At 67.7% G+C, this 87,604-nt stretch carries 65 protein-coding genes and 3 pseudogenes; 25 read left to right on the top strand and 43 right to left on the bottom strand.

From position 1 onward, the window contains the following. Both ABGB08_RS37245 and ABGB08_RS37240 read left to right on the top strand, forming a co-directional pair. A pseudogene (locus ABGB08_RS37245) lies at positions 1–246 on the top strand (hypothetical protein); the annotation flags it as partial. Then, positions 246–1,403: an oxalate decarboxylase family bicupin gene (locus tag ABGB08_RS37240; protein WP_347600622.1), complete on the top strand. Its 1,158-nt coding sequence runs from the start codon at positions 246–248 to the stop codon at positions 1,401–1,403. The pseudogene ABGB08_RS37245 and the gene ABGB08_RS37240, both read left to right, overlap by 1 nt. A gap of 47 nt (positions 1,404–1,450) precedes the next feature. Here the strand turns inward: ABGB08_RS37240 and ABGB08_RS37235 are convergent, their stop codons facing one another. After that, positions 1,451–2,599, bottom strand: coding sequence for a metal transporter (locus ABGB08_RS37235; protein WP_347600620.1), 1,149 nt, complete (start codon positions 2,597–2,599; stop codon positions 1,451–1,453). Between the two features lies 1 nt (position 2,600). Beyond that, positions 2,601–3,371, bottom strand: coding sequence for a multicopper oxidase domain-containing protein (locus ABGB08_RS37230; protein ID WP_347600618.1), 771 nt, complete (start codon positions 3,369–3,371; stop codon positions 2,601–2,603). Positions 3,372–3,873: 502 nt separating this feature from the next. On the opposite strand from ABGB08_RS37230, the gene ABGB08_RS37225 reads away from it, so the two are divergent. Continuing rightward, on the top strand, positions 3,874–4,407 hold the full coding sequence (locus ABGB08_RS37225) for a hypothetical protein (RefSeq protein WP_347600616.1): 534 nt from the start codon (positions 3,874–3,876) through the stop codon (positions 4,405–4,407). 6 nt (positions 4,408–4,413) lie between these two features. Here the strand turns inward: ABGB08_RS37225 and ABGB08_RS37220 are convergent, their stop codons facing one another. The 9 genes and pseudogenes from ABGB08_RS37220 to tnpA all read right to left on the bottom strand — a co-directional run bounded on the left by ABGB08_RS37220 (position 4,414) and on the right by tnpA (position 16,644). Continuing rightward, complete coding sequence (locus ABGB08_RS37220; protein ID WP_347600614.1) at positions 4,414–5,319, bottom strand: DJ-1/PfpI family protein; 906 nt, start codon at positions 5,317–5,319, stop codon at positions 4,414–4,416. Then, complete coding sequence (locus ABGB08_RS37215; protein WP_347600612.1) at positions 5,316–5,843, bottom strand: isochorismatase family protein; 528 nt, start codon at positions 5,841–5,843, stop codon at positions 5,316–5,318. The genes ABGB08_RS37220 and ABGB08_RS37215 overlap by 4 nt, the downstream gene beginning before the upstream one ends. A 69-nt stretch (positions 5,844–5,912) precedes the next feature. Continuing rightward, the gene (locus ABGB08_RS37210; RefSeq protein ID WP_347600610.1) at positions 5,913–7,154 is read right to left on the bottom strand and encodes a TIGR02679 family protein; all 1,242 of its coding nucleotides are present in this window, start codon (positions 7,152–7,154) and stop codon (positions 5,913–5,915) included. Beyond that, positions 7,147–11,265, bottom strand: coding sequence for a TIGR02680 family protein (locus ABGB08_RS37205; protein ID WP_347600608.1), 4,119 nt, complete (start codon positions 11,263–11,265; stop codon positions 7,147–7,149). Before ABGB08_RS37205 ends, ABGB08_RS37210 begins: the two co-directional genes overlap by 8 nt. After that, positions 11,265–12,440 carry a TIGR02678 family protein gene (locus tag ABGB08_RS37200; RefSeq protein WP_347600606.1) on the bottom strand — a complete coding sequence of 392 codons (1,176 nt, stop codon included), beginning with the start codon at positions 12,438–12,440 and terminating at the stop codon, positions 11,265–11,267. The genes ABGB08_RS37205 and ABGB08_RS37200 overlap by 1 nt, the downstream gene beginning before the upstream one ends. Beyond that, positions 12,437–13,969 carry a TIGR02677 family protein gene (locus ABGB08_RS37195; RefSeq protein WP_347600604.1) on the bottom strand — a complete coding sequence of 511 codons (1,533 nt, stop codon included), beginning with the start codon at positions 13,967–13,969 and terminating at the stop codon, positions 12,437–12,439. Before ABGB08_RS37195 ends, ABGB08_RS37200 begins: the two co-directional genes overlap by 4 nt. 41 nt (positions 13,970–14,010) lie before the next feature. Then, positions 14,011–15,519: a UvrD-helicase domain-containing protein gene (locus ABGB08_RS37190; RefSeq protein WP_347600602.1), complete on the bottom strand. Its 1,509-nt coding sequence runs from the start codon at positions 15,517–15,519 to the stop codon at positions 14,011–14,013. Positions 15,520–15,732: 213 nt separating this feature from the next. Next, the gene (locus ABGB08_RS37185; RefSeq protein ID WP_347600624.1) at positions 15,733–16,173 is read right to left on the bottom strand and encodes a WYL domain-containing protein; all 441 of its coding nucleotides are present in this window, start codon (positions 16,171–16,173) and stop codon (positions 15,733–15,735) included. A 52-nt stretch (positions 16,174–16,225) separates the two neighbouring features. Continuing rightward, positions 16,226–16,644: pseudogene (tnpA, locus tag ABGB08_RS37180) on the bottom strand (IS200/IS605 family transposase). Between the two features lie 23 nt (positions 16,645–16,667). Between tnpA and ABGB08_RS37175 the strand changes: the two are divergent. The 3 genes and pseudogenes from ABGB08_RS37175 (at position 16,668) to ABGB08_RS37165 (ending at position 18,815) form a co-directional block, all read left to right on the top strand. After that, complete coding sequence (locus ABGB08_RS37175; RefSeq protein WP_347600600.1) at positions 16,668–17,987, top strand: transposase; 1,320 nt, start codon at positions 16,668–16,670, stop codon at positions 17,985–17,987. 139 nt (positions 17,988–18,126) lie between these two features. Further along, positions 18,127–18,300 (top strand): annotated as a pseudogene (locus tag ABGB08_RS37170) (alpha/beta hydrolase); the annotation flags it as partial. A gap of 143 nt (positions 18,301–18,443) precedes the next feature. Continuing rightward, on the top strand, positions 18,444–18,815 hold the full coding sequence (locus tag ABGB08_RS37165; protein WP_347600598.1) for a hypothetical protein: 372 nt from the start codon (positions 18,444–18,446) through the stop codon (positions 18,813–18,815). On the opposite strand, the gene ABGB08_RS37160 is transcribed toward ABGB08_RS37165, so the two are convergent. Both ABGB08_RS37160 and ABGB08_RS37155 read right to left on the bottom strand, forming a co-directional pair. Beyond that, positions 18,781–19,677 carry an AbrB family transcriptional regulator gene (locus ABGB08_RS37160; protein WP_347600596.1) on the bottom strand — a complete coding sequence of 299 codons (897 nt, stop codon included), beginning with the start codon at positions 19,675–19,677 and terminating at the stop codon, positions 18,781–18,783. The genes ABGB08_RS37165 and ABGB08_RS37160 overlap by 35 nt on opposite strands. A 249-nt stretch (positions 19,678–19,926) precedes the next feature. After that, complete coding sequence (locus tag ABGB08_RS37155; protein ID WP_347600594.1) at positions 19,927–21,063, bottom strand: flavin reductase; 1,137 nt, start codon at positions 21,061–21,063, stop codon at positions 19,927–19,929. Between the two features lie 216 nt (positions 21,064–21,279). Between ABGB08_RS37155 and ABGB08_RS37150 the strand changes: the two genes are divergently transcribed. Together ABGB08_RS37150 and ABGB08_RS37145 are read left to right on the top strand one after the other, a co-directional pair. Continuing rightward, positions 21,280–22,272, top strand: a complete 993-nt coding sequence (locus tag ABGB08_RS37150; protein WP_347600592.1) for a Gfo/Idh/MocA family oxidoreductase — start codon at positions 21,280–21,282, stop codon at positions 22,270–22,272. Positions 22,273–22,311: 39 nt separating this feature from the next. Beyond that, entirely contained in the window at positions 22,312–23,634 is a 1,323-nt protein-coding gene (locus ABGB08_RS37145) for a helix-turn-helix domain-containing protein (protein WP_347600590.1), read from the top strand. Here ABGB08_RS37145 and ABGB08_RS37140 read toward each other — a convergent pair. The 3 genes from ABGB08_RS37140 to ABGB08_RS37130 are packed head-to-tail and all read right to left on the bottom strand — an operon-like array spanning position 23,581 to position 25,912. After that, positions 23,581–24,270 (bottom strand): alpha/beta fold hydrolase, encoded by a 690-nt coding sequence (locus tag ABGB08_RS37140; protein WP_347600588.1) that lies wholly within the window; start codon positions 24,268–24,270, stop codon positions 23,581–23,583. The genes ABGB08_RS37145 and ABGB08_RS37140 overlap by 54 nt on opposite strands. Beyond that, positions 24,267–24,815 (bottom strand): carboxymuconolactone decarboxylase family protein, encoded by a 549-nt coding sequence (locus tag ABGB08_RS37135; RefSeq protein ID WP_347600586.1) that lies wholly within the window; start codon positions 24,813–24,815, stop codon positions 24,267–24,269. Before ABGB08_RS37135 ends, ABGB08_RS37140 begins: the two co-directional genes overlap by 4 nt. Further along, positions 24,812–25,912, bottom strand: a complete 1,101-nt coding sequence (locus tag ABGB08_RS37130; RefSeq protein WP_347600584.1) for an LLM class flavin-dependent oxidoreductase — start codon at positions 25,910–25,912, stop codon at positions 24,812–24,814. The genes ABGB08_RS37135 and ABGB08_RS37130 overlap by 4 nt, the downstream gene beginning before the upstream one ends. Positions 25,913–26,250: 338 nt before the next feature. Here ABGB08_RS37130 and ABGB08_RS37125 point away from each other — a divergent pair, with 338 nt between their 5' ends. The 5 genes from ABGB08_RS37125 (at position 26,251) to ABGB08_RS37105 (ending at position 30,415) form a co-directional block, all read left to right on the top strand. Next, the gene (locus ABGB08_RS37125) at positions 26,251–27,309 is read left to right on the top strand and encodes a hypothetical protein (RefSeq protein ID WP_347600582.1); all 1,059 of its coding nucleotides are present in this window, start codon (positions 26,251–26,253) and stop codon (positions 27,307–27,309) included. Between the two features lie 9 nt (positions 27,310–27,318). Beyond that, complete coding sequence (locus ABGB08_RS37120; protein WP_347600579.1) at positions 27,319–28,158, top strand: ABC transporter permease; 840 nt, start codon at positions 27,319–27,321, stop codon at positions 28,156–28,158. A 14-nt stretch (positions 28,159–28,172) separates the two neighbouring features. Then, on the top strand, positions 28,173–29,042 hold the full coding sequence (locus ABGB08_RS37115) for an ABC transporter permease (protein WP_347600576.1): 870 nt from the start codon (positions 28,173–28,175) through the stop codon (positions 29,040–29,042). Then, entirely contained in the window at positions 29,035–29,778 is a 744-nt protein-coding gene (locus ABGB08_RS37110) for an ABC transporter ATP-binding protein (RefSeq protein WP_347600573.1), read from the top strand. The genes ABGB08_RS37115 and ABGB08_RS37110 overlap by 8 nt, the downstream gene beginning before the upstream one ends. A gap of 142 nt (positions 29,779–29,920) precedes the next feature. Then, positions 29,921–30,415, top strand: a complete 495-nt coding sequence (locus ABGB08_RS37105; RefSeq protein ID WP_347600570.1) for a hypothetical protein — start codon at positions 29,921–29,923, stop codon at positions 30,413–30,415. Between the two features lie 32 nt (positions 30,416–30,447). Here the strand turns inward: ABGB08_RS37105 and ABGB08_RS37100 are convergent, their stop codons facing one another. The 4 genes from ABGB08_RS37100 to ABGB08_RS37085 form a co-directional block, all read right to left on the bottom strand. After that, entirely contained in the window at positions 30,448–32,397 is a 1,950-nt protein-coding gene (locus tag ABGB08_RS37100; RefSeq protein ID WP_347600567.1) for a hypothetical protein, read from the bottom strand. Further along, positions 32,397–32,699 carry a hypothetical protein gene (locus ABGB08_RS37095; RefSeq protein ID WP_347600565.1) on the bottom strand — a complete coding sequence of 101 codons (303 nt, stop codon included), beginning with the start codon at positions 32,697–32,699 and terminating at the stop codon, positions 32,397–32,399. Before ABGB08_RS37095 ends, ABGB08_RS37100 begins: the two co-directional genes overlap by 1 nt. Before the next feature lie 120 nt (positions 32,700–32,819). Beyond that, positions 32,820–33,683 (bottom strand): fumarylacetoacetate hydrolase family protein, encoded by an 864-nt coding sequence (locus ABGB08_RS37090; protein WP_347600562.1) that lies wholly within the window; start codon positions 33,681–33,683, stop codon positions 32,820–32,822. A gap of 15 nt (positions 33,684–33,698) precedes the next feature. Beyond that, entirely contained in the window at positions 33,699–34,739 is a 1,041-nt protein-coding gene (locus ABGB08_RS37085) for an Ldh family oxidoreductase (protein WP_347600559.1), read from the bottom strand. Positions 34,740–34,788: 49 nt separating this feature from the next. Here ABGB08_RS37085 and ABGB08_RS37080 point away from each other — a divergent pair, with 49 nt between their 5' ends. Next, a complete protein-coding gene (locus tag ABGB08_RS37080) occupies positions 34,789–35,856 on the top strand; it encodes an amidohydrolase family protein (RefSeq protein WP_347600556.1) in 1,068 nt (355 codons plus the stop codon). Between the two features lie 151 nt (positions 35,857–36,007). On the opposite strand, the gene ABGB08_RS37075 is transcribed toward ABGB08_RS37080, so the two are convergent. The 12 genes from ABGB08_RS37075 to ABGB08_RS37020 form a co-directional block, all read right to left on the bottom strand. Continuing rightward, positions 36,008–37,063 (bottom strand): Gfo/Idh/MocA family oxidoreductase, encoded by a 1,056-nt coding sequence (locus tag ABGB08_RS37075; protein WP_347600553.1) that lies wholly within the window; start codon positions 37,061–37,063, stop codon positions 36,008–36,010. After that, entirely contained in the window at positions 37,060–38,184 is a 1,125-nt protein-coding gene (locus ABGB08_RS37070) for a Gfo/Idh/MocA family oxidoreductase (RefSeq protein ID WP_218041027.1), read from the bottom strand. The genes ABGB08_RS37075 and ABGB08_RS37070 overlap by 4 nt, the downstream gene beginning before the upstream one ends. Before the next feature lie 14 nt (positions 38,185–38,198). Beyond that, positions 38,199–39,215: an amidohydrolase family protein gene (locus tag ABGB08_RS37065; RefSeq protein ID WP_347600549.1), complete on the bottom strand. Its 1,017-nt coding sequence runs from the start codon at positions 39,213–39,215 to the stop codon at positions 38,199–38,201. A 205-nt stretch (positions 39,216–39,420) separates the two neighbouring features. Further along, positions 39,421–41,130 carry an ATP-binding protein gene (locus tag ABGB08_RS37060; protein ID WP_347600546.1) on the bottom strand — a complete coding sequence of 570 codons (1,710 nt, stop codon included), beginning with the start codon at positions 41,128–41,130 and terminating at the stop codon, positions 39,421–39,423. A gap of 41 nt (positions 41,131–41,171) precedes the next feature. Further along, positions 41,172–42,227, bottom strand: a complete 1,056-nt coding sequence (locus tag ABGB08_RS37055; RefSeq protein ID WP_347600543.1) for an ABC transporter ATP-binding protein — start codon at positions 42,225–42,227, stop codon at positions 41,172–41,174. Then, complete coding sequence (locus ABGB08_RS37050) at positions 42,224–43,774, bottom strand: iron ABC transporter permease (RefSeq protein ID WP_347600540.1); 1,551 nt, start codon at positions 43,772–43,774, stop codon at positions 42,224–42,226. Before ABGB08_RS37050 ends, ABGB08_RS37055 begins: the two co-directional genes overlap by 4 nt. Positions 43,775–43,776: 2 nt before the next feature. Beyond that, complete coding sequence (locus ABGB08_RS37045; protein ID WP_347600537.1) at positions 43,777–44,832, bottom strand: iron ABC transporter substrate-binding protein; 1,056 nt, start codon at positions 44,830–44,832, stop codon at positions 43,777–43,779. Positions 44,833–44,943: 111 nt separating this feature from the next. Next, entirely contained in the window at positions 44,944–45,831 is an 888-nt protein-coding gene (locus ABGB08_RS37040; protein WP_347600534.1) for a M56 family metallopeptidase, read from the bottom strand. After that, positions 45,821–46,195 carry a BlaI/MecI/CopY family transcriptional regulator gene (locus tag ABGB08_RS37035; protein ID WP_347600531.1) on the bottom strand — a complete coding sequence of 125 codons (375 nt, stop codon included), beginning with the start codon at positions 46,193–46,195 and terminating at the stop codon, positions 45,821–45,823. The genes ABGB08_RS37040 and ABGB08_RS37035 overlap by 11 nt, the downstream gene beginning before the upstream one ends. A 26-nt stretch (positions 46,196–46,221) precedes the next feature. Next, a complete protein-coding gene (locus ABGB08_RS37030; protein WP_347600528.1) occupies positions 46,222–46,935 on the bottom strand; it encodes a VIT1/CCC1 transporter family protein in 714 nt (237 codons plus the stop codon). A 421-nt stretch (positions 46,936–47,356) separates the two neighbouring features. Further along, positions 47,357–48,394 (bottom strand): LacI family DNA-binding transcriptional regulator, encoded by a 1,038-nt coding sequence (locus ABGB08_RS37025; RefSeq protein WP_347600525.1) that lies wholly within the window; start codon positions 48,392–48,394, stop codon positions 47,357–47,359. 98 nt (positions 48,395–48,492) lie between these two features. Continuing rightward, positions 48,493–49,575, bottom strand: a complete 1,083-nt coding sequence (locus ABGB08_RS37020) for a C45 family peptidase (RefSeq protein ID WP_347600522.1) — start codon at positions 49,573–49,575, stop codon at positions 48,493–48,495. Between the two features lie 274 nt (positions 49,576–49,849). On the opposite strand from ABGB08_RS37020, the gene ABGB08_RS37015 reads away from it, so the two are divergent. Together ABGB08_RS37015 and ABGB08_RS37010 are read left to right on the top strand one after the other, a co-directional pair. Further along, the gene (locus ABGB08_RS37015) at positions 49,850–52,147 is read left to right on the top strand and encodes a tetratricopeptide repeat protein (protein ID WP_347600519.1); all 2,298 of its coding nucleotides are present in this window, start codon (positions 49,850–49,852) and stop codon (positions 52,145–52,147) included. A gap of 88 nt (positions 52,148–52,235) precedes the next feature. After that, the gene (locus tag ABGB08_RS37010) at positions 52,236–54,404 is read left to right on the top strand and encodes a helicase-associated domain-containing protein (protein WP_347600516.1); all 2,169 of its coding nucleotides are present in this window, start codon (positions 52,236–52,238) and stop codon (positions 54,402–54,404) included. A gap of 6 nt (positions 54,405–54,410) precedes the next feature. On the opposite strand, the gene ABGB08_RS37005 is transcribed toward ABGB08_RS37010, so the two are convergent. Together ABGB08_RS37005 and ABGB08_RS37000 are read right to left on the bottom strand one after the other, a co-directional pair. Continuing rightward, complete coding sequence (locus ABGB08_RS37005; protein WP_347600513.1) at positions 54,411–55,202, bottom strand: ABC transporter permease; 792 nt, start codon at positions 55,200–55,202, stop codon at positions 54,411–54,413. Further along, positions 55,199–56,131 (bottom strand): ATP-binding cassette domain-containing protein, encoded by a 933-nt coding sequence (locus ABGB08_RS37000; RefSeq protein WP_347600510.1) that lies wholly within the window; start codon positions 56,129–56,131, stop codon positions 55,199–55,201. Before ABGB08_RS37000 ends, ABGB08_RS37005 begins: the two co-directional genes overlap by 4 nt. Before the next feature lie 110 nt (positions 56,132–56,241). Here ABGB08_RS37000 and ABGB08_RS36995 point away from each other — a divergent pair, with 110 nt between their 5' ends. Then, entirely contained in the window at positions 56,242–56,919 is a 678-nt protein-coding gene (locus ABGB08_RS36995; RefSeq protein ID WP_347600507.1) for a TetR/AcrR family transcriptional regulator, read from the top strand. A 133-nt stretch (positions 56,920–57,052) separates the two neighbouring features. Here the strand turns inward: ABGB08_RS36995 and ABGB08_RS36990 are convergent, their stop codons facing one another. Continuing rightward, entirely contained in the window at positions 57,053–57,613 is a 561-nt protein-coding gene (locus ABGB08_RS36990; RefSeq protein WP_347600504.1) for a Chromate resistance protein ChrB, read from the bottom strand. 92 nt (positions 57,614–57,705) lie between these two features. Between ABGB08_RS36990 and ABGB08_RS36985 the strand changes: the two genes are divergently transcribed. After that, on the top strand, positions 57,706–58,476 hold the full coding sequence (locus ABGB08_RS36985; RefSeq protein ID WP_155354429.1) for a TMEM165/GDT1 family protein: 771 nt from the start codon (positions 57,706–57,708) through the stop codon (positions 58,474–58,476). Then, complete coding sequence (locus ABGB08_RS36980; protein ID WP_347600501.1) at positions 58,473–58,682, top strand: hypothetical protein; 210 nt, start codon at positions 58,473–58,475, stop codon at positions 58,680–58,682. The genes ABGB08_RS36985 and ABGB08_RS36980 overlap by 4 nt, the downstream gene beginning before the upstream one ends. Before the next feature lie 99 nt (positions 58,683–58,781). Here the strand turns inward: ABGB08_RS36980 and ABGB08_RS36975 are convergent, their stop codons facing one another. The 3 genes from ABGB08_RS36975 to ABGB08_RS36965 all read right to left on the bottom strand — a co-directional run bounded on the left by ABGB08_RS36975 (position 58,782) and on the right by ABGB08_RS36965 (position 67,019). Then, complete coding sequence (locus tag ABGB08_RS36975) at positions 58,782–63,119, bottom strand: discoidin domain-containing protein (RefSeq protein ID WP_347600498.1); 4,338 nt, start codon at positions 63,117–63,119, stop codon at positions 58,782–58,784. A 246-nt stretch (positions 63,120–63,365) separates the two neighbouring features. Further along, positions 63,366–64,781, bottom strand: a complete 1,416-nt coding sequence (locus ABGB08_RS36970) for a WGR domain-containing protein (RefSeq protein ID WP_347600495.1) — start codon at positions 64,779–64,781, stop codon at positions 63,366–63,368. Positions 64,782–64,847: 66 nt separating this feature from the next. Then, positions 64,848–67,019, bottom strand: coding sequence for a DEAD/DEAH box helicase (locus ABGB08_RS36965; RefSeq protein WP_347600492.1), 2,172 nt, complete (start codon positions 67,017–67,019; stop codon positions 64,848–64,850). A 347-nt stretch (positions 67,020–67,366) separates the two neighbouring features. On the opposite strand from ABGB08_RS36965, the gene ABGB08_RS36960 reads away from it, so the two are divergent. Further along, positions 67,367–67,510, top strand: coding sequence for a hypothetical protein (locus ABGB08_RS36960; protein ID WP_347600489.1), 144 nt, complete (start codon positions 67,367–67,369; stop codon positions 67,508–67,510). Between the two features lie 277 nt (positions 67,511–67,787). Next, positions 67,788–69,158: an FAD-binding oxidoreductase gene (locus tag ABGB08_RS36955; RefSeq protein WP_347600486.1), complete on the top strand. Its 1,371-nt coding sequence runs from the start codon at positions 67,788–67,790 to the stop codon at positions 69,156–69,158. A gap of 150 nt (positions 69,159–69,308) precedes the next feature. Here ABGB08_RS36955 and ABGB08_RS36950 read toward each other — a convergent pair whose 3' ends face one another. From ABGB08_RS36950 to ABGB08_RS36935, 4 genes are all read right to left on the bottom strand, one after another. After that, the gene (locus ABGB08_RS36950; RefSeq protein WP_347600483.1) at positions 69,309–82,307 is read right to left on the bottom strand and encodes a hemopexin repeat-containing protein; all 12,999 of its coding nucleotides are present in this window, start codon (positions 82,305–82,307) and stop codon (positions 69,309–69,311) included. A gap of 225 nt (positions 82,308–82,532) precedes the next feature. Continuing rightward, positions 82,533–83,729: an ROK family transcriptional regulator gene (locus ABGB08_RS36945; RefSeq protein ID WP_347600480.1), complete on the bottom strand. Its 1,197-nt coding sequence runs from the start codon at positions 83,727–83,729 to the stop codon at positions 82,533–82,535. Positions 83,730–83,806: 77 nt separating this feature from the next. Further along, positions 83,807–83,932, bottom strand: a complete 126-nt coding sequence (locus ABGB08_RS36940; protein ID WP_347600477.1) for a hypothetical protein — start codon at positions 83,930–83,932, stop codon at positions 83,807–83,809. 38 nt (positions 83,933–83,970) lie between these two features. Then, entirely contained in the window at positions 83,971–84,162 is a 192-nt protein-coding gene (locus ABGB08_RS36935) for a hypothetical protein (RefSeq protein WP_347600474.1), read from the bottom strand. Between the two features lie 144 nt (positions 84,163–84,306). On the opposite strand from ABGB08_RS36935, the gene ABGB08_RS36930 reads away from it, so the two are divergent. Beyond that, the gene (locus ABGB08_RS36930; RefSeq protein WP_347600471.1) at positions 84,307–84,552 is read left to right on the top strand and encodes a hypothetical protein; all 246 of its coding nucleotides are present in this window, start codon (positions 84,307–84,309) and stop codon (positions 84,550–84,552) included. 34 nt (positions 84,553–84,586) lie between these two features. Here the strand turns inward: ABGB08_RS36930 and ABGB08_RS36925 are convergent, their stop codons facing one another. Then, positions 84,587–85,009, bottom strand: coding sequence for a dCMP deaminase (locus tag ABGB08_RS36925; RefSeq protein ID WP_347600468.1), 423 nt, complete (start codon positions 85,007–85,009; stop codon positions 84,587–84,589). On the opposite strand from ABGB08_RS36925, the gene ABGB08_RS36920 reads away from it, so the two are divergent. The 3 genes from ABGB08_RS36920 to ABGB08_RS36910 all read left to right on the top strand — a co-directional run bounded on the left by ABGB08_RS36920 (position 84,984) and on the right by ABGB08_RS36910 (position 87,483). Next, positions 84,984–85,304, top strand: coding sequence for a hypothetical protein (locus ABGB08_RS36920; protein ID WP_347600465.1), 321 nt, complete (start codon positions 84,984–84,986; stop codon positions 85,302–85,304). The two genes, ABGB08_RS36925 and ABGB08_RS36920, sit on opposite strands and share 26 nt — an antisense overlap. 121 nt (positions 85,305–85,425) lie before the next feature. Beyond that, a complete protein-coding gene (locus tag ABGB08_RS36915) occupies positions 85,426–85,872 on the top strand; it encodes a hypothetical protein (protein WP_347600462.1) in 447 nt (148 codons plus the stop codon). Positions 85,873–86,043: 171 nt separating this feature from the next. Further along, complete coding sequence (locus tag ABGB08_RS36910; RefSeq protein WP_347600459.1) at positions 86,044–87,483, top strand: PEP/pyruvate-binding domain-containing protein; 1,440 nt, start codon at positions 86,044–86,046, stop codon at positions 87,481–87,483. Positions 87,484–87,604: the final 121 nt, after the last annotated feature.

Raw genomic sequence — 87,604 nt, 5'->3', positions numbered from 1 at the left:
CTGGTCCGGGCGAACGTCCCGACGGGCAAGAAGGCCGGGGTTCACGCTGGGCGGGTCGCGGTCCGCGCAACCGGCAGTTTCAACATCGCCACCCGGCACGGCACTGTGCAGGGCATCCACCACCGCCACGTCCGCCTGCTCCAGAGAGCCGACGGCTACGGCTACGCAACCCATTCAGAAGCGCGGCACAGCGCCGCGTTTCCTCCCCCGCCTGAGGGCGGGGGTATCCACGCTGGAGGTAATTGATGAAAGAGCCCAAGCAACAGCGCATCCCGCATCCGCAACGCAACGGCCAGGGCGGCACCGACACCGGTCCCCGGAACATCGAGCTGGACCTGCAGAATCCCGACATGCTCACGCCGCCGGAGACCGACCACGGCACCGTGCCCAACATGAAGTTCTCCTTCTCCATGGCGCACACCCGGCTCGAAGAAGGCGGCTGGACCCGCGAGATCACCCAGCGGGAGTTGCCGATCGCCACCACGCTGGCCGGTGTGGACATGAAGCTCAACCCGGGCGCCTACCGCGAGCTGCACTGGCACAAGGAGGCCGAATGGGCATACGTGCTTGAGGGAAGCTGCCGGATCGGTGCGGTCGACCAGGAGGGCCGCAACTTCCTGGACGACGTGCGCAAGGGCGACCTGTGGTTCTTCCCCAAGGGCATCCCTCACTACATCCAGGCGCTGGAGGAAGGGGTGGAGTTCCTGCTGGTCTTCGACGACGGCCAGTTCTCGGAGAACTCGACCTTCATGATGAGCGATTTCTTCTCGCGCACCCCCAAGAGCGTCCTGGCGAAGAACTTCGGCTGGACACCGGAGCAGATGGCCAACATGCCGGAGAAGGAGAAGTACATCTTCCAGGGCCAGGTGCCGCCCCCCTTGGAATCCGACCGGATCATCAGTCCCACCGGCGACGTGCCGAACTGGTTCACCCATCGGATGCTCGCCCAGGAGCCGCAACGATTCTCCGGCGGGACCGTACGGATCGTCGACTCCACCACCTTCAAGGCGTCCAGTACCATCTCCGCCGCGCTGGTGGAGATCCAGCCGGGTGGCATACGCGAGCTGCACTGGCACCCGACCGACGACGAGTGGCAGTACTACATTTCCGGTTTCGGGCGGATGGGCGTGTTCGCCAGCTCAGGCCTGGCTCGTACGTTCGACTTCCGCGCGGGGGACGTTGGGTATGTGCCGTTCGCGTACGGCCACTATGTCGAGAACCTGGGGAATGAGCCGCTGGTCTTCCTGGAGATGTTCCGCAACCCGCGCTTCGAGGACATCTCGGCCACGCAGTGGATGGCCAACCTGCCGCCCCAGGTCAGCGCGGACACGATCAACATGCCCCGGTCGATGATCGAGGCGCTGCCGAAGGACAAGCGGCCCGTGGTCTCCCTGAACCGCTGACCAGTCCCCCGGGCCGCGTCCAGATCGAGCGGCCCGGGGTTTCTCGTTCAGGTCAGGAGTCCGGTGGCGTACATCAGGAGCATTCCGGTGAGGATGCCGGTGATGCTGGCGGGATGCAGGAGCCGTCCCCCGCCGTCGCGTACTGACGGGGTGAGCTGGAGGATGACCTGCGCGATCGCGCCGACGCCGAGGCCGAGCAGCAGCGCGGCGAGCGCGGGCTGTGTCGTGGCGGCGCCAAGCCAGGCGCCGAGGATGGCGGGGCCGCCGGCGACGAGCCCCAGGAAGATCAGCCGGAATGGTGAGGTGCGCTCTTCGCTGACGGGTGCGACGATGGCGAGGCCCTCGGTGGTGTTGTGGATGGCGAAGCCCGCGACCAGCGTCGCGCCCAGGGCAAGCGCGCCGACGGCGTAGGCCGAGCCGATCGCGAGCCCTTCGCCGAGGTTGTGCAGGCCGATGCCGACGGACACGAGCAGCGACAGGCGATAGCCGCCTGTTTGTCCTGGTCGTGCGGACATCCAGTTCTGCACGCCAGACAGCACCAGGTAGGCGGCGATGGCACCGATCCCGACAAGTCCGGCGCCGCCGAGCGCGCCCGCGCCGGCGTTGGCGACCTCCATTCCTTCGAGTGCCGCGTCGATGGCCAGCCAGGCGAGCAGGCCGATGGTCAGCGCCATCAGGGCCCGGATCCAGCCCGGAGGAACCCGCCGCAGCCAGGGGAGCCAGAGCATTCCTATGGCTACGGGGATCACACCGACATATGTCCCCAAGAGCGCCATCAGGCCGATAAATCCGGATGGGTCCGGCGTCAGCACGGCCACGGGGATCTCGTGGGCGACGATTCCACCGGTAGAGGTGAGAAGCGCCACCTCGTAGGCCTCTCCGTCGACCCACGGATAAGTGATCCGTACGTTGGCCGAGCCGAGACGGCCGATCTCCGGTTCGCTCATCCGAAAGTCGGCGAACGCGTCATTGACCGCGACCTGAGCGAGCGTGACCGGATCGGGGCCCGCGTTGCGGACGACCAATTCGATGGAACCCGCGCCGAGTACCGTCCGCTCCACGACGAGTTCCTCGGCTGGCGGACCGTTGCGCGCGGTCAGGCCAGGCCCGTCGAGTACGGCGAAGCCCACTAGCGCCATGGCGATGACGCACAACGGCAGGAGTCCGAGCACCCATGTGTTCAGGCGGCTCTCCATATCAACCACTCTTTTCGCAGGCGGGGCCACAGCCGGCCTCGAAGAAGCCCATCCAGCCGAGCTCGGCGAACTCCGACTGGTGTGCGTGGAACATGAAGCGGCCTTCGCGGGGGAACGTGATTTCGAGGATGCCGCGCTGGCCCTGGCACAACATCACCGTGTCGGTGTGCTCCGCCGGGCTCATGGACGTGCCGGTGGGATACCAGTCGAAGAAGTTTCCGTGGACGTGGAAGGAGTTGACGAGGTCGTATTCGAGGACGTTGACCAGGTAGATCCGTACCAGCTCGCCGACGGTCACCCGCACCGGGTCGCTCATGTAGACGAAGGGGATGGTGTTGACCGCGTACAGCTCGTTCGCGCGGTCGAAATTGGTGTCGAAGCCGTTCATGACCATCACGAGTTCGTCGGCCTCGGCGCGTGCTTCCTTCGGGTCGATGAGGAAGACGCCGTATAGGCCTTTGGCGATGTGGTGGGCGAGCGGGGTCACGTGGCAGTGGTACAGGTGCAGGCCGAACGGCTCGGCGTCGAACTCGTATACCGTCTGGCCGCCCGGCTGGACCAAGCCCAGGCCTATTCCCGCGGTCCCGTCGACCTGCGCCGCGTGCAGACCGTGAAAGTGAATCGTGTGCGCGTGTGCCGAATGGTTGATCAGGGTGATTCGCAGGCGCTCACCTTCGGTCGCGCGAAGCGTGGGCCCGGGAATCCTGCCATTGTAGGTCCAGGCGGGAAAGGTGACTCCGGGAGCCACCTCGATTTCCTTTTCCCGGGCCACCAGGGTCCATTCTCGAAGTGTTCTCCCGTCGGCGAGGAGAGAGGTTTTTCCCCGGTCGAAATCCCTGATGAGCGTCGTTGGGTGAAACCCGTTCTTGCCGTTGTCCACATGGGTCCCCGACCGGAAGCCGGCGTGCGCGGACCCTGCGGTGTGTGCCGGACCATGCTGGTGGCCACCTGGATCGGAGGAGGGGATCGCCGGCCTTCCGGTCAGGTGCGCCACAGCGGCACCGACGGAGGGAACCAGTGCGACAATTGCGCTACGTCGAGAGATGTCTGACACACGAAACACGGTAAGTGGCCAAAGCCGCTATTTCAATGCGCAAATTAGATCCACGTTTGCCCGATTATGCTGGCATAAATCGGAATTCGTTTGCGAGGAAATCGAGTGTGCGTGGACGCGGCACCGAAATGAGCAGGACAACCCTCGACGACATTGGGGCTGACCCCCTGGGGCCGGTTCGCGGCATCCGAGACGCTCTGGGTGACCAAGGAGGTCCCTCATGAACCGCCGCATCCTCGCCCCTCTGGCCGCCGCCGTCGTTCTCGTGGCGGGCATACCTGCGAAGGCCGACGCCTCGCCATGCAACCCCGCCCTCCAACCGTACGGACTCATAGGCGACAAATGGGCCCAACTAGGCGGAGTGAACACGCTCGGATGCGCACTCACCGCCGAGTACGACGTCTACCGCAACAGCCAATGGGCCGGACGCCGCCAGTCATTCACACACGGCCAGGTCGCCTGGTCACCCGGCCAAGGTTCCAAGATGACCCTGGCCGCATGGAAAGGCGGCCCCTACGTCTATTTCAACTGGGGACCGACCAATCCCTTCTCCTACGAGCGATTCCTGGTCCGAATGCACCTGGTGAACGAACCCGCCAAGTGGGCCCAAGCCACCTTCAAGGGCGGAACCGGCAGCCAGATCAGATGGGGCGCGCTTGACGGCAAGCAGCGATTCATCGTCGAAGGCTGCGACAGCGGCACCTTCTCCACCAACTGCCGCCAGGGCTGGACAATCCCGGTCGACGCCTGGTGATCACGGTCAGCGCGCACGTAGCCGACGAAGCATACGGGCGTCTTCGAATCCAACCTCCCGAGCCGCGGATTCGACCACGGTCCCATGGCTGATCAGATGCTGAGCCCGCTCCAGGCGAAGGGCCTGCTGATAGCGCAACGGGGTGAGCCCGCCGGTGGCACGGCTGAACGCACGGGTCAGGGTGCGCTCGCTGACACCGGCCCGCGCGGCCAGATATGCCAGCGGCAGCGGCTCTGCGAACCGGCTGTCGATCAGCTCCTGGACGCGATGCACGGTGTCGTCCACGTGGGAGCGATACCGGAGCATGGCGCTGGCCTGGGGTTCGTCCCCGTTGCGGCGAGCGTAGACGACCATGTCACGGGCAACCTTGGCGGCGACCGCGGGGCCGTGCCGTACCGACAAAAGGTGCAGGGCCAGGTCGATGCCGCTGGCGATACCAGCCGAGGTCACCACCCGGTCGTCGACGGTGAACAGCACGTCGCGGACCACCGTGGCGCGTGGGTAGCGGGCCGCCAGTTCATCCTGGAGTTCGTGGTGGGTGGTGCACCGGCGACCATCCAGCAGCCCCGCCTGGCCGAGGGCCTCCGCTCCGGCGCACACGCTGGCCACCGTACCCCCAGCGGCGTGATGCGCCCGCAAACGCGCGAGATCTTCCGCCCGCGGACGCGGCCCACCCCGCAGCATCGGCCCCCGCCACCCCGGCACCACGACCAGGTCATCCTGCCCCAACTCGGGCCATCGAGTCTCCGCCGCCAGCGGCAACCCCTGCGCGCTGGGCACCTGCTCCTGCTCGACCACGTAACACAGCCGGTACGGCTGACCCAGCGCGGCAGCGGAATGAAAAGCCTGGGCGGGCCCGGCCAGATCCAGCAGGTGCACCCCCGGCAGGAGCACGAAGACGACTTGGCTCATTCCAGTTCTGCCACGCTGACAATCGCGGCGAATCTATCCCGAAGCACCGCCTTGGTCCGCGCGGTGATCTCCTCCACGCTGAACCCGCCAACCGGCCCGGTCGTGGTGGCATCGGTGACAAAGAGCACCTGATATCCGAGATCGCTACCGATCCTGGCCGTGGTCTCCACGCACTGCTCGGTCCGGATCCCGCACACCACCAGCTCGCGCACCCCCGCCTCAGTGAGTAACTGCTGCAGGTTGGTGGTGGTGAAGGCATTGTGCGAGGTCTTGCGCAGCATCGGCTCCCCCGCCAGCGGTGGCCCCACCTCGTCCATCAGGCGAACATGCCCGTTGACCGGGTCAAACGCGCCACCACTGCCAGCCTCAGCATGCAGCACCCAGACCACAAGGTCCCCATTGGCACGGGCCAGTCGCACCAGCCGGTTAACCGGTTCAGCGATCTTCGGGTTCCCTATCTGATCCCAGTTCGGCTGCGCCCGGAAGGACTCCTGGACATCGATCACAATCAGCGCTCGATTCATACCACCAGTCTGACCAGCACAACCATCTCCCGCACAGGCCCGATCCAGCCCGTTCCCGGAACGATCCGGTCATCTGTCCAAAAGCGCCAGGTCGGCCAACAGGTCGGCGAGGACGAGTTCTTCCTCGACGCGGACACCGCGCCGTGTCATGACCTCCGACAGCGGAGGGTCCCACGGGGTCGCGAGTGGTCGCCCGGTCAGGGGTGTGGTCGAGGCGGCGGTCTCGTAAGCCGCGGTGTCGAACCGCCACGGCAGCATGCCGATCCTGTCGTGTACGGCGGTGGCGATGGCGACCCCACCCCAGTCGAAGTCGCCGTGATAAGCGAACGATGCGCCCCCAGCGGCGAGCAGATCCAGCAGCCGCCAGACCGCGGCGGATGGTCTGCCACCCACGCAGACCAACGGTGGACACGCGGGTCCGAGCTCGTCGGCGGCGCTGGCGATCACCACCGGGTTCTCGCAGATGCGGACCAGCCCTCCGGCGAGAGGTTCGTCATGGCGACGCAGCTGGCGGAGGGTCAGCACGCAGGGCTCACCTGCCGCGCGGGCGGACCTGAGCATGCGTCCGGTGGGGGTGCGATCGTCGCCTGGCAGGCCGGCACAGAGGACCAGTGAGGAAAGGTCGTCGAGGTGGACACCAACCGCGGCCCACGCGCTTCGGCGCGCGTCGGCTCCGCCCTCGGCGACGAACGGGAGCCCGGCCAGAGCCTTGACCGCGGAGAGCGCCAGGGTGGCCAGCGGCCGTCCCTCGTCGAGGGCGTGCGCGTCGGCGCAGGTTTCCGCAGCCAGGCGGCCGATGGGCAGGCCGTGGGAAGGCAGCCGGGCCAGTACGGCGGTCAGGCGTTCCAGCAGTGGGCCCGCCTGGTCCGGGGCGGGGGCGAGTCGCCGTACCAAACCGGTTGTCTCCAGCCAGGCGCGCCAGCCGTGCAGGGGCGGGCAGCCGACGACGTGGTTGTCGAGCGGGGCGAATGCCGCGCGCCAGGCCGCTTCCCGTGCGGCGCCTTCCTCGGCCAGGTCGGGGACCGGGCCGAGGAGCAGGAGGACCGCCGCGGCCAGGCCGTCTGGTGCGGCGCCGCTGGCGCGCAGCACATGATCCACTTCGTCGAGGGAGACCGACAAGGAGGCGCCGGTTCCCGGTCTTCGGCCCAGGAGCAACTCGACGGTACGGCGCTGTGCCGCCGTCGCGCCCGGCAGCGAGACGGTGCCGGTCAGCGGCTTGTTCCGGGCGATGCGGCGCCGGACCCGGTCGACCAGCCAGGCGATCTCGGGGCCTCCCAGCAGGCTCTCGAGCCGCTGCGTCGCATCACCCATAGAACAAGCCTTCCTGCTGAAGTGGGATCGGCAGGTGGCGATCAGCCTGGACCGGTGGCTCCTGGAGCGGTCGTTCGGTCCGGCGGCGTTCATGACCATCCCATCGCCATGGGGTGACCAGCACCGCGTCGATGCCATCGCGACGGGAGAGCTGGCAGATGGCCAACCCGGGCACCTGCGGGTAGCAGCCCCACTCTCGCTCGCTCGTCATTACCACATCCATGTCGAAAGTGGCCAGCAGCCCGAGGCATTTGGCGCGCGAGTCGTCGTCCACGCCGGCGAAGGCTTCGTCAAGGGCCACCAGCCGAGGAGCGTACGGGTTGCCCGCCGACTTGTAGTGCGCCGACGCCGCCGCGAACAGGGGAATGGACGCGGCGAGCACACGCTCGCCACCTGACGCGGGACCAGCGGCGGAGCGCCACTGGCCGTCCTGCTGGCGCTGAATGCCGAACTCGTGCCAGGCGCGGTAGTCCAAGGCCCTGGTCAGCGCCTCGATCCAGCCCGCAGCCGGGTTGTCGGCGTGCTCGCGGGCGATTCGTTCCTGAAGGAACGCCCCGACCATCGCGCGATCAGCGACAGACCAGGCGTCCACCCGCTGGCGGAGCTTGTCGCGCACCTGGGCAAGACCGTCCGGCGCGTTCTTTGCCGGCTTCCACACCAGGCGCAGCCGCATCCCGGTGGAGGTGGGCCGGGACTCCAGTTCGACGTTCATCTCCCGGACCTCGGACTCGGCCTCGGTGATCAGTTCCTGCAGTGTTCCGGCGACCTCGTTGAGCAGGTGGTTCTCCAGGATCTCCCGCTCCTTCGCCGACAGCAGTTGGGCCCGGTGCGCGATCTCCTCCGCCAGGGCCGCCGCCAGGCCGGGAATGTCCCTGGTCCGGCCCTGGAACAGCACGTCCACGATCATGATTCCGTCTCGGACGGTGAGGCCTACCGAGTTGCCATGCCGGGCCATGGCATCCGACAGCACCTTGTGCTCCTCGGCGACCTTCTTCTGGATCCGGTCCCACGGGCCGTCTGCGTCGTCGACGCCGTCAAGCGCGGCGTTGACCTCTCTGGCCAGCAGTACGGCGGGCGTCGTCGGCCACTCGGCGGCGGGGTCGGGGATCTCCAGCCCAGGGAGCGCCAGACTCAGCAGGCCGGTGGCGGCGAAGGCGCGAAACTCCCGTACCGCGAGGTCCCGGGTCTCGGTGGCTTCGGCGATCTGGCTACGCAAGGTGTCGCGTTGCCCTTCGGCTTTGCCGCGTTCCTGCGATGCCCGCTGTTCTCGCTGGCGGGTCTCGCGTTCCGCGATCGCCCGTGCGCGCTGCGCCTGCTGTACCTCGTCGAGTTGCCGATGCAGGGCCTCGACCGCCGCACCCGCGGTCTCGGCCAGCACCCGGTAGACCTCGGCTGCCGTGTCCGCCTCGCCCCGCGCCTCGACGGCCAGATCGGACGCCTTGTCGAGGCGTTCCCGGGCCCCGGCCAGGTCCTGGACCGCTTCGGTAACGAACTCACGTGCGGCCAGCGTGGCCTCAGCGGCCGGCCAGAGCCGTGCCAGGGCCAGCCGGTAGTCCGCCGCCCCTGCTTTGACCTCGGCCAGTCCGTTCGGATCGGCCGGCAGGCCGACATCCCGGGCGAACTCGCCGGTCTGGGTCCTGGCCATCTCCAGATCATGCTCCCGGTCGGAGACGATCCGAACCGCGCTGTCGTGTTTGACGTCGAGTTCGCGCTTTCGTTCGTGTTCGGCCGCCAGTTTGACGTGTGCCTCCCGCAGCGGTGCGTCGGGCGGGAGTGCCCGGTGCTCGGCGGCAAGGGTTTCCTGCCGTACGGCGAGTGCCGCTACCTCCCGATCCAGTCCGCCGATCCGCTGTTCCGCCTGAGCCAGGTCGGAACGCAGCGCGGCCAGCCGGCTTCGGCGGGCGGCTTCCCTGGCTCCCTCGCCGATGTAGCCGGCGCTTGATTTGTGCCATGACCCGGTCAGCACCCCGTTGGCCCACCGGCCGTCCACCGTCACCCACGTGGTCGGCCCCGCCGGGCCGCCGGGACCGAGCCCGATCGCGTCGAGCACCCGCTGGACAGCGGCGTCGGAGAGGAGCACTGCCTGCGGGTCCGCGCCATCGATGGCAGGGCGCAGGACGGCGGAGCAGGCGACCCCGGCCACTGGCTCGGCCGCCAGGATGGTGGTGTCGTCCGCGACGAGCAGCGTTCCCTCGGGAGTCACCCAGGCGTCCAGAATGCCCGAAGCCTCCAGGGCGGCCTCCAGCCCGGCGCGATGGTCGGCGGGCACGGGATCGGCGAAGTCCACCACTTTCCACAGCGGGGCGCCGGGACGGCTGAGCCGCGGCTCGGGCCGGCGCGTGTGCGGGACCGGCGGCGCGTCGTGGCCTCCCGCCTCCAGCTTGGCAATCTCCAGCGTCAGGTCGGCGACCGTCTGGCGCACTATCCGCAACTGCGCGTCCAGCTCGGCCCCCCGGCCGCCGAGCGCCATGGTGGCCGCTCGGGCAGCGTCGTCCACCAGGGTCGTCGCCGGGTTGGGCCCGTCGGCGGCGACCGCCCAGGACTCCATCATCGCGAGCACGGCGTCAGGATCGGCGATCCGCAGCTCGGTCAGACCAGCCAGGTAGTAGGCGTAAGTCTCGCTCAGTTCGCTGGTCATCGTGGCGGCCAGGTCCTCGGCGACGGCGACTCGCTCGGCGGAGGCCTGTACCTCGCCGGTCAGCCGGTCGACCTCCGCACGGGCGGAAACCACCCGTCCCTGCGCGTGTTCGACGGTCCTGAGCAGGCGTTCCAACTCCGCGATCGCCTGCTCTTGACGTACGGCCAGGGCTTCGGTTTCCCTCCTGGCCGGCGCCAGCGTGGCCGGATCGGGATGGGCGCCCCAGTTCACGATGGCCAGGTGCCCGGGTTCGCACCGGGCGGCACGGGCGGCCGCAACGGCTAGGCGCCGCACGGAGTCCAAGGTGCGGGCCGCCGCGTCCGCCTGGTCGGTCGCCCTCGTGGCGCGCTTCTGGATGTGGCTGAACTCGATGACGAGGCGATCGCGTGCCTGCTCACACCTGCGCGCGTGCTCGGCGAGACGGCCCGCCTCCGCACCGGTCTGCTTGAGCCGCTCGGCGTCACGCATCTCGGGGCTGCGCCGCAGAGCGTCTCTTCGCGCGTCGAGTCTGGCCTGCTGGGACGCCAGGGCTGCCAGCTGAGCGTGCACGTTCACCAGTTCGGCATCCGCGGCGGTGTGCCGGGCTTCGGCATCACTGAGGGCACGGCTGAGGTGCTCGTAGCGGCTGTGCGTCTGACGGGGAGCGGCGGCCTTGCGTTTGGCGGCGATGGCCGCGTACCTGCGGTAGTACCCGAGGAAATCGGCGGCAGCCTGGCCCGCCTCCGTCAACGCGCGCAGGGCGTCACGCTCTTCGTCCAGGCCGCGAAACGTGTCGGCGACCGTGGTGATCAATGCGGGGCTGATCGGCGGCAGGGCCTCCGTGAGCGCGCGGGACAGCAGCTTCTCGTCCGGCTTCTTGGACAGCTGCGGCTGGCGTAGCTGGATGAGCAGGTTCACCAGCGCCTCGTAGCGGTGCTCCCCCAGCCCGAACAGAGCCTCGTCCACCGCTCGGCGGTAGTCGGCGGCGCGGTCGTAGACGAGCCCGGCGCCTTCGACTGCCTCGCGGAGTTTCTCCCGGGTGAGGGCCACTCCGGCCGGAGAGATCAGCTGGAGATCGACGCCGACGCGCTGCGGGGTGACGAAGAACCAGTGCCGGACGATGCCGCGGTCGTTGACCGCTTTCAAGCCGCATCCGATGGTGCGGAACTCCTCTGTTCCGTCGGCGGCACGGCGGCCGAACTCCATCCAGGTATAGCCGAGCCGTTCCGGATGCGGGTGCCGGCCGTCCAGCAGGAGGTTCCACTCCATCCGCTTCCTGCGATCACCATCCGGCTCGACCCGGTGGGGGGCGAGTTCGCCGTCCAGGAGGAACGGCAACGTCAGCGCCAGCACCTTGGACTTGCCGGTGCCGTTGTTGCCGCGCAACAGCAGACGGCCCTGGTGGAAGTGGAACTCCTCGACGTCGTAGTAGAACATGTCGACGAGCCCGGCACGAAGCGGCTTCCAGCGTTCGGAGCTGGGGGCGGTCGGCATCAGTCTCCCTTGATGGTGGGTGGAGCGATGGCGTAGCGGGCGATCGCCGGCAGGCCGCGCACACGATCTCCGCGAACCTCGGCCAAGCGCAGGGCCGTGAGCTTGCTCAATGCCTGGGCCAGCAGACCGTCTTCGGCGCCTGGATCCGTCACACCCTTGCGCCAGTACGTGGCGTGTTTCAAGGCGGCCTGCCGGACGAAGGCTTTGAGCTCGTCGATTCCCCACTCCGAGCCCGAGGCGAGGCGTTCCGCGACCAGCAGCGTGAGGTGCCCGTCAGTCCGTTGCTCGGGCATCCGCACGTCGGTCAGTTCGTCGCCGGGGTCCACCATCGCGATGCCCTCAGCGCGCACTTCCGCGATTAGCCCGGTGGCTTCCTCGATCCTGCGCGTGATCGCATGCCGCTGCGAGGCGAGGTAGGCGCGCTCGGCCTCGTCGAGGCTGTCGAAGTAGAGGACCGGATCCTCCAGCAGCCTGCGGGTCAATCTACGGCGGAGTCCTTGGTTGCGCAGGTCGTCGGTGTCCGCGACGGGCTCGGCGGTCAGCTCGGCCAGCTGTTCCTCGAAGGTGACCGCGGTGATGGTGGACGGGCCACGCGTGCCAGTCAACAGCCCGGCCAGCACCGTTCGGCGCACGTCGTAGAGCACGTCCCCGGTGGCCGTCAGATACGCTTCCTCATCTCCCGCGACCCTGCGCAGCACTCCCCAGCCGAGCAGCATCCGCACCACGGCGACCAGATCTGTGCGCTCGCTGCGGCTGTCGAGGGTGAAAACGAAGGCGGGCGTGTCGGATGGTGCGGAACCGGCCAGTTCCGGCTCGGCCGCGGCACTCAGCACATCCTCGGCCAGCCGCCCGAGCGTCGTCTGCGTGTCCGCCCGCTCCAACGCGGCAAGAGCCAGGCACAGCACCACATACCGGCGCCTGCCGAAAGGCTCGCCGGCTTTCCCCCTGGCGGGATGGGTGGCGTCGGCCGCATCAGGAGCGATCTTGAACAACCGCGCGGTCTCCGAATCAGCCGTCAGCCGCCATCCCGTCTCGCGGGTCAGCCAGTGCCTCAAGTCAGTGAGATGACGACGGACCAGGGTCAGCATCTCTGCGTCGTTCTCGACCGTGAGCAAGGGCTTGGCGAGCAGGCCGCGCAACGCGCTCCGCCGCTGCGCCAGAATTTCGGGTGTCACGAGGCCGCCATCAGGTCGGTGATCTCGATCAGATGCTCAGGACCGGTGAGAACACCGTTCTCGGTGTGGATCCGAACCAGGCCGCCGTCGGGGACGACGGTCAACCGCACTTCCATCGAGCCGTCGCCGGTAACCGTCTTCACCTCGGTCTCGCCGGGATGCCGGGCGGCCAGCGCGTCGCCCATCAGCGCGAGGAACAGCCGGAAAGCCAGCGGGTCGAGCGTCCCCAGATCCGACAGCAGGATCGGCCCTTCGGTATGGAGTCGGGCCCTGGCGGCGGCCGTTTCCGCGGCTTCTCGCTCGGCGTGCTCCCGCAGGAGCCTGCGACCCTGGCTGCGATCGGTCACCTTGTTCGGCTTGCCCCGGCGTTCGTAGGAACCGGTGCGGCGCAGTTGCGGTGAGATCCTTATCGGCGGTGCCGCGTTCCAGGGGATGGAGGCCGGAAGGTCCCGCCACTCCTCAAGGGTCGCCGGAGTGACCGTCAGGTGCCGGGCGGGGGTCAGCCCGAACGCTGCTCGCCAGAGCCGGTGCATGGCCTCCTCGTCAGAGGCTTCGGCGAACCAGCGGGCCAGGACACGGAAGTCGGCAGATCGGTCGGACCGGCCAGAACGGCGTTCATTGAGCAGTCCCACGGTGTCGATGAGCTGCTTGATCGCGGTGATCGCCGCCTGCCGGAGCAGCCGGGCCTGTGACGACCTTCCGGCATCATTGGAGAGGAACCAGTCCTTGAGCCCACGCCACCGGTTCTGCCATGACGTGAAGGCGGCACTCTCCGCCCTGACGTATGCCTCCGCGGCGTCATCGCCTTCCGGCAGGGCATCAGCGGCTTCGCGACGAGCGGCCTGCCTCAGCAGCCGTTCATGGCCGCAGGTCTCCAGTTCGGTCAGCAACATGGCGATCCGCGCCCCCGAATTCGCCAAATCGGCGATGAACCGGTTGATGTAGTCAATCAGCCGTTCCTTGTACGCGATGAACCCGGCCACGTCTCCGTCGGAGAAATCGATCGCCCGCCGGAGTGAGGCCATGAACGCTTGCGCGTTGTCGGCCAGCGATGAAAACCGCTCCGCGAGCGAAAGCAAGAGCAGATGCACCTTGGCAGGATCAGGGTCGGGCTCGCGCGCCAGACTCGCCAGCGACTGGAGTTGTTCGGCGATGTCTCCCAGCGCCACCGACTGCAGCGAGCCACGGCGGCCGATCGCCTCCTCATAGAACGCAATGGCCTGTTCAGCCGCGTGACCGGCCGAAGTCAGTTGGAACAGGAACCGCCGACGATGAAAATCCTCCACCGAGGTGACCCGGCTGGTGTCGGCATCGGCCCGAAGGTTGCCCCACTCCACCAGTTTCCCCAGCGCCGCCACGACCTGCTCATCGCTGTCGCGCCGGAGCTCGGCAGCCACATCCTCGGGCCGCAGGTGCACGATAAAGCGCTCCTTCGCGCGGGCGAAGGCACGCAGTATGTCGCGGTAAAGCGAGGAGTTGGGCGCGCTCAAATGTGCGAACGGCAGCGCGTCCTGGTTGTGGAGGGGCATATCGCAAGTTTCCCCGATGGACACAGGAGAGAGTGCGGATTTCAGAGATCGCCGTCGCGCGGGTGCCGATTAATTGGATCGGGCGCGGGTGCGGGCCGCCGGTTGATCCAGGCCAAGCCGCCGAGATCCAGTCGGTGCCGCGCGCGAGTCACGGCCACATAGGCGACGCGGGCTTCGGCCGGGCCGATCGTGCCCGAGTAGCGTCGGCCACCATCGTCCTGCTCGTCCTCCGGCTCGGTGTCGGCGAAGTCGTCCCCCACCCGGACAGCTGGCCACTCACGTCCTTTGGCCCTGTGCGTGGTGGAGACCACGACCTCCGCCTGGTGTTCGTCATGCAGGCGAGAAAGAGCATCCAGAATGATGTCGGTGCCGTACTCATCGACCAAGTCGATCAGTGGCATCAGGTCCCGTCCTGCGATGTCGTATTCCGCGTATTCCTGAAGATCCGCCCAGGTAGGGAAGAGAATCAGCTCGGGATGCGAGGTGCGTCGGCCTGCTTTGAGATCACGAGCGGCCTCAGCTAGTTTGACGAGTTCCTGACCGCCGCCGGCCAGGGCGACCCGCTTGTTCTCGTTGAGCAGGTTCATGACTTCCGTCATCGCGCCCACATTGGATCGGCACAAGATCGCATCCGGCCGCTCCACGGTGGTCAGTTCGGTGGGAATGGCAGGGGTGCCGTGGAGCCGGATGGGCGCGCCGACGATGGCCAGCCAGCGGTTGGCCTCTTCAGCGAGGGCCGGGCCGAAGCGAAAGGATTGAGAGAGCCGGAGTTGGATTCCGTCGAAATCGGTCATGACATCGCGCGCGCCTCGCCAGCCGTAGATCGCCTGTGCGGAATCGCCGACCATGACGAGCTGGGAACGACCGGCCTGCGCTGTGAACACCTTTTCAAAGGCCGGGTTGGTGTCCTGAGCCTCATCGAGCAGCAGGAAATCAACGTCGATTCTCGGCTCGGTCAACGCCCAGATCTTCAGATAGTGATCATGACTGAATCGCACGACGCCTTCTCTCGGATGCTGCAGGTCCTGCCAGGCCTTGCGCGCGTACGGAAGCACCAGATCCACGAGTTGCGCGTGCAGAAAAGGCTGTTCCAGCCCGCGCAGCCGCGGCACATGATGTGGCCCGATCTCCTCGTCGGCGGAGTAGCAGAATTGGTTCACCGTCCGCAGCGCCGCCGACGATATGGCCTTGTTGGTCACCCGGCGCTCGCCGATGGTCACCACCATGTTCCTGCTGATGCCGAGCTTCTCGCCCGTCCGCCAGCTCGGTATGCGCACGGCTTCTTTGATCCGGTCGTCAAAGTAGCGTCCCACCGCCGCGTACGCCAACGAGTGCGTGGTCCTGCACGCCACGTGTGCCGGAAAGACGCGTCTGGCGGCACGGGCTATGGACTTGTTGAAAGCGAGGTACAGGCCGGACCGTCTGGTGGCCGCGGCCAGCATCGTGAGCGTGGTCGTCTTCCCGGTGCCAGCCCCGGCTTGTAGCACGACGTTCCCCTCGCTTCGGAACGCATCGGTGGCCAGATCTTGTTCGTACGTCGGCGTCGTCAAGCGCTGCTCCTCTGAGGAGAGTTCAAAGGGCGACTGCATAGTGAACAAGGCTCGATGATTGTCGGCGTCGCATTGATCACAAGTCAAGAATTATTCGCCATATTGCTAATGCCGGAGCGTGGGCGAGCCTGTCCTGGAGCCGGGCCTTTGACACCGCAGCGAAACCCGCACTCTGATAGGAGGTCCTCGACCAGCACCTGGGAGGTCGGCTTTCTAGCGGAGGAACGTCTGTATGGCGCGCTGGCAGCGAATGGCCTGGGCTTGGAGTGCGTCGGCGAGGGCGGGTGGGCCGCTGGTGAGGGTGAAGTCGGTGTCCACCGAGGTGATCATCCAGACCAGTGCCCACGTGGTGTCGGCGCCGACATGCAGCAGGCAGCTGTGATCGTCCACTGCCTCGACCACGCCCATCCCCGGCCAGATCCGTTGGGCGACGGTTTCGGCGGATTCGTGCAGGGTGACGGTCGCCTGGACCGACCATGCCCGCGACGACAGCCGGTGTGCCAGGTACGTCGCGACGTCGCCGTCGGGTGGCTGTCGGGGGCGCGAACCGGGGGCCGGTAGGCGTACGCGGCCTGTCGTCGAGCAGCAGCGGCGGCAGCGGCGGGTCCGCGCCCAGCCGGAAACCGGCGGTGCCCTGGGTGGCGTGCACCGGATAGCCTAGTTCGCCGCGTGGGAGCGTCCGCTCGGGCGCGAGCGTGTTTGAGCCTCAGTGGGTGGGCCGGTCCTGGCTCTGGATGTAAGTGCGGACGGCGGTCAGGTTCGCGCCGCCGGTCGAGCCCGCATAGCAGGAGCGGGACCAAAGTGCCCGCCCCACAGGTACTCGCGGACGTGGGAGTCGTACTCCTTGCGCAGATACCGCGCGGAGACACCCTTGAGGGAGTTGACCAAGGCCGATAGTGCGACCTTGGGCGGGAAGCCGACCAGCAGGTGGACGTGGTCGTCTGCGCCGTTGAACTCCAGCAGTTCGCACGTGAAACTCGCGTACACCCCCCGCATGATCTCCTCACAGCGGGTCAGCATCAGCGCGGTGAAGACATTCCGCCGATACTTCGTCACGAACACCAAATGCACGGATCGTTCGTGAACACAGTGCCTGCCCTTGCGAATATCCGGATTCTCCGCCATGACACCAACGATATGATCGCGTGGTGGAGCTGGGGAAACGGATCCGCGCGCACATCGCACGCCTGGACCTCGACATGCGGCAGTCGGCCGTTTTGGACGGCCAGGCGCACACCGCACGCGCCCTGTGGAACCTGCTGCACGAGTACTTCACCTTCCGCCAAGGCCGTTTCGCCTCGCTGAACGACTGTGATCAGGCGATCCGGGCCGCCCGCCACGAGATCGACTGGATGGCCCAGCTCCCGGCCCAAGCCGCGCAAGCCGTGCTGAAGACCTACCGGCAGGCGTGGGCGAACTTCTTCAACCCCGAGCATCCCGCCGACCGGCCCACTTTCAAGGGCCGGTTCCGGTCCCGGATGGCCGTGGATGTGCCGCAGGCCCGCGACTTGCAGATCAAGCGGATCAACCGCCGGTGGGGTGCGGTCAACCTGCCCAAGGTCGGCCGGGTGAGGTTCCGGTGGACCAAGGACCTGCCCGGCCTCACCAAGGGCGGCCCCGCCGGTCGGATCACCGGCGCCCGGCTGATCAAGGACGCGCACGGGTGGGCCATCGTGTTCCGCATCCAGACCCTCGCGCCGGTCCCTGCTCCCCACACCGGGGCGAAGGTCGGCATGGACCGGGGCATCGCGGTGCCCCTCGCGCTGTCCACAGGAGAGCACCGGAGCCACGGGCCGTGGCTCACCGACGGGGAGCGGACGCGCCTACGGCGGCTGGAACGCAAGAGCGCCCGCCAGCGCGCCACCGCGACCAAAGGAAAAGGACGGCCGGTTTCCAACCGGCTGGCCCGCACCTATGACCAGATCGCCAAGCTCCGCGCGACAGCCAAGCGCCGAGCCCTGGACTGGCAGCACCAAACCACCACCGACCTGGCCACCCGGTTCAGCGTGATCGTGGTGGAAGACCTGGAAATCACCAACATGACGGCGTCAGCCTCGGGGACCGTTCAAGCGCCGGGGACGCGCGTGGCACAGAAACGAGGCCTGAACCGGGCCATCTCCGGGGAGGCGTGGGGCCGGACGGTGGACCTGCTGACCTACAAGAGCGACGCCCGTGGCGGCGTGGTCGCCAAGGTCCGCCCGCACGGCGCGTCCCGGGAATGCCACCGCTGCCATACCACCACCCCCGGATCACGCGAGTCACAGTCACGGTTCGCCTGCCGGAACCCGGCGTGCGGGTGGGTCGGCAACGCCGACACCAACGCCGCCCGCAATCTGCTGTATCGGTACGACACTGCCGCCGGATGGGCGGTCACAGGACGTGGAGGCCCCGGGGTATCGGGGCCGGTGAAGCGTCAAGCATCCTGTCCCACAGTCTCGCCCGTACCCGCGTCGCGAGCTGCTGCGTGAGCGGCACAGGAATCCTCCACATTCACGTGGAGGAGCACGTCAATACGAGGAGATCTCCGCCAACGCCTGGAGCGAGACCACCGAATCCGGCACAGGCTGGACCGAAGACGCGCCCGGCTGGACACCTCAGCGCGGAACGGTGCCAACCGGAGTGCTGGTCTCCGTCCACGACGTGACCATCCGCCGCTGGGCGGAACGCGACCACAATGTCGTACGTTGGACGGAACTCGACCGAGGCGGCCACTTCCTCGCGATGGAAGCACCCGACCTACTGATCGCCGACGTGCGCGAATTCTTCGGCAAGCTGCGCTGAGAGGCTCGTCGTAGGGTGCTCGCGCGCGACTAAGCTCGGACCACGGCATAACGAGGGCGCGAAAGGATCCGATCATAGTCAGCGATTACCTGCCTCCGGAACCGACTCGGCCCGTGCGTCGCCGCGTGACGGAGGCGGCGATCTTGAGCAACCACACCCAGAGCCCCGCCGATGTCCGGCAGTGGACCTGCCCGCACGCCCAGCACGCCCGGCACGGCTGCGTCCCCTGCTACCAAGCAACGGCCGACGCCGATCCGGCGCTGCCGCTGTGGGATGTCGCGGTGTGGTTCACCACGGTGTGGCCGATCCCGATCAGAGCGCTGCAGGACGTCCACCGCCACGGCCGCCGCTTCACCCTCGACCAGCCCTCGACGCCCTTGGTCTACATCCTGAGCGGTCAGGTGCGGACCGCCCTGGGCACGGAAGCCGTGGCCGCGATGGTGGGTTTCCTCCTGCAGAACCGCCACATCGTCGAGGAGTTCACCGTGACGGAGATCCGCGCCGTCCACTCCTGACCGTCCGCGCTGTGGTCAAGCGGATCAGAATGGGTGCCAGGAAGGCCATCTCGAAGAGTCGCAGGCTCTGCACGCTGGAGATCAGGGGCAGGTTGGCGTGCGTGGCGGAGGCCGTCGCCAGGACCGCGTTGATCCCGCCGGGGGTGGTGGCGAGAAAGGTGTCGCCGAACGGGATGTGGGTGAGGACGGAGAGCAGCCACGCGAGAGCTCCGCACCCGGCGCTGATGGCCAGCGTGCAGGCCAGCGCCGCAGGCAGGATCCGGCGTAGGTGGCCCATGGTCCGCCGGGAGAACCGCAGGCCGACATCGAGTCCGATCATGGTGAACAGCAGGGTCCGCAGGATCCCGCTGGGCGCGAATCCCGGCGCGAGGCCGATCGCGGTGACGACGCCCAGCCGCAGGTACTGCATGAACGCCACCATGCGCCCGTCGGCCTTGAGGTCTTCTGCGGACGCGACCGCGGCGGCCGAACCTCCGGCGATCATGCCTAGGGTGGCCGTGGCACGGTCCATTCCGCTGAAACGGACCATGGCGAACGCGGCCACCTGGCAGAGCAGGAGCGTGGCCAGGGTCACCACCGCCAGCGGCGCGATCGATCCGGCCACGTGGCTCAGCGCGGGCAGGTCCAGGTAGCTCCCCATCAACACGCCGAGCAGCACCTGCGAGCCCCGGTTGAGCACGGCGGGCGGGTGGTGGCGTACCAGCCCGGTCAGGGCGATCAGCAGCCCGAGCACGAGCGGAATCAGCATGTGCGGCGATGGCACAGCCGGCTCGCCCAGCTCACCGGCCACCCCCATGACCGGCAAGATCACCAGCCACGCGGCGACCTTGCCAGCCCGCCTGATGCCGCGGACTGACCGCACATATGACGCTTCCAAGCCCTACCGCCCCCCGCGATGGTTGCTCGTTATGAAGGTCAGGTATATGACAACACTCAAGATCATGATGGTGAACGAGCGCGCTACTCTCGACGGAGTGGGCAATACCTGCACCCACCGACCCGTCCGGCGCGAAAGCGCGCAAGAATGGTCAACTAGGCCCAAAGATCACGCGAATAGCATCGCTAAATGGCCAATCTCCATTCAACGTATCACTGCCCGGGCGGTGCTAGGTCAGAGGCGTCCGCCCGTGTGGGCGAGGATCTCCCGTACCCGCTGTTTGGCCAGGGTGCAGTAGGCGCGCGCGGACTCGCTTGCCGCACGCCGGTCGGCGCGTTCGAACGCCTCGGTGAGCTCACGTTGCACGTCGATGAACTTCTGCGAGGTCATCGGCGTGGACCCAAAACTCCGGGTCATCACGCTTTTGATGCTGAGCCCGCCGAAAGTCGCCGTCAGCAGTGGATTGTGCGCCAAGCCCACCAGCCATTCATGAAAGGCGTAATTGGCGTCGAGATAGTCGTCGAAATCCACGAACCGGTCGCCCACCAGCAGGACCGCCATCCGCTCGAACCTGGCGCGGAGTTCGGCCAGTTCGGCGGGGGACGCCTGGCCGACGCTCAGTTCGATCACGCCGAGTTCGATGGCGAGCCGGGCGTCGAACGTCGCGTCGGAGGTGGCCACGTCGAACTGGGCGACGACATAGCCGCGGTCGGGGTCGCGGCGGACGAGGCCGTCGGCGGCCAGGCGGGTCAGGGCGTAGAAGGCCGAGGACTGATCCACGCCCAGTTCGCCGGCGAGATCCTCCAGCAGGATGACCTCGTTGGCCAGGTAGACCCGGCTGAGCACCTGATGCCGGGCCTTTTTGTACACCCGGTCGTCGCGGGCGAACTCGAAGCGGCCGAAGTCGCCGCGGAAGTAGGTCAGCGGCTGGCCCTGGCCGGCGACGGCCGAGCGGACGCGGCCGATGAAGACCGAATGGGTGCCGCCGTCGACCTGCTCGGTCACCTCGCATTCGAGGTGCGCCAGCGCGTCGCTCAGCACGGGCAGGCCCAGCTTTCCGGTGTGGACGCGAACGTCGCGGAACTTGTCGTCGTCCGGCATGGCGAACTGATGGGCCAGCCGGCCTTGGTCCTCCCCCAGCACGTTGACCACGTACTTCCCGGCGCGGGCCACCGCCGCCGCCGTGGGGACGGCGTTGTTGACGCAGGCCAGCATGGTGGGCGGGTTCACGGACAGGGATGTCACGGAGCTGGCGGTCATGCCGAAACGCTGGTGGCCGTGGGCCGTCGTCAGCACGGTCACGCCGCTGGCGAGGTGGCCGACGACGTGGCGGAACAGCAGGGCGTCGACTGCCTCCGAGACCTGTTCCATGCCCCCACCTCCGTGGAGTTCGCTGATGCCCCGAGTCATGGGCTCATTGAACAGAGGGCGGGGAGTGCACCACAGTGGCGCTCACCGTGAAATTGCCGCAAGCCCGGTGCCGGAGGACGTTACGCCGTGCGGAAATGACGGGATCCGGCAACTAAAGGCGGAAAAATCACGCCGCTGACCACCGCGTCCGGCCCGGCCACGCGATTGACTGCGCAGGTGATCAGGGCAGCAGTCGTCGGCCTCGGCTGGTGGGGCCAGAAAATCATCCACGACCTCCGGCACAGCGCGCACGTCCAGGTGGGTCTGGGCATCGACCCCAGCCAGGACGGCCGCGAGCTGGCCGAGGCGCATGGCGTCCGGACCGCCGACTCGTTCGAGCACGCGCTGGGGGACGGCTCGCTGGACGCGGTGATCCTGTGCACCCCGCACAAGTTCCACGCCGAGCAGATCGTCGCCGCGGCGAAGATGGGCAAACACGTCTTCTGCGAGAAGCCGCTCACGACGACGAGCGCCGAGGCGAGGACGGCCATCGAGGCCGTGGCCGCCGCCGGGGTCCAGCTCGGCATCGGCCACGAGCGCCGCTTCGAGCCGGCGGTCATGCGCCTGCGCGACCAGTGCCGAGCCGGAGACCTGGGCACGCCCCTGGTGTTCGAGGGCAACTTCAGCCAGGACAAGTTCCTCACGCTGCCCCCGGACAACTGGCGCCTGTCCGACACCGACGCACCGGTGGGACCGCTGTCGGCGACCGGCATCCACCTGGTCGATCTCGCGATCGCCCTGTTCGGCCGCCCGGTCGAGGTCTGGGCCCGGCTGTCGACCCTCGCCACCGCGTTCGCCAACGGCGACACGCTCACCGTGACCATCGGGTTCGAGCACGGCCAGACGGCGTTGATCACCGCGATCCTCACCACCCCGTTCGCCGGGCGGGTCACCGTGCTCGGCTCGCGGGGGTGGGTGGAGATCCGCGACCGGAACCACCCGGAACTGCCGCGCGGCTGGGACGTGACGACGGTACAGCGCGGCGAGGACCCGATCTCCACCTTCTACCCGCCACACCCGTCGGTGCGCGACAACATCGAGCAGTTCGCCCGCGCCGCATCGGGCGAAACCAGCTATCCGGTCACTTTCGACGAGATGCTGTCGAATGTACGGACCTTCGAGGCCATCACCCGGTCGGCCAGATCAGGTCGAGTCGAGCCGGTGGGCTGACGATGTACGGCCGACCGCGTCCGCCCTAGAGTTCCTACGATGGGAGACGACGTGCTGGTGAACCGCATCACCGAGCCGCGTGACGGCATCTTCGACAGCCGGCCGCTGCCGATGTCGGTGCGTGATTCCGCGATCGACTTCGACGTGCCGACGATGGTGGACGTGGTCGTCGAGCGGTGCAGCACGGTCGTGTTCACCAGCCACCGCCGCGACGAGGCGTTCCTGGAACGGCTTCGCGCCAGCGTCGCCCAGAATGCGTACGCGCTGCGGGACGTGCTCGCGGGGCGGGTGGAGCTGGAGGATGTGCGGCTGGATCAGGTGCTGTCCTTCGCGACCGTCCAGGCGCAGTTGCGCATTCCGCAGAAGTCCATGCAGCGCTCGTACCGCGTGAGTTTTCTCACCCAGTGGGAGATGTGGACCGCGCATCTGCGGCGGCGGATCGAGCGGGAGGATCTCGACCGGGACGCGGCGGCCGACGCGCTGGCGCATCTCACCCGGGTCATCCTGACCTACCAGGACCATGTCGCCTCGCAGGTCGCCGAGACCTACACCCGTGACTACGAGGCGCTCAGCCGCTCGCGCGCGCACGTGCGGCAGAACCTGGTGCGGGACATTCTGCGCGGGGAGGAGGCCAGGCTGACCGCGTCCGACATGGCGATCCTGGCCTACCAGATCGATGGTCACCATGTCGCCGTGCTGCTGCCGGCCATGACCGAGGGGGCCGCGACGCAGCTCGCCGACGGCTTGCGGATGACGGCGAAGGCGTACCAGACGATGTCGTACCCGCTCGCGCTGAGCAGCACGGTCGTGTGGCTGTGCCGGTTGGAGCCGTGGGGGGCGCCCGGTCTGAGCGAGCTGTGCCGGGTCCTGGCGGAGGTCGGCGTGACGGCGTCGGTCAGTGATCCGCAGCAGGGCATGGACGGGTTCCGCGCCGCGCTGCGGCAGGCCGAGGAGGTGGAGCGGGTCCGGGCGGCGTGGGGGCCGCTGAACGCGCCGCCGGTGATCAGATACGCCGACGCCGGTCTGGAGGTCCTGCTGCTCCAGAACGACGTGCTGGCACGGACGTTCGTCGACAGCGAGTTGGGCGCGCTGGCCGTGAACACCACCGAGGCGATCCGGCTGCGCGAGACGCTGGAGGCCTCGTTCCGGTTCGGCAGTCACGTGGCCGCGGCCGAGCATCTGCAACTGCACGAGCACACCGTGCGCAACCGCCTGCAGAAGGCCGAGCAGTTGCTCGGCCATTCGCTGCAGGACCGCCGCACCGAACTGCAGGTGGCGATCCGGCTGGTACGCCTGCTGGGTGACGACTCAGCGCGCCAGGAAACTCCGCAGGGCGGCGGCAAACTCGGCAGGTCGCTCTAGCGCCGCGGCGTGTTTGCCGGTCAGCCAGGTCAGTTCCGATGCCGCGATGTGCTCGTGCAGCCAGTGCGCGGCCTGGATGAAGGGCGGCAAGTCGGCCGAACCACAGGCGATCAGTGTCGGCGAGCTGATCGCGGGAGCGAGCCGGGTAGTATCCGCGCTCTCCAGTGCCTCGCACGCGCGTGCGTAACCTTCAGGGTCCATCGCCAGGAACCGCTCGCGAATCCGCGCGGGCGTCGGGCGAAACGGCTCGGTGAACCACATGTCCGCCATCGGCTCAGCCAGCTCGGCCAGGGCGCCCTCGCGGGCGACCCGCGCCCGGTGCCGCCACATCTCCCGCATCGGCTCCGGGTAGACGGCGACCGTACCGACCAGGACCAAGCGGTCGACCAGGTCGGGGCGCCCGGCCGCGAGTTCCTGCGCGATCAGACCGCCGAGCGACAGACCGACCACGTGGGCACGCTCCCCAGCCACGGCGTCGGCGAAGTCGCCGATCCCGGCGCCGGCGGGCAGGCAGGGAGCAGCCCCGTGGCCCGGCAGATCAGGTGCGACTGTCTCGATGCCGTCGAGGTGGGGCAGCACGTCGTCCCAGAACCGGCCATCGGCACCGAGCGGATGCAGCAGGAGCAACGGGCTCATCTGCCGGGCAGGCGGGTGCCGCCTGGCGGTGGTGGGGTTCGTGCGACGTTCATGACCATCGCCAGGGTGGTGTAGTAGCCCGCGGTGGCCACCGCCGCGACGACCTGTTCTTCCCCCAGTGCCTTGGCCGCCGCCGTGTACACCTCATCACCGACTCCCCCAGTCCGCTGGAGCTCATCGACCAGGTCCCACACCAGGCGTAGCTCCGGCCTGCCCGTGTGCGGACGCTTGCCTTGGCCGACGCTCTCGATGACCTCCAGCGGGACACCCTTCGCGACCGCGATCGGATGGTGAAAGGCCCATTCATAGCCCTGGTCCCAATGCCGGGCCACGGTGAGGATCACCAGTTCCCGGAGATCGTCGTCCAGGACGCCGCCGAACCGGATGTGCTCCCCGACCAGTTGCAGGCGCGTCATCAACTCGGGACTGCGCAACAGCGGGACGAAGGGACCGGAGATCCCACCGCGCGGCCCCGCCGTGATGCGGTCCACGGCGGCACGCTGCGCGGCGGTCAGTTCCGCCGGGAGCGGCAAGCGGTCACTCATCGCGTCCCGATCGCGGCGTTGACCGCCGGCATGACCTTCTGCGCCATCAGCTCCATGGAGCGCCGGGCCAGCCGCGGTTCCACCCAGTCGAGCCCGGCGTAGACCAGCTCGCCGAAGTCCCCGGTCTCGGCACGGAAGGCGAGGATCTGCTCGGCGACCGATTCCGGCGTACCGGTGATGACCAGCCGGTCCAGCACGTAGTCGAGCGTGATCTCGTCGTCCGGCTGGTCGCGATCGGACTTGAACAGGCCCAATCGCCCGATCTTCCGCATCTTGGTGAGCATCTGCGAGTAGTAGAAGCGATACGGGCTGCCCACATCCGCCCGCCCATAGCTCTCCGCCACCTTCGGATCGTCCGCGACGAAGATCGTACGAGCGATCCGCCAGTCGGCCACATCCGCCGACGCCCCGGCAGCCTCCTTGCCCTGCACGTAGTTGGGCCAATGGGTCGCCACCCACTGCCCCAGCAGGAAGTTGGCCGACAACGGATGGAAGTCCCGCTGCCCCATCGCGACCACCCCCTTCGAGTACGGCGCGACAACCGTCCCCACAATCTCCGGACGCGGCACCTGCAGCGGCTTCGGCAGCACGCCGACCCCCAACTCCAGATCCATGGTGGACTCCGTGGTCACCGCGAATCTGTTCCCCGGCAGATCGATCCCGTACGGCGGCTCCGACTCCCAGATCGCGGTGATGACATCGATCGCCTCCGCGAAGATCTGGTTGCGATCCTCCGCCAGAATGCCGAGCACCTCGGCGTCCGACGGCAGCGCCCCCGGACTGACACCCAGAATGAACCGCCCGCCCGCCAGATGGTCGAACATCGCGGAGTGCGCCGCCACCAGCACCGGATGCTGATGGGACAGGTTGGTGGTCCCGGTGGCCAGCCGGATCTGCTCGGTGTCGGAGATCAGCGTCGCCAGGAACAGCAGGCTGCTGGTGATGTTCTCGTGCCGGTCGGTGAGATGCTCCCCGATGAACGCGTCGTGGAATCCCAGCCGGTCGGCGAGGATGACCGCCTCCCTGTCCTCGGTCAGCGTCTCGCGCCAGGTCCGGCCGAGCGGGTGCAGCGGCATCGAGAAATAGCCGAGTCTCATCGCGTCTCCCTTGTCTGCGTCTGCGCAAAGTCAGAGTCAACGCGGCAGCTCGTACGCACACAGTGGCGACGCCTGTGAATTCCACCCCCCGGAGGTGACGAGAGGTGTCATTAGCCCCCAACTAGCAACAATTTCACAACATCAGACGATCACCCCAGGGTGACCGTTAACCCCCGCGTTACAGTCTGCGGCACCGTCTCCGGCCAAAAATCACGCGAACTGTCAGTGCGTCCAGAAGAGCACCTCAGTCTAATCGGTGACACGCGTCACAGGTCGGCCACCCGTGCACTCCCCGGTGACGCCGAGGCCGCAACGGCCCGCGAGAAGGGTAGGCACCCGTGAAAATCACCAACGGACTCAAGACCATCGCAGTCGCCGCGACGGTGGCGATGATCGCGGCAGGCTGCGGAAGCGGCGGCGGGGGCGGGACCGCCGAGGGCGCCAAGGTCATCCGCTTCGCGTTCGCCCCCGACCCCGTCTGGGACCTGATGAAGCAGGCGGGCACCATCCAGAAGTGGGAGCAGGAGAACAACGTCCGCATCGAGACCAGCACGACCTGGGATGAGTTCACCTACTTCGCCGGCGGGCATGGCGACATCGTGTCGATGGCCACCCAGGAGACCCCGGTGCTGGAGGCCGAGACCAAGATCAAGACGGTGACGTTCGGCAAGTACAACTACCAGCGGGTTCCGCTGTACCGGCGGGCGGGAGATCCGTACCAGACGCTCGCCGACATCCCCAAGGGTTCCAAGATCTGCGTGTCCGGGCCGACGTCCAACACCGGGTTCTGGACGCTCGCCGCCAAGCGCATGCACAACCTCGACTACCGGGTCGGCGGCGGCGACTTCAACCTGGTCGTCAACGACCACTTCGTGAACCCCACCAACCTGCTCAGGGGCGACTGCGAGGCCGCGGCGATCATCCCCGAGGCCGCGGTCCCCCAGATGCGCAAGGGCGAGCTGGAGATCATGTACGACGGCAAGCTGCCCTTCCAGCTCTACCAGGAGTTCGCCCCCAGCAACGACGGCCAGCTGCACGTCTCGGGCAACAACTTCGTGGCCACCGAGAAGTGGTTCGACGCGAACCAGGATCTGGCGGTGAAGTTCCTGGAGCTGTGGCAGAGCGGCGTCGAGATGTGGAAGCAGCAGAAGGCCGAGACCGTCAAGAAGTTCCCGCAGCACTTCTCCGTCGAGACCGACGAGGACATCGCGTACATCACCGAGTTCGTCAGCGGGGACAAGGACTGGTTCGTCGACAACGTCTTCCTGAAGGAGGACTGGATCAAGGTGGAGACCGAGATCTGGGACCTGATGAAGGGCCTGCACCCCGACAACCACAACTTCCTGGCGGCCGACGCCCCGAAACCCCGATTCGTCGCGCTCACGCCGAGCAACTGAGGAGTCCTCGTGTCGACCGTCACCGCACCGTCCACCAGTCCGCCGCGCCGCGCCAGTGCCGAGGACCTGGCCAGGAAGATCGAGCGCGCGGACCGCCTCAGGACGTGGGGCTGGCGGTTGGCCGGCTACCTGTTCTTCCTCGGCCTCTGGGAGTTCTCGTCCGGACGGCTCATGGACGAGAACCTGCTCCCAGGCCCGAGCGCGGTGTTCGCCACCTTCGCCGACCTGTGGGCGACGGGCGAGGTGCCGAGCGCGTTCGCCACCACGCTGACCCGCATCGGGATCGGCTTCTTCCTGGCGTTCGTGGTCGGCGTCCTGGTCGGGATGCTGATGCAGAACCGCTGGCTGAACGGCTTCTTCCGGGACGCCGTCACCATCGGGATCACCACGCCCGGGCTGATCTGGGCGCTGATCACCGCGATCATCTTCGGCAACCGCGAGGCGGGCCCGCTGCTGGCGATCGTGCTGACCACCTTCGCGGTCATCACGGTCAACGTGTCGGAGGGCATCAAGTCGTTGCCCAAGGACCTGATCGACATGGCCAAGTCGTTCGGCGTCGGCGTGCTCAAGCGCAACCGGCACATCGTGCTGCCGCACCTGGCGCCGTTCCTGTTCACCGGGGTCCGCTTCGGGTTCTCCATCGCCTGGAAGGTGACCGTCCTGACCGAGGTGTTCTCCTCCTCCAGCGGGATCGGATTCGAGATGCGGACGGCGACCCAGTTGTTCCGGCTGCCGGAGTTCCTGACCTGGATCCTGGCGTTCTACATCCTCGCCCTCTTCCTGGAGAAGGTCGTGCTCGAAGTCATCGAGCGCCGCTTCTTCGGCTGGCGTACGAGCCTCAAGGCCTGAAGGGAATTGTCGCAATGCTTTTCAGGGCGCTGAAGGGCCCGCTGTCGGGCCGGCTCACCTTTCCGCTGGTGTGCCTGGGCGTGTGGTTACTCACCATCGAGCTGGTCGCCTCGATCTGGCCGTTCGCGGTGGACGTGCTGCCGACGCCGTGGCAGGTCGCCGGGTTCATGTGGGACGAGATCACCGGGAACACGCTGGCCCCGCACAACGTGTACCAGACCTTCTGGATCTCGCTGCAGCGGCTGGGCGTCGGCATGCTGATCGCGATGGTCGTGGGCGGGGTGATCGGCCTGGCGATGGGCCTGTCCAAGTCCGTGAACGCCTTCTTCAACGACTGGGTGGTCGCGATCCTGGCGATGCCCAACCTGGCCTGGGCGCTGTTCTGCAGCCTGGCCTTCGGCTTCGGCGACACCGGCCCGATCATCGCGGTGGTGCTGACCGGCGTGCCGTACGTCATCATCAACGTCAGGGAAGGCGTCAGGAACGCGCCGAGCGATCTCTACGACATGGCCCGGGCGTTCGGCGTGCCCCGCGAGCGGGCGATCCGGCACGTGCTCATCCCCTCGCTGATGCCGTTCCTGTTCGCGGCCGGCCGGTACGCCTTCGCGCTCGGCTGGAAGGGCCTGGTGGTCGCCGAGGTCTTCGGCGGCCAAGACGGCGCCGGCTGGACCATCAAGTTCTGGTACGACGCGCACCGCGCCTACGGAGTGATCGGCTACGCGCTGCTGTTCGTCATCTTCGCCCTGTTCTTCGAGAAGTTCCTGTTCGACAAGCTCTCCCGGCGGATCTTCCGGTGGCGTCCCGAGGCGAGCGTCGCCGAAGAGGCGTTCGACCAGCCGCCCGTCGTCACCACCGAACAGCAGAGGACCCCCCAGCATGGCTGACATCAAGATCGTGAATTTGCACAAGGAGTTCGGCGCCGGAGCCGACAAGGTGATCGCGCTCGACGACGTGAACCTGGAACTCGGCGGGCATGTCTTCGTCTCGGTGGTCGGCGCGTCCGGCTGCGGCAAATCGACCCTGCTGAACATCCTGAGCGGAATCGAGACACCCACCAACGGCCAGGTCGCGATCACTCAGAACGGCGGGCCCGCCCGGGCCGGCTACGTCTTCCAGTCCGCCCGTCTGCTGCCATGGCGCACCGTGATGGACAACCTGCTGTTCGTGCAGAGCGACCGCTCCGAGCAGACCAGGCAGCGGTGCCAGCGCTACCTGGACATGGTCCAGCTGGGCGACAAGGGCAAGAAGTACCCGGGCGAGCTCTCCGGCGGCATGCAGCAGCGGGTCGGCATCGCGCGGGCCTTCTCCACCGAGCCGGACGTGCTGTTCATGGACGAGCCGTTCAGCCACCTGGACGCGATCACCGCCCGGTCGTTGCGGGCCGAACTCCACCTCATGTGGCAGGAGACGGGCAAGACCGTCGTCTTCGTGACGCATGACGTGAGCGAGGCGGTCGAACTGTCGAACCGCATCCTGGTGTTCGCCAAGGGCGGCCGGCTCGCCGAGGACATCCCCATGGATCTGCCCTTCCCCAGAGAGGCAGCCGACCCCGAGGTGGCGCTGGCCAAGGCCGAGGTGTTCAGGACGTTCGAGAAGATCGGAGCCCTGGCCGTGCGCTGACTCAGCTCATCAGCCAGCCCTATGCCAGGGCGGTGGAACAGCTTGACTGGCGATTCGCGTTCGTGGCGATAATGCCTAGCCCCGTATTTCGCGCGTCTCGGGTTCCGCTAAACGAGTGACATGAAGCGGGGTCCGGGCATTCATGGCGTCGTGGAGGTACGGGTTGCGGGTCGCGCGGAGTTGCCTGATCGGACTGCTGGCAGTGGTCGCGGCGACTGGATGTACGTCGGGCCCGTCCCTGCAGGAAGCCAGCGCTCAACTCGCCGCGGACGGCCAGGCCGTCATGGCGTGGGACGACTGGGTGGACGACTCCATCGACATCACGAACGCGGCCACCAGCGACGTCTCCTGTGGTGAAGGCGGGTTGAAGCGCGTCTTCACCGCCACTGGCCAATTGCCGGCTATCGCCCCCGATCCGGACAGCGAGTTCGACATAGCGGCAAGGAGTATCGGCGCCAGATTCGCCGAGCGAGGATACGACCCAGACATCAGCGGCCCTGACCAATCAGATCTCATCGACTCGCGCACCATCGTCTGGGTCAAAGAAGCAGCCGGACTACGATTCTCCTTCACCATGACGTTGCCGTCGGATACGAGGATCGCCGTGCAGATCAACGGCGAGACCAACTGCGAATAGTCAGCTGGTCGAACCCGATGAGAAGCGCAAGGTTATTGCTGATTCTCGTATCCTTTCGCCGTCGCCACGGGCGTCCTGCTGGTTACTCCGCTGATCCCCCTGGCGAGCTTCTTGTCAAAGGCCCCGCCGTCACCGTTCTTGTCCGTGGAATCCGACCACGCCTCGAACATCTCGAATTTCTTGCTGTCCTTGAGCAGGTCGTCCGGCGGAAGTGGCTTACCGTCTTTCATCAGGCTGGTCGGCCACGGCGGATCGGCGGGATACCCTCCCTCCCACAACCTGGTGGCGATCTCGTAGCGCTGCGCCAGGACCCATTGGTCGTAGGCACTGTCAAGCTTGCCGACCCGGGTGTCCGCTGGGTCTCCATCTTTCCAGGAGTCCAACGCCTTGCCTGCGGTGAACTTGACCGCCTCCCAGGCGAACTTCCAGATCGCCCTCTTTGGATCGGGCGCCCGGTCCAGCGTGACGGACGTGACATCGGCGATGACGCCGCGCATCTTCTCGTCGAAGGCGTCCATGTCCCCGCGAACCTTCAGCGCCGCCGCGTACTCCATGCCGGCCAGGTCACCGATGGCACTGGTCGCCTCCTCGAAGTGGACGGAGTTCTTGGGGGGACTGTCCCGCATCGCCTCGCCATCAAGACGGGCGGCTTGCACCACGAGGTCATCGCGTAGCTCGCTCATGGCCTTGTCGAAGGTGTTCGTGTTCCTCTCCTCGGCGGCGAAGGTCTTCAGGAAGCCGTAGGTGTCCTTCGGACTCAGATAGAAGCCCGGCGTGAGCCCTGGAATCGACGAGAAGTCGGGCGGCGCGGTCATGCCCGAGGCCCGGAAGAGACCATCGCCGATGCGGGCGCCGGTGAGCATTTCCTCCCGGTAGGAGGCGGCCAGCTCGGCCATGGAGTCCTGGGCGGCGTCCGGCATGTCCTGGCCGAGGGACGCGGCCGTGATGATGGTGTCGAAGGCGAAGGCCACCGCCTCGGCACTGCGCGCGCCCTGCTCGTGGACGCCCGATCCGGTCGCCAGCGCCCGGCCGAGCGCGTCGGCCGCTCCGCCCTCGCGATACCGCACGTAGTCCAACAGCTGCTTCATTCGTTCCGGGCGGGTCAACTCCACCGCCGGACGGCCCATCTCGGCGAACACCGACCGGACCGCCACCGGGTCGTCGGCGATCACCTCCAACGCCAGCGTGGCCGAGTCGTCCGGCAAGCCGTAGGCGCGGATCTCGTCCAGGCTGGCACCTTGCCAGTTCTGCACGGCCGCGAGGTCGTCAAGGACCGCCCGCGCGCTCCGCGCCAGCACCTCCGAGGGCGCGCCCGAGCCCCGCAGCAACGCCAGTCGCTGCCAGGCCGCGTCCGCGTCCGCCGGAGCCGCCAGTTCGCGCCGGTATTCGGCCATCCCGGCAGGTGGTTTGGTGGCCCGCAACGCGGCGCCGAACACCGCCGAGAACGCCGCCAGATCCTCCCGCGCCGTCGAACTGCCGGTCTCCATCAGCAGGCCCGGCAGTCTTTGCCGAATCGGCCCGGGAAGCGCCGCCACGAACGCTGCCGACGCGTCCTGGTCACCGGCCAGATGTTTGAGTTCACCGATGTGCTGATGCACCAGTTCACCCTTGAGCTTCGCGGTGAAGTCCTTGTTGGACAGGATGCCGGTGCCGAACATGGCGGCCAGGTCCCGGCCTTTGGCGTGCGCCTCGGCCAGGGTCATCGTGACGTCGGGGATCTCCACGAAGGCGGCTCCGTCCACCCGGTCGGCGGCTATCGCCAGCTCGTGGCGGCGGCGCATCAGCGGCAGCTGGTCCCGCGTCCACGCGCTGATCCGCTCCAGCTCCGTCAACGCCGAGGTGTCCACCCCCAGCCGCGCGAACTCCCCCCGGAACCGCTGCACGAACGCCTGCAACGCCTCCGCGTCCGCGTCCATCGACTTGATCATCGCGAGCAGCCGGTCCGGGTCGACCCCACGGAACTCGGAACTGTAGGGCGCCATCACAACCGCCCGCTTCGCTGCCGCCGATACGCGTCCGCCGTCGTTTCCGGCACCTGGGCGGGCTGCCCGGCCAGGGCGTCGCCGATCGCAGTCTCCAGCCGGTCCGATGCCCGCCGGATCTGGGTCCGCCGCAGGCCGAGGTCATCACGCCAGCGCCGGGCCTCTGGCCCGAGCCACACCAGCCCGCCGCCCATATCCCGGTCGGATTTCGCCAGCGCCTGCTCGACCACGTGCAATTCACCGCGAATTCGGCGCTGTAAGTCCAGCAACGCCGCGTGCATCGGATTCGCTATCTCAACCATCGGGGCCCTCGCTCCCGTGCGGATACCTACCAATCCAAGCCGAAGGTCCCATACTCCACCCCGGCGTTGAAAGACCGTCTGGTTATCGGGCCTTCCGCTTGCGAGAGGTACGGCCGTTTGTCACACGGCGCGGTTGGTGAGGGTGCCGATTCCGTCTACGGAGACCTCGACTAGGTCGCCGGGGGTGAGGAAACGTGGCGGGGCGAAGCCGATGCCGACGCCAGAGGGGGTGCCGGTGGCGATCACGTCGCCTGGTTCGAGGATCACCGCCGTGGAGATCGCCTCGATCAGGGTGGGGATGGGGAAGATGAGATCGGCGACAGGGGCCGCCTGACGGAGTTCGCCGTTCACGCGGGTACGTACCCAGAGGGCGGTGACGTCGGCGATCTCGTCGCTGGTGACCAGGTACGGTCCCATCGGGCAGTACGTCGCGGCGCTTTTGCCGATGAAGAACTGGACGTGCCGTTTCTGGAGCTCGCGTACGGTCAGGTCGTTGACGATCGTGTAGCCGTACACGTGGCGCCATGCGTCGGCCGCGGGGATCCGCGATCCGCCGTCCCCGATGACGACGGCGAGTTCGCCTTCGTAGTCGCTGGTGCCGGTGGCGTCGGCGGAGACCGTGACGTCCTCCCCTGGGCCGACGATCGAGGACAGCGCCTTGGTGAACACCACGGGTGCGTCGGGGACGGTCTGGCGCTGGGAGGCGTCGAAGCCGCTGCCTGCGAACTCCTTGGCGTGGTCGAGGTAGTTCTTGCCGACGCACATGATGTTGTTGCCCGGGCGGATCGGTGCCCGCAGGACGACCTCGTCCGCCGGAATCGGGGGCGCCGATGCGAGTAGCCGGGCGGCGCGGTCCAGCGCGGGTCGTCCTGCGGCGACGAATTCCAGCATGGTTCGCGGCAAGGTGGGGTCGGCCGCGAAATCGATGACGTCTCCGTTCTCGCGCAAAGCTCCAATGCCCGTGTCGAAAGTCACCAGCTTCATTTCTTGCCTTTCTGGTCAGAGGCGCCGGGGGATTCCCGAGCGTGCCGCTTCGGCATTGAGCGCGTCCCGGGTCGCCGGTGCGATCGGCAGTCCGTCGCGCAGGTATTCCCGCTCCAGTCGCGCGGCGCGGTCGCCCGGGAGACGGATCGGGTCGCCGTCCGCGCTCCCGGATTCGCGTAGCAGGCGTAGGTGCCGGGTCACGTCGCTCAGGACGGACTCCAGCGGGCGGAAGACGTCCGCGCGAATCGCGATGAACAGTTGCCCCGTGTTGGTGGGCGTGATTTTGTCCACCCGGTGGTCGACGACCTCCTGGCCGAAGGCCGCGCCGTTGAGCACGCCCGCCAGCAGGCCAGCGGCGATGGTAAGGCCCGACCCTTTGTAGCCGCCGATGGGCAGCAGGAAGCCCTCGTCCGCACGGTCAGGGTCGGTGATCGGCCGCCCGTCGCGGTCGGCCACCCAGCCAACCGGCATCGGTTCTCCCGCCTGCCTGGCGACTTTGATCGCTCCATGGGAGGTGGCGGTGGTGGCGATGTCCAGCAGGAACGGCGGTCCGTGTTCGGCGGGGACCGCGATGGAGATCGGGTTGGGGCCCAGCACCGGGGAGTTCCCGCCCCACGGAGGCATGCCATTCGCGTTGGCGACCGCGAGGTAAATCCCCGCCATGCCGTGCCGGGCGGCCATCGCGGGATACAGGCCCGCGGCCCCCGCGTGGTTGGAGTTGACGGTGCCCACGACGGCGATGCCGGCGTCCGCGGCCTTGGCGACGGCCAGTTCCGTCGCCATGGTCATGGTGACCTGGCCGAGTCCGTTGTCGGCGTCGATCTGCGCGCTCGCCGCCGTCTCGCGCGTGATCCGGGGCTCGGCCCGCGCGTTGATCCCTCCGGCTCTGATCCGTTCCAGGTACGGCGCCACGCGGATCAGCCCATGCCCGGAACGACCCCGGAGATCGGCCTCGGTAAGCCGCTGCGCCGTCGCCAACGCATGCTCGTCCCGAATTCCGGCAGCACAAAACAATTTAGTGGAGAATGATACAAGTTCATCAAAAGAATAACGCATACCAGAAAACTCCTGGTGGTTCGCGGCCCGAATTGCGAGAATGAACGGCATGACTGAGGAATGGTGGCCCGAACTGGCGCCGAATGTGGCACAGACCGGCGCGGAGAAACCGCCCTACCGCGTTGTCGACGTGCACACGCACTTTTCGGTCCCCGCTGCCGCGGAAATTACGAAACCTTTCTTCAAACCGGAGTACGAGCCGCGCACCCTGCACTCCTCGGCCGAGACCCTGCGCTACAACCGGGAGTACCGCGCGAGCGACCGGCAGACCGCACAGTTCGAGGACGCCGAAGCCCGGCTGGCCGACATGGACAAGCAGGGCGTCGACCTGCAGGTGCTCGCGGTGCCGCCGACCGAGTACTTCTACTGGCTCGACGGGCCGCACGCCGTCCAGGCCAGCCGGGTGCAGCACGAACGGTTCGCCGAGATCGTCGCCCGGCACCCGCAGCGGTTCGCGGCCGTGGCGAACCCGCCGATGAACCATCCGGAGCTGGCGGTCGAGGTCCTCCGCGAGGCCAAGCGCGACCTGGGATTCCACGGCTTCGAACTGAGCGCCGACGTCCTGGGTCTGGACCTCGACCATCCCCGGTTCGACGTCGTGTGGGAGGCGGCCGCCGAGCTGGAGATGGTGGCGATCATGCATCCGCAGGGGTTCACGCACGGCCAGCGGATGACCGACTACTACCTGATCAACGTCATGTGCATGCCCCTGGCCTCGACCCTGGCCACCACCAGGATGATCCTGGGCGGGGTGTGGCGCCGGCACCCCGACTTCCGGATGATCGTCGTCCATGGCGGCGGCTACCTCCCGTTCTACTTCGCCCGCACCGACCACGCCTTCGAGGTACGCCCCGAATTGCGCGAACACATCGACCGTCCGCCGAGCGACTACCTGCGCACGCTGTACTTCGACACGAACGTGTTCGACCCGGGCATGGTGCGCCACCTGGTGACCGAGTTCGGCGCCGAGCACGTGCTGCTCGGCACCGACTACCCGTTCGACATGGGCACCGTGGACCCGCTCGCCTTCATCGAGCGCGTCGGCCTCAACGACCGTGAGCGACAACTGGTGCTCGGCGGCAACACCACCCGCCTGCTCAAGCTCGACCAGCCTTAGAACGCCGGACGCCTGGTGCCCGGCACCACCATCCGCCCGCTCAGACTCGACCAGCCTCAGAACGCCCAACAGAATGCCGCTCTTGGCGCCGGTGCGGTGTGAACCGTCACCTGCGTGAACGGCGCCGGATAGCGGCGACCTGCTCATTCGGTTAGGCGCTCTTCAGCGCCGCTTCGATCTGGTCCGGCGTGAGCGGCAGGCTGACCACCTCGTTCCGGTCCGCGGACAGGTCGGCGGCCAGGTAAACCTCCATCGTCACGCGGGCCAGCCGGGGATCGACCATGACCGGCCGGTCGTAGGCGACGGCCTCCAGGAAGTGGGTCGTCTCCCGTTCCATCGGGCCTGCGTACACCTCGCCGACGTACTCGCCTGGCATGGTCGAGAGCGGGAACTGCACGCCCTGCCCGACTGTGTTCAGCACGATGTCGCGGTGGCTGGCGTCGGCCAGGATCGCTCCTTCGGTGCCGAGGACTTCCATCCAGGTGGTCGACTGGTTCGGGTAGCCCGGCGGCAGCGACATTCCCGCGCCGACGGTGACGACCGTTCCGTCGTCCATTGTGACGATCAGGTATTGCGTGTCGGGCGAACCGTGGGTGGCCGCGCGCACGCCCCAGGCGTTCTGCGAGTAGACCCGCACCGGTCGCCGAGGTTGGAGGCACCAGAACGCGAAGTCCAGGTCGTGGGTGGCCTCCATCGCGGCGGGTGACAGTTTGGTACGCGAGCTGATCTTCGCGCCAAGCGATCTGGTGATGTGGCGGCTGATCAGGACGCTGGTGACCGTGCCGAGGGTGCCGTCGTCGATGGCTCGTTTGATCACCGCTTGCTTGGCATTGAAGCGCTGCGAGTAGCCGATGGTGAACTTGAGGCCGCGCTCCTCAGCGGTGGCGATCAAGTCGTCGGCCTCGTCCAGGGTCAGCGCCATCGGCTTTTCGAGGAGGACGTGTTTGCCCGCTTCGAGCGCGGCCTTGGCCATGGGGTAGTGCAGCGTCTCCGGGGTGGCCGACACCATGACCGCGCTGATCCGGTCGTTGGCGATGATCTCCATCCAGTCGGTGGTGGTGCCGGCGGGCGTGGTCAGTTCCGCCACCTCGCGCAGCCGGTCGGGATCGATTTCCGCCAGGTGCAGTTCGGCCACCAGAGCGCTGCGGGCCGCGGCGACAGCCCGGATTCCGCCGCACCAGCCGGTGCCGATGACGCCGACGTTCATGACGCTTCCTCTCGCAGGCCGTCGCGCAGTTCCTCGGGGCTGATCGGCAGGCGGACGGGTTGACCCCGGCGGGCGGACAGATCCATCGCCATCGTGTGCATCAGGTTGGCGTGCCCCTCCCGCGCGGTCGCGTGCGGCGTCCTGACTCCCATGCTGAGCCTGCTGAACCAGGACATGGTCTCCTCGCGCATCGGCCCCCACAGCAGTCCGTCCGACAGATCGCCCGGCGGGTAACTGCCCAGGAAATCGACGTGCCTGGGTGCCGGGGCCTCGAAGCCGCGGCTGCGGTAACCGGCGGGCTGGGGCTGTTCGGAGGCGACGATGACGTCCCGGTGGGTGTCCTCGATGTCGATCACCCCGTTGGTCCCCACGATGCCGATCTCCAGGCCGTACACCGAGCCAGGCCAGATCGACGGGAGCGCCCAGTTGATGTTCATGCTGAACAGGGTTCCGTCGTCCATGGTGAAGATGCCGAACGTGCCGTCCTTGGTGCCGGAGGCGCCGAGAACCACGTCGGTGGACCGGGCGTACACCTCGACGGGGGTTCTGCCTTCCAGCAGCCACATGCTCATGTCCAGACTGTGGGTTCCGGAGACCACCATCGGCGTGAGGTTGGTCGTGTCGGTGACCTTGCCCAGGGTGGCGTCGGGGACCATGCGGTTCATGAAGGCCCGGGTGACCACCGAGGTGACCTGGCCGATCTGGCCGTCCCGGAGGCGCTGCTTGACGGCGAGGAAGCGCCGCCGGAAACGCTGCGTGTAGCCGACCACGGCGTCGACGCCGCTCTCCTCGACCGCGGCGAGCACCCGCGCCGACTCGACCGGATCGGTCGCCAGCGGCTTCTCGATGAACAGCGGGAAGCCGCGCGCCACCGACCACAGGATCGGGTCGACGTGCCGGCTCTCGTCGGTCGCCACGATCACCGCGGTGACCTCGGGACGGTCGAGCAGCTCGGCCGCGTCCGTGGTGACGAAGTCGGCCCGGGTGTCGTCGGCGAGTTCCTTCAACGTCGACGCGTCGATGTCGCACAGCCCGAGCCAGGTCACGCCCGGATACTCCCGGGCCAGCACCGCGCGAATCCGCCCGACCGTGCCGCATCCGATAACGGCCAGTCCTATCATCTGTTCTCTCATTCCTACGCGAGACCTAGCAGTCGCGCCGCGTTGCCGCCGCTGATCAGGTCGACCTGCCGCTGGTCGAGGCCGGGCGTGGCCCCGATCAGCGCGAGCGGGTCGTCGTCTCCCATGTCGTACGGATAGTCGGTGCCGAGCAGGACATGTTCCGCGCCGTACCGATCGACCAGGAACTTCAGCTGGCCGGGGTCGAACACCATGGTGTCGAAGTAGAACTCGCGCAGGTAGTCGCCCGGCAGGCCGGGCACGTTCTCGCTGACATCTGCGCGGGCACGCCAGCCGTGATCGATCCGGCCGGGATAGGCGGGCAGGTAGCCGCCACCGTGCACCACAACGATCTTCAACCCGGGATGGCGCTCGATCACCCCATCGAAGATTAGGTGGGCGGTGGCGAGCGTCGCCTCGAAGGCGTGCCCGATGATGTTCACGAAGTTGTGGCCCTGTAGCCGCTGCGGGTGGGTGTGCCCCTGGGTGTGAATCACCACGACGACGCCAAGCCGCTCGACCTCGGCCCAGAACGGATCCAGCCTGGCCGCCGAGATCTCCTCCCCCTCGACGTGGGTGCCAATCTCGATTCCGCGCATGCCCAGCTCGGTCGCCAGGTAGCGCAATTCCCCGATAGCGGCCTCGGTGTCCTGAAGCGGAACCGTGCCCAGCGGCAGAAACCGCCCGGAGTGCTTCGCGGTCGACTCGACGAACTCCTCGTTCATCAGCCGCGCCACCTTGGCGCCGAGCTCCGCATCAGCCCAGTAGTAGTACTGGTAAACGGCGACGGCCACAGCCTGGATGTCCACACCCATCCGATCCATGTCACCGATCCGGACATCCAGGATGTCCATCTTCGGCCTGATCTCCGCGAGCTGCCGCCGGTTCACCGCCTGCGTGGTGGCGTTCCCATGACCGAGGGCCACCTTGCCGGCCGCACGGGCGGCATCCTCCATCAAGGCGGCGGCCGGAGCACACTCACGATGACAATGAATGTCGATTACCGGCCCGTCACGCCGGTGCGCCCTCGTCATCGCAGTCCGTTCCTTCCGTCGTCCGGCTCACTGCTGGTGCCGACGTTAGGGAGGCTCACACGTCACGACAATGTGGGGTTCCGGCAATCTGGCAGGCGAAAGATGCCGGACCGCGCATTCCCACCAGCTCGAACGGCTGCTCCACACTGCCGTCCGGGGCCGCCCGGTGACCATCGTCCGGGGGCAGGAGTCGCCATGTGCGAGTTCACTGGGGAAACTGAGGGCCACGGCCGTAGCGGATTCCGATACCGCCTCGCGCGTCGCTCAGTTTCACTAGAACCTGTCGCTTCTGCAGTTTGTTGAGGATGTCGCGCGCGGCGTAGATATGGATGTCGAAAAGACGTTGAATCGTGCGGTTGGTCACGTAGCCGTACTCGTTGATGTGGTCGATGATCTTTTGGTCGATTTCGTCGGCATCCCTCCTGGCGTACGTGATCGCACGTGACATCGCGGCCACGGTCGCGGACAGGAGCCGGTACGAGGGAAACGGCTTTCCCGCCGTTCGCCTTGTCGGTTCTATGAGGTGGTACTCCGCTGACATTGCCGACAGAACTTCTTGCGCTTCGGCTGGAGGACGCTGAATCACCGCGCCCAGGCGCGGGGCGTCGATGCTGCTGCTCGTACGAAGGTGAGTCAGCGTCAGCAACACATTGACATCACGTCCGGCTTTGGCCGGAAGCTCGTTGATGAACCGAACGAACGCGTCATTGCCCATTCCGCCGGTCAGGGTCGCGCGGACCATGGTGCCGGTGTCCTCGATAGCAGGTGGCTCCTTGCCGACGCGCAGCATCTCCCGGTACGCGCGGTCAATGCCCTGACCGGTACGTTCCGCGAGTTGAAGAATCGAGATCGTCTCGGTGAGGAGACGGTTTCGAGGAGTGGACGGGTGGGTCAGGATGTTCTGCGGGGTCACCCCCGCCACCAAGCCGCCAGGACTGATGATGATGAGCCGCTCTGGTGAGTGCTCGATGTCCACCGTCCCCGTCGTCTCGTACGAACGGTGAATGAAGGCGTTGACGATGAGCTCTCGTACGGCGTCATGCGGATAGTCCGTGAGCTGCAGTTGAACGCCACCGGAAATATTGAGGGGATGAACCTCCTGCCTGATGGCCACGGCTTCGACGACAGTCTCTATGGCCGCCAGGAGCGGGCGCGTGCCGCGCAATCGTCCCGTGGCTTCACTGCCCGTGGTAGGGCGGAACTGATAGGAGTAGCCGTATCCGGGAATGGTTTTCCGGAGGATCGTCTCTTCCCCGAGCAGGATTACACCCGCGTTGGTGACCGTCCCGTCGGATACGAGCAGCCTGAGCGCGTCCATAAGAGCACTGTCACTGAGTTCGACAAGATGGTCACGACCGCTGGTGTCGAGGAGCCGACGCAGCCTGCCCATTTCCACCGGGCTCAGATCACTGATGCGGGCCCCGGACGATTCGGCCGACCAGTCCACCTGACCGCGAGCGATCATCACTTCGCGTTGCTGATCGGGAGGAAAAGGCAGGCATTCCTTCCCCAGCCTCCTGGTCGCGAGCCCCGCGCGGTTGCAGTGCGGCAGCACCCCCTGGGGCACCGACACGGCGACCAGGCGAACGCCGTCCACGATCTTCTCAGTCACGAAAGGTGTGATGGGTGGTTGTGTCCGATCAAAGATGCCCTTGCGGATCTGATCGAGGCTGTAGCTCGCGGGCACACCTCGCAGCGCCGCCGTCCGCGTGGTGGCTTTGTCGTCAACGCCGAGCACCACGGTGCCGCCACCGGCGTTGACGAAGCAGACGAGCGCATCCGCGAGCAGCGTGTAGGTGGTTTTCGCCGATTCCGCGACCAGTTTGAACTCCAAGGTCTCCGACTCCAGCGAGTCGGCGGTGACCCCGTTGTTGCCCACCACCTGCAGCGCCACGTCTACCTCAGGGCATTCCATGCTTTGACGATAACTGAGAAGTGGTCAATTCAGCACGCTTCTCAGTTGTCCCTCAGTGAGCCAGGCCAGGCGCGGCATGGGCCGGTTACGGTCAGGCCTACCTGGGAGCCGAGGTCGATGAGGTGGTCTGGGGGGACTCGGGCTGATATTGCTGTCGCGTCTGGGAGTTCGAGGCGGATCAGGGCTGAATGGCCGAGGTAGGTGCGGTCGATGACCTTGGCGGGGATGGGTGGGGGTGTGGGCCAGGGTGGCGGGGCGGAGAGGGTGATCTGTTCGGGGCGGATCATTACGGTCACGGGGGCGGTGGTGGGGGTGCCAAGCGCGGGGAGGATGCCTAGGGCGGTGGTGACCGTGGTCGGGGTGGTCCAGTGGCCGGGTAGGAGCATGGCACCGCCGACGAAGGAGGCGATCCAGGGGGTGGCGGGGGCCTGGTAGATGGTTTCTGGTGGGGCGGCTTGGATGATCGAGCCGGCTCGCATGACGGCGATCTGGTCGGCGGTGGAGAGGGCTTCGGCCTGGTCGTGGGTGACCAGGAGGGCGGTGGCGCCGTCCGCGCGTAGGGCCGCGCGTACGTCTTCGCGGAGATCGGCGCGCAGGCCGGCGTCCAGGGCGCTGAACGCCTCGTCGAGCAGGATGAGCGCGGGGCGGGGCGCGAGGGCTCTGGCCACGGCGACGCGTTGTTGCTGGCCGCCGGACAGGTGGTGCGGGAATCGGTCTTCCATCCCGTCCAGGCCCATGAGGGTGAGCAGGTCCTGGACTCGGGTGGTGCGGCGGTGGTCGCGGGGCAGGCCGTACGCGATGTTGCCGGCGACGGACAGGTGCGGGAAGAGCGCGCCCTCCTGCGGGACGATCGCGACGCGCCTGCGGTGGGGGGAGGTAAACGTGCGTGGTCCGTCGACGGGTGCGCCGTTGAGCCGGATGTCGCCGGTGTCGAGTCGTTCGAAGCCCGCGACGCAGCGCAGCAAGGTGGTCTTGCCGCAGCCGGATGGTCCCAGGACGGTGGTCAGCGTCCCCGGCGGCACCGCGAGGTCGACTCCCGCCAGGGCGGTGACCGGCCCGAAGCGTTTCACGGCTGCGGAGATCTCCAGGGCGTTCATGAGCGATTCCGTTTTCTGGGCTTTTGCAGGACGCCTGCGCGGGCGGCCAGGACGAGAGGGGGGATCGTCGACAGGGCGACCAGCAGTCCGGCGTACGGGGCGGCTGCGGCGTAGGCGGCCACCGAGGTGCTGCGCCACAGCGAGGTGGCGAGGGTGTCGGTTCCGGTGGGACGCAGCAGCAGTGTGGCGGGGAGTTCCTTCATGCACGCCAGGAACACCAGGGCGGCGCCCGCGCCCAGGCCGGGCGCCAGGAGCGGGATCGTCACCGTACGGAGCACGGTGAGCGGGGAACGTCCCAGCGAGGCCGCGACCTGTTCGAGCACGGGCGGGGACTGAGCGGCCGCTGCGGCGGTGGCCGCCACACCCAGCGGCAGGAACAGCGCCGCGTAGCCGAGCGCGAGGAGCCAGGGTGTCTGGTAGATCGGGTACGCGACGTTGATCCCGAAGAAGACGAGGGACAGGCCGACGACCAAGCCCGGGAGGGCATGGCTGACATAGGTGAGCCGGTCGAGCAGCCGGGCGGTGCGGCCGGGCCCGCGGACGACGAGCAGCCCGATGGGCAGGGCCAGCGCCATCGTCAGGATGGTCCCGGCGGCCGACAGGGCCACCGAGTTCCCGAGCGCCTCCGCCACTTCGGCCCACCCACGCGGGCGGGAGACACCCTCGGCGAACCGCCGGACAAGACTGACGGCCGTCACGCCCAGCGAGAGGCAGGCCGTCGCGGCCAGCAGGACCGCGACCGGCAAGCGCGCCCGGCCAAGGCCGACCAGCGTCGGCGGGCGGCGGCTGCCCCGCAGCGGCGCATGCCGGGCGCCCGCGGTACGGGTGGCGTTCTCGGCCACCAGGACGACCAGGGCCAGCAGCAGCAGCGCGGTGGACAGCACCAGCGCGCCGGTACGGTCGAACCCGAGGTCGAAGGCGACGAACACGGCGCGGGTGAAAGTGTCAGCGCGCAACGTGGAGACCGCACCGAAGTCCGACAACACATACAGCGCCACCAGCAGCCCCCCGCCGGCGATGGCGGGCCGGACCTGAGCCAGGGTCACCCCGGTGAACGTCTGCCACGGCGTCCGGCCCAGGGCCAGCGACACCTCCTCCTGCGCCGGATCGGCGTTCACCAGAGCCGCCGCCACCGGCAGGAACGCGTACGGGTACGAGCAGAGCACCAGCACCAGCGCGGCCGCCCAGAACCCTTCGAACCCATCGAAAGTGGACCGCCACGCGAACCCCGCCACATAGGTCGGAATGGCCAGCGGCAGTACGGCCAGCACGGCGAACAGCCGCCGGGCGGGCAGGTCGCTGCGCACAACCAGGAAGGCCGATCCGACCGCCAGGACCAGACACCCGGCTGTCACCACCGCCGTCAGCGACACAGTGGTGACAGCGAGTCGCACGATCCGCACGGTGAACAGCTCGGCCGCGATCTTGTCCCAGCCCGCCTCGGCGGTCCGAATGGCCAGATACCCGACAGGCAGCAGCGCGACGGCCACGGCCAGCACCGCCATCGTCAGCATCACCGGCCGGAGCCGGATGGCGCGTTTTCTCATGGTCAGGGGACGAGGCCCGAGTCCTTGATCAGGGTGATGGTGGTCTCCAGTTCGTCGAGGTCGTTCAGGTCGACGTCGGGTGCCTGGAGTTCATTGAGCGCGGGCACCCCCGCGGGTCCCGTCACCCCGGCGACGACCGGATACTCAAAGGTCTGCTCGGCGAAGTACGCCTGTGCCTCAGCCCCGAGGAGGTAGTCGACGAACGCCTTCGCGTCGGCGTTGGCCGCGGCCTTCTTCAGCAGGCCGACACCGGCCACGTTGACGAGAGCGCCGGTGTCCCCACCGGGGAAGAAGTGCAGCTTGGCGGTGAGCTGGTCCGGCGTGACGCCGCGTTCCTTGGCCAGTTCGCCCAGGTAATAGTGGTTGATCAGGCCGACCGTGATCGTCCCGGCGTCGACTTCTTCCAGGATGGGGCCGTTGCCGTCGCGGATCTGCGGCTCGTTGGCCTGCAGCCCGGCCAGGAACTCCTTGGCCCTGTCCTCACCGTGCTGTACGCGCAGAGCGGTGACGAACGCCTGGAACGACGCGTTGGTGGGGGCGAGGCCCACCTTCCCCTTCCACTTCGGATCGGTCAGCTCGAAGACCGACGCCGGCAGCTCCTGCTCGGGGGCCTTGCCGGGGTTGTAGACCAGAACGCGAGCGCGCGCCGTGACGCCCACCCATTCGCCGCTTCTGGCGCGGTAGGTCTCCGGAACGCGCGAGGTGACGTCCGCGGGCAGCGGCGCGAACAGCCCCTTCTTCGCCACCGCGCCCAGCGCCCCGGCGTCCTGGGCGAAGAAGACGTCCGCGGGCGAGCGCTCCCCTTCCTCCAGCAGCTGGGCGGCCATGGCGGCCGTCGCGGCGTACCGCACGTCGACCGTGATTCCGCTGGCTTGGGTGAACTTGTCCAGCAGCGGCTTGACCAGCTCCTCGCTGCGGCCGCTGTAAACGGTGATCTTCTTGGTGGCCGCGGCGCTGGAGGGGACCGTGCTGGTGCTCTGCTCACCACCGCAGGCGGCCAGGGACAGGAGCAGCACACCGGCCAGAAGCGCGGGCAGCGTGCGCGGGGAGTGAGGCACGAGGGGGTTCCTTCCATAGGCAAGACAGCTTCTACACGGATGTAGAAGTTAGCTAAGCCTAACCTAAACAAAAGGGGGCGGCTAGTCGCCGCCCTCTCGTCCCGGATCCGCTTACCCTGTTGGGCCGCACTTCGGATCACCTGGTTTGGCCCGGATGAGCTCTGACAGGTCGATCAGCACCTCACCTGTCCATGCCAGCGAACCCGCCGTACAGAGCGCGGGAATGATGAGGAATGCCGCATAGCCCATCGGCGGCAAGGGGGCCAGCAGAGCCGAGATCCGCTGGGGAACGCCCCTGCGGCCGCCCAGAAAGCCATTCCCCGGCGATGCGGGCGACCCGACCAGGGCCGCGGCGCCGATCGCCCGGGCGACCTGGACTCGGTTGCCCAGCCGGGTGGCCGCCCGCTCGTCCGCCCAGCGCTCCACCACGTACGCGATCACCGGCCGGACCGGCCACAACAGCGGATGGGCCGAGATCGCCAGCCGGCTCGCCGCCAGCCAGACGTGATGCCCCTTGGCCAGGTGCGCGCGCTCGTGCTCGACCACGGCCGCCCGGTCCTCGTCGCTCAGTGCCCGCAGCATCGCCTCGCTCACGACGATCCGGCCAGGACGGCCCGGAACGCTGTACGCCTGCGCCACCTCGCCCGGAGCGAACACCACCGGGTCGTCGCCGGGAAGCGCGGCGGCCAGCTCGCGGGCCGCCCGGTAGGAGCGCCGTTCCCGCACCGCCCGCCGTACCAGCAGGACCGCGATCACGGTCAGGAAGCCCAGCGCGACCCACGACGTCCAGGTGAAACGATCGCCTCGGACGCCGGCGACGCCGGCGTAGGCGATGATCGCGGCGACCGACACCATGCTGGACGTCGCCGCCGTTACCGCCGCGCCGGTGAACACGATCACGGCTACGGCGGGCCGGAGCCGGTCGGCCAGGAACAGCACCGACGCCACCAGGGCCAGCGGCGCCGTCACGGTTGAGATGAGCAGATGGTCAAGCATCATCGGATTCTCCGTGGAGAAGCCGGCGGATCAGGTCCTCATCCCCCGGCGACAGACCGGAGATGAAATGCATCAGCACCGGTGCGTGATCGTCTTCGGCGTCCAGCAGGCGCCGCATCCGCCATGCCACCAGACCCGAGGAATCGGCGGGCGCGGCATACCGGAACGCGCGTCCAGCGCGCTGACGTGTCACCACGCCCTTGCCGTGGAGCCGCGACAACGTGGTGACGATCGCGCTGTACGAAAGCTCGCTCCCGCCTTCCACCAGCGCTTCACGAACCTCGCCCGGCGACATCGCCCGTCCAGCGGCGTGGAGGATGGCGAGAATCTCCGACTCCAGGCTTCCCGGTGCCCGACGTGGACTCATACCACGAAGGTAACGGACCGGCGCTGTTACGAGATTCCCACGCCGACCAGGAGGCCGATGACGTAGGTGACGGCGGCGGAGAGGCCGCCGAGGAGGAGTTGCCTGCCGCCGCCGAACCACATCGGCCGGGCGGTGAGCCGGGCCACCATCCCGCCGGTCACGGCGAGGGCGACGGCGCTGGCGATGAGGGCGGGGACCAGGCTGGTTTCGCCGAAGAGGAAGGGCACCAGCGGGATGAGCGCGCCGAGCGCGAAGGCGAGGAAGGAGGAGGCGGCCGCGGTCCAGGGGGAGGGCAGGTCGTCGGGGTCGACGCCGAGTTCCTCGCGTACGTGGACGCGCCAGGCCACCTCGGGGCGGCGGTGCAGTTCGCGGGCCACCTCGGCGGCGAGTTCGGGGCGCAGTCCTTTGGCCTCGTAGACGAGGGTGAGTTCGCGTAGTTCCTCCTCGGGGTTGCGTTCCAGTTCGCGGCGTTCGATCGCGATCTCGGCGCGCATGAGTTCGGTCTGGGACGACACCGAGGTGTATTCGCCGGTGGCCATCGAGCAGGCGCCGGCGACAAGACCGGCGAAACCGGCCAGCAGTACGGCAGAGCCGGTCCCGCCGCCACCGACAATGCCCGCGACCAGCGCGAAGTTGGACACGAGGCCGTCCATCACACCGAACGTGGCCGGTCGCAGCCAGCCGCCGGTCACGTCGCGGTGCGAATGATGCAACTCAGGAGGTACGACAAGAGAGGTCATCGGGCTTCCCTATCCAGATAAGTTAGGTATGGGTAACATAAGTTTCTATGTAGCACTTGTTACTTAATGAATATACGACGCGGGGGAATGAGAGGCAATTCGCAAAATTCCGCCGTTCGGGCGCTCTGCGAAACAGGCCGATCCAGAGGCGAAGGATGATCACGGGTCGGCGAGCGCAGGGGCGATCGCTAGGAGTTCCTGGTGATCTCTCAGTTCCACGGAACCGAGCCGTCCGCGCTCGGCGGGTCAAGGTGGACCGGATCTCCCAGGCGGACGGCTCCGCCGGATTCGACCTCGGCGTACAGGCCGAAGTAGAGGTGTCCGAGGCGAGAGGCGAGTGCCGCCGGGATGTTGAGGTCTCGTTATGCGGTGTCGGGGTTGACCGTCGTGGCTCGGCAACGTTCGGTCGGGCGCATGACCGTCATGATCTCAGTTGTGCGGAGGTCCGCTGCGTGGACGTTCGGATGCGTAGGTACCCTTCGCCCACGATGACCGGTGCGGGGTTGTCGTCGCCATTGATGCGGCGTTCGAGCAGCAGCACCGCCGCACGTGCCACATCCATTGGCTGCAGGTCGAGCGCGGTGATCGGTGGGGAAGCCGTTTCCAGGACGTGGCCGTCGACGGCCGAGCCGATCATGAGATCCTGCGGGACCCGCAGACCCAGGTCACGGGCCGCTCGCAGGACCCCGAGAGCAGCGCCGTACACATCGGTTACCACGGCGTCCGGTGGTGCGGCCGATGACAACATGACCGTGGACGCTTCGGCGGCGGTCGACTCCGGGTTGGCGCGGTCGACCAGTGCGGTGAGTTTCTCGAATCCGTGTTCGGCGCACCAGGATGCGTACGCCGCCTGGGTGTCCTCGAACCACGCCCAGGGTGAGTCGGCGGTGAGCATCGCGACCCGCTTCGCGCCCTGATCCAGCAGGTGGTCGAGCATGTTCGACACGGCCGCCTTGTTGTCGACCCCCACCCACCAGGGGTCGTCGCTGCCCAGCTCACGGTCCACCGTGACCACCGGCATGCCGTTGCGTCGCAGGGCGAGGCGGCTGAGGTCGCCTTCTTCCGGGTCGACGAGCACCACCCCGTCCACCTCCAGCCGCGCCACGTCCTCATCGTTCGCGGGGGTCGGCGCCATCAGCAGCAACTGTCCCTGATCCATGGCCGCGCTCACCGCCCCGATGGTGAGACGCATGTCGTAATCGGAGGTGAGCACCCACGAATCGCCCGACCGCGGCCGCCGGGGCAGGCACAACGCGATGATCCCGCGACGGCCGGTGCGCAGTCCCCGCGCCGACCGCAGCGGCCGCCAGCCGAGATCCGCCACGACCTTCAACACCCGGGCGCGGGTCTCGGGGTCGACGCGGCCCTTGACGTTGACGATGTCGGACACGGTGGTCGGCGACACACCGGCGGCGGAGGCCACGTCTTTGATCGTGACGCGGGACTTGGGGGGTGCCATCAGAGTCTCCCGTGGTCAGGCGAGGCGTTCGGCAAGGTTTATCGCGCCCTGGATCGAGGGGTGCACGAGACCCTCGGGCCAGCGATCATGGGAAACTCCTAGAAGGTCCGATGGCCGAGTACGTCGTGCTGGCAGGGGCCCGCGTCGACGTGCCTGACGGCGTGCTGGTCGTAGTCGAGGTCGATCGTGATGAGGCTGCGCCAGCGGTGCTCGAAGGCCAGCTCGGGGTTGGGATGGCAGCAGACGGCGCCGCCATCCGCGGCGTGCCGGCGAAGGAACGCGAACCGTTCGTCCACGAGCGAGGAGCGAAGCAGCTCGCGCCGCCGCCCGAGCACCGCCATCCGGTCCCACGTGTCGGACGACTCGGGCATCAGATCGCCTTCGGCCAGGGTGGGGTCGATGAAGTGGTTGGTATGGACGAGGAATCCCTCCTCGTCGGGGGGCACGACAGCGACGCCATCAGGGCAGATCTCCAGGGTGGCCGCCCAGGAGCGGCCCTGCTCGTAGCCGACGACGGTGAGCGCCGAGGAGGCCGAGACCGCGGCGGATCGGGCGATGTCGATGGCGCTTTCCAGGGAGTCGGCGCATTCGAGCACCCGGCGCATGACGGCGTGGACCGGCACGCCGAGACCGTCTCCGTCGCTCGAATGGTGAAGGATGTTGAGGTGCAGCCCGAGCGAGCCCCGGTCGCGGGCCGCGATCCCGATCTTGCCGGTAAGTCCGGCTTCGGTGAAGTAGCGCAGTCGCGTGCCGCCCTCGACCGAGTGGGTGACCATGAAGCGCTCGCTTTCGAACGCGTCGTGCCAGTCCCAGGTCTGTACGCTGCGGGGCGAACCCTGTCCAGGTGCGTACACGGCGACGGAGCATTCGCCCTCGCCGATCGCCTTGACCGTGGCGAGGATCTCGGTCCGGGCGTTGAGCACGCCGATCCGCCACAGGTCGAGACCGGATCCGGCGGCGAGGCCTTCCCATTCGCGTACCAGGCTGGGGGCCCAGGCGCGGACCTGGTCGATCGCTGCGGAGCCGAGCGCGGGGAGGTCGGCGGTGGTCACTTTGACCGCCTCGAAGAGGCGCTCGTAGTCGCGGACGTTTGTGGCGATCTCAGCTGCCATGCGCCTGCCGAGCTCTTCGCCCCGGATGTACGGATCGAGCGCGTCCGTGCGCAAATGGCGGACGGTCATCGTGACACCGCCTGGCGGCCGAGGAGGTGGTCGGGAGTCGTGGTGGTGGCGCGGCCCGGAAAGTCGAACGCCAGGCTCGCGGCTCGATCCGGTCGGCTGATGGTCGGCATCAACCCCTCCTCGTCTTCCGACCGGCTGGTGCCGAATCGATACGGCATACCTATCACCGCACGCCCGCAACCGTCAAAGCCCGCTCTCACCTGCTCGCACGTCTCGACGACCGCGTGCGACCTTATGCGATGACCGAGCCAGGCTGCAGTTCTATTGTCTGGGTATGGATCTGCTGACTGCCGCGGCCTCGCTCGCCGGGGTCGCCGCGCTCGGGGTTGGCGCGTGGCAGCTTCGGGTGGCGGTGCTGGATCGTCGCGATGCCCGGCGTGTGCGCAGCGGACCAGGGCGTTCCGCCTATCCCACAGGCGCGCTTCCGGTCGCGGCGCCCTACGGTCGTCTTCCGGTCGAGGTTCTGGGCCGTGACGGTCTCAAGGCCGAGTTGAGGAGCGCGCTGAGGCGCGGCGGCAGGCGTACTCCCGATGCCTTGGTGCTGGCCGGGATGGGGGGTGTCGGTAAGTCGACGGTGGCGTTGTGGCTGGCTGCGGAGTTCCGTCGGCGTGGGCGGTCCGTATGGTGGGTGAACGTCGCGGATTCGGTGTCGTTGCGGGGCGGGATCGTGGAGATCCTTCGACGGCTGGACGCGCCCGAATCGCTCCTGCGGGAGGTGAGTGATGCCGAGCCGACCGCGGCCGACCGGTTCTGGTTATTCCTGGCCGAGCGCCCGGCCGGGAGCCGCAAGGCCCTGCTGGTGTTCGACAACGCCGACGTACCGGCTGTGCTGGCCGCCGACGGCAGGTCGACGCCCGCGGACGGCGCTGGTTGGGTACGGGGAGGCGGGGACGTCTTCACGCTGGTGACCACACGGGTGGGCGATCCCCAGGTCTGGGGAAGGGGCGTGCGGGTGGTGCCGCTGAAGGTTCTCGATGACGTCGCGGCGGCGGCGGTGCTTCGGGGAGCCGCTCCGGACATCCCCGATCCGGACGGGCGGGAGGCGATGGAGTTCGCCCGGCGTCTGGGTGGGCTGCCCCTCGCGCTGCATCTGGCGGAGGTGCATCTGACCTCTCCGTTCGCGCGGTGGCGCACCTTCGCGGACTACCGGCGGGCGCTGGACAGCGGTCAGGCGGGGGTCGCCGAATTGCCCGCCGCGCGTTCCGACGCGCGGGCGACGGTCTCGCGAACCTGGGAGCTTTCGCTCGACGCGCTCGCCGACCAGGGCGTGGAGCGGGCGCGGGAGATGCTCTACCTGCTGGCCTGCTTCGCGCCGACCACGCCGATCCCGATGGCCCTGCTCGGCTCGGCGGTGACGGAGAGCAGCCTGCGCGCTCTGGCCGAGCTGGCATTGATCGAGGCAGTTCCGGTGCCGGGGGGCCTGCCCGACCTTGCGCTCCATCCGGTGGTGGCCGACACCTGCCGGGCGCGGATGACGGAGGACACCTCGATTCCGGAGCTGGCCGTGGGGCTGGTCAGCGACGCCGCCGGGGCGCTGGACGTCGAACGTCCCGCGGACTGGCCGCAATGGGAGAGGCTGATCCCCCATGTGGAGGCGCTTCTCGTCTGGGCGGCCCCTCATCTGGGCGAACCGGCGCTGCTGCGCTTGTCGGACGCCGCGGGCAGCGCGGTCTACTCCCTGTGGCTGATCGGGAACAAGGAGGGGGCGGGCGGTGCGGAGATGGCACGCGTCCGGCTCGCCGCGGTGTCCCGGCTCGGAAACCGGCATCCCGAAGTGATCGAAGCCCGCCACACTCTTGGTGTCACCATGGTCTCCCGAGGCCGCTTCCGCGAAGCCGAAGACCTGTTCCGCGCCACCCTTGAGGACCGGCGGAGCGTACTGGGCGATGCTGATCCGGGCACGCTCCTCACCAGAGATCAGCTCATTGGGGCGATCCTGGCTCAGGGCCGGTACGGCGAAGCCGAACAGATGTACCGCGACCTGATCGCCGACCAGGAGACGTTCCTGGGTCCCGAACACAACGACACGTTGACGACCATCGTCGATCTCGCCTGGTCAGTGGGTGTGCAGGGCGATGCGGAAGAAGCCGCGAACCTCTGCCGCCGAGCGCTGGAGATCGACCGCCGCGTCCTGGGCGATGAACATCCCAGAACGCTCGATGCCTGGGCGGATCTGGCCCACTGGACCAACGAAGGCGGCGCACACCAGGACGCCGAAGACATGGGCGCCGAAGTCGTGGACACCGTGTCTCGCGTACTGGGCGCCGAGCATCCGCTGACGCTGACAACCAGGGCGACCCTGGCCCGCACGCGCGCGGCACTGGGCCGCGCGGCCGAGGCCGAAAGCATGCTCCGCGACGTCCTGGCCACCATGGAGCAGGTCCTCAGCGACTCCGACGCCCGGCTGCTCACCACCCGCCGCGATCTCGCCAACGTGCTCACCGCCCAAGGCCACACCCACCAGGCGGACCGAATCTATCGCCAGGTCCTCCACCGCCAGCAGCGATATCTCGGCCCAGCCCATCCCGAGACGCTCAAAACGGACCATCTGCTAGCCCTCCATACGCGCTGACCGCGATGCCTCTGTCCCACCGAGCCGCACCTCTACCCTTTCGACAATCGGGCTCTCGGAAATCGACAAAGCTGGGTAGGGTGCGTCAGTGAGTACGGAACGCCATCTGACGGCTTGGCTGAAGGCCAAGGCTCCAGGCGAGTTGCGGGCCCTCTTGGCCGGAGCCGGATTTGTCAGCAATGGGGACGTTTCGCCGCGTGATCTTGCTCGGCTGCTGCTTCAGTATCCGGTGGCGTTGAACGCTCTCAACTCCTGCACGCTTCCCGAGGTCGAGGCGCTGTCGGCGGTGGCCTGGCTGGCCGCACGGCGGCACGGGGATCTGCCTAGCCATTACTGGCATGGTCATGATCCTGGGGATCGTGCGGTGCCGCGTGCCGATGTGGTCGGGCTTCTGGCCGGGTCCGAGCCGGGGGCGCGTGCGGATGCGGAGGCCGTTCTGGATGGGCTGGCCGGCAAGGTGCTGGTGCTCCCGCCGTACGGGGAGTCGGTGGTCGTGCCGAACGCGGTGCACCTGCATCTCACTGACGCGGCGGGGCTGGGCCGTGCGGCGGGCGAGCTCATGACCGCGCATTTCAACGCGCCGGAGGTGCATCGGATCGCGGGTGGGCTTGGGCTGGCCAAGGTGGGGACGCGTGAGGTCGCGCAGCGGAACGTGCTTGCGGTGTTGACCGATCAGGCTCGGGTGCGCGCGCTGCTTGCCGATGGGCCTGCTGCCGTGCGGGAGTGGCTGGCGAATATTGTCCGGAACGGCGCGCGGGTTCGGACTCATGTGTTCAAGACCGATGCGTACACCGCCAAGTCCAGTTTCCGGGCGGCGGGCTCGGCCGACGCGAACACGGAGTGGCTGGCGGCGCGAGGGCTGCTGCTGCCGACCGGGGCGCCCGAGGTGGCGGAGGTGCCGATCGAGGTGGCCACGGCGGTGCTCGGGGAACCGCGTGCCCGTTTTCATCCGCGGCCGCCCTCGCCTCCGCTGGAGCTGCCGGATATATCCGGCGCTGATGGTTCCGCTCAGGCCGCCGCGCTCGCCGCCGTCTCCCAGATCGATCGGCTTATCGCCGCGTGCGCCGTCCAGCCTCCCTCCGTACGCAAGTCCGGTGGGCTCGCGGTGCGTGACACCAAACGCCTGGCCAAGACGCTCGGGCTGGCCGAGGAGATCACCCGGTTCTGGCTGGACCTGACGGTTCAGGCCGGTTTGCTTGGCGCGCACGCCGAGCCGGTTCCGCGGCCCAAGGGCCATCGTGGCAAGCTTCCGGATCCGGTCGTGACGCTGCTGCCCACCTCGGCGTACGACGAGTGGCGGACCGGGCGGACGGAGGAACGGCTGGTCAGGATCATCGTCGGGTGGGCGAGCGTGGACGCGATCTTCACCTACACGGCGGATCAGGACGGGCCGCCCGTGGCCCTCACCGAGCCGGACCACCCCTACGCGGTCGGCGTCCGGCACGCGGTGCTAGAAGCGCTTGCCGCGTTGCCTGCCGGAAAGGGCAGTGGTCCGGAGGCTCTGCCTTACCTCGTCGCTCGCGCCACCTGGCACCGGCCCCATCACGCCGCCGACATGCCCGACATCATGGGATGCCTGACCGCGACCCTCCGGGAGGCCGAACTGCTCGGGGTCGTCGCGCGCGGCGCGCTGACCCAGCTGGGGCACGCCCTGCTCGACCTGCTCCGCGCGCCGGAAACATCCGATCCGTCGACGGAAGCGCTCGTCGCAGCCCTGGCCGGCATGCTTCCGGCCCCGCAGGTCACCGCCTTCTTCCAGGCCGACCTGACCGCCGTCGTACGGGGAACGCCCGAGGCGGCGCTGGCCGACCTGCTGGACGGGATGGCGGCACGCGAGTCCGAAGGACACGCGGTGGTCTGGCGGTTCAGCCCGGCGAGCGTACGCCACGCACTCGACCTGGGTCATGACGCCACCGACCTGCTCGAACGCCTCGCCGCGGTCGCCGAAGCGCCCCTGCCGCAGCCCTTCGAATACCTGATCAAGGACGTCGGCCGGGTCCACGGGCGGATGCGGGTGGTCCGCTCGGGCTGTTGCATCCGCTCCGACGACGAGACCCTCATCGACGAGCTCGCGGGCACGCGCGCGCTCCGTGCGCTGGGCCTGCGCAAGATCGCTCCCACCGTGCTGATCAGCTCGGTCGGCGAGGCGGAGACCCTCACCGCCCTGCGCGCCGCAGGCCACACCCCGGTGCTCGAAGCCGAGACAGGCGCGACGGTGGTCGAACGAACCGCCACCCGCCGCGCCAACCTCTCGTGACCGCGTCTACTGGGTGCGGTCACGGTTGAAGTTCTTCCTGGCCCAGAGGAATCCGACGATCGAGAGCCCGACGCACCAGGCGATGGCGATCACCGCGTTGTGGCCGATCGGGCTGCCCATGAGCAGGCCGCGAAGCGTCTCGATGATGGGCGTGAAGGGCTGATATTCGGCGAACTGGCGTACGCCGTTGGGCATGGATTCGGTGGGCACGATCCCGCTGCCGACGAACGGAAGCATGATCAGCGGGAAGGGGGCGTTGCTGGCCGCGTCCAGGGTCTTGGCCGCGACGCCGAATGCCACGCCCAGCCAGGTGAGCGCGAAGGTGGCCAAGGCCAGGAGACCGATCGCTATGATCCATTCACCGAGTCCCGCGAGCGGCCGGAAGCCCATCAGGAGCGCCACCCCGAAGATCAGCGCCATGCTGGTCAAGGTCTGCATCATGCTGGAGACGACGCGCGCGATCAGGATCGAGGGGTGGAAGATCGCCATGGTACGGAATCGGGCGAGGATCCCCTCGGTCATGTCGACGTTGACCGACGAGGACGTTCCGAGGGAGCCGGTGGCGGCGGTCATCACGACCAGACCGGGCACGATGTAGTCGATGTAGTTGGTGCTGCCGTTGCCCAGGTTGGCGACGGACGTGCCCAGGGCGCCGCCGAAGACGTACACGAAAAGCAGCAGGAAGAGGAGCGGGAAGCCGACGACGAAGATGGCGGACGTCGGGTAGCGCAGGATCTTCTTGAGATCGCGGCGCAGCATCGTGATCGAATCGGTTACCGCGTGGGACCTGGTGCTCATGCCGAGGCCTTCCTTTCCATATTTCCGGTCAGGGCCAGGAACACATCGTCGAGATCGGGGGTGTGCAGGGAGAGGTTCTCGACGGCGACCGAGGCACCGTCGAGCTGGTTGAGCACCGACCGCAGCGTCGCGACGGCGCCGTCGCTGGGGACGTGCAGGCTGAGGTCGTCGTCATGGCGGGTCACGTGGCCCAGGACGCGGGCGGCGGCGTCCATGGCGGCGACGTCGGCGAAGCGCAGGGCGATGCTGCCGCCCGGCACGCGGCGCTTGAGTTCCTCGGCGGTGCCTTCGGCCACGAGCCTGCCGTGGTCGAGGACCGCGATCCGGTCGGCGAGGTGGTCGGCTTCCTCCAGGTACTGCGTGGTGAGGAAGATCGTGACGCCGTCGGCGACGAGATCGCGGATGAGCTGCCACATCCCTCGGCGGCTGCGCGGGTCCAGACCGGTGGTGGGCTCGTCGAGGAAGATGACGCGGGGCGAGCCGACCAGGGTCATGGCCAGGTCCAACCGGCGGCGCATCCCGCCCGAATAGGTGATGACCGGCTTCTTCGCCGCCTCCACCAGGTCGAGCCGCTCCAGCAGTTCGGCCGCGCGCCGCCGGCCGTGGCGCCGCTCCAGATGCCACAGGTCGGCCATGAGCAGGAGGTTCTCCTCACCGTTGAGGAGCGTTTCGACGGCCGAGAACTGGCCGGTGACGCCGATCATGGCGCGGACCGCGTCAGGCTCGCGGGCCAGGTCGTGCCCGCCGACGGTCAGCTGACCGCCGTCGGCCTTGATGAGCGTGGTGAGGATCTTGACTGCGGTGGTCTTGCCCGCGCCGTTGGGCCCGAGCAGGGCGAAGATCGTCCCTTCCGCGATGTCCAGGTCGATGCCGTCGAGCACGACATGGTCTCCGTAGGACTTTCTCAACCCTCTGGCGGTGATGGCCATCTGCCCTCCCAAGAAAGACTTGCACAATGTTCAAGAAGGAGCCTAGAGCCGGACTTGAACACTGTGCAAGTCCCTTACTTGAACAATGTGCAATGCCGTATCCTGGGCGCATGCCGCGCGACACGCTGACCACCGAGCGGATCGTCCGGACCGCCATCGAGCTGCTGGACGCCGAAGGTCTGGAAGGCTTGAACATGCGGAGCCTCGGCGAGCGGCTCGGCTCCGCCGCGACGGCGGTCTACTGGCACGTCAAGAGCAAGGACAACCTCGTCAAGCTGGCGGGCGACGAGGTGTGGAACGAGATCGAACTCCCCGATCTCGACGCGGTCGACTGGCGCACGGCGGCCACGACCATGGCCCACAGCCTCTACAACATGATCATCAGGCATCCCTGGCTGGTGATGGCCATGGGCACCCATGTGATGTACGGCCCGGGAAAGTCACGCCACGACGACCACGGTCTCGCGATCTACGAGAGGGCCGGCTTCGTCGGCGCCGACGCGGACCGGGCGATGGCCACGGTGTTCATCTTCGTGCTCGGCATCACCCTCGGCGAGTCGGCCGCGGTCACGCTGACCAGGCGGTTGCGCCGGGAGGGCGGCGACGCGGAGGAGCAGATGAAGGAGATGATGGCGCAGGCCAGCGAGATCGCGATGCGGTTTCCCCGGCTGCACGCCCGCATCGAGGCCGTCCAGGATGCCGGTTACGGCGAGGCGCCCGACAAGAGCCTCGAGTTCGGCCTCCAGGTCATCTTCGACGGCCTCGAAGCCCAACTCGCCGCGCGCTAACGGTCAGCCCGCCTCGCAACGTCGGTATCGCGCTAAACGGTCAGCTCAATTCGCGGCACCCAATCGGCCGCACGCTAACGGTCAGCCCATTTCGCGACGTGGGCTCGAAACCCGACCGGCCACGCGTTGACGATCAGCCCGCCTCGCCGACCCGGTCCGCGACATCGGCCTCGAACTCCTCCAGCAGGCGCTCACATTCGGCCACCCGATCCCGGGCGTGCTCCCGGCCGGGAGCCCCGACCCAGTCGCGGCCTTCCACCTTGCGCAGCCAGCGACGAAGCTTCTCCAGATCCTGCCGGATCTCCTCGGCCTCCTCGAAGGTGTAGTTCTCCCGGTACCGCTCGAACTCGATCTCCTTGAAGAACTTGGTCTCGCACTCCTCGACGATCTCGGCATACTCCTTGGCCGAGTTGGCCCGGAACCCCTCGAGGATCTGCCGGTGCTCGCGCTCGTCCACATCGTCCAGGACGAAGAAGTGGCTGGACCCCTCCAGCTCGGCGATCCGCTCCCGCACCCGATCCAGGGCGGCCCGCAGTTCCTCGCGGTCGGGCAGCACGCAGACCGCCTGCTGCAGGTAGAGCGCGCCGAGCCGCTTGAGATCACGCCAGACGGCGACCCGGGCCTTGGAGGACTGGGACGGCACACGGTAGACGAGCAGCAGCCAGCGCCGCTCGTTCTCGGGTTCCTTCGCCATGGCCAGCAGGCTACCAGCCCGTTGACATGCCGAGCACAATGTAACTATGGTCTCGCTGAAACTTCTGTTACATCTAGAGAGGAAGTCGCATAGTGCAAGGAACGACCTGGGGCCTGGTGGGCTCCACCTTCATCGCGTCGTTCGTGGAGTTCGTCGAGGCGCTGACCATCGTGCTGGCCATGGGATTCACCCGGAGCTGGCGATCGGCGATCGCGGGCACGATCGCCGCGCTGGTGGCCCTGACGGCGTTCACGTTCGCGGCCGGTTACGCGCTGAGCACCTGGCTTCCAGAGGCGGCGCTCCAACTGGTCGTGGGCACGCTGCTGCTGATCTTCGGTTTGCAGTGGCTGCGCAAGGCGACGCTGCGCTCCAGCGGGTTGAAGGCGTTGCACGACGAGACCGAGGAGTTCGCCAACCAGGCCGCCGCCGCCCGCGCGGCCGGTTCTGACCGGCGTTTCGGCATCGACACCTTCGCCTTCGTCGTCTCGTTCAAGGGCGTCTTCCTGGAAGGCGTCGAGGTGGTCTTCGTGGTCATCACCTTCGGCCTGAGCGCCGGCAACATGGGCGGCGCCGTGTGGGGCGCGGTCGCGGCCGGAGCTCTCGTGCTCGTGCTCGGCGCCGTACTGCACCGCCCCCTCTCCATGATCCCCGAGAACACCCTCAAGTACGGCGTGGGCCTGCTGCTGGCCGCCTTCGGCACTTACTGGGCGGTTGAAGGCCTCGGCGTGCTCAGTTCCGAACACCACAGCCTGGAGTGGCCCGGCGGCGACCTGGCCATCCTGGTCCTGCTGGCCGGCTGGCTGCTGCTCTCCCGGCTCCTCGTCGCCACCCTGCCCCTGCTGCGTAAGGAGATGGCCCGATGACATTCCTCAAGGCCTTGGGACGGTTCTGGTACGACTTCATCATCGGCGACGACTGGAAGATCGCGACAGCGGTGCTCACCGCGCTGGCGCTCACCGCCATAGCCATGACGACCGGGCTGCTCTCCGGCTCCATCCTGGTCATCGCCGGCGCGATCGCGCTCTTCCTGTTCTTCGTGGTGAGCATGGTGGTCGATGTGCGCAAGTGAGGCCATGACATCTCTTGGTGTCTTGCGATCAGAACTTTGGGCTGACACAACAAACCGGCCATGCGGGGCGGTGCCCGCATGGCCGGTCGATCGGGCCGGCTAGTTGATCACGAAGGTGGAGCCGGGCTGGATCACGATGTTGCCGGTGGCCGAGTTGGTGATGGCCACGTTGGTCAGCGTCGCGCTGCCCCGCGCGCCGCTCATGGCCAGGATTCCGGCGCCGTTGTTGGATTTGTCGATCTTGACGTTGGTGATGGCGACGTTCGGCACCTCGCCGCCGCCGGTCTTGAACTGGATGCCGTCATAGGTGGAGTCGAAGATGTCGGTGTCGCGGATCGTGACGCCGGGGATGGGCTGACTCTGGGCGAACAGGGTGATCGCGCCGAACTCCTGGTCCTCGTTCCAGAAGACGCCGCCCGCGCGGTAGAGCGCGTTGTTGGCGATCAGCGTCTGGCCGGAGAAGGGCAGCGGGTCGTGGTCGGTCGCCAGCATGATGCCGGGGTAGTTCATGGTGTCGTAGATGAGGTTGTTCTCGATCTTGTTGCCGAACCCGCCGTAGATCGCGATGCCGTTGGCGCGCCACGGCAGCTGGATCGTGTTGTTGATGAACTGGTTGTCGTGGGCGACATCGATCGCCTGGTTCTTCACGAACTTGTTCGCCCACACCGCCAGCGAGTCGTCCCCGGTCGTACGGAACGAGGAGTTGAACACCTTGGAGTTGCGCGTGCCGTTGGTGAAGTTGATGCCGTCCGCGTAGGTGTTGCGGATCCGCATGCTGGTGAACTCCAGGCCGTCGCCCGGTCCCCACAGGTCGGGGATGTTGTCGAAGTCGCGGCCGACCCAGACACCCACGTTGGCGTGCTCGATCCAGACATTGCTGATCTTCGTGTTGAGGCCGAACCGGCCGTTCAGGCCGACGCCGCCCTCGGCGTTGCCGTCGCCGCCGCGAATGCGGCCGGAACCGAAGATGGCGATGTCGGAGATCTGCACGTTGTTGTCGATGTCGAAGCCGAAGTTGCCCTCGTGCGGGTGGTTGATGCTGCCCTGGGCCAGGTGCGGCTCGGTCAGCGTGTACAGCTGGGAGTGCCACATGCCCGCGCCGCGGATCGTGACGTTGCTGATGCCCACCTGGTTGAACTGGCCCCGGTTGAGCGGGTCGTCGGTGAGGATCTTCTTCTCCTGGCGCCACTGGCCCGCCGGGATCCAGACGCAGCTGATGACGCCGTTCTGGTCGTCGGTGACGGCGCGCTGGATGGCGGTGGTGTCGTCGAGCCCGTCGTTGGGGATGGCGCCGTAGGTCGTGATCGAGGTGCAGCCGGCCGGCTGGCTGGTCGGCGGGGCCACCTGCTCCAGGTCGATCATGTCGATGATGTAGAAGGGCGCGTTGTCGGTCCCGTCGCGCTGCAGGCGGAACTTGGTGCCGACCGGGTAGCTCTGCGCGAGCAGCGCGTGCGACTCGTCGAACAGCCGCCGGGCGTCGGCCTGCGGGGTGTTCGTCAGGCCTTCTGGCTGGTCGGTGTTCCCGTAGAGCCAGCTGTGGCGCGAGGACAGGTTCAGCTTCTGGGCGAAGGTTCCGTTGATGTAGAGGCTGATCGTGGCGTCCATGCCGCCGCCACCCGGGGCGTCGGGGATGGAGTTGCGGACCACGATCGAGTTGGCCTGGTTGGTGGAGGTGAACTCGACGAACTGGCCGGTGCTGTTCAGGCGGACCGACTGGCGGCCAGAGGACTCGGTGGCGAAGTTGGTGTGCCCGAAGGTGCGCAGGGCGTCGGCCGTCAGCAGGGTGCCCTGGTAGCTGGCGGATTCGGCCTCGTACTCGACGTACGGGACGGCCGCGCCGCGCCCGACCACGATGGCCTGCGAGAGCGTGTTGTTGCCCTCGTTGGTCTCGGCGACCACGTTGGTCGCGTCGGCGGTGGCGGTGATGGTGGCGCCGCCGCTGGTGGCGGTCCAGCTGCCGGTGACGGCCACGTTCGCGGTGGCCCCGGCGGCGATCGACGCGGTGTTGGTGTTGAGCGTGGTCCCGCCCACCGACAGCCGGGTGACGGTGGTCGCGCCCGACGCGGTGGTGCCCCGGTTGTTGACGGCCACGGTGAAGGTGACCTGGGATCCGACGGCCGGGTTCGGCGGGTTGGAGGTGATGCCCGTGACCTGCAGGTCAGGGCCGGGAGCCTGGGTGACCACCAGCGGCGTGGGCGCCACGAAGGTGTTGTTGGTCTCGTTCTGCTCGAAGACGGTGTTGTCGGCGTCCACCCGGGCGCTGACCTCGTAGCTGCCCATCGCGCGGGTGCCGATGTTCGCGGTCACCGTCGCGGTGGCGTTGACGGCCAGGGCGGGGATGTCTGCGGTGCCGACAAGCGCGCCGCTGAGGGAGAAGTTGACGCTGTCCGCGGCGGAGGCGGCGGTGCCGGAGTTCCGGACCGTGGCCGACAGGGTGATCGCGTTGGTCTCGTTCGGCGTCGGCGGGGTCCAGGACAGGGCTGTGACCGTAAGGTCGGGGTTGGGGGCGGGCACGCCGAACACCTGGAACTCGGCGACCTGGCCGCCGGGCGCGCCGGTGTTGCTGTTGATTCTCAGCTGTACGTCGGCGACGGTCGCGCTCAGGTTGATGGTGACCGAGTTGCCGCCGGAGGCCGGGTTGAAGGTGTAGTTGGCGGCCGAGACCAGGTTGGTGTAGCCGGTCGCGCTCTGCTCGCGGCCCAGCACCTGGATGTTCTGGGTACGGGTGCCCCATTCGGTGCCCGGGTTGAGCTTCAGCACGACCGAGCTGACCACGGCGTTGGAGCCGAGCTTGACGGTCAGCGTGTTCGGGAAGGCGCCGGAGTTGGCCTCCCAGTAGGTGGCCGTGTTGTTGTCGTTGGCGTTGGCGGCGACGAATGTGTGCACGTGGCCGGACTCCACCATTTCCTTGCCGATGGCGAGGTTGGAGCCGGGGTCGCCGGTGCCGTTACGGGTCACGCTGTTGGAGTTGCCCGACAGGTTGCCCGCCGCGTCCTTGGCCCGCACGAAGTAGGTCACGGTCGCGCTGTCCGGCTGCGTGTCGGTGTACGTCAGGATATTTCCGGCGACGCTGGCGCGGAGGGTGTTGTTGGCGTAGATGTCGTAGCCCGTGACGCCGACGTTGTCGGTCGAGGCGGTCCAGGTCAGGCGGATCTGGCCGGCGCCCGGCTGGGTGAACGCCAGGTTGCCCGGCACGCTCGGGTTCTGCGTGTCGCCGCCGGGCGTGCCGTTGCGGGTCACGGTGGTGGAGTTGCCCGACAGGTTGCCCGCCGCGTCCTTGGCCCGGACGTAGTACGTCACCGTGGCCGTGGACGGCTGAGTGTCGGTGTATGTCGTGACATTTCCGACGCTGGCCCGGAGCTGGTTGTTGGCGTAGATGTCGTAGCCGGTTACGCCCACGTCGTCGGTGGAAGCGGTCCAGGTCAGCCGGATCTGGTCGCCGCCCGGCTCGGTGAAGGCCAGGTTGGTCGGCACGCTCGGCGGCTGGGTGTCGGTGCCGGCTGGGGCGTACACCTCGAATTCGGAGATCTGCCCGGCCGCCCAGCCGGTGTTGCCGGTGATGTTCAGCCGGACGTACCGGGTGGAGGCGGGATTGAAGGTGATCGTCACCGTGTTGCCGCTGGCCGGGTTGAACACGTACCCCGCCGAGCCGACGATGTCGGTGAAGGTCGTGCCGTTCTGGCTGCCCTGCACGGCGAGCGTCTGCGTACGGGTGGCCCAGCCGGTCGCGGGCAGCTTGAGCACGACCCGGTTCACGGTCACCGACGAGCCGAGGTCGACCTGCAGCCACTCGGGGAAGACGTTGTTGGTGCTCTCCCAGTAGGTGGCCTGGTTACCGTCGTTGGCGTTGCTCGCGACATAGTTCTGCGAGACGCTGCTGCCGGTCATGGTCCGGCCGGAGGCGAGGTTGCTGCCACCGCCGCCGGCGCCGTAGATCTCGAACTCGGAGATCTGCGCGGCGGGCCAGCCGGTGTTGGCGGTGACGTTAACCCGCCAGTACCGGTGACTCGCGGCCGTGAAGTTGATCGTGACCGTGTTCCCGGTCACCGGGTTGAACGTGTAGCTCGCCGAGGCCACGACCGTGCTGAAGGTGTTCCCGTCGGCACCGCCCTGCACGGAAAGCGTCTGGTTACGCGTCTGCCAGGCGGAATCACCCGGCACCTTCAGCACGATCTGGTCGACACTGGTGGCGGCGCCGAGATCGATCCGCGCCCACTGCGGGAAGACGTTGTTGGCGCTCTCCCAGTAGGTGGCCTGGTTGCCGTCGTTGACGGCCGACACCGCGTGTCCGCCGGTGGCACTACTGGCCAGGGTCGCCTTTCCCAGCGACAGGTTGGGCCCGCCCGCGGCGGAGGCCGGCACGACCGACCCCCACCCGAGCAGCCCGGCGGCGAGCACCGTCGCCACCAGCCGTAACGGCATGTTCAGCTTCCTCATTCGCGTTCTTCTTCTCTCGTCAGGCACGACTGGACCGGGTCTGAAGGCATGCGCCTTCGCCGCACGTAGATGCGGGGGCAGGTGCACGGACGCAGTGCATCCCTGAAGTTGCGAGGAACAGCGAGAAAACGGACGCTAGCTTGCAAGATTTTTGCGTAGAGCTGATCGGATGTTACATACGCGAAACAGTCCCGTCAACGGGTGAGAAACGGGTTTCAACACCGGATGTCAGGACGGCCGTGAATTTCAGCGGAGGCGGCGGATCTCGCCGTACGCGCGGTAGAAGCCGCCGCTGGTCGCGGTGCGGATGCCCTCCACCAGGTAGCGGGCGCCGGCCTCGCGGATACCCTTGGGGAACTGCACGTTCCAGCCCTGGTCGTAGCCGGGGGACAGGACGCGGACCCGGAGGCGGTCGCCCTCGGTGAAACATTCCACCGTGATGCCCTCGTCGGAGTGGGTGGCGGTTTCCAGGACGAGGGTCGGTTCGACCGCGACCAGGCCGGCGGCGGCCTTCACGTCGACCGGTTCGGGGACGGTGCCGGACTGGGCGGCGAGGATGGCCTGTTCGGTGGCGTCGATGCAGGCCAGCGTGCCCTGGCCGGTGACGATGTAGAGGCGCTCGTCCAGGTACTGCATCGAGAGGGCGGAGCCGCAGCCGGTGCCGAGTTTCCACAGGCGGGTGCCGTCCTCGTCGAAGCAGTAGACCGAGGAGGAGCTGTCTCCGGCGAAGACGTAGCGGCCGCCGGGGGCGGTGGCGCAGGAGTAGATCGTGTCGTCGCAGTGGTAGGTGGCTTCGATCCTGCCGTCGGACTTGGCCAGCCGGACCACGCGGTCGGCGCTGGTCCCGGCGTAGACCGAACGTTCCTCCTGCCAGCCGAACAGGACCGAGCCGGGAATGCCGCGCTGCCAGACGGGGGTGCCGTCGCCGGCGTCGTAGCGGGCGACCCCGCCGGAGTGGCCGTGGTAGACGGCGTCGCCGTCGCAGCGGACCATCCAGCCGGAGCTTCCGTTGCTCTTGCGCTCCCACTGGAACTCGTCCTCGTGGTCGATGGCGGTGATCCGCCCGGCCACGTCGGAGACGCCGAGCACGCCGTCGTAGATGTCGAGCCAGTAGATGTCCACGTCTTCGGCGATCTCGTACGCCACCCGGGGCACCTTGCCGGAAAGATCGTAGACGCGGCCGTCGTCGGCGCCGGCGTAGATCCAAAAGTCGTCAGCGACGATGCATTTGACGCCGTCGGGCAGTCTGAACTGGCCGACCACCGAGCCGTCGTGGGTCACCTTGTAGACGTCGCCGCGCTGGTTGCCGACCCAGCAGCGCTCCTGGTCCACGAAGATGCCGAACGCGGCGGAGCCGCTGGCGAACCGCCATAACACCGGAGCCCGGCGAGCGGTGGAGGCCCGGCTGACGGTCGGCCGGTGGGTGACCGCGCGGCGCTGCCGTACGCCGCGGACAGCCAGGGCGTAGCCCTTGCGCAGCTTCTCGTCGATCTTCTTCTGGGCGGCGGCCTGGGCCTTCTCGGCCGTGGCGAAGGAGGACACCTTGGTCTGCCCCGGCACGCCGATCCGCCCGTAGCTGATCGACACGTCAGTGCCGGAGACGATGACCTCGTAGTACTTGTGCGCGCTACCGCTGTCCTCGGACAGTTCCAGATATGTCATGACGCCTCCCGGTCTTGTGATCAACTGGCGAGAGCGTATGGGAGGTCAACGACATTTTTCCGTCGTTCAGAGGAGTGCCAGGCGGCGTTGCTCATCTTCGACGATCTGACGGGCGAGGGAGGTGTCGGAGATGTCGACCGCGTCGGTCAGGCCTTCGGCGACCTCGCTCCGCCGTGCGTACGCGTCGAAGAGTTCGGCCTTGGCCGCCAGGATGTCGAGCAGTTGCTCATCGACGCTGTCCACGGTGAGCAGCCGGTGCGCCTGAACTGTGCGGATCTGGCCCATCCGGTGGGCGCGGGCGATGGCCTGGGCTTCCATGGTCGGCTTGACCTGGGGCTCACAGATGATCACGACCGACGCGGCCTGGAGGTTCAGGCCGGTTCCGCCGGCTTCGATCTGGCTGAGCAGGACCGCATGACCGGGTGCCGACGAGAATGTGTCAACAACCTTCTGGCGACGTGCCGCTGAGAGTCCTCCCGTGATCGGGCCGTGGATCTGTGGTCCGAGGGCTTCGCGTACCGCCGCGAGGACATCCTTGAAGTAGGAGAAGACGATGACTTTGAGGTCGTTTTCCTCGGCTTCTTTGACAATCTCCGTGAGCCGTTCGAGTTTGGCCGACTCGGCGGGGACCGCATAGGCGGCGCGGCGCATGGCCATCCATTTCCCGGCCAGCACGGCACTCCGGTAGGCGGCCAGGTCCGCCTCGCTCATCTCCTCCCACTCGTCGACGTGGACGATCTGGGGAAGCTCATCCAGGACGTCGCGCTGATTTCTGCGGAGGTAGACGGGCGCGACCGCCTTGCGGAACGCGGTGGCCCCGGCCACGCCGTCGCCGATCCGAAGCTTGGAAAGCAATTCAGGCTGGAGGTACGCGACCAGATTGCGGAACTCCTCGACCCGGTTCTCCATGGGCGTACCAGAAAGGAAAAGCACGCGTTCGGTGCGCCCGCACCACTCGGCGACGGCCAGCGAACGTTTGGCGCTGGGATTCTTGATGTAGTGCGCCTCGTCCACCACGAGCATCTCCACGGCCACCTCGGCCGGGAGTTCGAGCTGGTCGAGCATGGCGAACGTGGTCACCCCGACGCCCCCGAGGCGGGTCCATTCCGCGGTGGCGGCGGCGCGGTCCCGGCCGTGAATGGGGTACGCCTTGAGGGTGCTCCGGCGCTCGATCTCCCGTAACCAGTTGATGAGGACGCTGGCGGGGCAGACGACGACGAAATGTTTGCCGTTGTTGGCCTTCAGGTGAGCGAGTGCGGCGATGGCGACGATCGTCTTGCCCAATCCCATCTCATCGCCGATGATCACGCGGCGCTGGGCCAGCGCGTAGCGGGTGCCGAAGGCCTGGTATCCGCGTAACGAAACCGTCCGGTGGGTGTCGTCGAGTTCCTGGGCTTTGACGCGCGCGGCGATGTCGTCGGACAGGAAACCTTCAGCGGCCGGCCGGTCGGGTTCTATTCCTCCGATCTCGGCGAGCAGACCCTGATATTCCGGCGACTGGATCTCATAGTCCGTCCAGGCTTCGAAATCGCCGGCCACCGGACGGAGCAGATCGACGGAGGCCTGCGCGAAGAGCGTGCGCGCGTCGGCCGCGGTGGCTTCGGAAAGGAGCGACGAGATCTCGCGTACGGCCTCGCGGGCCCGGCGACGGCCTTCCGCGCCGGCGAACCACATCCGCAGGCGACTGCGCGCGGGACGCGCAACGGGCAGAGCCGCGGCCAGTCGTGCCTCGGTCGACCCGGCCAGCCGATGCGCGCGTTCCAGGCTCGGCCCGGCGTTCACCAGCCGTTTCAGCGCCTTGAGAAGGTCGGTGGTGGGCGCGTCCTGCCGATCGATGTCGATCCTGATGCTGACGGCGTCCGCGACAGCGCGCTCGATCTGCTGGGCGGCGGCGTAGATCTGCCGCGCGGAACGCTGGCCGACCCCGGGGATCAGCTGCAACGTGTAAGGCGTCACCCGCAGCACGTCCCGCACCGACGCGTAGCCCGCCTGCTCGACCGCCCCCAGCCGAAGGCGGCCTTCCGTCACGTCCTTCAACCGGCTTAACGGAATCGCGCCCAATTCCTGCTGAGCGGCTTCCGTCCGAACCACCGACAGCGCCTTCTGGACATCGTCACGGGCCTGGTTATGGTCAGCAAGGAAAGTCTGGGTGATTCCCCGTAAGGCCGCCGCCCTGGCGAGAATGTCCCTGACATCCCTGGTGGTGAAGGCCGCTCCCTCCTCCCCTGAGCCGTCCACGTCCCGCCCCTCACCAGCGCCGCGACATCCAGCGTTATCCACAGAATTCGTGAATTGTAGTCAACGCCAACCGCGCCGGTGCCCAGGATGAGGCAAGCGTGACGTCGAGTGTCCGGGAGTTTGTCAGGTTTGAGGGCGAGAGGTGGTGGACCGGGTCGTACCAGCGAGCCATCTGCTGGCCTCCGAGGTCGATGGGCCCACCGACGCGCCGGTGTTCAGCCCTGACAGCCGCACGGTCATGGTCGCCGATTTGGAGCGACACCTTCGCGGCGTTCAGTTCTGACGGTGGTCTGCTCGCGATTCCCTGCGGCGAGGGGCTCGGCAAGGACGCGTGCGTCTGGAACTGCATGACCGGGCAACTGCATCGCCGCCTGACCAGCCACCTGGTTCGTCCGTTCGCGGGGATGTTCAGCCAGGACAACCGGTCTCTCGTCACGATCGGCAACGACAACACCATCAGAGCGTGGGATGTAGGCCCGCGCCCTACCTGACGGCGTCGATCTATGGACCATTAAGGCGATTTGGACCATAAGTGGTTCTGGTCAGGCCTACTCACGTGCGCTTGCATTGATAGGCGCGAGGGGGATTCTGTTGCCGCGTGCCCCTCGTTATGCCCATTTCCAGACAAGAGATGAGTAACGTGAACATTCAGGCCGCGAGCCTTGCCGTATTATAGATGAGCTTCGGAATGTGGTATCCAAGCCCATATTTAACCCTTGCTAAAGACCTTTGGCGGGAAGGGAATTCCCGAAATATCGTGGAGGGTAAGTGCATATCGCGCTGCGCAAACTAGCCGAGAGCTTCGACGGCGAAGTGATCCTGCCGGAGGACGAAGCCTACGAGTCGGCTCGCCTGGTCTGGAACCGAGGCATCGATCGGAGACCGGCGGCCATCGTCCGGTGTCACACGAAGGGGGACGCCGTCGCCGCGCTCGCGGCCGCCCGGGACAACGGCCTGGAGGTGGCCGTCCGGGGCGGCGGGCACAGTTTTCCCGGTTTCTCCACGACCGAGGGCGGACTGATGATCGACCTGGGGCCGATGAAGCACATCCGCATCGACGCGGACGACTTCTCGGCCAAGGTCGGCCCGGGCGCGCGGTGGGGCGAGCTCACCGCGGAGGCTGCGAAGTTCGGCCTCGCGCCGGTCGGCGGGCACGTGGCCGACGTCGGCGTCGCCGGTCTGACGCTGGGCGGCGGCAACGGCTGGTTCGCCCGCGTCTCCGGGCTGGCCTGCGACAACCTGATCGCGGCCGAGGTGCTGACCGCCTCAGGCGAGGTCGTGCGGGCGAGCGCGGAGGAGAACCTGGACCTCTTCTGGGGACTGCGCGGTGGCGGCGGCAATCTGGGCATCGTGCTGGAGTTCACGCTGGGGCTGCACCGGGTCGACGAACTGCTGGGCGGGCTGATCATGTATCGGCTGGAGGACGCGCCCGAGGTGCTGCGGTTCCTGGCCGGCTACGGGCAGAGCGCGCCCGACGAGGTCCACCTGGCCCCGGCCATCCTGGCCGCGCCCCTGGCCCCGTTCATGCCGGAGGAACTGCACGGCAAGCCGGTGTTCGCGCTGGCCGTGTGTTATGTCGGGCCAATCGCGGCGGGCGCGGGCGAACTGGCCCCGCTGCGTGCGGTGGGCACGCCACTCGCTGACCTGGTCGGGCCGACCTCGTTCGAGGCCCAGCAGCATTTGCTCGACGCGCTGGCCACGCCGACGCCCTACCGGATGCGCCACCACCTGGGCGGGCCGATCACCGAGGAGCTGATCGAGACCATTGTCGACTTCGGCGGACGGCCGAGCTCGCCGGACAACCTGATCCTGATGCTGCCCATGGGCGGCGCCGCGGGCGCGGTCGCGCCGGAGGACACCGCGTTCTGGAACCGGGGCGCGGCCTACTGCCTGGAGATCGGCGCGGCCTGGTCGCCGGATGACGAGGATCCGCAGCGGCACATCGACTGGGCCGACCAGCTGTGGGCGGCGACGCGGTCGTGGTCGGTCGGCGCGGAGGTCAACCACCTCGCCGACGAAGGTCCTGAGGGCATTCGCCGCGCCTACGGCGGCAACTACGACCGGCTGGCCGAGGTCAAGCGCACGTGGGACCCGGAGAACGTCTTCCGGCTCAACCACAACGTCCCCCCGGCCGTGTGATCCGGGGTGGCCGGGATCTCCCCGGCCACCTGCTCATCAGACTGCCACCCCACTGTCTTGCCTGGTCAGGACCGTAGTGGCAGTCCATTTAGCAACTTTCCCATTGGTATCCCGCGCGGTTCACGCCGGTGACACTGCTCGCCAACATGCCTATTGCGCGCGGTACTGGAGGATCAGGCCGACATTGACGAGGGCTTCCTTGTCGCCTTCCACGACCAGAGCCCAGGTTGGCCCGCCAACGCTGAGGCCGGGCGTGCGGAGCAGTTTGCCCTCGTCGAGGGCCAACCTCTGGTCCCCGTTGAGCAGGAACCGGGCCGTACCCCCCTCGACCAGTTCGTATGTCGGGTAGATGCCCGTGATCTGCCGCCCGCTCATGTTGGCGAACATCTCGGGCACCAGCGGCAGGACCAGCATCCCGTTCTCGTTCTCGAGGAACTCCTGCCATTCCTGCGGGAACTCCCCGGCTACATCGACATACCGCGCCGCCGAGTACGGCTTCAGCATCCCCTTCACCGCGTTCCCGAACACCTCACCACCCTGCTCCGCCGTGTACTTCACGACGATGGTGACGTCGAACAGGTCGGGATGCCGCCCCGCCGCCTCCAGCCGCCAGGTGGACACCGCCCCGGTTCCTTCGAACGGCAGATACCTGTCGTCGTCGTAGCGGAGTTCGAACAGCCCGTTGTTGTCCCGGCCTTCCTCCAGGTCGGACAGGGCGATCTGCTGAGTGGGCCGCCAGTCGGCGCGTACCGACGCGGGTGGGGTGCCTTTCGCGTCGAGCAGGAACTTGGCGGCCTTCGGGTCGGCCGACAGGACCGTCTTGTGGCCGAGCTGGGTGAGGGTGGCGTTGACGCCGAGCGGTCCTTCGTAGCCGTCGAAGGTGACCGACAGGGTCCTGATCCTGCGCCGGTAGTGCCCGGGGAAGTCGCGGGCGAACAGCGCCTCGGTGAAGGCGAACTCGCAGCGGCCCTCGTTCCTCAGGGCGAGCACGGCGAGCGGGTCGAGTTGCAGCAGCGACACCCGCTTGGTGATCTCCAGTCCCCGGCTGTCGTTGTCGACGTAGGCCTTGCCGAGCCGTTCCAGGTCGACGCTGAGGGTCTCGCCCGCGAGCAGGCCGTTGCGGCGGCTCTCCCAGTAGACCGGCTGGATGAAGGCGTCGTTGACACCCCGCTCGTACTGGTACGCGCGTTCGGCGGACTTCGCCATCTCGTGGGCCATGTTGTACGACTGGAAGAACAGCCCCGACAATCGCCCCGACATCCACTGATAAAGCTGGGCGTTGGTGAACTTGTCAGTGAGGAACGAGGCGACCGCCTTGTTGTGCGCGATCTCCTGGTTGATGATCTCCAGTTCGCGCTGCGCGATGGCGACCTGGTGTCCGGCTCCGGCGACCTGGTGTCCGAGCTGCACGATGTCGGACTCGGCCATCATGAGCTGATATTTCCAGTCGCCTTCCTGCCGTTCCTGCTCGACCCGCACGCCGTACAGCTCACCCAGGACGCTGAGCGCCTCACCGAGTGATTCGGCGACCTCGGCGCCCTTGTCGAGCGCCTCGCCGACCTGCTCGCCACCGATCTCGGTGCCCATGATGAACGGCCCCGCCAGGACCTGGGGCAACGCGAACGCGATCGCCGAGCCGATCTTGAGGCCGCTGGAGACGAAGTGCGAGATCGCGGCAGCGGTCATCGTGTCGATCTGGGCCTGCTGCAGCGACGTGAGCCCGGCCGCGATCAGGTCCTCGTAGTAGCGGGCCCGCGCCTTCGCCTGCTCCAGCGACGTCTCCGCCTCCGCCAGGTTCTCGGTGGCGACCTTGACCTGCGCCTCCCTGATCCCGCGGGTCAGCGCGTAGATCGTCCCTTCCTGCCGGTTCTGGAGTAGGGTGAGCTCCTCGTTGTCCCGCCGTTCCAGCACGCCGAGCAGATCGTTGCCGAACTGGCGCAGCCGGTCGACCAGGTCCTGCGCCTTCCGATGCAGGAACGAGAACCGGTAGTGCGGCACCGCCACCGCCAGTCCGGCCGTGACCTGGTCAGGGCTGAGCCCGGCGGCCGCGCCCCGCACCAGCGCCATCACGTCCACCGGCGGCTCGAACAGCGGCAGCGGCTGGCTGACGCCCAGGATGTTGAGCGACTGCCTGATCTTGCGCAGCCGGTCCTCGACCCGGGTCCAGTAGTCCTCCAGCAGGGTGTTGTCGGGGATGTAGAAGTAGGAGTTGGCGACGCTGCCGTGGATGGCGCCCATGCCGTCGAGCATGGTCCCGCCCGCGCTCACCCGTTCCGCGTAGGGGTTCTCGCCGCCTTCCCAGCGGCACAGCTCGTCATAGGTGAGGGTGGCGGGCAGCGTACGCGTCCCGATGCCCTCCGGGCGTTGCCCCAGCAGGTCGTAGGCGAAGATGTAGAGCATCCGCGCCTCGTCGATGCTCTCCATTGTGTACTGCCGGAAGAGCATGTCGCCCCAGTCGAGCAGATTGTCGATGTAGGCCATCACGACCGCCCGCCGGTAGGCCGTCGGCCGCAGTTCGGCGATCGCGTGCGGATCGAACGGATCGTCCAGGTACGCCTTGAGCAGCGCCTCCCGGTCCCCCATCAGCTCGTACTGCCGGTAAAGCCGCCCCAGCATGCTGACCTTCTCCTGCAAAGCGGGCAGGGCGGTGAGCGGGCCTTCGATGGCGTTCAGCCTGGTCGTGGCCAGCGTGGCGAGCATCGTGGCTTCCTGCGAGGTGAGGGGGCGGGCCTGCTCGAACGCCGGGGCGACCGCCTCCACCTCGTTCAGCACCTCGGTCAGGACTCCGGCGACGGAGGCGGCCTGCCCACCGAGCGCCTCCAGGTCAGCCCTGCACGCCGCGACCAGCGCGCGGACGTCGACCGCGAGGAACGGTAGGAAGCGCCAGTATCTGTCCTGCTCGGTGGGGTCGAAGACGTACTCGTACCACTGCCGGGCGTCCTCGAAGCGCTGAGCCGCGTTGAGCGCCTGCGCGATCAGCAGCGGCGCGTGGAAGAAGATCTCCCAGTAGTAGCGTCCGCTCGGGCTCTGGAAGTCGAGATGCGAGCTGGCGGGAACGTCCGCGACCCAGGGCTGGACCAGGATCGTGGTGGCGTCGGCGACTCCGGTCCGCCGGAACGCGGGCAGTTCGTTGATCTCCTGTGTCTCGGGGGCGAGGAGCGCGGGGACCCCGCGGGTGAGCAGCTTCCTGTTGAGCTCGAAAGCCGTGCTGGAGGTGAGCCGCACGATCTCGTGCGGCAGGGTGGCGAATTCGTATGGCCGGGGGACCGATGCGCCCTTGGAGTTGGCCACGTAACGATCGCCGAGGAACAGGTAGAGCTCGCCCGGAGCGTCCAGCGCGCCCGTGAAGCGGGTCAGGAAGTCGGGCGGCAGCCCCCGCCAGTTGTCGCCGATGCCGATGAACGACTGTGGCTTCAGCGTGTCGAGTTCCTGGGACCCTTCGAGCATCGCGTAGAGACCGCCGCTGAACACATACCGGACGTCGCCGCGCTGGAAGACGGCCTTAACGCGGCGGGTCAGTGACTTGGGATAGCCGCCGTCGATGGCGTCCGGGATGGCTCCGTCGCCGCCGATCGTGTAGCGGACATACTCCTCGCCGCTGGTCAGGTAGAGGTGCCCGTTGGAGAGGTAGGCGGCGTCGACGGACCCCGTGCGCGTGATCGCGGTCGGGATGCGGCCGAGCTCACGGCTTGATTGCGGCCGTTCGAGACCGCCGGACCCCTGCACGACGTAGCTGCCGTCGGAGTTGTCGAAGTAGTAGGGAGTGTTGCGGTAGTTGACGGCCGCGCCCATGCGCTGCCAGCGTGGCAGCCCGTCTTCGTTGTCGGCGAGCCGTTTCGGGTAGCCCTCGTCGGCGCGGCCCTCACCCGAGTAGCGCAGGTAGTGCTCGCCGAAGAACACGAACAGCTGGTTGCGCCGCACGAGCACGGCGTCGACGCGGGATTTGGAGGGAACCGCCCACTTGTCCTTAACCTGCTTGAGCTGGTCGAGCGCGCCCGACTCGACGTAGCCGTCGCGATCGCGCGTGAAGAAATACTCGGTGCCGTTGGCCGCCGTGTACGCGGCGTCGATCCTGGACCAGCGCGGCAGGTCCTCGGTGTTGGATTCGATGCTCTTCGGATAGCCCGGGTCGACGGGGCCGAACGGCCGTCCCCGGTAGCGGTAGTACTCGTGGCCGGAGAAGAGGTAGGTGAAGTCCTTCCGTACGAGCACTGCGTCGACGATTCCGGTCGAGGTCAGCGCGTTGCTGAGGACTCCCCACCGGGCCGGGGTGGACTCCTTGGTGGTGTTCAGCTTGCCCTTGGTCTTGGTGACCAGGAACTGCTGGGCGAGGTTGTCGAAGAAGTAGCGGGTGCCGTCCGGGAGTTCGAAGGCGGCGTCGACGCGTTCCCAGGCGGGTAGGCGATGGCTGTTGCCCTTCAGCTCCAGCAGGGGAGGGTCGTCGCCCGGGTTGACGAGGATCGGCCGGCAGAGCAGGCTGCCGCCCTTGTGGTCGACGCTGAACCACGGGCCGTCGGTGGACTTGGCGGGGGTGTTGAAGCGGACCAGGGTCTTGTCCTCGACCGGCTCCTTGAAGATCCTCGACAGTTCGACGATCCTGGGCGGTTCGACGGCGGGGGGCACCGGCACCGCGTACAGCTCGGGGGTGAGCGCGAACGCGACCTGGCGGAGGACTGGCCCGGTCGGGGTGGTCACCGTGTAGCTGCAGGTGACCACGATGGAGTCGTGGGTGTCGCCGGAGAGGGTGGCCGACGCCTGCACGAACAGGCGTACGCCGGTGATCGGTCCTTCCTCCGCCGGGCCGAGGGGCAGCACCTGGGCGGCCACCCATTCCTGGTTCAGGTTGTAGAAGGTGTAGGAGATCCGGACCCGGTATTTGGGCGGCGGCGCGGCGACGTTCTGCTTGTTGCCGTCCACTTTGGTGACGATGGTGGTGGCGCCGGCGTTCTCCGGCGGGATGGTCTCGACGACGGTCCAGAAGGCGAACACCCGGCCGAACGCGTGCACGGGATCGACCCGCTCGGCCTCGATCTGGGTGTCGACCTTCAGCCACGGCTCCCACGTCGCGGACAGGCGCTCGCCGTCGCGGAACTCGGCTTCCCGGTAGTAGTAGCGGCGCGGCTCGGTCCTGGTCCGGCCGAACAGCACCAGGCGGCGGGTGTTGGCGGGGGCGCCGTCCTCGCTGTAGACGTAGGCGCCGGCGATGGCCAGCCGGGAGACCTCGGTGTACTCGTCGAGGTAGCGCTTGTAGGCGCGCTGCACCGACTCGGCATTGATCTCGCCCTGGAGCAGGTCGTTCTCCAGCTCCTCGAACGCCGGGGTCTTGGTGTCGCGGAGCTCCGGGCGAATGTAGTTTTCGGGGTAGAGGAAAACCTTTCGGTTGGCCTCCCAGATCCGGTAGTTCTTCAGCCACGACCACCAGGTTCTGATCTTCTGCCTGATCTCCTCCTCGTCCACGCCGAACGGCGGGGTCACCTGTTCCAGGTCGAGCAGGTAGCGGTGCAGGTAGAGCTGGGTGGCGGCGATGGCCTCGCGGACGCGCGAGGTGGTGGCGACCGCGCCCATCTCGACGTCCACGAGCAGGTGCTCGTAGAGCTCCCTTGCTGTCTGGATGTCGGGGTGCAGGTGCAGCGCGGCGGGCAGCAGGGCGTCGCGTTTGAGCAGGTTGAGCTCGTCGTGGATGGTCTTGGAGACGATCAGCCAGTCCTCTGGGCTGTGCTTGCGTTCGAGCAGCCGCAGCAGCGCGTCTGCCGCTCCGTCCAGGTCGGTACGGGACCACACGCGGGTCCACACATCCGGATAGAGCAGGGATGGCCCGGTTCCCGCCTTCGCGGCGAGCGCGAACACCTCGACCAGTTTGAGCACGAACTCGATCTCGAAGCGCTCTTCTTCCAGCGGGAACTCGGTGAGCACCCCCGCGTTGCGCTTGACCCAGCGCAGCTCGTTCACGTCCCAGCCGAAGAGGCCGGCCAGCCGCTCGTACGGGTCCGCGGCACCCTCCCCGAGCAAAGCGGCCAGCCCTGGCCGGGTTCTGGCCAGGTCGGCGAACCGGACGATCGTGTGCACGTCGCTCAGGCGGTAGTCGGCGGTGTCGGACCAGCGGTGGCGGAATGCCTGCGGGAAGGTCCGGTCCAGGACGTCGTAGCGGCTGGTGTAACGGACGTACTGATCGTCCTTGGTGAGGTAGGTGGCGCCTTCCAGGACGAAAGCGCCGGTGATTCCGGCTTCGAAGGAGGCGGGTAGGTCGCCCCAGTCGTCCTTGATGGTTCGGGGGTATCCCTCTTCGACGAGGTCGAGTACGCCTGGGCGGTAGCGGATGTACTGGCCGGCGCGGAAGGCGTACAGCTCGCCGGTGGGGGAGACGAAGGCGGCGTCGATGGTGGGGCTCGTGGTGAACTCGTTGCGGATCTTTCCCCAGAGTGAGGTCACCGGCTGGACGGAATCGCCGACGAGGAATCGGGTGCCTTTGAACAGGTAGACCCGTCCGTCGGCGGCGCGGAAGGCCGCGTCGAGGCCGTCCTCGAACTCTTCGGGCAATGTTGTGAGACCGAGTTCGGCCGCCAGGGAAGGGGCGATCGTGCGCGGGTAACCCTCGTCCACGTAGGTGTACTCGGTGCCCGAATACCGCACGTACTGGTCGCCGGAGAACAGGAACGTGTACTTGTCGCGGACCAGCGCGGCGTCGACTTTCTTGCGGTCGGCGATCGTGTTGCGGACCCGGCCGACGACGTCGATCCCGTACGTCGCCGTCGGGGTGCGCGAGACGACATGGAGTGCGCCGCCCACCACCAGGTAGGCCGTGCGGCCGTTGGCGACCGCCGCGTCCAGCACCTTGCCGGTGCCCCGGTCGGCGACGGCGTCCTCGAACGCCTCGGTCAGGTGGGCGAACGCGGGTTCGGCGCGCAGGTTGGCCGCGATCGGCTTCGGGTAGCCGGGGTCCACGTAGCGGTACTCGGTGCCGGTGTATCGGACGTACTGGCTGCCCGAGAACAGAAATGTGGTGTTGTCACCGAAGACGATCGCGGCGTCGACCGTACCGGTGCCGTCGTCGGGGACGAAGGGGTTGACCGACTTGCCCCAGCGTTCCCGAATTGGGGCTAGTGGGCCGAATGCTCGGTCGGCGTAGCGGGCGTACTGCTCGGCGAAGAAGAAATACGTCGCGCCGTCGAGAGCCGTGAACGCGGCGCGCAGGCCGTCGCCTGGCTCCAGGCCCCTTCCGAAGCCACGCCAGATGCGCTCGATCGGGCGCGGGTAGGACCACTGGCCGGTGGCCTCGCTGAACTGCACGCAGCGTTCGCCGCTGAGCAGGAGCATCGTGTCGCCCTCGAACAGCACGGCGTCGGGTGTGGGGAAACCGTCGGGGGCTTTCCAGAACGTCTCGTCGGCCGCGGCGGGATAGCCGGGGTCGGGCTCCACGTAGGGGCCGTCTTCGCCGGTGTAGACGACATGTCGCATCATGCCGGTCTCGTCGGCGTGCTCGAAGAGGTAGGTGACGCCGTTTCTGACGTAGGCGAGGGCGACGCTCTCGAGTCCGCCCCAATGCTCGCTGATCGTCCGCGGCTCGCCGTCGATGGTGTCGGCGCTCGTGCTGTACGTGACGAACTGGTCGCCACTGAACAGATAAGTCTTCCCATCCCGGCCCACGAACGCGGCATCCACCACGTTGTCCTGATAAATCGTGTTACGGGGTCGGCCCCACTCCTCGGTGAGAGGGTAGTCGCGGTTGATGCGCGTGTTGTAGCAGGACGGGCCCTTGAACAGGTATGTCGTGCCGTCCGCGCCGGTCAGCACCGCGTCCAGGCCGGACCGGAACTCGGCGGGCACCGTGCGCAGCGCCAGCGGCCGTACCGGCGTGGACCCGGCGGGCCCTTCCAGCGCGGACTGCCTGCGCCATCCGCCAGGGCCTTCGACGAGGACCGCGCCGTTCTCGACGTACGCACACGAGATCCCAGCCAGATCCAGGTCGGCATATTTCCGGTAAAGCGTGTCGGAGACGACATGCCACTGCCCGCCACGGAACAGGTAGACGTTGCGGCGATCCGCGAACGCCGCGTCCACACCATCCAGCGGCGTCGTGAGCGCGGCCATCCTCGGCTCCCCGGACAGCGCCGAGATCGCACGCGGGTAGCCGTTCTCGACGGTCGTGTAGTCGTGGCCCTGGTAACGGACATACTGGTCACCCGAGAACAGGTACGTGTAGGTCCGGGTCACCTCGACGCCGTCGACGAGCTCGACCGCGTCCATGATCAGCGTCGCGTCGACCCGCCCGGTCCTGGTGATGGCGTTGACGACATTGCCCCAGAACGCGGCCACGGTCGCCGGATAACGATCATCAACCTCGGTGTAGTCGGCGGTGGAGTAGCGGACATACCGCTCCCCCGAGAACACGTACGTCTTGCCGTCCTTGCCGACGAACGCGGCGTCCACCTTCGTGAACGGGATGCTGTCCCAGCGATCCCGCAGCGTGCGCGGCTCCGACCACCAGCGGTGCCGGGTGTCGAACACCACGAAACGGTCCCCGGAGAACAGGTATGTCTGGTTGTCGCGGCCGGTGAACACCGCGTCGATCCGGGCGAAGCCGGGGTCGTCGGCCAGCGTCACCGGCAGGCTCCACCAGTTGTCGGCCAGCGGCTTCGGGTATCCCAGGTCCGGAACCGTGTAGTTCCTGGTCGAATAGCGCACGTAGAAGGGGGTGTCGTCGCCGTACACCTTGATGCGCTCGCCGGCGCGGCGGATGGTGAGCTGGATCGGCCCGTCGGCGGTGACCTGCCACTGCGGCGACTGGCCGGTGACCGGCGCGTCGGCGGCGACGGTGACGCCGTGCTCGGCGAGGCGGCGGCGCAGCGCGGGCGACAGCCGTCCCGCCCCGAGTTCGGCCTCGTAGTCGGCGGGCAGGTCGAGGATCTGGCCGACCGGGCCGAACAGGTGGGTCGCGCCGTCCATCACGAACGCGGCGTCCACCCGGTCGAGGCCGCCCCAGTCCCCGGCGATCCCGCGCGGGTAGCCGAGATCCACCACCGAATAGTCGGCCGTGGAGTAGCGCAGGTAGCGGTCGCCGCTGAACAGGTAGGTCTTGCCGTCCAGCCCGACGAACGCGGCGTCGACCGTGCCGCTCGGCAGGACGGGCGCGAGCACTCCCCACCGCTCGGCGGTCGGCCCGACCGAGCCGCCGGTCACGCCCAGCGCGACCGTCTTGCCGTCCTTGAACAGGTGCACGGTCCCGGACGCGTCGGCGAACGCGGCTTCGACCGCGCCCTCGAACTCGACCGGCACGTCCGGCCGCCACGCCTCGATCCGCTTCGGGTAGCCGTCGGCGACCCGGACTCCGTCGTTCTCCAGGCTGTCGGTGTAGCGGACGACCTGGTTCCCGGCGAACAGCAGGTAACCCGATTCGTCGGCGTAGGCCGCGTCGATGCGTTCCGCGGTCGCGAATGTGTTGCGCAGCCTTCCCCACCGCTCGACCAGGGGCTGCTCGGCGTCGCCGACCGAAAGCCACCTTTCCCCGGTGAACAGGTGGGTACGGCCGTCGCGGCCCTGGAACGACGCGTCCACGGCCTTACGGAACGCGTCGGGCAGCGGCGTGTCGCCCTCCCACCACTCGGTGATCGCGCGGGGGTAACCCTCGTCGGCGACCGAATAGTCCGATCCCGAGTAGCGCAGGTACTGGTCGCCGCAGAACAGATACGTCCGGCCTTCGACGTCGACGAAGGCGCTGTCGATGCGCTTGGGTTCGGCGAAATTGTTCCTGACCTTGCCCCAGACCTGCTCCTTGGCCGCCCATCGGGTCTCCTTGGGGAGCCGGACGAACGCCCGGGAGATCCCGTCGATGCCCCGGCCGACAATCCACTCGGCGCCCTCGGGCTGGACGAATGCGGCATCTATCCCCGCCAGCCCCACGAACCGGGGGGACAGCTCAGTGAGCGGCTTCTGCCGGGGATCCGTCAGCGCGTATGTGGTGGCCGAGTAGACCCAATAGCTCTGGCCCTGGAACAGGTAGATCTTGCCGTCCCAGCCGGTCAGCAGGGCGTCGAAACGGTCGACGCCAGGCGGTAGGGCCAGCGGCTCGGGGAACTTGCCCGCCAGATCCTGGTCGTGGAAGGCCACCCGGATCTCGGTGGGGTCCAGGCCGAACTTTCCGGCCAGCCGGGCGAATCGGCGGATCCGCCGGTAGGAGCGCCGGAAGTGCGGGTCGTCGGCGATGGCGGATTCGGCGAGCGCGGGGGCCACGAGGATGTCGAGCGCGTCCGGCGTGACCGCCGTACAGATGGCTTCGAGGGCGGGGGCGGACACGCCGAACACGTCCTGCAGCACCGCGAGCACGGCCCGGCGCTGCCGGGCGGCCAGCTCGTCGAGCCGGTCGACGACCTCGGCGACGCCAGCGGCGAATTCCTTCGCGACGGCGTGCAGCAGGAAGAAGACGTCCTTGTTGTAGTCCTCGACGCCGGGCAGCGCGAAGTCGAGCGCGTTGGTGATGGTCCGGAAGTAGGCCAGCCGGTCCTCCGGCACGGCCAGCGCCTCGTCGAGATGCCCGGCGTCCACGAGCATGCCGACCAGCAGGGCCCGCTCCTCGTCGTCGAAGCCCAGCTCGGTGACCGCCGCCAGATCCAGCCGGTACGGCGCCTGCCCGGCCATGATCGACACGATCCGCCGGTACACGAGCGTGCCGTCGTTCGCGGTGAAGCCGTCGCCGAGGTCGAGCCAGCCCTCCGGGTCGGTGAAGAGCTCCCTGACCTCCTCGCGGATCCGGCCTCCCTCGGTGACCGTGCCGTCGAGCCGGGCGGCGACCCGCTGCCCCATCACGTCGTCGGCGACCGCGGCGAAGTCGCCGGGCGTGACCGTGTACAGCTCCGCCTTGGTGGCCGCGACCTGGCCTTTCAGCGCGTCCAGGATGGGGCGGCGCATCGGGTAGAACTCCAGCGCGACGCCGATTTCGGCCACGTCCAGCGCCGTGATGGTGATCTTGTCGTGCTGGTCCAGGATGCCGTTGAAGCGCAGGCTTTCGGTGAGCGCGGCCAGCTGGGTCTCGGTCAGCCGCAGCTCCGCGAAGATCCCCGGGTCGAGCGGGATGTCGGCCTGCCGGAAGCCGTCGATGCGCTCCTGGAGCACGGCCAGCACCTCGGCCGTCACGTCGTCGAGGACGGCGCTGGCCGTGAACAGCTCGATGTTGCCGGGGTCGGCGAAGAAGTCCGGGTCGAGCATCTCGCCGGATTCGTCGAGGTAGCCGTGGTAGATCAGGTTGTCGTACAGCTCGGCCTGCTCGGCCTCGGACAGGTCGGGCATGAGGGTCGCCAGGTCCGAAGGGTAGAACCCGCCGTCGAGCCCGGCCAGAGCCGCGAACAGGTCGGCTCCCAGCGCGTCGAAGTCGCTGGAGAGCACCAGCCCGTCGGGCACGCTGTCGACGGTGAGCAGGCCGTCCGCCTGCAGGAGCCCGGAGATGACCAGGTTGGTGAAGATCTTCGTGGCCAGCCGCTCGTCGAGGCCCAGCCCCAGGAAGTCCTCCCGGGTCAGCACGGCGAGATCGGCGACCGCGTCATACGCCGCGGCCGTCGCCTTCGCCCGGTCGAGCCGGAGCAGCCGGGCGTCGCGCGGCGAGACGACACCGTCCTCGTAGGAGATGAGCACGTCGTGGATGACCTGCGCGGCCCGCTCGTCGAACCGGTCGGAGACGAACAGCTCGGGCGACAGCGCGGCCGTCTCGAACCGGTCCCTGATCCCGGCCAGCACCGTGAGCTGCTCGTCCTCGGCCTCCGCCTTGGCCGGCTCGCCGAGGATCTCGGTCAGCTCCTGGCCACTGAAACCCCAGGTCCGCATCCAGCCGACGACCGCGAGCAGCGTCTGGGCCAGCCAGAGGCTGGAGGCGGCGTCGGTGCCCTCCAGGATGCGATGGCAGTCGTGGGTGCCGGGCTCGATCACCGGCAGGACGGGGAAGGTCGTGTAGCGCTGGATCGACGGGTCGGCCTCCAAGGCGGCCAGCACGCCGAAGAGCTCGGATACCGAGATGCCGAGCGCGTCGACCAGACGGCCGACGCGGTGCAGCAGCGAGAGCCCCTCCTGGCCGAGTTGCCGGTCGAAGGGGCTGGTCTCGTTCGGGTCGGCGTAGCGGTCGCGGAAACGCCGGACAACCTCGGCGATGTCGGCCTCGGCCATGTCGATGGATCGTGCCAAATGGCGCCGATAGTCCGGATTCTGGAGGTCGCCGGGCGGGATGGGCAGGTCGTCCACGGTCACCGGCAGCGTGCGCGCGGTCAGCGCGGCGATCGTGTCGAAGGGCAGGTCGTGGACGCGGTGCAGGTGCACGGCCGCGGCCGCGGCGCGCAGGGCGGCGGTGTCGAGGGTGTTGCCGCAGCAGGAGGTGAGGATGAGGTCCAGGTCGGTGAAGGAGAGGCCGGTGCGGCGGGCAAGCCGTACGAAACGGTTGGCGCGGTCGAACCACGCGGCCGGGATCGGCCCGCCGGACCAGACGAGGGTGCGGTCGTCGGCGGCGACGGTCACGACCTGATTGCCCTGGTGCACGAAGAATGTCGCAGGGGAACGCTCCAGAAGCGGATCCTGGTAGAGCACTTCGCGTAGCTCTGCGCCGGTCATCGAGGTGGCGGCCAGGAACCGCTCGACGTCGGCGAGCACGGCCGTGGTCTCCCCCGGCGCGAGGCCGTAGACCCCCGCGAGGTCGTCGGCGCGCACGGTGGTGACCACCTCGACATCCCCCGGCGTCAGCCCGAGATACTCGCGGGCGACCGTGTCCCGGTCCACCCGCGCCGCGAACAGCCGGTAGAACTGGACAGGGTCGATGTCCAGGTGGCGCAGGTAGGTGGCCAGCCGCGCGTTCTTCAGCGAGAACGGCAGCCCGAACGGGTGTTTCAGCTCGTTCAGCTTCTCGTACGGCGCGTCGCCGACGAGCGCCTCCAGCACCTCGTTGACGATGTCCAGGTACGCGGTGAGCGTGAAGGTGTTCTCCGCGTCCAGAGGGATGCGCCCAAGATCGGGCCTGCGCCGCAGCAGCGAGGTGTCGTCGAACGTCTCCTGCAGCAGTTTGAGCAGGTCATTGAGGTAGGCGGCCGGCGAGTAGACCGACCGCGCCGCATCCCCTTCCCGGAAGTCGAGTTCTCCGAAGAGTCTTTCGTAACTGGGTAATGAGGCATCGCTTCGCACGCGGCATTGTCCCCTCAGTAAATGCCCCCGATCGGCCGACCCATGGTCGCCGATCCAGCGTATGAGAACTACCTACTGAAAAGGTGACAAGTACCAATCCATTTCCGGCTACGAACCTTGGCCGGGTCACCCGCCTCGCGACGCTTCCACCCTGGGGTGGGCGGGCTTCGCATCGAGCTATCGAGGGGGCCATGAGCGCGCCGCCTGAGTGAACTTGGTGTTGAGCTACCGAAGGGCGCTGTGGGCGAGCGCGTCCAGCGGGCTGGCCAGGAGTTCGGCGAAGGCCAGCTCGGCCGCGCCGATCAGGGTGGCGTCGTCGCCGAGAGCCGCCGTGCGCAGTTGCACCGCTTCGCGGGAGATGACCAGCACGTTGGCCGCCACCCGGCTGTGCACCTGAGCCGCCGACCCCCGATAGATGTCCGGCAACATCCCGCCGAAGATGACCATGCCCGGATTGAAGAGGTTGATCAGGTTCGCCACTCCGATACCGAGCCAGTCCCCGATCCGGCGCAGCGCCTCCCTGGCCGCTTCGTCCCCTTCCTCAGCGGCGTCAACCACGGCGCGGATACCGTCGTGGCCGACCAGTTCGGCCGACCGCCCGGCGGCGTCCAGCAGCGCCCGCTCCCCCACCTCGGCCTCCAGGCACCCCCGCGAGCCGCAGCCGCACGGCCTCCCGTCGTACGGGTTCACGATCATGTGGCCGAGTTCGCAGCCGTACCCGCCGTCCCCGTCGAGCAGCTTGCCACCGACGATGATCCCGCCGCCGACTCCGACGTCCCCGTGCAGATAGATCAGATTCTGGTAACCGACACCCACGCCGCGTTCATGCTCGGCCAGCGCCCCCAGATGAGCTTCGTTGCCCACCGCCACCGGCAACCCCAGCCTCAGCCGCTGCCCGAGCTCGGTGCCGAACGCCTGATCCACCCAGCCCATATCCGGCCCGAACCGCACCATGCCATCACCAGGCCGGATCATGCCGCAGTAAGCCGCACCGATCCCGACACACACCGAATCCGCCTGCCCGCACAGCTCACGCGCGAACCCCGCAAGCACCCCGACGACATCGTCCAGGTCGGCCCCCGCCCGCTGGCGCACCGCCTCCCGCCGGTCCAGGACCTTGCCGCCCAGCCCGACCCGGGCGGCGACCAGCCGATCCACCCGCACATCAAAGGCCAGCACATAAAATCGGTCGGTCTCCGGCCGAACCACAAGCGACGGCCGCCCGGCCCTCCCGGTGTCCCTGGGCAGCTCCTCCCGAACCAGCCCCGCGCCGGTGAGCTCCGCCGTCAACGCCATGATCGTGCTCCGGTTCAGCCCCATCCGCTCGGCCAGCGCCGAACGGGAGAGCGACCCCTCCAGGTGCACATGCCTAAGCAAATCGCCGAGATTGCTCCGTTCCTGGGACCGTCCGGATTTCAGCATCGCAAGATCCTGCCGCATGTGGGTGTTGTGCTCTCACCATCTTGCAATCAAGTGCGAGCACAACACCAATCACGCTTTTACTCGACGGGATCGTCGACGATCCGGCAGGGCTGGACCGGCCCGCGCGTGAGGCGACCCGTGAACAGCCGCTCAACGCCGGGGCTGCCCGGCGGCTTGCTGACGTTCTCCACGACCTCGATCATCACAATCTGCCCTGGCTTGATGAACTGCGGATTGATGGTTATCCCTCTTTCGGACGAATCGCCTTGACCGAAGCGGTGTGGGAAGCCCACTCCATGTACTTCCGCTGCGCGGCGGGGTCGTCGTCGGCCAGCATCTCCGACGTGATCGGCGTGTCGTCGTCCGCCACGAAGGGCGCACGCCCGTCCGCGCAACGTTTACCCAGCGGCAGGTAGACGACGTCGGCACGCACCCCAACTCCGCCAGATCGCGTACGACCTGGTCGGCGTCCCGAAATTCGTTGATCTTGAGATTGATCGACCCATTCGGATAGGCCACCAGGGCGTACGCCGAGGGGCCCTCGGTATCGGGAGAAGCAGATACGCCAAGCTTTCACATGCGCGATCGCTCGTTCCACGGCTACGCGGATGCTGTTGATTTCCCGATTGTTCTGCTTCTGCTCGGCGGTCAGCTTCCGGCCGCGCGACTTCTCGGCCGGAGCGATATCCGCGTGGCTTTGATAGCCGCTGTCGCCGCCGCGATGAAGACCGGCGCGTGGAATGCGTGGGCGTCGTGGCATGCTCCGGGTACGGGATCCTTCCCTATCGCGACGACGCGGCCGTCAAGATCGCAGGCGACCTGAATGTTGAAGCCGGTCGCCTTACGTTTCCCGGACGTTACGCGAGGAGGTGCCGGTTAACCTCAGCGACCAACGAGCTCAACTCGGAAATCTCCACTACGTCGATGCCCGCCACGGCGAGGTCTTCGGCTCCGGTGCAGTTCGCGACAAGAAGAGCCGGTTCCCGCCAGGCGAATACCACACGGGAAATCCCTGCAGAGATGATTAGCTGAGTGCAGGGGCGCGGTCGGGACTTGCGGATGGTGCAGGGTTCCACGCTGCTATACATGATCGCGCCCATGAGGTCCACGTGTCCGCTCAGCTTGTTCAGCACGCTTTCTTCGGCGTGGACATGCGGGTCGCTCTCACGGGAGTAGCCGTCGGCGAGTTGTTCGCCGTCTGCGCTGACGAGAATGGCACCGACAGAGAAGGCCGACGCTGATGGCGGGCAGCTCTTGGAGAGCTCGATCGCGGCGGCCATCCAGTTCCGGTCGTCCTGGCAAGGCGGTTATCGCCGGATTCGCTACAACGTGATGCTGGAATCACTGCACACCGGCCACATCTTCTCGATCATGTTTGACCGATGCATCGACCTCAGCGCGGTCCGTGGGGATCTATTTCAGGTGGAGGTCGAATACATACGCAGCCGCACCTTGCGGCGCTTGCCGCACGAGGCCGACGGCCTGGCAGAGCAGTGGGAGGACCTCGTCTCCTGGACACGTGCGTTCTTGGTCCAGGCCGGTGCGAAGTCCATCGAGAACCAGATGCAAAGCTAAGCTGGCTGCGTCCGTCCAAGAGCGCTGAGCAGGGCATTGGCCTGGTTCACGGCTCGGCTGATCGGCCGCCGTAGCCGCTTGGCCTGCCCTCTCCGCGCGTGGCCCAAAGGGGTTGCCCGACTTGTTGCTGATCTGCCTGTACGGCTTGGCCGGGTCGGGGAAGTCCACCGCGGCGGCTCATCTGACGGCTGTGCTCACCGAGCGCGGATATCGGGTGGAGACGCTCAAGATTGCCGCGCCGCTGTATGAGCTGCAGGGACACATCTATCGCCGGGCAGACGCCGAGATCGGTGCCTTCGAGCACGACAACGAGTTGCTGCGCACGCTGGCCACGCAAATTCGCCGCATCAATCCTGGATTCCTGCCGGGCGACTTTTTGCGGCGGGTGTGGGCCAGCAGCGCTGACATCGTCGTCAACGATGACATGCGTGACGCTGATCCGGACTACTACGCGCTGCGGGAAGCAGGCTTCTACTTCGTCCGCATCACTTGTGCCGATGCGGTCCGGCTCCAGCGCATGAACGCGCGGGCTGATCGCACCATCGTCGCCGACAGCGACGCCACCTGAAGGTATGACCTGATCGAGCCGGATTGGGTCATCGACACCTCCGCCACCGATCCCGGCGATCTACGCCATCACGTCGAGATCGTCGCCGACAAATGGCTGGCCCAGCAGAACGTGTGATCTTCGCCGCCAGCCACCGACGCTGGAATCGAGTCGCACATGCCTGCCGTAACCTTGATCGGCCTGACCGAGTCTCAGGCCGCCGACCCGATGGTGGTCGGCACGAAGTTTGCTCGTCTGGCCAGCATTCACTCTCACACCGAGATACCGCCCGCCTGGTGCATCGGCTCCCACAGCTTCGTCCAGGCGCTCGGAACTGACCGTCTGGCCCGGCTCACCGCGATCATGCACGATCTGACCGTGACACTGGGCTGCGATCTCGCCGCCCTGCCCACCCAGTTGCAAGCCGCGCTGGCGGGCCTGAGCCTGCCCGCCGATGTTCTCCAGGGCCTGGCCGCCCTTGTGGCCGATGAGAACTTCGCGGTCCGTTCGTCCACCGAGGGTGAAGACGGCCACCAGCACAGCTACGCCGGGCTCTATGAGTCCTATCTGCGCAGGCGCGGGCTCGCGGAAGTCGCCGACGCGGTGGTGGCCTGCTGGCGCTCCTACTACAGCCCGCGTGCCGTGCTGGCCCGCCTGCGCGCTGGAGACGTAAATGCCGCTCCGCGCATGGGGGTGATCGTTCAGCACATGGTCGATGCCGATCTGGCCGGAGTCGCCTTCACCCGGGACAGCCAGGTGTGGGTATCGGCCACCATCGGCACCGGCGAGCAGCTCGTCGACGGCAGCACCGACGCCGCGACCCTGGTCATCCGGTCCGGCGAGGCTCCGCCCCCCTATGACCGTGTCGCCCAGGCCGCCACCGGTCTGAAGTCCTGCACGCCCTTCGGTGCCCACACCACGGGCCAGGCGAGCCGCGCGGCTGATGACATCGATCTCGAGTGGGCGTGGACGCGAGCGCACGGGTTGCGGATCTTGCAGGTCCGGCCCGTCACCGCCGCATTGCCCGGCTCCTCATCCCCGCAACCGCACCTTGCCTCCGCGCCGCTCTATACATCCGGAGGACTGCCCGAGAATGTCCGGCTCGGCGCGTGCGCAGACCTGTACGGAGAGATGACCGCCAAACGCTCCGCGTTGTTCGCTCTAGCCACCGAACACGGATTCACCGTCAGCGACGGGCTTATCATCACCCTCAACGGTGCCGGGCTCGCCGACCATGCCTTGCCTCGCTCGTGGGATCGCTGGCTCGGCCAGCAGCCGCACCTGGGCCAGGAAGTGGTCATCGACGCCGGAGCACGCATCCGCCAGAACATCGCACGCAAGACCGACATCGAGAGCCTCCTCGGCAATGCTCTCAACCTCGCCGGGGATCCCTACGCCCTGCACACGGTCCTCATCCGGCGCTTCGTCCGAGGCTGCGCGGGCGCGCTGACCCAACAACGCACCGACGGCCGAATACTCCTGCAGCAATGCCCGGAGGGGCTCGTGGCCCTCAACCGAGGTCTGGCTGTGCCCACCGAGCACCTGCTGCCCGAACCCAGCCACAGTGAGCACTGGCAAGCCCAACCACCGATCGGGCCATGGGGACGTCAGACCCTGCAGCGTATGGCCTAGTCCGAAAACAGGACCTCAGCTGGGCAGGCGGCAGCGTCCGGCGGCGGGATGTGATGCCGCCGGTGCAGGCGGGAGCGGTCGGTCAGCGGGTTGGGGTCACCGGTAGATGGTTCTCATCGGG

This window comes from Acrocarpospora sp. B8E8, from assembly GCF_039871605.1.
Taxonomy (GTDB): domain Bacteria; phylum Actinomycetota; class Actinomycetes; order Streptosporangiales; family Streptosporangiaceae; genus Acrocarpospora; species Acrocarpospora macrocephala.
The sequence above is the reverse complement of the archived record's forward strand: the minus strand, read 5'-3'. Positions and strand labels throughout refer to the sequence as shown.

Bases quoted from the DNA above. Each gene is read 5' to 3' on its own strand.
- ABGB08_RS37240 (WP_347600622.1), top strand. From the start codon at position 246: ATGAAAGAGCCCAAGCAACAGCGCATCCCGCATCCGCAACGCAACGGC.
- ABGB08_RS37235 (WP_347600620.1), bottom strand. From the start codon at position 2,599: ATGGAGAGCCGCCTGAACACATGGGTGCTCGGACTCCTGCCGTTGTGC.
- ABGB08_RS37225 (WP_347600616.1), top strand. From the start codon at position 3,874: ATGAACCGCCGCATCCTCGCCCCTCTGGCCGCCGCCGTCGTTCTCGTG.
- ABGB08_RS37220 (WP_347600614.1), bottom strand. From the start codon at position 5,319: ATGAGCCAAGTCGTCTTCGTGCTCCTGCCGGGGGTGCACCTGCTGGAT.
- ABGB08_RS37215 (WP_347600612.1), bottom strand. From the start codon at position 5,843: ATGAATCGAGCGCTGATTGTGATCGATGTCCAGGAGTCCTTCCGGGCG.
- ABGB08_RS37210 (WP_347600610.1), bottom strand. From the start codon at position 7,154: ATGGGTGATGCGACGCAGCGGCTCGAGAGCCTGCTGGGAGGCCCCGAG.
- ABGB08_RS37205 (WP_347600608.1), bottom strand. From the start codon at position 11,265: ATGCCGACCGCCCCCAGCTCCGAACGCTGGAAGCCGCTTCGTGCCGGG.
- ABGB08_RS37195 (WP_347600604.1), bottom strand. From the start codon at position 13,969: ATGCCCCTCCACAACCAGGACGCGCTGCCGTTCGCACATTTGAGCGCG.
- ABGB08_RS37155 (WP_347600594.1), bottom strand. From the start codon at position 21,063: ATGGAACAGGTCTCGGAGGCAGTCGACGCCCTGCTGTTCCGCCACGTC.
- ABGB08_RS37145 (WP_347600590.1), top strand. From the start codon at position 22,312: ATGGGAGACGACGTGCTGGTGAACCGCATCACCGAGCCGCGTGACGGC.
- ABGB08_RS37140 (WP_347600588.1), bottom strand. From the start codon at position 24,270: ATGAGCCCGTTGCTCCTGCTGCATCCGCTCGGTGCCGATGGCCGGTTC.
- ABGB08_RS37135 (WP_347600586.1), bottom strand. From the start codon at position 24,815: ATGAGTGACCGCTTGCCGCTCCCGGCGGAACTGACCGCCGCGCAGCGT.
- ABGB08_RS37130 (WP_347600584.1), bottom strand. From the start codon at position 25,912: ATGAGACTCGGCTATTTCTCGATGCCGCTGCACCCGCTCGGCCGGACC.
- ABGB08_RS37115 (WP_347600576.1), top strand. From the start codon at position 28,173: ATGCTTTTCAGGGCGCTGAAGGGCCCGCTGTCGGGCCGGCTCACCTTT.
- ABGB08_RS37110 (WP_347600573.1), top strand. From the start codon at position 29,035: ATGGCTGACATCAAGATCGTGAATTTGCACAAGGAGTTCGGCGCCGGA.
- ABGB08_RS37105 (WP_347600570.1), top strand. From the start codon at position 29,921: ATGGCGTCGTGGAGGTACGGGTTGCGGGTCGCGCGGAGTTGCCTGATC.
- ABGB08_RS37100 (WP_347600567.1), bottom strand. From the start codon at position 32,397: ATGGCGCCCTACAGTTCCGAGTTCCGTGGGGTCGACCCGGACCGGCTG.
- ABGB08_RS37095 (WP_347600565.1), bottom strand. From the start codon at position 32,699: ATGGTTGAGATAGCGAATCCGATGCACGCGGCGTTGCTGGACTTACAG.
- ABGB08_RS37090 (WP_347600562.1), bottom strand. From the start codon at position 33,683: ATGAAGCTGGTGACTTTCGACACGGGCATTGGAGCTTTGCGCGAGAAC.
- ABGB08_RS37085 (WP_347600559.1), bottom strand. From the start codon at position 34,739: ATGCGTTATTCTTTTGATGAACTTGTATCATTCTCCACTAAATTGTTT.
- ABGB08_RS37080 (WP_347600556.1), top strand. From the start codon at position 34,789: ATGACTGAGGAATGGTGGCCCGAACTGGCGCCGAATGTGGCACAGACC.
- ABGB08_RS37075 (WP_347600553.1), bottom strand. From the start codon at position 37,063: ATGAACGTCGGCGTCATCGGCACCGGCTGGTGCGGCGGAATCCGGGCT.
- ABGB08_RS37070 (WP_218041027.1), bottom strand. From the start codon at position 38,184: ATGATAGGACTGGCCGTTATCGGATGCGGCACGGTCGGGCGGATTCGC.
- ABGB08_RS37065 (WP_347600549.1), bottom strand. From the start codon at position 39,215: ATGACGAGGGCGCACCGGCGTGACGGGCCGGTAATCGACATTCATTGT.
- ABGB08_RS37060 (WP_347600546.1), bottom strand. From the start codon at position 41,130: ATGGAATGCCCTGAGGTAGACGTGGCGCTGCAGGTGGTGGGCAACAAC.
- ABGB08_RS37055 (WP_347600543.1), bottom strand. From the start codon at position 42,227: ATGAACGCCCTGGAGATCTCCGCAGCCGTGAAACGCTTCGGGCCGGTC.
- ABGB08_RS37050 (WP_347600540.1), bottom strand. From the start codon at position 43,774: ATGAGAAAACGCGCCATCCGGCTCCGGCCGGTGATGCTGACGATGGCG.
- ABGB08_RS37040 (WP_347600534.1), bottom strand. From the start codon at position 45,831: ATGATGCTTGACCATCTGCTCATCTCAACCGTGACGGCGCCGCTGGCC.
- ABGB08_RS37035 (WP_347600531.1), bottom strand. From the start codon at position 46,195: ATGAGTCCACGTCGGGCACCGGGAAGCCTGGAGTCGGAGATTCTCGCC.
- ABGB08_RS37030 (WP_347600528.1), bottom strand. From the start codon at position 46,935: ATGACCTCTCTTGTCGTACCTCCTGAGTTGCATCATTCGCACCGCGAC.
- ABGB08_RS37025 (WP_347600525.1), bottom strand. From the start codon at position 48,394: ATGGCACCCCCCAAGTCCCGCGTCACGATCAAAGACGTGGCCTCCGCC.
- ABGB08_RS37020 (WP_347600522.1), bottom strand. From the start codon at position 49,575: ATGACCGTCCGCCATTTGCGCACGGACGCGCTCGATCCGTACATCCGG.
- ABGB08_RS37015 (WP_347600519.1), top strand. From the start codon at position 49,850: ATGGATCTGCTGACTGCCGCGGCCTCGCTCGCCGGGGTCGCCGCGCTC.
- ABGB08_RS37005 (WP_347600513.1), bottom strand. From the start codon at position 55,202: ATGAGCACCAGGTCCCACGCGGTAACCGATTCGATCACGATGCTGCGC.
- ABGB08_RS37000 (WP_347600510.1), bottom strand. From the start codon at position 56,131: ATGGCCATCACCGCCAGAGGGTTGAGAAAGTCCTACGGAGACCATGTC.
- ABGB08_RS36995 (WP_347600507.1), top strand. From the start codon at position 56,242: ATGCCGCGCGACACGCTGACCACCGAGCGGATCGTCCGGACCGCCATC.
- ABGB08_RS36990 (WP_347600504.1), bottom strand. From the start codon at position 57,613: ATGGCGAAGGAACCCGAGAACGAGCGGCGCTGGCTGCTGCTCGTCTAC.
- ABGB08_RS36980 (WP_347600501.1), top strand. From the start codon at position 58,473: ATGACATTCCTCAAGGCCTTGGGACGGTTCTGGTACGACTTCATCATC.
- ABGB08_RS36975 (WP_347600498.1), bottom strand. From the start codon at position 63,119: ATGAGGAAGCTGAACATGCCGTTACGGCTGGTGGCGACGGTGCTCGCC.
- ABGB08_RS36970 (WP_347600495.1), bottom strand. From the start codon at position 64,781: ATGACATATCTGGAACTGTCCGAGGACAGCGGTAGCGCGCACAAGTAC.
- ABGB08_RS36960 (WP_347600489.1), top strand. From the start codon at position 67,367: ATGACCGGGCAACTGCATCGCCGCCTGACCAGCCACCTGGTTCGTCCG.
- ABGB08_RS36945 (WP_347600480.1), bottom strand. From the start codon at position 83,729: ATGCTGAAATCCGGACGGTCCCAGGAACGGAGCAATCTCGGCGATTTG.
- ABGB08_RS36940 (WP_347600477.1), bottom strand. From the start codon at position 83,932: ATGATCGAGGTCGTGGAGAACGTCAGCAAGCCGCCGGGCAGCCCCGGC.
- ABGB08_RS36930 (WP_347600471.1), top strand. From the start codon at position 84,307: ATGCGCGATCGCTCGTTCCACGGCTACGCGGATGCTGTTGATTTCCCG.
- ABGB08_RS36925 (WP_347600468.1), bottom strand. From the start codon at position 85,009: ATGGCCGCCGCGATCGAGCTCTCCAAGAGCTGCCCGCCATCAGCGTCG.